A 115,343-nucleotide genomic window follows, 5' to 3' on the forward strand; every position below is an offset into this window, starting at 1 on the left:
TTTAAATAATTTAAGAAGAAGAAATGTGAGGTGCGTAACGGAATAAAACATGATGATTCTATACGCCATCCTATTACTGTTAATAAAATGATAAATATAATAGTGAGTTGTTTGTCATTACCAGTGTGGGACAGAAGAAATTCTGTCTATTACGTTTCATTTATATTTGTGAAGCAGTTAACACTTCATCGCAATAGTATTAAACGCATTACGACTGTATTCGAATACCCGCCCTCCCTTTAAAAAGCCACGTGACACTTTTTCAGGGATGGGTTTCGTGAGCGGGATAACAAGCAGGCGGCTCATCTCTTCAGTGGGTAGCAGAGGAATCAACTCCTGCTGAGTGCGCTGGCAGATACGCAGTCTGTTCACAATGCCGCCGGTCGGGTGTCAGTTGAGCACCCTGAAGAAAGCCGAGGAGCGAGATGAACGGATCCTGCGCCTGTTTAATCTCTCAGATTCGCAGTCATCTGACGCAACGGTGGCCTCCCGCAGAGCGATTCAGGCGTGTACCCAAACGCGCCTGGATGAGCAGCCGGTTAAGAGCGTTGTGAAAAGCGCAACGACATCGGCCCGGTTTTACCGGGACAAACGCGGACATTTAGCTACAAGATTGTGTGAATAGTCAGCAAACAGACACAGGCCACGCATTGCGTGGCTTTTTTATTAACAGAATAATAACTATGCGGTGTTAATTCCAGATATCGCAAAGGTGAAGTAATTGTAAATTCTCGCGCGCGAAAAGGAGATCCTGGCAAATAATAATAAATTGTCTACGCTGATCGCATCGGGAAAGGGAAGAGAAATTCCTGTGTTGACGTTAATTAAAACACTGTTTTTTTATATATACATTTTCACTTGGTAACCACCCCCTCCCGTAGAGATACATGTTTGCAACATGTTGTTCACTATAATCACTCCGTTTAAACATGGTTAACAAAAGCTCTTGTTTTTGATTTAAATCAATGTTTAAACATTGGAAAACTGACGTGAAACGAGTTAAATTGTCGCCGATCAAATTGGTGGAAAGGTGATAAATTCGCTATAAATTGATCACTGTCGAAAAACGCAAATCTTCCTCAATAAAAACCTGTTTATTGTAAGGATTTTGCGGCGTAATATAATTGCGGGATCAATTTGAGTTTTTTATTAACACGTTTGTAACCTTTTACCCTTTCTGTTTCCTTCCTGCGAAAAAGCAAGGGCGAAAGCGCACAAATTATTTTGTATTGGGGCATGCGTGTGACCCTTTCTAACGGGGTTCACTCTCGGAGTCTTCATGCGATGAGCAAGGAGTCATGATGTTAGATATAGTCGAACTGTCGCGCTTACAGTTTGCCTTGACCGCGATGTACCACTTCCTCTTTGTGCCACTGACGCTCGGTATGGCGTTCCTGCTGGCCATTATGGAAACGGTTTACGTCCTTTCCGGCAAACAGATTTATAAAGATATGACTAAGTTCTGGGGCAAGTTGTTTGGTATCAACTTCGCTCTGGGTGTGGCAACCGGGCTGACCATGGAGTTCCAGTTCGGGACAAACTGGTCTTACTATTCCCACTACGTTGGGGATATCTTCGGTGCGCCGCTGGCGATCGAAGGTCTGATGGCCTTCTTCCTCGAATCCACCTTTGTAGGTCTGTTCTTCTTCGGCTGGGATCGTCTGGGTAAAGTTCAGCACATGGCGGTAACCTGGCTCGTCGCTTTAGGTTCTAACCTGTCCGCTCTGTGGATCCTGGTTGCAAACGGCTGGATGCAAAACCCTATCGCATCGGATTTCAACTTCGAAACCATGCGTATGGAGATGGTGAGCTTCTCTGAACTGGTACTGAACCCGGTCGCTCAGGTGAAATTTGTGCATACCGTAGCCTCTGGCTACGTGACCGGCGCGATGTTCATCCTCGGTATCAGCGCTTATTACCTGCTGAAAGGCCGCGACGTCGCTTTCGCAAAACGCTCTTTCGCCATCGCCGCCAGCTTTGGTATGGCTGCCGTGCTGTCTGTTATCGTTCTGGGTGATGAATCCGGTTATGAAATGGGCGACGTGCAGAAAACTAAACTCGCGGCCATTGAAGCAGAGTGGGAGACTCAGCCTGCTCCGGCTGCCTTTACTCTGTTCGGTATTCCGGATCAGGATTCGCAGGAAAACAAACTGGCAATTCAGATCCCGTATGCACTTGGCATCATCGCGACACGTTCTGTCGACACGCCGGTTATTGGTCTGAAAGACCTGATGGTGCAGCATGAAGAGCGTATCCGTAACGGGATGAAAGCGTATGAACTGCTGGAACAGCTGCGTGCCGGTTCTACCGACCAGGCGGTTCGCGATCAGTTCAACGTGATGAAAAAAGACCTGGGTTACGGTCTGCTGCTGAAACGCTATACCCCGAACGTCTCTGATGCGACTGAAGCGCAGATTCAGCAGGCGACGAAAGATTCTATTCCACGCGTTGCGCCGCTGTATTTCGCCTTCCGTATCATGGTGGCCTGTGGCTTCCTGCTGCTGGCGATCATTGCGCTCTCCTTCTGGAGCGTGATTCGTAACCGCATCGGTGAGAAGAAATGGCTGCTGCGCGCCGCGCTGTACGGTATTCCGCTGCCGTGGATTGCTGTCGAAGCCGGCTGGTTTGTCGCCGAATATGGTCGTCAGCCGTGGGCGATCGGTGAGGTATTACCAACCGCAGTGGCGAACTCGTCGCTGACCGTCGGTGACCTGCTGTTCTCCATGATCCTGATTTGTGGCCTGTATACCCTGTTCCTGGTGGCTGAACTGTTCCTGATGTTCAAGTTCGCACGCCTTGGCCCAAGCAGCCTGAAAACGGGTCGCTACCACTATGAGCAGTCCACCGTGGCTTCTCAGCCGGCACGCTAAGACAGGAGTCGTCAAATGATCGATTATGAAGTACTACGTTTTATCTGGTGGCTGCTGGTTGGCATTCTGCTGATTGGTTTTGCGGTCACCGATGGCTTCGACATGGGGGTGGGCATGCTCACCCGTTTCCTCGGTCGTAACGACACCGAGCGTCGAATTATGATTAACTCCATCGCCCCGCACTGGGACGGTAACCAGGTGTGGCTGATCACCGCGGGCGGCGCGCTGTTTGCGGCCTGGCCGATGGTCTACGCCGCGGCGTTCTCCGGTTTCTATGTGGCGATGATCCTCGTACTGGCGTCTTTGTTCTTCCGTCCGGTCGGTTTTGATTACCGCTCCAAGATTGAAGACACCCGCTGGCGCAACATGTGGGACTGGGGCATTTTTGTGGGGAGCTTTGTGCCGCCGCTGGTGATTGGCGTGGCGTTCGGCAACCTGCTGCAGGGTGTACCGTTCCATATCGACGAGTATCTGCGTCTGTACTACACCGGTAACTTCTTCCAGTTGCTGAATCCGTTTGGCCTGCTGGCAGGCGTAGTGAGCGTGGGCATGATCATCACTCAGGGCGCGACCTATCTGCAGATGCGTACCGTGGGTGAACTGCATCTGCGTGCCCGTGCGACATCGCAGATTGCGGCGCTGGTCACTCTGGTCTGCTTCGCCCTGGCGGGTGTCTGGGTCATGTACGGTATCGACGGCTATGTGGTGACCTCTGCGATTGATCATCATGCGGCGTCTAACCCGCTGACCAAAGAAGTGGCGCGTGAAGCGGGTGCATGGCTGGTGAACTTTAACAATGCCCCGATCCTGTGGCTGGTTCCGGCACTGGGCGTAGTGCTGCCGCTGTTGACGATTTTGACTTCCCGTATGGAGAAAGGAGCATGGGCGTTCCTGTTCTCTTCTCTGACGCTGGCCTGCATCATCCTGACTGCCGGTATCGCGATGTTCCCGTTCGTGATGCCTTCAAGCACGATGATGAACGCAAGTCTGACCATGTGGGATGCGACGTCCAGTCAGCTGACGCTGAATCTGATGACCTGGGTTGCTGTGGTGTTTGTTCCGATCATTCTCATCTACACCAGCTGGTGTTATTGGAAAATGTTCGGTCGCATCACCAAAGAGCATATTGAAAACAATACCCACTCTCTGTACTAAGTAAGGAGCAAACTATGTGGTATTTCGCCTGGATTCTGGGAACGCTTCTTGCCTGTGCATTTGGGATCATCACCGCGCTGGCCCTTGAGCACGTCGAGGCAAGCAAAGACGGTCAAGAAGAACACTGATGACCACCCTGATCGCGATGCAATATAACGCGATGGACAAGCGCCCGTTACGGGCGCTTTCTTTAGTGATGGCGTTAGTGTTAGCAGGATGTATGTTTTGGGATCCCTCCCGCTTTGCGGCTAAAACCAGCGGGCTGGAAATCTGGCACGGTCTGCTGCTGATGTGGGCGGTCTGTGCCGGCATTATTCATGGTGTGGGTTTTCGTCCTCGCGCCGCGCACTGGCAGGGGATTTTCTCACCATTGCTCGCCGATATCGTGCTTATTGTCGGTCTGTTTTTCTTCTTCTTTTGAATAAGAAACATCCTGAATGATCTATGGGCTTGCATAAGCCCATATATTTTTACTCTCCCTTAACTTCCCCCCATTCCCAAGCCTCAATCGCGCGCGTATAGTAGCAACGTTTAAAAGCACTAACTTTTGTTGCATTACCGGGATGTAAAGTGAATACAACGCTATATACAACAGCATTCTTGAAGCATCGCGGCGGCAAGTACGCGAAGCACCAGGAGCTTACTGAAGTAGGTGACGGGTGTAAGTGGACGAAGCCAACCAAGAGGCCGCAGGAATGAGTAAGTATATATTTCGATGGCCGGTCCGGGTCTATTATGAAGACACCGACGCCGGTGGTGTGGTTTATCACGCCAGTTATGTTGCTTTTTATGAACGAGCACGCACAGAAATGCTGCGCCATCACCACTTCAGTCAGCAGGTGCTGCTGGCTGAGCGAGTCGCCTTTGTTGTGCGTAAAATGACGCTGGAATACTACGCGCCTGCGCGACTCGACGATATGCTCGAAATCCAGACCGAAATTACGTCAATGCGTGGCACCTCTTTGGTTTTCACGCAACGCATTGTCAACGCAGAGAACACTGTACTCAATGAGGCTGAGGTTCTGATTGTTTGCGTTGACCCACTCAAAATGAAGCCTCGTGCGCTTCCCAAGTCTATTGTCGCGGAGTTTAAGCAGTGACTGACATGAATATCCTTGATTTGTTCCTGAAGGCAAGCCTTCTGGTTAAACTTATCATGTTGATTTTGATTGGTTTTTCAATCGCATCCTGGGCCATCATTATACAGCGGACCCGTATCCTCAACGCCGCCGCGCGTGAAGCCGAAGCGTTCGAAGACAAATTCTGGTCCGGTATTGAACTGTCTCGCCTGTATCAGGAGAGCCAGGGACGTCGCGATAGTCTGGCGGGTTCGGAACAAATCTTCTATAGCGGGTTCAAAGAGTTTGCGCGACTGCATCGGGCAAACAGCCATGCGCCGGAAGCGGTGGTGGAGGGCGCGTCTCGCGCGATGCGGATCTCAATGAACCGTGAACTTGAAACGCTGGAAACGCATATTCCGTTCCTCGGCACCGTGGGTTCCATCAGCCCGTATATCGGTCTGTTCGGCACCGTGTGGGGGATCATGCACGCCTTTATCGCCCTTGGGGCAGTGAAGCAAGCGACGTTGCAGATGGTTGCGCCGGGTATCGCGGAAGCGCTGATTGCGACCGCTATCGGTCTGTTTGCGGCTATTCCTGCGGTCATGGCCTATAACCGTCTGAATCAGCGCGTTAACAAGCTGGAACTGAATTACGACAACTTTATGGAAGAGTTCACCGCGATTCTGCACCGTCAGGCGTTTACCGTTAGCGAAAGCAACAAGGGGTAAGCCATGGCCAGATCGCGTGGACGAGGTCGTCGCGACCTGAAGTCCGAAATCAACATCGTACCGTTGCTCGACGTTCTGTTGGTGCTATTGCTGATCTTTATGGCGACAGCGCCGATTATTACGCAGAGCGTGGAAGTCGATCTGCCGGATGCGACCGAGTCGCAGGCGGTGAGCAGTAACGACAATCCGCCGGTCATTATTGAAGTTTCCGGAGTAGGGCAGTACAGCGTGGTGGTTGAGAAAGATCGTCTGGATCAACTGCCGCCGGAACAGGTGATCGCCGAAGCGAAAAGCCGCCTGGAATCCAATCCGAAAACGGTCTTCTTGATCGGAGGCGCGAAAGACGTGCCTTACGATGAAATAATTAAAGCGCTGAATTTGTTGCACAGTGCGGGTGTGAAGTCGGTTGGCTTAATGACGCAGCCTATCTGATCATTTGCGTCTCTGTTTTTAAGAGAGCGTGTAACAGGCGAACAGTTTTTGGGAACCGAGAGTGTCAAAGGCAACCGAACAAAACGACAAGCTCAAACGGGCGATAATTATTTCAGCGGTGCTGCATGTCATCCTATTTGCAGTCCTGATCTGGAGTTCGTTCGATGAGCATATAGAGGCTTCAGCCGGCGGCGGCGGTGGTTCTTCCATCGATGCTGTGATGGTTGATCCTGGCGCCGTGGTTCAGCAGTACGAACGTCAGCAGCAGCAACAGTCAAGCGCGCAGCGTGCCAAAGAGCAACGTGAAAAGCTGGAGCAGCAGCAGGCGGAAGAGCTTCGTGAGAAGCAGGCTGCCGAACAGGAGCGGCTTAAGCAGATCGAGAAAGAACGTTTAGCGGCTCAGGAACAGCAGAAGCAGGCTGAAGCTGACGCGAAGAAAGCGCAGGAACAGCAGAAACAGGCAGAAGAAGCGGCGAAGAAAGCGGCGGCGGATGCCAAAGCGAAAGCTGACGCGCAGGCGAAAGAAGCTGCAGAAGCGGCGAAAAAAGCCGCTGCGGATGCACAGAAAAAAGCCGAAGCGGAAGCCGCAAAAGCCGCTGCGGATGCGAAGAAGAAAGCGGAAGCAGAAGCGGCTAAAGCCGCAGCGGACGCTAAGAAGAAAGCTGAAGCGGAAGCTGCGAAGAAAGCGGCCGCTGAAAAAGCCGCGGCAGCGAAAGCGGCGGCGGCAGAAAAAGCGGCAGCCGAGAAAAAGGCCGCAGCAGAAAAAGCAGCGGCGGATAAAAAAGCTGCAGCAGAGAAAGCGGCTGCCGATAAGAAAGCAGCCGCTGATAAAGCGGCGGCAGCTAAAAAGGCAGCGGTGGAAAAAGCCGCGGCGGCATCCGGCGTTGACGACCTGCTCGGCGATCTCAGCTCAGGTAAGAATGCGCCGAAAACCGGCGGTGGAGCAAAAGGGAACAACGCTTCTCCTGCGGGGAGTGGTAATACTAAAAATAATGGCGCGTCAGGCGCGGACATCAGCAACTATGCCGGGCAGATTAAATCTGCCATCGAGAGCAAGTTCTACGACGCATCGTCTTATGCAGGTAAAACCTGTACGCTGCGGATAAAACTGGCCTCTGACGGTATGCTGCTCGACATCCAGTCTGAAGGTGGCGATCCCGCGCTTTGTCAGGCAGCGCTTGCTGCAGCCCGACAAGCGAAGATTCCAAAACCACCGAGCCAGGCGGTATATGAAGTGTTCAAAAACGCACCTCTGGACTTTAAACCGTAAGCTAAACTTTCCCCGTGATGGCGGGGAAAACAATCTGCGGTAGTCGCTGGGTTCTGGTAGTTTTGTGTATTTGAGTTTGTTAACATTCTGCTAAATTATCGTGGGCTGATCGCCTGGATAAGGGAGATATGATGAAGCAGGCATTACGAGTAGCATTTGGTTTTCTGATGCTGTGGGCAGCGGTGCTGCATGCAGAAGTACGTATCGAGATCACCCAGGGGGTGGACTCGGCGCGCCCGATTGGCGTTGTGCCATTCCAGTGGGCCGGGCCGGGCGCTGCACCTGAAGATATCGGTGGTATCGTTGGTGCGGATCTGCGTAACAGCGGTAAATTTAACCCATTAGATCGGTCTCGTTTGCCACAGCAGCCGGGGACTGCGCAGGACGTTCAACCTGCAGCATGGTCTGCGCTGGGAATTGACGCGGTCGTGGTCGGTCAGGTGACTCCGAATCCGGACGGTTCCTACAATGTCGCTTACCAGCTGGTTGACACCGGCGGTGCACCGGGTACTGTTCTGGCTCAGAACTCTTACAAAGTAAACAAGCAGTGGTTGCGTTATGCCGGCCATACTGCCAGTGACGAAGTGTTCGAGAAACTGACGGGCATTAAAGGCGCATTCCGCACCCGTATCGCGTATGTTGTTCAGACTAACGGCGGTCAGTTCCCGTATGAACTGCGCGTGTCTGACTACGATGGCTACAACCAGTTTGTGGTTCACCGTTCACCGCAGCCGTTGATGTCTCCGGCCTGGTCTCCGGACGGTTCTAAACTGGCGTATGTCACCTTCGAAAGCGGTCGTTCTGCGCTGGTTATTCAGACGTTGTCTAACGGCGCGGTCCGTCAGGTTGCGTCATTCCCGCGTCACAACGGTGCGCCAGCGTTCTCTCCGGATGGCAGCAAACTGGCGTTTGCCTTGTCAAAAACCGGGAGTCTGAACCTGTATGTGATGGATATTGGTTCTGGCCAGATCCGTCAGGTGACCGATGGTCGCAGCAACAATACGGAGCCGACCTGGTTCCCGGACAGCCAGAACCTGGCCTTTACCTCGGATCAGGCGGGTCGTCCGCAAGTGTACAAAGTTAACGTTAATGGCGGTGCTCCGCAGCGTATTACCTGGGAAGGTTCACAAAACCAGGATGCTGATGTCAGCAGCGACGGCAAATTTATGGTAATGGTAAGTTCGGCCAATGGTCAGCAGCACATTGCCAAACAAGATCTGGTAGCGGGTGGCGTACAAGTTCTGTCGTCAACGTTCCTGGACGAAACGCCAAGTCTGGCACCTAACGGCACTATGGTAATCTACAGCTCTTCTCAGGGGATGGGATCCGTGCTGAATTTGGTTTCTACAGATGGGCGTTTCAAAGCGCGTCTTCCGGCAACTGATGGACAGGTAAAATTCCCTGCCTGGTCGCCGTATCTGTGATAATAAATAATTGATTAATAAAGGAATCATTGAAATGCAACTGAACAAAGTGCTGAAAGGGCTGATGATTGCTCTGCCTGTTATGGCTATTGCGGCATGTTCTTCTAACAAGAACGCTAGCAATGACGGCAGCGAAGGCATGCTGGGTGCCGGCACTGGTATGGATGCAAACGGCAGCGGCAACATGTCCTCTGAAGAGCAGGCTCGTCTGCAGATGCAACAGCTGCAGCAGAACAACATCGTTTACTTCGATCTGGACAAGTACGATATCCGTTCTGACTTCGCTGCAATGCTGGATGCACACGCTAACTTCCTGCGTAGCAACCCGTCTTACAAAGTCACCGTAGAAGGTCATGCGGACGAACGTGGTACTCCTGAGTACAACATCTCCCTGGGTGAACGTCGTGCGAACGCGGTTAAGATGTACCTGCAGGGTAAAGGCGTTTCTGCTGACCAGATCTCCATCGTTTCTTACGGTAAAGAAAAACCTGCAGTACTGGGTCACGACGAAGCGGCTTACTCCAAAAACCGTCGTGCCGTACTGGTTTACTAAGAGAATTGCATGAGCAGTAACTTCAGACATCATCTGTTGAGTCTGTCGTTACTGGTTGGCATAGCGGCCCCCTGGGCCGCTTTTGCTCAGGCGCCAATCAGTAGTGTCGGCTCAGGCTCGGTCGAAGACCGTGTCACTCAACTCGAGCGTATTTCTAACGCTCACAGCCAGCTTTTAACCCAACTCCAGCAGCAACTCTCTGATAATCAGGCCGATATAGACTCCCTGCGTGGTCAAATTCAGGAAAGCCAATATCAACTGAATCAGGTGGTTGAGCGCCAGAAGCAGATCCTGCTGCAGATGGACAGTTTGAGTAGCGGTGGGACCGCCGCACAACCGGCAAGTGGCGATCAGAGCGGAGCAGCGACGGCTACGCCTGACGCGGGTGCTGCGACGTCGGGTGCGCCGGTACAAAGCGGTGACGCGAATACCGATTACAATGCGGCAATTGCGCTGGTGCAGGATAAATCTCGCCAGGAAGACGCTATTGTGGCATTCCAGAACTTCATCAAAAAGTACCCTGATTCGACTTATCAGCCGAACGCCAACTACTGGCTCGGTCAGTTGAATTACAACAAGGGTAAAAAAGATGATGCCGCGTTTTATTTTGCTTCGGTCGTGAAAAACTACCCGAAGTCACCTAAGGCTGCAGATGCGATGTATAAAGTCGGCGTGATCATGCAGGACAAAGGTGACGCCGCGAAAGCAAAAGCGGTATATCAGCAGGTTATCAGTAAATACCCAGGCACAGAAGGCGCGAAGCAAGCGCAGAAACGTCTTGGCGCGATGTAATGCACAGCATGCGACCAGAAATCGAATTATTTCTGGTCGTGTCGTGTGATTCATAAGCAGTTGAGTGATCTACATCGAAATTTTTGTTGCGCTGAATTCTTAAATCAGTAATATATGCCGCCGTTGCCACGGGATATCAAACAACCCGAAAGCAGCACAAAAGTGGGTCGTTAGCTCAGTTGGTAGAGCAGTTGACTTTTAATCAATTGGTCGCAGGTTCGAATCCTGCACGACCCACCACTGACAAAGTCAGTCAGTAGTATCCAGCGTAGTATCGGGTGATTAGCTCAGCTGGGAGAGCACCTCCCTTACAAGGAGGGGGTCGGCGGTTCGATCCCGTCATCACCCACCACTCGGGTCGTTAGCTCAGTTGGTAGAGCAGTTGACTTTTAATCAATTGGTCGCAGGTTCGAATCCTGCACGACCCACCAATTTAACATTGAATATTAAATTGGTGCCGAGTAAAAAATCTTTCAGGTAACACCCGAATGGGTCGTTAGCTCAGTTGGTAGAGCAGTTGACTTTTAATCAATTGGTCGCAGGTTCGAATCCTGCACGACCCACCAAATTAAAGGTGGTCACTGGTAGAGAACGTGAAGGATAACGTTGCATCAGCAACGGTCCGTAGGGCGAGGCGAAGCCGAGTCATCCTGCACGACCCACCATCCTGAATGATTAAGTAAGAAATTCCCGTAAAGGGTCGTTAGCTCAGTTGGTAGAGCAGTTGACTTTTAATCAATTGGTCGCAGGTTCGAATCCTGCACGACCCACCAATTTAACATCAAACCCTGATGTTAAACGTGAAGGATAACGTTGCTTTAGCAACGGCCAGAAGGGCGAGGCGAAGCCGAGTCATCCTGCACGACCCACCAGTGTAAAAAGGCGCCCTAAAGGCGCCTTTTTGCTATGCGCAGAATGTAACGATTCGAACCTGCGTAATGCCTGACAACGCTTTGCTTGTCAGGCCCGGAATGATTTATCTGGTCAATGGCTACGCCCTTCCAGGCCGGATAAGACGTCAGTTGCCATCCGGCGCTATCAAGCGCAATTGTTGTGACTTTTGCCGCTCAATCCGCTATCTTGTTTAGCATATAAAACAAATATGACCGATCATGGCATGCATCACGCCTTAAGTCGGTTAATTCGTTAAGCCAGCAAAACGAGAAAGCATGATGAGCGTGATGTTTGATCCTGAAGCCGCAATCTATCCGTTTCCCCCGAAGCCTGTACCTCTGAGCGTCGATGAAAAGGCGTTCTACCGCGAAAAGATCAAGCGCCTGCTGAAGGAGCGTGATGCGGTGATGGTCGCACACTATTATACCGATCCTGAAATCCAGCAACTGGCTGAAGAGACCGGCGGCTGTATTTCTGATTCACTGGAAATGGCCCGCTTTGGCGCCAGTCATCCCGCTTCCACGCTGCTTGTCGCGGGTGTGCGCTTTATGGGGGAGACGGCCAAAATCCTCAGCCCGGAAAAGACCATTTTAATGCCGACCTTACAAGCCGAATGTTCGCTGGATCTCGGCTGTCCAATTGACGCATTCAGCGCGTTCTGCGATGCCCATCCGGATCGCACCGTTGTGGTCTACGCCAATACCTCTGCGGCGGTTAAGGCTCGCGCCGACTGGGTGGTCACGTCCAGTATCGCGGTTGAACTGATTGAGCATCTGGATAGTTTAGGTGAAAAAATCATCTGGGCACCGGATCGTCATCTCGGCAAATATGTCCAGAAGCAGACGGGCGCGGATGTCCTCTGCTGGCAGGGGGCATGTATTGTCCACGATGAATTCAAAACACAGGCGCTCAGTCGCATGAAAGGGCTATACCCGGATGCGGCTGTCCTGGTGCATCCGGAATCCCCCCAGTCGATAGTGGACATGGCGGATGCCGTCGGTTCGACCAGTCAGCTCATTAATGCCGCTAAAACTCTGCCGCACCAGCAACTTATCGTCGCCACCGATCGAGGTATTTTCTACAAAATGCAGCAGGCGGTACCGGGCAAAGAATTACTGGAAGCACCCACTGCCGGTGAAGGCGCCACCTGCCGCAGCTGCGCGCATTGTCCGTGGATGGCGATGAACGGCCTCAAAGCAATCGCAGAGGGCCTGGAGCAGGGAGGGCAGACTCATGAGATATACGTTGACGAAGCGCTGCGAGAAGGCGCATTGGTGCCGTTAAACCGTATGCTGGAATTTGCGGCTACACTACGTGCGTGAACAATAAACCGCGCTGGGGGAAAAGATGGACTTTTTTAGCACGCAGAACATTCTGGTACATATTCCATTGGGTGCAGGGGGGTACGATCTGTCCTGGATCGAGGCGGTGGGCACTATCGCCGGTTTGCTCTGTATTGGCCTCGCCAGTATGGAAAAGATCAGTAACTACGCTTTCGGCCTGATTAACGTCACGCTATTCGCAATCATATTTTTTCAGATCCAGCTTTATGCCAGCCTGCTGCTGCAGCTTTTCTTCTTCGCGGCCAATATTTATGGCTGGTACGCTTGGTCGCGACAAACGACGCAGAACGAGGCCGAACTCAAAATTCGCTGGCTTCCCTTGCCTAAGGCGCTGGGCTGGCTGGCGGTTTGTGTGGTGGCGATCGGGCTGATGACAGTGTATATCGACCCGGTCTTTGCTTTTCTGACCCGTATTGCGGTAACGATCATGCAGATGATGGGTTTACAGGTTGCCGTACCGGAATTGCAGCCTGATGCTTTCCCGTTCTGGGATTCCTGCATGATGGTACTGTCGATTGTGGCGATGATCCTGATGACCCGCAAATACGTTGAGAACTGGCTGCTCTGGGTGGTGATCAATGTGATTAGCGTGGTGATCTTTGCCCTGCAGGGGGTCTATGCGATGTCGCTGGAGTACTTGATCCTGACCTTCATTGCGCTTAATGGCAGCAGGATGTGGATTAACAGCGCGCGCGAACGAGGCTCACACGCGCTGTCTCATTAGTGATGATAATGTGAATGGCCGGACACTTTCTGATTCAGATTGCAGTCCGGCCCGTGACAAGGCTGATACTCCAACTGAATGGTGGCATGTTCAATCTGGTAGTGATGCATGAGGAAATGCTGAATGCGCTCCAGCAAGCCGTCATGATCGTGCGGAGGGATGACTTGTGCATGCAGGGTCATTACCGGCTTTTCACCCACCATCCAGACATGAACATGATGAATATTTCGCACTTCCGGGATCGTCCGACTGAGATGACGCTGCAGCGCGGCGATATCCAGTGAAACCGGGGCTCCTTCCAGTAACTCATTCACGCTATCTTTCAATAAGCGCCACGCGCTGCGCAGAACCAGCAGTGAGACCAGTATCGACAGAATGGGGTCTGCGGGCGTCCAGCCGGTCCAGATAATGATTACCGCCGCGACGATAGCCCCGACCGAACCCAGCAAATCACCCATCACATGCAAGGCCGCGGCGCGTACGTTCAGGTTTTTCTCTTCGCTGCCGCGATGCAGGATCCAGAAGGCAAGGATATTCGCCAGCAATCCGGCGACGGCGATGATCATCATCATACCGCCTGCTACAGGACGCGGCGTGTAGAAGCGCTCAATCGCCTCCCAGACGATTAAAATCGTAATTACGACTAACGCAATCGCGTTGACGAAAGCGGCCAGCGTGGTAAGTCTCAGCCAGCCAAAGGTATGGCGGACAGTTGGCGGTCGGCGGGCAAACTGAACGGCCAGCAATGCGAACAGGAGCGCGGCGGCATCGGTTAGCATGTGCCCGGCGTCGGCGAGCAGCGCCAGCGAGCCGGATAAAATTCCGCCGACCACCTCCAGCAACATAAAACCCGCCGTGATGCAAAATGCGAGCAGCAACCGGCGGGCATTGCCATCCTCGGGCAGGTGAGGGGCAGAATGAGAGTGTGAGTGCGCCATAATGTCATTCCTTGGTTATTCTCTTCTTAACTGTATGACATCATACCGTTTCTGGATTAATAAATTAAAAAAGGAGAGCCTGAGCTCTCCCGGGGGTGATGACAAACTTCATTACGATACCGAACAAGCAAAGATCACCTCATTAAAAACCAGGAAAATCAATCCACTGATTTTCGGCTGATAACCACAAAGAAGGAAAAACCACGTTTTTTCCTTCTTTGTCAGCAGTCAGAGGAGAGCCTGAGCTCTCCCGTTATTAGCCATTTTCAGTGTTACTGAGTGGTGCCATCGGTTTTGGTATCAACGTCATTGTTAATGCCATTTCCGGTTTCCACTTTTTTATTCACATCCGGGCAGCGCCCGTCCTTACACATGGTGTTTTTGTGCACCTCATCTTTGGTCATCTCCTCATGGTCCATAGATGAACCATTCGGATGCAGCATCGTGCCACCTGAGTTGATGTTGTCATTATCGACATTATTTGGCGCAACGTTTTGTTTTGCATCCGGAGCGACCTGGCCCGCGTCGGCGGCGGCGTTTGCCTGGCCATTATTGGTCTGGGTACTGGATTCGGCTGCCAGCGCTGCGCCGCTGGCAAGGCTGAGCGTAGCGGTCAGGAAAAGTGAAGCTAATTTTGTCATTTTCATCAGATGCTCCTGTTATGGTTGAGATGTCGGATAACGTCTTCCAACAGTGCATATGCCAGTCAAGGGTCAGGCAAAGGTTAACGATCTCCCCGGGGAAATTACCCAGTAGAGAATCTTGATAACATTCATAAACAGAGTGGTTACAGTTAAAAAGTGTAGGTTAGATCTCGTTTTCCGCTACATTCTGGCGTTTTTTTGCTTTATTCCAGGATTAATCCGTTCGAAGTGTAAAAGCCCGTTTACACTTTTAGACTGAAGAGATAGATTGAAGGGATTGCATTCATCAATATAAGTATGGCAACGCTGGAATAAACATGAATTATCAGAACGACGATTTACGTATTAAAGAGATCAATGAGTTATTACCCCCTGTCGCACTGCTGGAAAAATTCCCCGCTACAGAAAATGCCGCCAATACGGTTGCCCATGCGCGTAAAGCTATTCACAAAATTTTGAAAGGGAACGACGATCGTCTGCTGGTGGTTATTGGCCCTTGCTCAATTCATGATCCGGTTGCGGCAAAGGAGTATGCGGGTCGCCTGCTGGCGTTGCGTGAAGCGCTTAAAGATGAGCTGGAAATCGTCATGCGTGTTTACTTTGAAAAACCGCGTACCACGGTTGGCTGGAAGGGGCTGATTAACGATCCGCACATGGATAACAGCTTCCAGATCAATGACGGCCTGCGCATTGCGCGCAAGTTGCTGCTGGATATCAACGACAGCGGTCTGCCGACCGCGGGTGAATTCCTCGATATGATCACCCCGCAATATCTGGCGGATATGATGAGCTGGGGCGCGATTGGCGCACGGACGACAGAATCTCAGGTTCATCGTGAGCTGGCGTCGGGGCTTTCTTGTCCGGTTGGTTTCAAAAACGGGACCGATGGCACCATCAAAGTGGCGATTGATGCCATCAACGCCGCTGGCGCGCCGCACTGCTTCCTGTCCGTCACCAAATGGGGTCACTCCGCCATTGTGAACACCAGCGGTAATGGCGACTGCCATATCATTCTGCGCGGCGGTAAAGAGCCGAACTACAGCGCAGCTCATGTCGCGGCCGTTAAAGAAGGGCTGGCGAAAGCGGGTCTGCCCGCACAAATCATGATTGATTTCAGCCATGCCAATTCCTGTAAGCAGTTTAAAAAGCAGATGGAAGTCGGGGCTGACGTGTGCCAGCAAATCGCTGGTGGTGAGAAAGCGATTATGGGCGTGATGATTGAAAGCCATCTGGTAGAAGGTAATCAGAATCCGGACAGCGGTGAGCCGCTGGTGTACGGCAAAAGTATTACCGATGCCTGCATTAACTGGGAAGATACCGACACCATCCTGCGCCAGCTTGCGGATGCGGTGAAAGCCCGTCGCGGTTAAGTCTTGCGAATAAAAAGCCGACTCAATTGAGTCGGCTTTTTTACGTCGTAAGGAAAATTACTTCGCTTTACCCTGGTTGGCAACGGCAGCCGCTTTTGCCGCGATTTCGTCGGCATTACCCAGATAGTAACGTTTGATTGGCTGGTAGTTTTCGTCAAATTCGTAAACCAGCGGTACGCCCGTCGGGATATTCAGCTCAAGGATTTCGTCTTCGCTCAGGTTATCCAGGTATTTCACCAGTGCACGCAGAGAGTTACCGTGCGCCGCGATGATCACGCGCTCACCGCTCTTCATGCGCGGCAGAATGGTTTCATTCCAGTAAGGGATAACGCGGTCAATAGTCAGCGCCAGGCTTTCCGTGAGCGGCAACTCTTTTTCAGTTAGTTTGGCATAACGCGGATCGTGGCCCGGATAGCGCTCGTCATCTTTAGTCAGTTCCGGCGGAGTAACAGCGAAACCGCGGCGCCACTGCTTAACCTGCTCGTCACCGTATTTCTCGGCGGTTTCTGCTTTGTTCAGACCCTGCAACGCACCGTAGTGACGTTCGTTCAGTTTCCAGGATTTTTCCACCGGCAGCCAGGCTTGATCCAGTTCGTCCAGTACATTCCACAGCGTGTGGATGGCACGTTTCAGCACGGAGGTGTAAGCAAAATCGAAGCTATAGCCTTCAGCCTTCAGCAGTTTGCCTGCCGCTTTCGCTTCGCCCACGCCTTTCTCGGACAGATCAACGTCGTACCATCCGGTGAAGCGGTTTTCATTGTTCCACTGGCTTTCGCCGTGGCGTACCAGAACCAGCTTAGTTACAGCCATACTCTCACTCCTCAAACTTTATCGAATGATAATAATTCTCATTATATTGCCGTGACGCGTCAGCGGCAATGCTTACGCATAACCATAGCGAAAATAGTGCCGCAGTGTAAGGTTCTTGTGAACTATACGTTGCTATTTTGTCTTCGAGTGATGGGGTTTTGAACAAACAGCAGGAGGATAAACCCGATAACCTCAGGCTATCGGGTATTTACTGTGGAATACAACATTCAGGAAGGAATAAAGCGATATTCCGTCAGGCTGGCGTACTCTTCACCAGGGCGCAGGAAGCAGTCAGGCTGCGGCCATTCCGGATGATTCGGACTGTCCGGCAAAAATTCACTCTCCAGCGCCAGGCCCTGATAATCGAGGTAGGCGTTCGGTCCACGTGAGGAGGTGCCGCCGAGAAAGTTACCGGAGTAAAACTGTAGTGCCGGAGCCGAAGTGTAGACCTCCATCTGCAACTTTCCATCTTGCGAAGAGAGCAGGGCAACGGGCTTTTTACTGTCGCCTTTCGCCTGCAACAGGAACGCGTGGTCGTAACCCTTCACCTTGCGCTGATCGTCATCGGCGAGAAATTCGCTGACGATCGTCTTCGTAGTGCGAAAATCAAATGAGGTTCCGGCGACTGGTTTCAGACCATTGCGCGGGATCCCGCTTTCATCAACCGGCAGATATTCATCCGCCAGAATCTGTAGCTTATGGTTGCGCACATCGGTTTGATCGCCGTCGAGGTTGAAGTAGACGTGATTGGTCAGATTCACCGGACACGGTTTATCCACCGTTGCGCGATAGGTAATCGAGATGCGGTTATCATCGGTCAGACGATATTGCGCCGTAGCGCCGAGGTTGCCCGGAAAACCCTGATCGCCATCGTCGGAGGTGAGGGCAAACAGCACCTGACGTTCGTTCTGATTGACTATCTGCCAGCGGCGTTTATCAAAACCCTTTGGCCCGCCGTGTAGCTGATTGGCGCCCTGGCTCGGCAGCAGACTGACCGTCTCACCGTTAAGGGTGTAACGGCTGTCGGCAATCCGGTTAGCGTAACGGCCAATCGACGCGCCCAGAAAGGCTGACTGATCCTGATAATGCTCGGGGCTGGCACAACCCAGTAGCGCTTCACGCACGCTGCCGTCGGAAAGGGGAATACGGGCCGAGAGTAACGTAGCACCCCAGTCCATCAGCGTGACCACCATCCCTGCGTCATTGCGCAGGGTTAACAGGCGGTACGGCTGACCATCGGGTGCCAGTGCGGGTGTTTCATTCAGCACTGTCCTGCTCCTTGTGAGGGTTTGCACACATAGAATGTTTCTTTGATACCAGTTTTGCTTTCGTACTGATCGGCCACGGCCTGCTGGACGGCAGGGACCAGCGCTTCCGGGATCAGCGCCACGACACAACCGCCGAATCCGCCGCCGGTCATGCGTACGCCGCCTTTCTCGCCAATAGTGGCTTTGACGATGTCAACCAGCGTATCAATCTGCGGCACGGTGATTTCGAAGTCATCACGCATGGAAGCATGTGATTCCGCCATTAGTTGACCCATGCGTTGCAGGTCGCCTTTTTCCAGCGCGTTGGCGGCTTCCACAGTACGTACATTTTCAGTTAACACGTGACGGACGCGTTTGGCAACCAACGGATCCAGTTCGTTAGCCACGGCGTTAAAGGTATCGAGACTGACATCACGTAATGCCGGCTGCTGGAAGAAACGCGCGCCGGTTTCGCACTGCTGGCGGCGGGTATTGTATTCACTGCCGACCAGCGTGCGCTTAAAGTTACTGTTGATAATTACAATCGCCACGCCTTTTGGCATCGACACCGCTTTGGTGCCAAGCGTGCGGCAGTCGATCAGCAGGGCATGGTCTTTTTTGCCCAACGCAGAGATGAGTTGATCCATAATTCCGCAGTTGCAGCCGACAAACTGGTTTTCTGCTTCCTGACCGTTAAGCGCGATTTGTGCACCGTCCAGCGGCAGATGATAAAGCTGCTGGAATACCGTGCCGACCGCCACTTCCAGCGAAGCAGAAGAACTTAAACCCGCGCCCTGCGGGACGTTGCCGCTGATCACCAGGTCTGCGCCGCCAAAGCTGCTGTCGCGTTTTAACAGGTGTTTCACCACGCCCCGAACATAGTTTGCCCATTGCTGGCTGTCGTGCGTCACGATGGGGGCATCAAGAGAGAATTCATCGCTCTGATTATCGTAATCAGCGGCAATGACACGGATTTTACGATCGTCGCGCGCCGCACAGCTGATCACCGTCTGGTAATCGATGGCACACGGCAGCACGAAGCCGTCGTTATAATCGGTGTGTTCCCCGATGAGGTTAACGCGGCCTGGCGCCTGAATGGTGTGGGTCGCAGGGTAGCCGAATTTTTCAGCAAACAGAGATTGTGTTTTCTCTTTCAGACTCATTTTTATACTCCGGATTCGCGAAAATGGATGTCGCTGACTGCTCGCAGACGCTCTGCCGCTTGTTCCGCGGTGAGATCGCGTTGGGTCTCTGCCAGCATCTCGTAACCGACCATAAATTTACGCACGGTCGCGGAGCGCAGCAGCGGCGGATAAAAGTGCGCATGCAACTGCCAGTGTTCGTTCTCTTCACCGTTAAACGGCGCGCCGTGCCAGCCCATCGAATACGGGAAAGAGCACTGGAAGAGATTGTCGTAACGACTGGTCAATTTTTTCAGCGCCAGCGCAAGGTCGGCTCGCTGCTCGTCGGTCAAATCAGTAATGCGAAGCACATGTGCTTTCGGCAGTAATAGCGTTTCGAATGGCCACGCCGCCCAGTAAGGTACGACCGCCAGCCAGTGATCGGTTTCTACTACCGTACGGCTACCGTCAGCCAGTTCGCGCTGCACATAGTCAACCAGCATTGGCGAGCCTTGCTCAGCAAAATAAGTTCTTTGCAGACGATCTTCGCGTTCAGCTTCGTTGGGCAGGAAACTGTTGGCCCAAATCTGGCCGTGGGGGTGGGGATTCGAACAGCCCATCGCCGCGCCTTTGTTTTCAAAGACCTGTACCCAGGGATAATGTTTCCCGAGATCAGCGGTTTGCTCTTGCCAGGTTTTCACTATTTCGGTCAGGGCAGGAACGCTAAGCTCCGGCAGGGTTTTACTGTGATCCGGTGAAAAGCAAATAACGCGGCTGGTGCCGCGTGCGCTCTGGCAGCGTATCAGCGGGTCGTGACTGTCCGGCGCGTCAGGCGTATCCGTCATCAGCGCGGCAAAGTCGTTAGTGAAGACAAAGGTTCCGCGGTAATCCGGGTTCTTATCGCCCGTGACGCGGGTATTGCCGGCACACAAAAAACAGTCGGGATCGTGCGCGGGTAATTCGTCGTTAGAGGGCGTTTCCTGCGCCCCCTGCCAGGGGCGCTTAGCGCGATGCGGCGACACCAGAATCCACTGCCCGGTGAGCGGATTAAAACGACGATGCGGATGATCGACGGGGTTGAATTGACTCATGATATTTCTTAATCCTCGTATCCCTGCGGATGACGCGACTGCCAGTGCCAGGTGTCCTGCGCCATCTCATCAAGCGTGCGCGTCACGCGCCAGTCCAGTTCGCGGTCGGCTTTGCTGGCATCTGCCCAGTAGGCTGGCAGGTCGCCATCGCGACGCGGAGCAAAATGATAGTTCACCGGTTTTCCGCAGGCTTTACTGAAGGCGTTGACGACGTCCAGCACGCTGCTGCCGACACCGGCGCCGAGGTTGTAAATATGGACGCCCTTTTTGCCCGCCAGTTTTTCCATCGCGGCAACATGACCGTCAGCGAGATCCATGACGTGGATGTAATCGCGTACGCCAGTACCGTCTTCGGTCGGGTAATCGTTGCCAAAAATGGCGAGGGAGTCGCGGCGACCAACGGCAACCTGCGCAATGTACGGCATCAGGTTATTCGGGATGCCCTGCGGGTCTTCGCCCATGTCTCCAGATGGGTGCGCGCCGACCGGATTGAAATAGCGCAGCAGCGCAATGCTCCACTCCGGCTGGGCTTTTTGCAGATCGGTGAGGATTTGCTCGACCATTAGCTTGCTTTTGCCGTAAGGGCTTTGCGGCGTGCCGGTCGGGAAGCTTTCGACATAAGGGATTTTCGGCTGGTCGCCATAGACGGTTGCTGAGGAGCTGAAAATGAAGTTTTTGACACCAGCGGCGCGCATGGCACCTACCAGCCGCAGCGTTCCGTTGACGTTATTGTCGTAGTATTCCAGCGGCTTCGCGACAGATTCACCAACGGCCTTCAGCCCGGCAAAATGGATGACGGTGTCAATCGCATGATCGTGCAGGATCTCGGTCATCAACGCTTCGTTGCGGATGTCGCCTTCAACAAACGTTGGATGTTTGCCGCTCAGACGTTCAATAACAGGCAGTACACTGCGCTTACTGTTACAGAGGTTATCAAGGATGACGACGTCATGACCGTTTTTCAGTAACTGTACACAAGTATGGCTTCCTATGTAACCGCTACCACCGGTGACCAGAACTCTCATAATTCGCTCCGTTAAGCTTATGATATGGAATTACCATAGCATAACAAAGATGCGAAAAGTGTGACATGGAATAAAATAGTGGAATCGTTTACACTCGCGATTTCGCACGCTAAACCATCAATTTTTTTATTGTAAATCATTAACTTTAAGAATGATTGCGGCTTTTATCCGAAAAAAAAGGGCGCTTTCGCGCCCACGGATGAAAACTAGCGTAACGGCGTTTGCTGATAGGTATAGGTCTCGCCGTCTGGCACAAATTCCAGACGATGGGTAATGCAGGCCGGCGCATCTTCAGCGTGATGGGAGACAAACAGCAGTTGTGTGTCGCCCTCGCTAATCAACACATCGACAAAACGACGAATAAGCTGGCGGTTCAGCGGGTCAAGTCCCTGTAAGGGCTCGTCGAGAATCAGTAGGGTCGGGTGCTTAACCAGCGCCCGGGCAATCAGCGCCAGGCGCTGTTGCCCCCAGGAGAGGCTATGAAACGGCGCGTCGGCGGTACGGTTATCGAGTCCCAGAATATCCAGCCACTGCTGTGCGAGTTTCTGCTGACGGTCCGACACGGCCTGATAGATCCCGATAGAGTCGAAATAGCCCGACAGAATGACATTGCGCACCGTGGTGCTCACCCGGTAATCGAGATGGAGGCTACTACTGACGTAGCCGATGTGTTTTTTGATATCCCAGATGGTTTCACCACTGCCGCGACGGCGGCCAAACAGCGTCAAATCGTTGCTGTATCCCTGCGGATGATCGCCGGTTACCAGGCTCAGCAGCGTCGATTTCCCGGCGCCGTTGGGGCCGACAATCTGCCAGTGCTCGCCGGGATTCACCTGCCAGCTCAGTCGATCGAGAACAGGGCGATCGTTGTACGACACGACGCCATTATTAAGGATGATTCGCGGCGTATCGGCGGACAAAACAGAGTGAGCGGCAGGTTCGTCTGCTTCGGGCAATGCCACTCCTTCAAGCTGCTCACTATGGGCAAGTTGAGCAATCAGCGCCTGCTGGAGTAAAGCGGCTTTCGCCCCGGTTTCCGTTAAAGTGCAGTCAACCAGTACGCCGGCAAACTGAACAAACGGCGGGATTTCATCAAAGCGATTTAATACCAGCACCAGCGTGATGCCGGCGTGATGCAGCGTTTCAAGCAGCACAGCCAACTGCTGGCGGGAGGCGACATCAAGCCCGTCAAATGGCTCATCGAGGATCAGTAAATCGGGCTCAGACATTAGCGCCTGGCAGAGCAGCGTTTTGCGCGTTTCGCCGGTAGAGAGATATTTAAAACGGCGATCGAGCAGGTGAGTGATCCCAAACTGCTGCGCCAGCGTCGCACAGCGGGCCGGGTTTTTCACCTCGTCCTGAATGATCTCCATCGTCGTGCGTCCGGTATCGTCTTCGCCAGGACTAAGCATGTCGGTGTTATTGCGCTGCCATTCATCGCTGACCAGTTTTTGCAGTTGCTCAAAAGAGAGACGGGTAATGCGTGAGAATGTGCACTGCCGTTCGCCTTTGAGCAGCGGCAACTCGCCCGCAAGCGCACGCGCCAGCACCGATTTTCCGCTCCCGTTTGAACCGACAAACGCCCAGCTTTCACCCGTATTTAATGTCACGGAATCCAACTGGAGGGTTTTTATATCGCTAAGACGAAACGTGCCTTGCGAAATATGCAACGATGACATTTTGTATCCCATTTTTTGCAGCGATGAATAACAGGGATACGTGTTCCGGGAAGGAAAGTCAATGTGATTTGCACCTGCCGTAATGACAGCGTTCTACATCAGCACAGTGTCGCGATAATGACTCTGTCGGCATTGAAGTACGCTGTCACGTTCGTGCCTTCGCTCAGCGATACAGCATCGTTTACCGGCACGGTGGCGCACAGCGTTTGGCCGTCCGGTAGCGTCATCAACACTTCACACTGTTCTGTGCCGCGTTCAATATGGGTGACAATGCCCTGGAGTTGGTTATCTGCCGCCTGGGCGATGGCGTCGTCCTGAGTAATCCCCACCCACGGCGCTTTCAGCAGCACGAGAACCTCTTTGCCCTCATCAAGCCCTAAACGCTCGCCGCTCTGGGCGGTAATGGCCACTTTCAGCCGTGTTTCGCCATCGGCCAACAGCACATCGACATGCTGCTGCACCTGATTGCGATCGCGGGCAGTAATGGTGCCAAACCACTGGTTACGCGCGCTGGTTTGCAGGGAAAAACGCGAAATAGCCGCCAGCAGGCTGTTGAGCGGCAGCGCGTCATCGTCACTTAAGACATCAAACGCTTTTTGCTGAATCTGCGCCAGCAGATCGTAAAGCTGGATAAGACGCTGACCGTAGCGGGTTAACACCGCGCCGCCGCCGCCTTTACCGCCTGTCGCACGCTCGACCAGCGTTTGTTCGCTGAGAAGATTCATTTCATTGATGGCGTCCCAGGCGCTCTTATAGCTGATGCCTGCATCTTTCGCGCCCTGACTAATGGAACCGGAAAGCGCAATGTGCTTGAGCAAAGAGATGCGTCGGGGATCGGCGAACAGTTTTTGCTGAAGTTTCAGGGTAAGAAGGATTTCGGCTTGCATAACAAGATCCTGGCAAAAAGGTTATTGTGACGGAAAACCGCGAAGACGCAAAGCCGACCGCACAAAAGGGGAGTGCTTTTCTCAGTGATGCGGTTAGAATACTACGAGGACTATATCAGGAGTTGACCATGTTAGAGTTATTGAAAAGTCTGGTATTCGCCGTAATCATGGTACCTGTGGTGATGGCCATCATCCTGGGTCTGATTTACGGTCTCGGTGAAGTGTTCAACATTTTCTCCGGTATCGGTCAGAAAGACCAGTCCAGACAGAATCATTGATTTCCCAAACGCCCGCTCAGTCGGGCGTTTTTGTATTCTTATCTTTCAGACCGTACCCTTGTTGGTTGCGCCCCATTGGGATTGCTTCTCAAGTTCTCCTCATTCCTGCCGATATTTTCTTTGCGTAACCTCTTAGAGGTATCAATAACTTCTGGGAAAATCGTTGCTTTATCGTTATATTTATAAATACATAACGATATGCAAAGGAGTTACAAATGGCTCGTACCTGGTTACGCCTGTTTGCCGGGGCAACCTTATCACTGTCGGTTGCTGGACAAACGCTGGCGGATGAAGGGAAAATCACCGTGTTTGCCGCAGCGTCATTGACCAATGCGATGCAGGATATCGCGACAGAATACAAAAAAGAGAAGAATGTCGACGTGGTCTCCTCTTTTGCGTCGTCTTCCACGCTGGCTCGCCAGATAGAAGCCGGTGCGCCAGCGGATCTGTTCATTTCTGCCGATCAGAAATGGATGGACTACGCGGTAGATAAGAAATCGATTGATACTGCAACGCGTCAGACGCTGCTGGGCAACAGCCTCGTGGTGGTGGCGCCAAAAGCCAGTGAACAGAAAGATTTTACGATTGACAGCAACACCCACTGGATGACGTTGCTGAACGGTGGTCGTCTGGCGGTAGGCGACCCGGAACACGTTCCTGCGGGGATCTACGCGAAAGAAGCGCTGCAGAAACTGGGGGGCTGGGAGACGCTGTCACCGAAACTGGCACCGGCGGAAGATGTACGCGGCGCACTGGCGCTGGTTGAGCGTAACGAAGCGCCGTTGGGCATCGTTTACGGCTCTGACGCGGTTGCCAGCAAAGGCGTTAAAGTCGTCGCCACCTTCCCGGAAGATTCGCACAAAAAAGTGGAGTATCCCATCGCGATTGTGGATGGACATAAAAACGCCACGGTCAGCGCGTTCTATGATTACCTGAAAGGACCGCAGGCTGCTGAAATCTTTAAACGTTACGGATTTACGACCAAGTAATGATATTGACCGATCCTGAATGGCAGGCCGTGTTTCTGAGCCTGAAAGTCTCTTCCCTGGCCGTGTTGTTTAGTTTGCCATTCGGGATTTTCTTTGCCTGGCTACTGGTGCGTTGCACTTTTCCAGGCAAAGCCCTGCTGGACAGCGTACTGCATTTGCCGCTGGTGTTACCGCCTGTGGTGGTTGGTTATCTGCTGCTGGTTTCGATGGGGCGGCGCGGATTTATCGGCCAGTGGCTGTACGACTGGTTCGGCATAACATTTGCCTTCAGTTGGCGCGGTGCGGTACTGGCGGCGGCAGTGATGTCTTTCCCACTGATGGTGCGCGCCATCCGGCTGGCGCTGGAAGGGGTTGACCTTAAGCTGGAGCAAGCCGCCCGGACGCTGGGCGCAGGACGCTGGCGCGTCTTTTTCACTATTACTCTTCCGCTGACGCTGCCGGGTATTATTGTCGGGACGGTGCTGGCGTTTGCCCGCTCGCTCGGCGAGTTTGGCGCGACGATTACCTTCGTTTCCAATATTCCCGGCGAAACGCGCACCCTTCCTTCGGCGATGTATACCCTGATTCAGACGCCGGGGGGGGAAAGTGCGGCGGCGAGACTGTGCCTTATTTCCATCGTCCTGGCGCTCATTTCACTGTTAATAGCTGAGTGGCTGGCGCGACTCAGCCGCGAGCGAACGGGGCGATAATTATGCTGGAACTTAATTTCTCCCAGACGCTGGGGACCCACTGCGTCACGCTCAACGAAACGTTGCCCGCCAGCGGTATCACCGCGATTTTTGGTGTCTCTGGCTCCGGAAAAACCTCGTTAATCAATGCCATCAGCGGCCTGACTCGACCGCAGAAAGGGCGTATTGTGCTCAACGGACGGGTATTGAATGATACAGAAAACGGCATCTGCCTGACGCCAGAAAAACGCCGGATAGGCTACGTGTTTCAGGATGCGCGCTTGTTTCCGCATTATAAAGTGCGCGGCAATCTGCGTTACGGTATGGCGAAAAACATGGCCGATCAGTTTGATAAGCTGGTAGCGCTGCTGGGTATTGAGTCTTTGCTCGACAGACTGCCGGGAGGACTTTCCGGCGGAGAAAAGCAGCGTGTGGCGATTGGCCGGGCGCTGCTGACCGCACCGGAACTGCTATTGCTCGATGAACCGCTCGCCTCGTTGGATATTCCGCGTAAACGCGAACTGTTGCCCTATCTGCAACGTCTGGCGCGAGAAATCAACATCCCGATGCTCTACGTCAGCCACTCGCTCGACGAAATCCTCCATCTTGCCGATAACGTGATGGTGCTGGAAAACGGGCAGGTGAAGGCGTTTGGCGCGCTGGAAGAGGTCTGGAGCAGCAGTGTGATGCACCCATGGCTACCGAAAGAGCAGCAGAGCAGCATCCTGAAAGTGAGCGTGCTGGAGCATCATCCGCATTACGCGATGACGGCACTGGCGCTGGGCGATCAGCATTTATGGGTCAATAAGCTCAATAAGCCACTGCAAGCCTCGCTGCGTATTCGCATTCAGGCGTCGGATGTCTCGCTGGTGCTACAGCCGTCGCAGCAAACCAGCATCCGTAATATCCTTCGTGCGAAGGTGACGCACTGCTACGACGATAACGGGCAGGTAGAAGTTCAGCTCGAGGTGGGAGGCAAAACGCTGTGGGCGCGCATTAGCCCATGGGCCAGAGATGAACTGGGGATCAAACCTGGCCTGTGGCTGTACGCGCAGATAAAGAGCGTATCGATTACCGCCTGATTACAACAGATGGGTGTAGATGAATTTCGCGATGCTGTCGGTGGTGTTATCGCCGATGACGACGTTGGCCCGCGCTTTGATTGCGTCGTCAGCATTGCCCATCGCCACGCCAGTACCGGCAGCTTCCAGCATGCTGATGTCGTTGTAGTTATCGCCGAAGGCAATCACGTTTTCCATCGACCCGCCCTGAGATTCAACCCACTGGGTCAGGCGTTTGCCTTTGCTGTTCCCCTGGCGGGCGATATCGACCTGATCGTGCCAGGACCATTCGCATTCAAGGCCCAACTGCTCTTCGACATGCTTGCCAAATTGCTGCAACTTAGGGATATCGTCGTCTGTCAGGGCGAATTTCCACACCGCGTTAACCTCGTGCGCCGCCTGCGCCAGCGAAGGCACCTGGGTGAAAACCGGGCGCTGTTCTGGCGGCAGCGTCTGCGCCCAGTTTGATGTGCGGAGGACATGGCCGGTCGGGCGTTCATAGAGCATGGCGTCATCGACATACATCAGGCCGTGGATCTGATGTGCTTCCAGCAGCGTAATAAGCTGTAGCGCCTGGTTAACCGGCAAGGGATCGGCTGCGAGAACGTTTTTTGCGTGATAATCATACAAATAGGTGCCATTACAGCAAATTGCAGGTGTATCCAGCGCCAGTGCCTGATAAAAAGGATGAATTGCGACGTGATGACGCCCGGTGACGATGATAAGTTGGTAGCCTGCCGCTCTGGCGCGTGACAGCGCTTCGACTGACGAGGGGAGCAGGGTTTTTTGCGGGGTCAGCAGGGTTCCATCTAAATCCAGGGCTATCACGCGAGCGGTCATATCGTCATCCCGATTAACATTGAAATTTTGTCTGCCTGAATGGTACACCGGGACGGGGAGCAGGCAAAATTTTGTGCGTATACCCTAAATAATTCGAGTTGCAGCCAACACACCAGCAACTTGAAGTATGACGGGTATAGATTCAGCATTCACCGTTAAAAGCGACTACCTTAAGCTGTATTCCATCATTGCAGCCAGTTGCCAAAAGCAGAGGAGCATTCATGAAGCAAACCGTTTATACCGCCAGCCCTGAAAGCCAACAGATCCATGTCTGGAGCCTGAATCACGATGGCGCGTTAACGCTGGTACAGGTGGTTGATGTGCCCGGGCAGGTTCAGCCGATGGTGGTCAGCCCGGATAAACGTTATCTCTACGTGGGCGTGCGTCCTGAGTTTCGCGTTCTGGCTTACCGGATTGCGCCAGATGATGGTGCGCTGACGTTTGCCGCAGAATCCGCGCTGCCGGGTAGCCCGACGCACATTTCAACCGATCATCATGGCCGTTTCGTTTTTGTCGGCTCCTATAACGCGGGTAACGTCAGTGTAACCCGTCTGGAAGACGGCTTGCCGGTCGGGGTTGTGGATGTGGTGGAAGGGATGGATGGCTGTCACTCCGCCAATATCTCTCCGGATAACCGCACCCTGTGGGTGCCGGCGCTGAAGCAGGATCGTATCTGCCTGTTTACCCTCAGCGATGACGGTAAGCTGGTGGCGCAAGAACCAGCGGAAGTCACCACGGTGGAAGGGGCGGGGCCGCGTCATATGGCGTTCCATCCGAATCAGCAATATGCGTACTGCGTTAACGAGCTCAACAGCTCTGTGGATGTCTGGGAACTGAAAAATCCGCACGGTGATATCGAATGCGTGCAAACACTGGACATGATGCCGGCTGATTTCTCCGACACGCGCTGGGCGGCGGATATACACATTACGCCAGATGGGCGTCATCTGTATGCCTGTGACCGTACCGCCAGCCTGATTACCGTGTTTAGCGTTTCAGACGATGGCAGCGTGCTGACCAAAGAGGGCTTCCAGCCAACCGAAACGCAGCCGCGTGGTTTCAACGTTGACCATAGCGGGAAATACCTGATTGCCGCCGGGCAGAAGTCACACCATATCGCAGTGTACGAAATTGCCGGTGAGCAGGGGCTGTTAACAGAGAAAGGGCGTTATGCCGTAGGCCAGGGCCCGATGTGGGTGGTGGTTAACGCGTATTAATTGGGGTGCTTTTTAGCCAACCGATAAAAATAACCGGCATCGCAGGATGCCGGTTTTTTATGCTTACTGCTTCGGTGCAGCCACGACTTTGCTACCCACACCGCGGTTATTGTATTCCCACATGCGGTTAAAGTTGGTGTCGTTCAGGTTACGCTGGGTGTCGCCTTTGTCATCCTTCGCGCCGGTATTACCCGAGAATGGACGCTTCGAGATCACCGCGTCAGCCCACGGCTGCGCCATGTTAAAGCCCTCGTTAATCACGCTATCGCGGATCACGACCTGACCGTTGGTATTGCTGTCGACATCCAGTGAGCGGCCCAGTTGCGCCACGCCGTCACCGGCGGCGGTAAAGCGGCTGTTGGTCGCGAGGAAACCGTAGTAAATGTTCGCAAGCGTTGCCGGCGCGAAGACGTACGCTTCCTGCTGAGTACGCGAGTTCACTACGCGGAAGTCGGTGTTATCGAACACCACTGCGCCACGACCGGAAACCATATCCACATCGCCTTCGATATAGCTGTTAGTCACAAGGGTACGTGGCTGACGGTCATTTTCCAGACGGTTCTGGACGCCGCTGTTGGTGACAAAAAAGGTGTTCTGGCGACCCAGAATGTTCACCTTGTTGATTTGAACTTTGTCACCGTCGGTGCGCAGCGCGACGGCCGGATGGTTACCCGCATCCACGCTATCGCCGAGGTTGTTTTCAATCGTCAGGTTTTGCAACTGCAGACCGTTGTTCTGTGACCACAGTACGGCTGAACACATCATGCCGATATTCGCGCCGCGTTTGCTCTGGCAGCTGTCAAACATGTACCAGGCCGGTTTGCCAGGCATATATTTCCCACCCGGATTCACCGTATGACGCCAGTCAGCGGTGCTCATTTCACCGTCAATCGCCGCGCCAATCTTCACGTCCAGCGGTTTCTCACCGGTTCCGTACAGCGTCAGGCTGCCTGGCGCCGCGGGGATATAGACGGTTCCCTGATACTCGCCTGGCATAATGGCAATGTACTGACGCTTGTTGGTGCGCGTGGTGATCGCCGCATCCACCGCCGCCTGAATGGTGGTGTGAGTCACACCCTGCGTACCGGCCGGACCGACCACAAAGTCAGGCTGCGCGGGCAGAGAAATGGAAGATGGCGTCCACGGCGCGGTGTTCGGCGTCAGGGAGGAAAAATAGTTTTTAGCGACAAAATTCTGCGCTTCATTTGCCGATAAAATCGGGCGCGAGGAGGTTCCTGGCGCGGTTTGATCGGAAGGAATTTGATCCGGCGGGGTAGAGCTACAGGCGGTCAGCGTCACGCCAAAAGCCAGTGCCAGCGCCAGACGGGAAACTGATGATGTGTTCACGAGTTGCTCCGGGCTATAAAAGTATCCATTGAAGCCTGCTTTTTTATACTAAGTTGAGCAAAACGGGAAGGTGAAAAGCTAAAAAGTTGTTTTTTAAACCACTCCCGCGAATCGTGGCACTGTTAAAGTCACAATTAAATAACATTTTTGCCCTGGATGATTGACTTCCCGCGTGCGATCTCAAATAAATGTCTATACAACCTAAGACAAGCTGGAGAAGGCATGCAACACCTGTTACCTGATGATACGCTCTGGCGAAACCTTCGTCTGGCGACGCTCGATCCGGCGCAGACGGCACCGTATGGCATGCTGGACCATCATGCGCTGATTATCCGTGAAGGACGGGTGCTGGCGATTGTGCCGGAGGCTTCACTCCCGGCTGCGCATGCCAATACGCATGACCTGCAAGGGCGTCTGGTGACGCCTGGGCTGATTGATTGTCACACTCATCTGGTGTTTGGCGGCAACCGCGCCAGCGAGTGGGATCAACGGTTGAACGGTGTCTCTTATCAACAGATCAGCGCGCAGGGCGGCGGGATTAACGCCACCGTGACGGCGACGCGTGCTGCGACGGAGGAGGCGCTCTTTGCCTCTGCACAGGCGCGGATCGCGCATCTGATGCGCGAGGGCGTGACTCTGCTGGAAGTGAAATCCGGCTATGGCCTGAATGCGACAGCCGAAGAAAAGATGCTGCGCGTCGCTGCCCGCCTGGCCGAAGAGAATCTTATTGAAATCAGCCCCACGCTGCTGGCGGCGCATGCTGTGCCGGTTGAGTATCGGGACAATCCTGATGGCTATATCACCCACGTTTGCGACACGATACTGCCGCAGCTATGGGAAAAGGGGTTGTTTGAAGCGGTCGATCTGTTCTGTGAGAGCGTGGGGTTTACCCTGGCGCAAAGCGAGCGGGTATTGCGCGCGGCGCAGGCGGCGGGCATTCCGGTCAAAGGGCATGTCGAGCAGTTGTCGCTGCTTGGTGGGGCGCAACTGGTCAGTCGTTATCAGGGGCTTTCTGCAGATCACATTGAATATCTTGATGAAGCGGGCGTGGCAGCAATGCGCCACAGCGGCACTGTTGGCGTGTTGCTGCCGGGCGCGTTCTATTTTCTCAAAGAGACGCAGCATCCGCCCGTTGAGTTGCTGCGTCGTTACCAGGTGCCAATGGCGGTGGCGACCGATTTCAACCCCGGCACCAGTCCCTTTATCAGCCTGCATCTGGCGATGAACATGGCCTGCGTTCAGTTTGGCCTGACGCCAGAAGAGGCGTGGGCGGGCGTGACCCGTCATGCCGCTCAGGCTCTGGGCCGCCAGGCGACGCACGGACAGCTAAAGGCGGGTTACGTTGCCGATTTTAACGTCTGGGATGCGCAAAACCCGGTAGAGATCCTTTATGAGCCTGGCCGCAACCCGCTGTATCAACGCATATTTCGAGGGCAAATCACATGACGCGATGGGAAGCTGCTGCCCCTGGCCTGTGGCAGGGACGAGATGACAGCGGCGAAGCCGTAAACGCGCTGCGTCTGTTTCAGACCATCGCACGCAGCCAGACGTTTTCGCCAGAGCTGTATCGCGACAAGATAGCGCTGCTCGGCTTTGCCTGCGATGAGGGAGTCAAGCGTAATCATGGGCGTCCGGGTGCCGCCGGTGCGCCGGACGCGCTGCGTTCAGCGCTGGCTAACCTTGCGAGTCACGCGGGACACGAGCGACTGGTGGATATGGGGAATCTGCTGGCCCCGACGGCGGATCTGGAAGGGGCGCAGCAGGCGCTACGTGATGCGGTCTCTCGCTGTCAGCGGACCGGGATGCGTACGTTCGTGCTAGGCGGCGGTCATGAAACGGCTTTCGGTCACGGCGCGGGCATTTTCGATGCATTCCCTGGCGAACGCGTCGGGATCGTTAACCTCGACGCGCATCTGGATCTGCGTAACGCCGGACGGGCGACCTCCGGCACGCCGTTTCGTCAACTGGCACAGCTTTGCGACCAGCAGCAGCGCGAGTTCCGCTATGCCTGCATCGGCGTCAGTCGGGCGGCAAATACCCAGGCGCTGTGGGATGAGGCGCAAAAGCGCAATGTGCTGGTGGTGGAAGATTTGCAGTGCAGCGAAGCCCATGTCCAGCTGGCGGCGTTTATCCGCGAGGTGGATAAACTCTATCTGACGGTCGATCTTGACGTCCTGCCCGCTGGAGAGATGCCTGCCGTATCGGCGCCAGCGGCGCTGGGCGTGCCGCTGGCGACCCTGCTGAAACTGATTGAACCTGTTTGCCGCAGCGGTAAGCTCCAGGCGGTGGATTTGGTTGAATTTAATCCGCGCTTTGATAATGATGGCAGGTCGGCACGCGTGGCGGCGCGGCTTGGCTGGCAAATCGCCTACTGGTGGCAATAACCGATCGATAAGGTAAACATTCCAATGACACTTTCTCGCCCTCGTTCTGCTCCTGCGCCGTTTTATGAGACGGTTAAACGCGAGATCAGCGAAAAGATCGCCAGCGGCGTCTGGCAGCCGCACGATCGTATTCCGTCGGAAGCGGAACTGGTGGCGCAGTACGGCTTCAGCCGGATGACCATCAACCGGGCGCTACGTGAACTGACCGACGAAGGGATGCTGGTGCGTCTGCAGGGGGTGGGCACCTTTGTCGCGGAACCGAAAGGCCAGTCCGCGCTGTTTGAAATTCGCAGTATTGCCGACGAAATCGCCGCACGGGCGCACCGCCATCACTGCGAGGTACTGATTCTGGAAAAAAGTGCGGCCAATGCCCGACAGGCCGCGGCGCTTCAGGTCAATGAAGGCACGCCGATTTTCCATTCTGTAATGGTGCATTTTGAAAACGACCAGCCGGTACAGATCGAAGATCGCTGTGTGAATGCCGATATTGTGCCGGAATATCTGGCGCAGGATTACAGCCAGACCACACCGCATGCGTATTTGTCGTTGATTGCCCCGCTGACGGAAGGGGAGCACATTGTTGAAGCGGTGCGCGCCACGGCGCAAGAGTGCGCTTTACTCGACATCAGCGAGACCGATCCTTGTCTGCTCATTCGTCGTACCACCTGGTCTGCCTCGCAGATCGTTTCTCACGCGCGGTTGCTCTTTCCGGGCTCTCGTTACCGCCTGCAGGGCCATTTCTCCTCCTGAATCACGCGGACTGAAAGCGTGATTGCTGACGCAATATAACAAAAATGTATCTTTTTTGTTAAACGCAAGCTTGTTATGTCTTGTATAGACAAGTATATCTTTACCTCACACCCGATCATTCCCGTTACCGGATAAACCTTATCCGGCACGCCCGTGAGGAGTCGTTGTTATGTCTCAGAGCAAGTATCGTCAGCAAGATATCCGCGCCCCGCGAGGGACAACGCTGACGGCCAAATCCTGGCTGACCGAAGCGCCATTGCGCATGTTAATGAATAACCTGGATCCCGACGTCGCCGAGAACCCGCATGAGCTGGTGGTGTACGGCGGAATAGGGCGTGCGGCCCGAAACTGGGAGTGCTATGACGCGATCGTTAACGCGCTGACCGAACTGAACGATGATGAAACGCTGCTGGTCCAGTCCGGTAAACCGGTAGGCGTGTTCAGAACCCATCAGAACGCCCCGCGCGTGCTCATTGCCAACTCCAACCTTGTTCCGCACTGGGCGACCTGGGAACATTTCAACGAACTGGATGCGAAAGGGCTGGCGATGTACGGGCAGATGACGGCCGGAAGCTGGATCTATATCGGCAGTCAGGGAATTGTGCAGGGCACCTATGAAACGTTCGTTGAGGCAGGACGACAGCATTACGATGGCAACCTGCGCGGGCGTTGGGTGTTAACCGCCGGTCTCGGCGGCATGGGCGGCGCGCAACCACTGGCGGCGACGCTGGCAGGCGCCTGTTCCCTGAATATTGAATGTCAGCAGAGCCGCATCGATTTCCGCCTGCGCACACGTTATGTCGATGAACAGGCGACGTCTCTTGATGATGCGCTGGCGCGTATCGAAAAATACACCCGCGAAGGTCAAGCCGTATCGGTTGCCCTGTGCGCCAATGCGGCGGACGTCGTGCCCGAACTGGTAAAACGCGGTGTGCGTCCGGACATGGTTACCGACCAGACCAGCGCCCATGATCCGCTGCACGGTTATCTGCCTTCCGGCTGGGACTGGGAAACCTATCAGCAGAAAGCGCTCTCCGATCCGCAGGGCACGGTAGAAGCCGCGAAGCGTTCGATGGCAAAACACGTCGAGGCGATGCTGGCGTTCAGCAAGATGGGTGTACCGACGTTCGATTACGGCAACAATATTCGTCAGATGGCCAAAGAGATGGGCGTGGAAAATGCCTTTGCCTTTCCGGGTTTTGTGCCGGCTTATATTCGCCCGCTGTTCTGCCGCGGTATCGGGCCGTTTCGCTGGGTGGCGCTGTCCGGCGATCCGCAGGATATTTATAACACCGACGCCAAAGTGAAAGAGATTGTGGCGGATGACGAACATCTCCATCGCTGGCTGGATATGGCGCGGGAGCGCATTAATTTTCAGGGGTTGCCAGCGCGTATCTGCTGGGTGGGCCTCGAATGGCGGCAAAAACTGGGCCTGGCGTTCAATGAAATGGTGCGTCGTGGTGAAGTGTCCGCACCGATTGTTATTGGTCGCGACCACCTGGATTCCGGCTCTGTCGCCAGCCCGAACCGCGAAACTGAAGCGATGCGCGACGGTTCTGACGCCGTCTCCGACTGGCCGCTGCTCAATGCGCTGCTCAACACGGCCAGCGGGGCGACCTGGGTATCGCTGCATCACGGCGGCGGTGTGGGAATGGGCTTCTCACAGCACGCCGGGATGGTGATTGTTTGTGACGGCAGTTATGAAGCGGATGAGCGTATTTCCCGCGTCCTGCATAACGATCCGGCGACCGGCGTGATGCGTCATGCGGATGCGGGCTACGACATCGCCGTAGCGTGTTCCGTGGAACAGGGTCTCAATCTACCGATGGTTGCGGCAACGCAGGGGAAACGCTGATATGAATACCATGACCTTAACGCCAGGCCATCTGAGTTTGACACAACTGCGCGACGTCTGGCAGCAGCCAGTTAAACTGCGTCTTGGTGACAGCGCGATTGACGGCATTAACGCCAGCGTGGCGTGTGTTAATACCATTGTCGCCGAGGGGCGTACGGCCTACGGCATTAACACCGGCTTTGGGCTGCTGGCGCAGACGCGCATCGCCGATGAAGATTTGCAAAACCTGCAACGTTCGCTGGTGCTGTCACATGCGGCAGGCGTGGGCGAGGCGTTAGATGACGCGCTGGTGCGCCTGATTATGGTGCTGAAGATAAACAGTCTTGCGCGCGGTTTTTCCGGCATTCGTCTTAGCGTGATAGAAGCGCTGATTGCGCTGGTGAACGCCGAAGTCTGGCCGCATATACCGGCGAAAGGGTCGGTAGGGGCCTCCGGCGATTTAGCGCCGCTGGCCCATATGTCGCTCACGTTGCTGGGGGAAGGAAAGGCGCGCTGGCAAGGCGAATGGCTACCGGCGGCGGAAGCATTAAAAAAAGCCGGGCTGGCGCCGATCACGCTGGCGGCAAAAGAAGGGCTGGCGCTGCTTAACGGTACGCAGGCGTCAACGGCGTTTGCGCTGCGCGGACTGTTTGAAGCGCAGGCGCTATTCGCGTCCGCCATTGTGTGCGGATCGCTTACCACTGAAGCGGTGCTGGGGTCTCGTCGTCCGTTTGATGCGCGCATTCACGCCGCACGCGGACAGCGCGGGCAGATTGACGCGGCGGCGCTGTATCGCCATGTTTTGACGGACACCAGCGCGCTGTCTCAGTCGCACCACAATTGTGAAAAGGTGCAGGACCCGTATTCTCTGCGCTGTCAACCGCAGGTGATGGGGGCGTGTCTGACGCAAATGCGTCAGGTGATGGAGGTGCTGCTGGCTGAGGCTAATGCGGTCTCCGATAATCCGTTGGTTTTTGCTGAGCAGGGCGAGGTCATCTCTGGCGGGAACTTCCACGCTGAACCGGTGGCGATGGCAGCGGATAATCTGGCGCTGGCGATTGCCGAAATCGGCGCGCTTTCCGAACGCCGTATAGCGCTGATGATGGATAAACATATGTCGCAGTTGCCGCCTTTTCTCGTCAAAAACGGGGGCGTGAACTCCGGCTTTATGATTGCTCAGGTGACGGCGGCGGCGCTCGCCAGCGAGAACAAGGCACTGGCGCATCCGCATAGCGTGGACAGCCTGCCAACGTCGGCGAATCAGGAAGATCATGTATCGATGGCGCCGGCGGCAGGTCGCAGACTATGGGAGATGGCGGCAAATACCCGCGGGGTGCTGGCCGTCGAGTGGCTGGCAGCGTGTCAGGGGATTGATTTGCGTGAAGGGTTAACCTCAAGCCCGTTACTGGAGCAGGCACGAACCGTATTGCGTGAACAGGTGGCGCATTATACCGAGGACCGCTTCTTCGCCCCGGATATTGAGTGCGCGACAAACCTGCTTGCGCAGGGGGCTTTGTTGCCGCTCGTGCCGGAATTTCTCTGAACAGCGCCGGATGGCGCTAAAGCTTATCCGGCCTGTGAATCCCTTACGTAGGCCGGATAAGACGCGTGAGCGTCGTCATCCGGCACAACTTCGATCAACTAAACATCGCGGTGATTGACGCGCTGGCAAGCGAGTGGAAATGGACGTTAAATCCCACCATCGCGCCGCTGGCGTTCTCATCAACATCAATCTTGTCCACATCCAGTGCGTGTACGGTAAAAATATAGCGGTGGGTTTCGCCTTTTGGCGGAGCCGCGCCGCCATATCCCGCTTTACCGAAGTCGGTTCGCGTCTGGATAACGCCGTCTGGCACGGCGACCAGTCCGGAGCCAAAGCCCTGGGTCAGAACACGGGTATCGGCCGGTAAATTAGCCACCACCCAGTGCCACCAGCCGGAACCGGTCGGCGCATCGGGGTCGAAACAGGTCACCACGAAACTTTTGGTTCCCGCAGGGATGTCATCCCAGGCCAGATGCGGGGAAATATTATCCCCTTCATAACCCATACCGTTAAAGACATGGCGCAGGGGCAGTTTTTCCCCGTCGCGAAAATCGTTGCTGATTACTTTCATGCACTCTCCTTCAGTCTCGCCAAAAAGTGTAGCCAGAAACCTCACAGCTTACCGCCAGTTACACGTTAAAAAATGTTTCTTCACGCACAGCGTCGTTCACTGCCCGTGTCAGACGGCGCAGCTGCTCTGGCTGGATAAGATACGGCGGCATCAGATAGATAAGCTTACCAAACGGGCGGATCCACACCCCCTGCTGGACAAAGAATTTTTGCAGGGCCGCCATATTAACGGGATGCGTCGTTTCCACCACGCCGATCGCGCCCAGCACGCGTACATCCGCCACCCACGGCGATGCCTGCGCCGGGGCGAGTTCCTGGCGCAACTGGGTTTCAATGCTCGAGACCTGCGACTGCCAGTCACCAGATTCGAGTAATGACAAACTGGCAGTCGCCACCGCGCAGGCCAGCGGATTGCCCATAAACGTTGGGCCATGCATAAAACAGCCTGCCTCGCCGTTGCTGATCGTTTCCGCTACCCGGCGGGTGGTCAGGGTGGCGGACAAGGTCATCGTCCCGCCGGTCAGCGCTTTGCCCAGACACAAAATATCAGGCGCGATCCCGGCGTGTTCGCAGGCAAACAGTTTACCCGTACGGCCAAAGCCGGTAGCGATTTCATCGGCAATCAGCAGAATACCTTCACGGTCGCACATTTTGCGGATACGGCGCAGCCACTGTGGATGGTACATCCGCATCCCGCCCGCCCCCTGAACAATCGGCTCAAGAATAACCGCCGCGATCTCATGACGATGCGCGGCCATCAGGCGCGCGAAACCGACCATATCGCGCTCGTCCCATTCACCGTCCATCCGGCTTTGTGGCGCAGGGGCAAACAGGTTTTCTGGCAGGTAGCCCTTCCACAGGCTGTGCATGGAGTTGTCCGGATCGCAGACCGACATCGCGCCGAAGGTATCGCCGTGATAGCCGTTACGGAACGTCAGGAAGCGCTGACGGGATTCGCCTTTCGCCTGCCAGTATTGCAGCGCCATTTTCATCGCCACTTCCACCGCGACGGAACCGGAATCGGCGAGGAACACGCACTCCAGCGAGGCGGGCGTCATCGCAACCAGTTTCCGGCACAAAGTGACGGCGGGGGCGTGGGTGATCCCGCCGAACATGACATGCGACATGGCATCGATCTGCGTTTTCATCGCGGCGTTGAGCTGCGGGTGATTGTAGCCATGAATGGCGGCCCACCAGGACGACATGCCGTCAATCAGGCGCTCACCGTTGGATAAAATCAGTTCGCAGCCCTCGGCACGTTCAACAGGATAGACCGGCAGCGGGGTGGTCATGGAGGTATAGGGGTGCCAGATATGGCGCTGATCAAAAGCGAGATCGTCCGTTGTCATAATCGACTTGTAAACCAAATTAAAAAGATTTAGGTTTACGAGTCTACATCGTTCTCACAACAAAACGTATAAAATTATGACCACTCATTCTCGCTGGACGCTGTCGCAAGTCACCGAATTATTTGAAAAACCGTTGTTGGATCTCCTGTTCGAGGCCCAACAAATCCACCGTCAGCATTTTGATCCTCGCCAGGTGCAGGTCAGTACGCTGTTGTCGATCAAGACTGGTGCCTGCCCGGAAGACTGCAAATATTGCCCGCAAAGTTCGCGCTATAAAACGGGTCTCGAAGCCGAGCGCCTGATGGAAGTGGAGCAAGTGCTGGAATCGGCGCGTAAAGCGAAGAACGCCGGTTCCACCCGTTTCTGTATGGGAGCCGCCTGGAAGAACCCGCATGAGCGTGACATGCCGTATCTGCAACAAATGGTTCAGGGGGTGAAAGCGCTGGGGCTGGAAGCCTGTATGACGCTTGGCACGCTTGATGAATCACAGGCGCAACGGCTGGCGGAGGCGGGGCTGGATTATTACAACCACAACCTTGATACGTCGCCGGAATTTTACGGCAACATCATCACCACCCGCTCCTACCAGGAGCGTCTCGACACGCTGGATAAAGTGCGTGAAGCCGGGATCAAGGTCTGTTCCGGTGGCATCGTCGGTCTGGGTGAAACGGTGACTGACCGCGCCGGGCTGCTCCTGCAACTGGCAAATCTGCCGACCCCGCCGGAAAGCGTACCGATTAACATGCTGGTGAAGGTGAAAGGTACGCCGCTTGCGGATAACGATGACGTCGATGCATTTGATTTTATTCGCACTATTGCCGTGGCACGCATCATGATGCCGACCTCGTATGTGCGCCTGTCCGCCGGTCGTGAGCAGATGAATGAGCAAACGCAGGCCATGTGCTTTATGGCTGGTGCCAACTCTATTTTCTACGGTTGCAAACTGCTCACCACGCCAAACCCGGAAGAGGACAAAGATCTCCAGCTTTTCCATAAGCTGGGGCTGAACCCGCAGCAAACGGCGGTGCTCGCCGGGGATAACGAGCAGCGTGCGCGTCTGGAGCAGGCATTGCTGACACCGGATACTGACGATTACTACAACGCAGCTGCTGTATGATCTGGCAACAAAAAATCGACGATGCGCTGGCGGCGCGTCGTTCGGCGGATACTTTGCGCCGACGTTACGCGGTAGCGCAGGGCGCCGGTCGCTGGCTGGAGACGAATGACCAGCTCTATCTCAATTTTTCCAGCAATGATTATCTGGGGTTGAGTCACCATCCGCAGATTGTCCGCGCCTGGCAGCAGGGGGCGGAGCAGTTTGGCGTCGGCAGCGGCGGCTCGGGCCACGTCAGCGGCTACTCCATTGCCCATCAGCAACTGGAAGAGGAACTGGCCGACTGGCTGGGCTATCCGCGCGCGCTGCTGTTTATCTCCGGTTTTGCCGCCAATCAGGCAGTGATAGCGGCGCTGATGGAAAAGGATGACCGGATTGTCGCTGACCGTCTCAGCCATGCTTCGCTACTGGAAGCGGCCAGTCTTTGCCCGGCCCAGCTTCGCCGCTTTACCCATAACGACGCCTCGCATCTCACGCGCCTGCTTGACGCCCCCTGTTCCGGGCGACAACTGGTGGTAACCGAAGGCGTGTTCAGCATGGATGGCGACAATGCGCCGCTTGCGGACATTCAGCAGGCCGCACAGGCGCGTAAAGCATGGCTGATGGTGGATGATGCCCACGGCATTGGCGTGAGCGGAGAAGAGGGCCGTGGGAGCTGTTGGCAGCAGCGGGTAAAACCAGAGCTGTTAGTGGTGACCTTCGGCAAAGGCTTTGGCGTCAGCGGTGCGGCGATTCTCTGTTCTGAAAGCGTTGCCGACTATCTGTTGCAGTTCGCCCGTCATCTGATTTACAGCACCAGCATGCCGCCCGCGCAGGCGATGGCGTTACAGGCGTCGCTTTCGGTGATTCGCAGCCCGGAAGGTGATGCACGCAGGGAGAAACTGACTGCGCTGATCCAGCGTTTTCGCTCGGCAGTTAATCCCGCAGATTTTACGCTGGCAGAATCACACAGCGCGATCCAGCCGCTCATTGTCGGCGAAAACGCACGCGCTCTGCAGCTGGCAAATGCATTGCGTGAGCGGGGATGCTGGGTCACGGCGATCCGCCCGCCAACCGTGCCTGCCGGTACGGCTCGTCTGCGTCTGACGTTAACCCAGTCGCATGAACCTGAGGATATCGACCGTTTGCTGGAGGTGCTGCATGGTGCTGGTGAATAAACAGGCAATCGCGGCGGCGTTTGGCCGGGCGGCAGCGCACTATGAGCAACATGCCGCATTGCAGCGCCTGAGCGCCGACGCGCTGCTGGGATTGCTGCCGCAACGCCCGTTTTTGCAGGTGCTGGATGCCGGCTGCGGGCCGGGCCGTCTGAGTCGCTACTGGCGTGACCAGGGCAGTCAGGTGACTGCGCTGGATCTCTCCGCCCGGATGCTGGACGAGGCGCGTCGTCAGGGTGTGGCGCATCATTATCTTGCCGGTGACATTGAGTCGCTGCCGTTAGCCAGCGCAACGTTTGATCTGGCCTGGAGCAATCTGGCTGTGCAGTGGTGTGACACTCTGCGTGATGCGTTGAGCGAACTGCACCGGGTTGTGCGCCCCGGTGGCTGCGTGGCCTTCACCACGCTGGCCCAGAACTCGCTGCCGGAGCTTCATCAGGCCTGGCAGGCAGTGGATAACCGGTCGCATGGCAACCGGTTTTTATCCCATGAGGCGCTGTGTGATGCGATGCAAGGCTGGCAAGGGCATCATCACGCTCTCTCCCTGACGCTGGAGTTTGATGACGCCCTGAGCGCCATGCGTTCGCTGAAAGGCATCGGCGCGACCCATTTGCATGAGGGGCGCGAGTCGCGCGTCTTAACCCGCGCGCAATTGCAGCAGCTTCAACTGGCCTGGCCCCAGCGGCAGGGAAAGTATCTTCTGACCTACCATCTTTTTGCAGGAGTGATTGAACGTGATTAACCGTTATTTTGTCACCGGTACCGATACGGAAGTCGGCAAAACCGTCGCCAGTTGTGCGCTGCTCCAGGCGGCGCGCAGCCTGGGTTACCGGACGGCCGGGTATAAGCCGGTGGCATCAGGCAGTGACATGACGCCTGAGGGGCTGCGCAACAGCGACGCCCTGGCGCTTCAGCGCAACAGCAGTCTGGCGCTGGATTATGCGGCGGTGAATCCCTATACCTTCGCGGAACCTACCTCGCCGCATATCATCAGCGCCGATGAGAGCCGCCCCATCAACGCAGACGTAATGTCCGCAGGACTCCACGCGCTGGAGGCACAGGCTGAGTGGCTGCTGGTAGAAGGTGCTGGCGGCTGGTTTACCCCGCTTGCGGAAGATTTTACCTTCGCCGACTGGGTGCAGAGCGAGCGCTTACCGGTGATCCTGGTCGTCGGTGTGAAGCTGGGGTGTATAAACCATGCCATGCTGACAGCGCAGGCGGTACAGCAGGCAGGACTTCCGCTTGTCGGGTGGGTGGCGAATGACGTCACGCCGCCGGGGAAACGCCACCGTGAGTACATGGCGACGCTTCAGCGGGTTATCCCTGCGCCGCTGTTAGGTGAAATCCCGTGGCTGGAAGCCGGAGCAGAAAAGGCGGCCACAGGACAATATCTGGATCTCGCTTTGCTTGCAGGTGAATAAAAGGCGAAATTGCGAGCAAGATCTCGTCTGCCAGACGCGCTCCGTTAGCTGATAAAAATCAAAATTTAGCGATAATTTTTTTTTATGGGCGCTCTGGCAGGCTGGACCGGGAATTTGCCAGGCGGCAGACCATATGGCCTGCAGGCAGTTATCCACCATTCCTGTGGATAACCTTGTGTATTAGAGTTAGAAAACACAAGGCAAGCGAGAGAATACGCGGCTTCCAGCCGAATTGGTGCGAAAGCCGTCTTTATGAAATATCATATATTTTACAACGAGTTAGATAAAATCAATGGCTGTCATATGGCGGTCATGGAATGCAATAAAACTTTCATCACACATCTTGACAATGTTAACCTGGTCAATGGTCTGGGGATAAACCCGCTTCACAGTGTAATATCTTGCCAGTGGTGAAATTTTAGCCGACTCCAGTCCGCTTTTACCATGCGTAACACAAATTTTATGAGGTGTTACTGTTTTTTCATCCAGTATATTTTACTGGCAATATTATCCCCTGCGAGTAAAATTACACACCTGCCCGCTCATTCCTTCAGGTAGCTGCTCATGAGTAAACCGTTCAAACTGAATTCCGCATTTAAACCGTCCGGCGATCAGCCCGAGGCGATACGCCGTCTGGAAGAGGGACTGGAGGACGGACTGGCGCATCAGACGTTGCTTGGCGTAACGGGATCAGGGAAAACGTTCACCATCGCCAATGTGATTGCGGACCTGCAGCGCCCGACGATGGTGCTGGCGCCCAACAAGACGCTGGCGGCGCAGCTGTACGGCGAAATGAAAGAGTTTTTCCCGGATAACGCGGTCGAATATTTCGTTTCCTACTACGATTACTATCAGCCGGAAGCCTACGTTCCCAGCTCTGACACGTTCATCGAAAAGGATGCGTCGGTGAATGAGCACATTGAGCAGATGCGTTTGTCCGCCACCAAAGCGTTGCTGGAGCGTCGTGACGTAATCGTTGTGGCTTCCGTTTCCGCCATCTATGGTCTGGGCGATCCGGATTTATACCTGAAAATGATGCTGCACCTGACGGTGGGCATGATCATCGATCAGCGCGCCATTTTGCGTCGACTGGCCGAGCTGCAATACACCCGTAACGATCAGGCTTTCCAGCGAGGAACTTTCCGCGTACGCGGGGAGGTGATTGACATCTTCCCGGCGGAGTCCGACGACATCGCGCTGCGTGTGGAGCTGTTTGATGAAGAGGTGGAGCGTCTTTCTCTGTTTGACCCGCTGACCGGGCAGGTGGAGTCCACTATTTCGCGCTACACCATCTACCCTAAAACGCACTACGTGACCCCGCGCGAGCGCATTGTGCAGGCGATGGAAGAGATCAAAGTCGAACTGGCTGAACGTCGCAAAATCCTCCTCGCTAATGACAAACTGCTGGAAGAGCAGCGTCTGAGCCAGCGTACCCAGTTTGATCTGGAGATGATGAACGAACTGGGCTACTGCTCGGGGATCGAAAACTACTCGCGCTACCTGTCCGGGCGCGGGCCGGGCGAACCACCGCCGACGTTGTTTGATTATCTTCCCGCCGACGGTTTGCTGGTGGTGGATGAATCGCATGTTACGATCCCGCAGATTGGCGGGATGTACCGCGGCGACCGGGCGCGCAAAGAGACGCTGGTGGAGTACGGGTTCCGTCTGCCGTCGGCGCTGGATAACCGCCCGTTAAAATTTGAAGAATTTGAAGCGCTGGCACCGCAAACCATTTATGTGTCTGCGACCCCGGGTAACTATGAGCTCGAGAAATCCGGCGGTGATGTGGTCGATCAGGTGGTGCGTCCGACAGGGTTGCTGGATCCGGTCATCGAAGTCCGTCCGGTGGCAACACAGGTGGACGATCTGCTGTCGGAGATCCGCAAACGTGCAGAGATCAACGAACGTGTGCTGGTGACCACGCTGACCAAACGCATGGCGGAAGATCTGACAGAGTATCTGGAAGAGCACGGCGAACGGGTGCGCTACCTGCACTCGGATATCGATACCGTCGAACGTATGGAAATCATTCGTGACCTGCGTCTGGGCGAGTTTGATGTGCTGGTGGGGATCAACCTGTTGCGTGAAGGTCTCGACATGCCTGAGGTATCGCTGGTGGCGATTCTCGACGCCGACAAAGAAGGGTTCCTGCGTTCCGAACGTTCGCTAATTCAGACCATTGGTCGCGCGGCGCGTAACATTAACGGGAAAGCGATTCTCTACGGCGACAAAATTACAGCCTCAATGGCGAAAGCGATTAGCGAAACCGAGCGTCGTCGTGAGAAACAGCAGCAGTACAACGAAGAGCACGGCATCGTTCCGCAGGGCCTCAATAAAAAAGTGGTCGATATTCTGGCGCTGGGGCAGAACATTGCGAAAACCAAAGCGAAGGGCCGAGGCAAGTCGCGTTCGGGAGCGAAGACGGACGTGGTGGAAATGGATATGACGCCAAAAGCGCTGCAGCAGAAGATTCACGAACTGGAAGGGCAGATGATGCAGCATGCGCAGAATCTGGAGTTCGAAGAGGCCGCGCAGATCCGCGATCAGTTGCATCAGCTGCGCGAGCTGTTTATCGCCGCGTCGTGACAGATTGCCGGATGACGGTGTAAACCATTTATCCGGCCTGCTCGATGTGATCAGTAGGCCTGATAAGCGTAGCGCCATCAGGCAATAAACTCTTTACCGCAGCGCCTGGACGGCTTTCTCCAGCGCGCTGTGTAATAACTGGCGGTCATGGCGATAAGGAATATCGCTGGCTTCCAGCACTTGCTGAATCACCACCCGGTCGCTGACCGCAGAGACATCCACCTTCGGTCCGACGATAACCGCATCAACGACTCTCTTGCCGACATACTGCTCCATAATGGTTAGCTTATCGATAAGCGTCAGGCTTGCGGCGGGGATGCTCAATTCCCGGCCCAGATTGCCGATATAAACCATCGGCGCCTGCGTGCGACGCAGCGCCTGCGCGAGATCATCGAGCAGCAGAATCGGCATCAGGCTGGTGTAAAAGCTGCCCGGACCGATAATAATCAGGTCGGCGTCGTTGATCGCCTGGACCGCTTCCCGGGTTGTGGGAACCTTCGGTGAGAGCATCAGTTCCTGCAAGGGCGAGGTGAGCTGATCAATATTCACTTCACCGTACACTTCATGTCCCTGATCGTCGATCGCCATCAGGTCAACGGGCAGCTCCGACATGGGGATTAAATGCGCGTCCACTTTCAGCAGATTACGAATTAAGTTGATGGCTTCCAGAGGCCGCACGCTCAGGTGATCGAGCGCCTTTAACATCAGATTTCCGAGGTTATGACCGGAAAGTTCGCCATTACCGCCAAAACGGTACTCAAACATGGCGGAAGCGACGCTCGGTTCGGTAATCAACTGGTTGAGACAGTTGCGCATATCGCCCCAGGCGATTCCCCCTTCCGAGCGGCGAATACGGCCCGTCGAGCCGCCGTTATCGGTAGTGGTCACGATACCGGTGAGGCGTGAGCCCAGAGAGGAGAGGGAAGAGAGAACGCGTCCTAATCCATGCCCTCCGCCGAGAGCCACGACACGATCCAGGTCAGCCAGCGTACGATTGCGCATAAAAATTCCTGAAGTCAGATTTACCGCGCTACAGTAGCGCAAACAAGGGCTTTTCAGCAATTCACCAACGGCGAGTCAGTAAAATAAATTCTTACAGGCTACCTCTTTCGGATAAGGCTGCCCTGAGATCGAGATGATGTACATCAATGCAAAAGTGCTCATTTTGCTTATTCTGTAGCGAATTAGCACGATCATGGCGTTATGTTTATGATTATATAGCGTAAAGTGTAAATGGCATATTGCCTGTTTACGCGCTAGTATCGGCATAACCACTATAAACACTCTAGCCTCTGCACCTAAGTCATTTGATACGGTGCTTTGGCCGTGACAATGCAAAACGCGTTGCCACCAGGGCGCAGGAAGAAATGACTTCGCCTCCCGTATCTGGAAAGGTGTACATGGCCTCACAACTGACCGATGCTTTTGCACGCAAGTTCTATTATTTGCGCCTGTCGATTACCGACGTGTGTAACTTTCGTTGCACCTACTGTCTGCCGGACGGCTACAAGCCCGGCGGCGTCACCAATAAGGGTTTTCTGACCGTCGATGAAATTCGTCGGGTAACCCGCGCCTTCGCGAATCTGGGCACCGAAAAAGTGCGCCTGACCGGCGGCGAACCCTCTTTACGCCGGGATTTCACCGATATCATTGCCGCCGTGCGCGAGAACGAAGCGATTCGTCAACTGGCGGTGACCACTAACGGCTACCGTCTGGCGCGTGATGCCGCCCACTGGCGCGAGGCTGGTTTGACCGGCATTAATGTCAGCGTCGATAGCCTCGATGCGCGTCAGTTCCACGCGATTACCGGGCAGGATAAATTCCGGCAGGTGATGGCGGGCATCGACGCCGCGTTTGATGCCGGTTTTGAAAAAGTTAAAGTCAACACCGTGCTGATGCGCGATGTGAACCATCATCAGCTCGATACCTTTCTCGATTGGATCCAGACGCGTCCTATTCAACTGCGCTTCATCGAACTGATGGAAACTGGCGAGGGCAGCGATCTGTTCCGCAAACATCACATCTCTGGTCAGGTGTTACGCGATGAACTCCTGCGACGCGGCTGGATCCATCAGCTACGCCAGCGCAGCGACGGCCCGGCCCAGGTCTTCTGTCATCCTGATTATGAGGGTGAAATCGGCCTCATAATGCCGTACGAAAAAGACTTTTGTGCAACCTGCAACCGTCTGCGCGTCTCCTCTGTGGGTAAACTCCATCTTTGTCTGTTCGGCGAGGGCGGCGTTAGCCTGCGCGATCTGCTGGAAGACGATACACAGCAAGCCGCGCTGGAAACGCGCATTTCGCAGGCGTTGCGTGAGAAAAAGCAGACCCATTTTCTGCACCAGAACAACACCGGTATTACCCAGAACCTCTCATACATCGGCGGTTAACGCCGCGTGAACAAGGAGTTTTCCATGAGTCAGGTAAGTGCTGAATTTATCCCGACCCGCATTGCTATTCTGACGGTATCGAATCGTCGTGGCGAAGAGGACGACACCTCTGGTCATTTCCTGCGTGATTCCGCACAGGAAGCGGGGCATCAGGTTATCGATAAAGCGATTGTCAAAGAGAACCGCTATGCCATTCGCGCGCAGGTGTCGGCGTGGATTGCCAGTGAAGAGGTGCAGGTGGTGTTGATCACCGGCGGCACGGGTCTTACTGATGGCGACCAGGCACCGGAAGCGCTGCTGCCGCTGTTTGATCGCGAAGTGGAAGGCTTCGGCGAAGTGTTCCGCATGTTGTCGTTTGAAGAGATTGGCACCGCGACGTTGCAGTCACGCGCGGTGGCGGGTGTCGCGAACAAAACGCTCATCTTCGCGATGCCGGGTTCGACGAAAGCCTGCCGCACGGCGTGGGACAATATTATTGCCCCGCAGCTGGATGCCCGTACGCGTCCCTGTAATTTTCACCCACATCTGAAGAAATAAGTATGTCGCAACTGACTCACATTAACGCCGCCGGCGAAGCGCACATGGTTGATGTCTCCGCAAAAACCGAGACCGTGCGTGAAGCGCGCGCGGAAGCTTTTGTCACCATGCGCAGCGAAACGCTGACCATGATTATCGACGGCAGCCACCATAAGGGCGATGTGTTCGCCACCGCGCGTATCGCCGGGATTCAGGCTGCCAAACGGACCTGGGAACTGATCCCCCTTTGCCACCCGCTGTTACTGAGCAAAGTGGAAGTCCAGCTCCAGGCACAGCCGGAACACAACCGTGTCCGTATTGAATCGCTGTGTCGTCTCACCGGGAAAACCGGCGTAGAGATGGAAGCGCTCACGGCAGCGTCGGTAGCGGCATTGACCATCTACGACATGTGCAAAGCGGTGCAGAAAGACATGGTGATTGGCCCGGTACGACTGCTGGCGAAAAGCGGCGGCAAGTCTGGTGATTTTAAGGCGGATTCGAATGATTAAGGTTTTGTTCTTCGCCCAGGTTCGCGAACTGGTGGGTACGGATACGCTGGACGTCGCGGCAGCGTTCCCGACGGTGGAAGCTCTGCGTCAGCATCTGGCGGCTAACAGCCATCGTTGGGCGCTGGCGCTGGAAGACGGCAAACTGCTGGCGGCGGTCAACCAGACGCTGGTGAGCTTTGATCATCCGCTCACTGACGGGGATGAAGTGGCGTTCTTTCCTCCGGTCACGGGAGGCTGAGATGAGCGAAACCAAAATCGTTGTCGGGGCAGCGCCTTTCAGCGTAGGGGAAGAGTATCCCTGGCTGGCGGAACGCGACGAAGACGGCGCGGTGGTGACCTTCACCGGTAAAGTGCGCAACCATAATCTCGGCGACAGCGTAAAGGCGCTGACGCTGGAGCACTATCCAGGCATGACGGAAAAAGCGCTGGCGGAGATTGTTGAACAGGCACGCGTTCGCTGGCCGCTGGGGCGCGTCACGGTGATTCACCGGATTGGCGAACTGTGGCCAGGCGATGAAATTGTCTTTGTCGGCGTGACCAGCGCGCATCGTAGCAGCGCATTTGAGGCGGGGCAGTTCATCATGGATTATCTGAAAACCCGTGCGCCGTTCTGGAAGCGTGAAGCGACGCCAGAAGGCGAACGCTGGGTGGACGCTCGCGACAGCGACCAGCAGGCCGCCAAACGCTGGTAGTACAATAATGTGATACGCTTAGTCTGAGTTATCACTTTTAATCAGGAGATTGAAATGGACCGATTTCCACGATCCGAATCGATAGTGCAGGCGCGTTCAGGCCTGCAAACGTATATGGCGCAGGTGTATGGCTGGATGACGGTCGGGTTGCTGCTTACTGCGTTTATTGCGTGGTATGCGGCGAACTCCAGCGCCTTTATGGAGCTACTCTATACCAACCGACTCTTTTTCTTTGGTCTGGTCATTGCACAATTAGCCGTAGTTTTTGTGCTGTCCGGTCTGGTTAACAGACTCAGTGCGGGGGTGATGACGACGCTGTTTATGCTCTATTCGGTACTCACCGGTCTGACGCTTTCCAGTATCTTCATCATTTACACCGCCTCCTCGATTGCCAGCACCTTCGTGGTCACCGGTGGGATGTTTGGTGTAATGAGCCTGTGGGGATACACCACGAAGCGCGATCTGAGCGGCTGGGGCAACATGCTGTTCATGGCGCTGATCGGTATCATTCTGGCGTCGCTGGTGAACTTCTGGCTGAAAAGCGAGGCGCTGATGTGGGCGGTGACCTATATCGGGGTGGTGGTGTTTGTCGGCCTGACCGCCTATGACACCCAGAAGCTGAAAAACATCGGCGAGCAAATCGACGTGCGCGACAGTTCTAACCTGCGTAAATATTCGATTCTCGGCGCGTTAACGCTGTATCTGGACTTTATCAACCTGTTCCTGATGCTGCTGCGTATCTTCGGCAATCGCCGCTGAGTTCGTTGTGTTGGATGGCGGCTACGCCTTATCCTGCCTACAAAAATGATCCTGTAGGCCTGATAAGCGTAGCGCCATCAGGCAAAGATTTGTCATTTTGCCATCGCCTTCTCATTTTTGGCCCGTAGCTTCTTCGCCCGACTCTCCAGCACCAGATAGCAAATCAGCGCCAGCAGCAAGGGAATAAAGTAATACAGCACGCGGTAGGCGAGCAGGGCGGCAATAATCGTGCCTTGCGAGGTATGTTCACCTGCCAACAGCGCGATAAACACCGCTTCGAGCACGCCAATCCCGGCCGGAATATGCACAATCACCCCCGCGATACTGCTGACCAGCAGTACGCCCAGCACGAAGAAGTAGTTCACATCCTGACCCATTAACAGCCAGATGATTACCCCCATCACCATCCAGTTGGCGCTGGAAATTCCCATCTGCGCCAGCGCAAACTTCCATGAAGGCAGCACCAGCTTCTGCCCTTTGATCGTCATATGACGATGTTTAGCAAAGGCGCAAAACCACATATAGACGGCAATCACCAACAACAGCACCACGCCGAGAATACGCAGTGTACCCTCATCGATATACCAGTGAGCCGGAAGCTGCACCACACCGAAGGTAAAGATGATCCCGCCAAGCAGAATGTACCCCAGCCAGTTGGTGGTGATGCTGAGCGAAAAAATGCGGGTGATGGTGCTTCCCGGTAGGCCGAGGCGTGAATAGAGGCGGTAGCGCATACCGATACCGCCGACCCAGGTACTGAGCGTCAGGTTAAAGGCGTAACAGATAAAGGACACCAGCATGACCTGCCGCTTCGCCAGTTTATGTCCGCAATACGCGCGCCCCAGCAGGTCATAGCAGCCGTACAGCAGATAACTGAGGATCACCAGCCCGACCGCGCTGAGTAACGCAATCCGGTTGTAGTCGCGGATCACCGTCCAGACGTCTTCCCAGTTCACCTTTTTGGCGTAGACGACCAGCAACACGATCACGGCGATAAAAAACAGCCAGGTCAGGATTTTTTTCGCCAGCCGCCAGCGTGGATGTGATTTTGCCATCAGGGTTTAGCTCCTGTGTTCTGAACCTCTACCCGATCCTGGGTTTCCATCTCGGGCTGGGCGGGGGGATCAACCTGCGCCAGACGCGGCGTATGTGCCGGAAGCCAGCCGACCAGCGCCGGGAAATGGCGTAAAAAGTGGAACGCCAGCACGCTCTTGGTGAGGTTCCACCAGGTGCGTCTGGGCAGCATCGACTCATCCACTTGTTTACAGTCCCTGGCGATAATCGCGCTAAGGTTGTCGCGCAGCGTCTGGTTAAACTGGCGATCGTGAATAATCAGGTTCGCTTCCAGATTCAACGACAGACTCAGAGGGTCAAGATTGCTGGAGCCGACGGTCGCCCAGTGGTCATCCATCAGCGCGACTTTGCCGTGCAGTGGTTTACGCCGGTATTCATAGACATGGACGCCGCCTTTCACCAGATAGTTGTACAACAGGCGCGCGCCCACCTTCACAATCGGCATGTCCGGCTCGCCCTGCACAATGAGCTTCACCCGTACGCCACGACGGGCAGCCTTGCGCATCGCGTGCAACAGCCGGTAGCCAGGGAAGAAGTAGGCATTAGCAATGATCACTTCGCGCCGCGCCTGGGTGAGCATTTTCAGGTAGTGACGCTCGATATCATCACGGTGTTCGTCGTTGTCGCGCCAGACAAACAGCACCTGTGCTTCACCGGGCTGACGGTTTTCCACTGCCTGATGATGGCGTTTCCACCAGCGACGCACCGCACTCTGACCGGGCAGGTTTTCCACTTCGAACTGCAGAATGTCCGCCACAATGGGCCCTTCGACACGCACCGCGTAATCCTGCTTGGCCTCTGGCCCATAGTCGGACATATGTTCGGCGGAATAGTTAATCCCGCCGACAAACGCCACACGGGCGTCAATCACCACAATTTTGCGGTGCATGCGGCGAAAGACGTTGGTCCGCATACCGAACACCCGTGGCCGCGGATCGTAGTAGCGAAACACCACGCCTGCTGAGGTCAGTTCATTGACGAACGCATCGCTCAGGTCCGGTGAGCCGTAGCCGTCCAGCAACACTTCGGCCTTCACGCCGCGTTGTGCCGCCTTCAACAGGGCGGCATGCAGTTGTTTACCGACCTTATCTTCAAACCAGATGAAGGTCTCAAGGATGATCCTTTGCTCAGCCTCGGCAATGGCCTCAAATACGGCGGGATAAAACTGATCGCCGTTTTCCAGCAACTGGATCTGGTTGCCTTCACGCCAGTCACATTTCATAGATGGATCTCCGCGCTAAGGGGGGCATGGTCAGACAGGTGTCGCCAGTTACGCAGCGGCAGCGCCGTCGGCGCACTGGCGTTAGCATTTTTGACGTAAATACGATCGAGGCGCAGCAGCGGCAGACTCACCGGAAAGGTGCGCGCTGGCCGACCGTGGGCGCGGGTAAAAATCTCTTCCAGCCCGGCAGACGTTTTTAACGGACGGTTTGCCTTCTGCCGCCAGTCGTTAAAATCACCGGCCACTACCACCGGTTCGCCGTCGGGCAGGGCGTTGACCCAGTCGCCAAGCAATTTAAGCTGCGCCTGCCGATGTGCTTCGCGCAGACCGAGATGTACGCACATCACATGAATCGATTTTCCAAGTTGCGGTGGAACAATCTGACAATAGAGCACACCGCGTTTTTCGCTGCCCGCAACCGAAACATCTCTGTTTTCATAATGTTCAATAGGATAGCGTGACAGCACCGCATTGCCATGATGACCTTCCGGGTAGACGGCGTTGCGCCCATAGGCGTAGTCACTCCACATGGTGTCGGCGAGAAATTCGTAGTGAGTGGTATCCGGCCAGTTCTCGACGTGCAGCGGATGGACCTCGTGCGCGCCCATTACCTCTTGCAGACAAACGATGTCGGCACCCACCGTGCGAACAGCATCGCGCAGCTCCGGTAAAATGAAGCGTTTGTTAAAGGCGGTAAAGCCTTTATGGGTATTAATGGTGAGTACATTGAATGAAAATCGCTGTGTATGTCCGGTCATATTTCTCCTGTCGGCGTCACTCTCCTGATTGAAATAGTGTAGTCGGCATCACAAAAAGGTGCGGTGTTACGGAATTTTCCGTAAAGTGCGGTACTCTGAGTCATTAGACAGAAATCCTTCAGGAGAAAAGCCATGAGGTGGCAACAACGTGTTCGTGTCGCAACGGGGTTAAGTTGCTGGCAGATTATGTTGCATTTACTGGTCGTGGCGTTGTTGGTCATGGGCTGGATGAGCGGCACTTTGGTGCACGTCGGCCTGGGATTATGCGTAGTGTATGGCGTGACCGTATTACTGATGCTGGCGTTACAGCGTCATCATGAACAGCGCTGGCGTGAAGTCGCGGACGTGCTGGAAGAACTCACCACCACCTGGTATTTCGGCGCGGCGCTGATCGTGCTGTGGCTGTTGTCCCGGGTTTTACAAAACAACGTCCTGCTGGCGTTAGCGGGACTCGCCATCCTGGCCGGACCCGCAGTGGTGTCGCTGTTGGCGAAAGACAAAAAGCTACATGATTTTGCGTCTAAACATCGCATACGCCGCTGATCCTGTCGTGGCCGCGATCACCAGTAGCGGCCACAAACTTCCCCAGACAATCTGCAAGCTCGCATCCTTCAAATAGATTTGCTTGGTGATATCCGTAAAGTGACGAATCGGGTTAATCCACGTCAGGTTCTGCAACCAGACCGGCATATTCTCGACCGGAGAGACGTATCCCGAGAGTAAAATCGCCGGCATCATAAAGACGAATACGCCGATAAACGCCTGCTGCTGCGTGGAGCAAAGGGATGAAATCAGCAGCCCAAAGCCTACCAGCGACAAGCCGTAAATCACCATGGTGAAGTAAAACAACGCCAGCGATCCGGCAAACGGGATTTCATACGCCCAGATGCCGATCGCCAGGACGATGGTGGCCTGAAAGGTCGCCACAATCAGCGCGGGAACCGCTTTGCCGATGAAGATTTGCCAGGTGGTGAGTGGGGAGACCAGCAGTTGATCCAGCGTACCCTGTTCACGCTCACGCGCAACCGAGAGTGAAGTGACGATCATCACGCCGATAGTGGTAATCATCGCGATCAGCGACGGCACCACAAACCATTTGTAGTCGAGGTTCGGGTTGTACCAGTTGCGCACCACCAGCTCGCTGTTGTTGGGTTTCGGTTTGCCCTCCATTAATTCCTGCTGATAGTTCTTCACTACCTGCTGGAGATAGTTGGCGGCGATCTGCGCGCTGTTCGAGTTACGTCCGTCGAGAATTAACTGCATGGGCGCAGACTGAAAGGTATCCAGGTTGCGCGAGAAGTCCGCCGGAAAACGCACCAGCAGCAGCGCTTTTTGCGTATCAATCGTGGGCTGGATTTCCTGTGGGCTTTTCAGCAGCAGAACATGGGTAAACGCGCTGGCCCGGGCGAAGCGCTGGGTCAGTTCAACCGAATGCTTGCCGTTGTCTTCGTTATAAATGGCGATAGTGGCGTTGGTCACTTCCAGCGTTGCGGCGAAGGGAAACAGGATCACCTGAATCAGCACCGGCAAAATTAAAATCGCACGGGTCTGCGGCTCGCGCAGTAGCGACTGCAATTCTTTGCGGATTAACGTCCATAAACGATGAAACATAATTTTGCCCTTATAACCCGATGAAGCACCCCGTAGGCCTGATTAGCGCAGCGCCATCAGGCAGTCGGTGCCGGATGACGGCGTAAACGCCTTATCCGGCCTGCACGCTGTTGATTACAGCAATATCCCGTAGGCCTGATAAGCGCAGCGCCATCAGGCAGTCGGTGCCGGATGACGGCGTAAATGCCTTATCCGGCCTACACGCTGTTGGTTACAGCAATATCCCGTAGGCCTGATAAGCGCAGCGCCATCAGGCAGTCGGTGCCGGATGACGGCGTAAACGCCTTATCCGGCCTACACGCTGTTGATTACAGCAATATCCCGTAGGCCTGATAAGCGCAGCGCCATCAGGCAGCCGGTGCCGGATGACGGCGTAAACGCCTTATCCGGCCTACACGGCGTTGATTACAGCAATATCCCGTAGGCCTGATAAGCGCAGCGCCATCAGGCAGCCGATGCCGGATGACGGCGTAAACGCCTTATCCGTCCTACACGGCGTTGATTACAGCATTATCCCGTAGGCCTGATAAGCGCAGCGCCATCAGGCAGCCGGTGCCGGATGACGGCGTAAACGCCTTATCCGGCCTACAGGCTGTTGATTACATCAATATCCCGTAGGCCTGATAAGCGCAGCGCCATCAGGCAGCCGATGCCGGATGACGGCGTAAACGCCTTATCCGGCCTGCACACTGTTGATTACAGCAATATCCCGTAGGCCTGATAAGCGCAGCGCCATCAGGCACACTGCCGTTTGTTAACTCAATCCAGCCGACGTTTGGTTTTTATCCATGTCAGGCCAATAAACATCACCGCTGAGGCTACCAAAAACAGCACGTTGACCACCAGTACCACCGGAATATTGCCGGCAAGGAACAGGCTTTGCAGGGTGCTGACGAAATAGCGCGCCGGAATAATATAGGTCACGGCGCGGATCACCGCAGGCATACTGTCTATCTGAAAAATAAAACCTGACAGCATAATCGACGGCAAAAAAGCAGCGTTAAGCGCCACCTGGGCGGCGTTAAACTGATTGCGGGTGATGGTGGAGATCAGAAGTCCCATCCCCAGCGTGCTGAGCAAAAACAGGCTGGTAATCAAAAACAGCACCAGCAGTGAACCGCGATACGGCACGCCGAGAATAAACACCGACACCAGCATACACAGCAGCATCGCCAGCATGCCGAGGAAGTAGTAGGGGATGAGCTTGCACAGCAGCAGTTCAACGCGTGTGACCTCCGTGGAGAGCAGCGCCTCCATCGTTCCGCGCTCCCATTCACGCGCCACCACCAGCGAGGTGAGGATCGCGCCGATCACCGTCATGATGATGGTCACCGCGCCCGGGATAATAAAATGCTGGCTGATGGCCGCCGGGTTAAACCAGTAGCGGGTTTGCACCTCAATCAGAGGTTCAAACGTTTCCCCGCGATCTTCCGCTCGCTGCATCTGCCAGATTTGCCAGATCCCTTCCACATAGCCCTGCACGAAGTTGGCGGTATTGGGTTCACTGCCGTCGGTGATGACCTGAATGGGGGCGGTGTCGTTGGCGCGCGCCATCTGCTGGGCGAAATCGACCGGAATCACTACCAGACCGCGAATGCGCCCGGCCTGCATCTTTTCAATCAGCGCCTGGCGGTTATCGCTGATGGTGGCGTCGATGTACGGCGAACCGGTCATTGCATGGGTGAAGTCCAGCGCCTCTTCGCTTTGTTGCTCGAGCAGGATACCCACCCGCAGCTTGCTGGAGTCAAGGTTAATGCCGTAGCCAAAAATAAACAGCAGCAGCAGAGGGATCACCACGGCGATCAGCCAGCTACTGGGATCGCGGACGATCTGTCGCGTCTCTTTGACGCACAGCGCCCGCACGCGACGCCATGAAAGAAAGCGATTAGGCATTGGTATGCTCCTTATCCCAGTCGTTAATCAACCGGATAAAGGCCTGTTCCATGGTCGGATCCGGCGTGTCATCATCGGCTGCCTTTGCTTTCAGATCGTCCGGCGTGCCGCTGGCAATCAGCTTTCCGCGATAGACCAGGCCGATACGGTCGCAGTATTCCGCCTCATCCATAAAGTGGGTTGTCACCATCACAGTGACGCCTTTTTCCACCATGCTGTTGATATGCAACCAGAATTCGCGGCGGGTGAGGGGATCAACGCCGGACGTCGGTTCGTCGAGAAACAAAATGTCCGGCTCGTGCATCAGCGAACAGGCCAGTGCCAGACGCTGCTTAAAGCCCAGCGGCAGTTCGTCGGTCGCATGCGAGGCGATGCTTTTCAGGCCAAACGCGTCGCTCATGCGGGCAATTTTTTCGTCCTGCGCACGTCCCCGCAGGCCATATACGCCGGAAAAGAAACGCAGGTTCTGCTCTACGGTCAGATTGCCGTAGAGCGAGAATTTTTGCGCCATATAGCCCAGATGCTGACGCGCTTTGCCTGAACTGACTTTCAGGTCCATATCCAGCACCAGCGCTTTGCCGGAAGTCGGCACCAACAGACCGCACATCATCTTAAAGGTGGTCGATTTCCCCGCGCCGTTAGGACCCAGAAGGCCAAAAATTTCTCCGCGCTGGACGGCGAAATCAACGTGATCGGTGGCGGCGAAATCGCCGAATTTTTTGGTCAGCGCTTTCGCTTCAATCACCGTTTCGCCCGGCGTCCCTTCAACGGTGTGCAGAATCGCGCCCAGCGGGGATTCCGACGTGGCGGCACCGCCCAGCAGATCGATAAACGCGTCTTCGAAGCGTGGCGCAGTCTCGCTGATGTCGATCGCCGGCATGTCCTCACCGTGACGAATATCCTCTGCGGTCGCCTCTTTTTTCAGGATCAGACGCACCGATCTCCCCTGGATCATGCCGTCGCTCACCTGCGGCAGTTTTAACGCCCTCTGAAGCAGTTTCCGGTTATTTTCCTGCGGGCTGTGCATCAAAAAACTGCGTCCCGCCATGGTTTGCGTCAGTTGGGTCGGCTCTCCCTGATACAGCAGTTCGCCTTCGTTCATCAGCAGCACGTCCCGACACTGTTCGGCTTCATCGAGATACGAGGTGCTCCACAGGATCAACATTCCGTCACCGGCCAGTTCGTGCACCATTTGCCATAATTCACGCCGTGAGATAGGGTCAACGCCGACGCCGGGTTCATCCAGCAGCAGGACTCTGGGTTCACCGACCAGCGTACAGGCCAGCCCCAGCTTCTGTTTCATTCCGCCGGACAGTTTTCCCGCCAGACGACCGGTAAACGGCCCCAGTGAGGTAAATTCCAGCAGGCGGGCAAAGGTTTTTTCCCGCACCTCACCCGTAACGCTGCGCAAATCCGCGTACAGATTGAGGTTCTCCATCACCGTGAGATCTTCATACAGGCCGAATTTTTGCGGCATGTAACCAAGCACAGCATGCAGCGCGCTGTCGTTTTTGACAGGATCATAGCCAATCACCGTCGCGCTGCCGCCATCCGGCTTCAACAACCCTGCCAGCATGCGCATCAGCGTGGTTTTTCCGGCGCCGTCCGGCCCCACCAGCCCGGTCACATATCCGGCGTGAATCGTACAGTCGAGCGGAGCGACCGCCGGTTTATCCATGCCCGCGAAACGCTTCGTCAGCGCGCTCAGCGTAATGACGGCGTCATTCATGTCCGGCCTCGTTGCCGAATTTCACTGTCACCGGCATGCCCTGACGCAGGGCGTCGTCGGCATCGGTGACCACAATACGCAGGCGATAAACCAGATCGGTACGCAGGTCCGGCGTCTCTACCGTTTTTGGGGTAAATTCCGCAGTCGGGGAGACAAAGCCGATTTTACCGTGGTAAGGCTTATCGGGGCGTCCGTCGGTATAAAGCAGGATCTCACGTCCCGGCTGCGCCTGGGAAAGGTTGCGCTCATCGACGTAGGCGCGCACCCAGACTGGTCGGGTGAGAGAAAGCGTCAGCACGGTGCCCCCTGCGTTGAGCATGCTGCCCGGTTCGACTGCACGGGTTAATAGCGTGCCGTTTGAAGGCGAGAAAAGCGTAGTGTCATGGAGATCCAGCTCAGCCTGCGCCAGTTGCGCCTGCGCCTGTTCAAGGCTGGCTTTCGCCTGGGCGATGTCCTGTTCGCGATTCCCGGAACGGTACTGAGTGAGTTTGTCCTGGGCCGATTTCAACGTGGCCAGCGACTGGTCGCGGGACGAGCGGGCGTTTTCCAGATCGTTGGCGGAAATGGTGCGGCTTTTCCACAATCCCTGCTGACGGTTGTAGAAATTCTGTGCGTAATCATAGGCGGCCTGCGCCTGTTTCACTGCCGCCGCCGCCTGGGCAATTTCTTCCTGACGATAGCCCGCCAGCATCAAATCGTACTGGGCCTTTGCGACGGAAACACCGGCTTTTGCCTGCATCAGGGCGTTTTCATAAGGGGCGTTATCCAGCTTGCCCAGCTCCTGTCCCGCTTTAATGGCATCGCCTTCATCCACTGCCAGCGACGCGAGTCGGCCACCGACGCGAAAGCTAAGGTTAACGGTACGGATGTCCACGTTGCCGTAGAGCGTCAGTCCGTTATCCTGCCGGCTTTGATACCACCATGTGCCACCCGCAATCACGGCGAGCAATGCCGCAATCACCAGCCCAATAACGACAGGTTTTTTCATCAGTCCAGACTCCTTTGCGATAAACCTTGCAGGATAAGATCGATATGACAGGTCACGGTTTGCGTAATCAGCGCCGTTTTGTCTTCATCAAACTGCGACCAGCCGGTGCGTAACAGAATCGTTTCTTTACCGAGACGGAATGCCAGCACTTCGCCCAGCAGGGCATGTGTGTGCAAAATCATCCGCGTGTCGTTGGCATCACAGCCAGTATAGGCGGCGATAAGACGGGTCAGATGACTGTGCAGCGGCTCAATAACCTGCTCGTGCACCCGTTGATACGCCGCGGTAGGGGAGAGCTGTTCACGCGAGATAAATTTGCTCAGATTAACGGTGTCATCCTGGGTCAACAGCATGATCATGTTTTTGCAGGCGCGCAGAATCAGCTCGCGCATCGCGGCGCGGTCGGGATTTCCCTGGGCAAACAACCGTTCGGCTTCTTCCGCGTGAGGACGAAATTGTTCGCCAATAAAATCGGCAATCCATTGGGCGCAGGCGAGGTATAAATCCTCTTTTGAGCCAAAATAGTAGGTAATGGCGGCAATATTTTGTCCGGCCTGTGCGGCAATGTCGCGGGTGGTGGCATGCAGACCGTACTCGCCAAACTGCGCCAGCGCGGCGGCAATCAACTGGCTTTTCGCCTGTTCCCCTTTCGTTGTCATGGTGGGTGTATTCATCACGCGACCCAATTCTTAATCAATCGATTGATTAAGATTATGACTGAAAATCATCCTTGTCCAGTCAGGTGGATTATTTTGTCTGTGCCGGTAACAGGGATAATTTATGCGGTACGTCACAAAAACTGCTACACTCCGCCCCTTCATGACATTGTGGTTTTTGTCATTCCCAAATTGTATGCATCTCCCTGAAAACGACACCGGGAACGGTCGGGGCGGTCCGGAGTAGTTATGTCTTTTGATTCCCTGGGTTTGAACCCTGATATTCTGCGTGCCATTGCCGAGCAGGGTTACCGTGAACCTACCCCTATTCAGCAACAGGCGATCCCCGCCGTGCTGGAAGGTCGCGACCTGATGGCGAGTGCGCAGACCGGTACGGGTAAAACGGCGGGCTTTACGCTGCCGCTGTTACAGCACCTTATTACCAAACAGCCGCATGGCAAAGGGCGTCGCCCGGTGCGTGCCCTGATCCTGACGCCGACGCGTGAGCTGGCGGCGCAGATTGGTGAAAACGTCCGTGATTACAGCAAGTATCTGAACATCCGTTCGCTGGTGGTTTTTGGCGGTGTGAGCATTAACCCGCAGATGATGAAACTGCGCGGTGGCGTCGATGTGCTGGTGGCAACGCCGGGCCGCTTGCTGGACCTGGAACACCAGAACGCGGTGAAGCTGGATCAGATTGAAATTCTGGTGCTGGATGAAGCGGACCGTATGCTGGATATGGGCTTTATTCACGATATTCGCCGCGTGTTAGCAAAACTGCCGGCGAAACGTCAGAACCTGCTGTTTTCCGCGACGTTCTCTGATGAGATCAAAGCGCTGGCTGAAAAGCTGTTGCATAACCCGCTGGAAATTGAAGTCGCGCGTCGTAACACGGCGTCAGAGCAGGTCACGCAGCACGTCCATTTTGTCGATAAGAAACGCAAGCGCGAACTGTTGTCGCAGATGATCGGTCAGGGCAACTGGCAGCAAGTGCTGGTCTTTACCCGCACCAAACACGGCGCCAATCACCTGGCGGAACAGCTCAACAAAGACGGTATCCGCAGCGCAGCGATCCACGGTAATAAGAGCCAGGGGGCGCGTACCCGTGCGCTGGCGGATTTTAAATCAGGCGATATCCGCGTGCTGGTGGCAACGGATATTGCGGCGCGTGGTCTGGATATCGAAGAACTGCCGCACGTGGTGAACTACGAGTTGCCGAACGTTCCGGAAGATTATGTGCACCGTATCGGTCGTACCGGACGGGCAGCCGCTACCGGTGAAGCGCTGTCGCTGGTCTGTGTTGATGAACACAAACTGCTGCGTGACATTGAAAAGCTGCTGAAAAAAGAGATCCCGCGTATTACCACGCCGGGCTATGAGCCGGATCCCTCGATCAAAGCTGAGCCGATCCAGAATGGTCGCCAGCAGCGTAGTGGCGGCGGCGGCCGGGGCCGTGGTCAGGGACAAGGGCAGGGCGCAGGTCGTGCTCAGCAGCCGCGTCGTCAGGACGGTGGTGCGTCGAAGGGCAAACCCCGCAGCGCAGAAGGCAAACCGGCTGGCGAAAAGCCGCGTCCGCCGCGCCGTCCGCGCAGAATTACACCCGTGCAGTAAGGGGGTCAGGAAGGCCTGATACTCTGAGAAATGTTACGTTCACTTTGTATTCAGTGATTCTCTGAAACCGCAGTACACGTGAACGTGCAAGGGAGGCTCACCGCCGCCTCCCTTGCAACCCTGGCTCCCGGCAAGGAAAATCGCCACTTCGTGGTTCATTCGTCTTATGCCGTCTGCCTGTCGGGTCGTGGTCGAGCTTGCATCCATGCAGGCCGTTCCCTCCGCCCGCTTCCCTGCGGGCGGCCCCGGTCAGCCGCCAACGCCTCATCGATTTTCACGCCGGACCAATGCCATCGCTTCAATTCTCTGCTTTTCAGCTAAATTCACTTCGCTGTAAAAAAAAGCAAACCGTGGAGATGGTCAGGTATGGATAGGTCCGGCTGAAAATTGCCGGGAGCAATTTTGAACAGCACTTGTGCTGGCCCCGAAGGGGTGAGCCCCATGGATGGGGCGAATAATTCGCGAAGCGACAATTTTCCAGCCGGGAGCCAGGATTGTTAAGGAGGCGGCGACGAGCCTCCTTAACCCGTTCACAGGTACTGGTGTACCAGATTGGCTGCGAACATGAGGTGAACGGTACTCGTCCCACAGGGGCATATGCTTCTCAAAGCGTATACGCCCCCTCACTCCCCTGAATTCTGTGATTTCAACACAATAGAACAGGTATACCGTCCCGCCGGATGAATTGAAATCGTGGTCTCGAACACTTTTCCGTCACGATCCCGGTAGCGTCGCACGATCCGCATCCCCGGCGAATCGGGCTCGACATTCAGTATCTTCGCAATTTTCTTCGGTACACCCACCGCGGTGATCGTCTGATGCACTTCGTGACTTTTAATCCCGTAGTGCGTTTCGATCAGATCGCTGATTAGTGAGTGCGGATCGTCACGGATAAACGTGCGCAGCCTGGCGTAATCCGTGCTGGCGTAGCTGTCCGTCCAGCAAATGGGGGCGTCCGGGTTTTGCGCATCCTCGCGAATACTGGCGATATGTAGCCAGCGTGAACCAGGCGGACAATCTATCAGCTGAGAAAGCTCAATATCCGCCACAATCTCATCGATCTTCTTAATCACCCGCAGATTGTTTTTCGCCAGCAGCAATAAATCTTCCAGATGCGACAGCGGATGGTTAACCCCGCTTGCTGGCGGCTCACATACGCGCGTACCCGCGCCTTTACGCCGCGAAATCAGCCCCTGTTCCGTTAATTCCCGCAACGCTTCGCGCATGGTGTGACGGCTCACCTGCCAGATTTCACACAGTTCCATTTCCGTTGGGAACAGTGAACCGGGCGGATAAGTCCCCGTCGAGATTTGTTGGGCCAGTTCACGGGCTATCCGCTTGTACAGAGATTCTTTCATCGCAGTTTCGTCAAATAATTAATGATCACAGTCACAAAAAAGAGTACGGGCTATTCCCTGGATTCGTCTTGATTATTATAAATGTCCGTACATTTTAAATGTACGGACATTTAGGTATGTTCGTACATTGTTGTTGTCCCGGTTGCGTCGTAAACCGGGCCGAACGCTCATCTTATCATTATCAGATTAAACCGGGGGATTTATGGCTTCGAATGTAATGGATTCTGTTTTATTTAGAGATTCTTTTGGCACACCCGCAATGCGCGCCGTGTTTGATGACTACGAGCTCATTCGCAAATATGTCGAAGTGGAGGTGGCGCTCGCCAAAGCGCAGGCCCGCTGTGGCGTGATCCCGAAAGCGGCAGCCAAAGAAATCGCCGAAAAATGCACTGCCAATACGCTGGATTTCGATTTGCTGCGCCATGAGACGGAAATCGTCGGTTATCCGATCCTGCCGCTTGTGCATCAGATTTCAAAGCAGGCCGGAGAGTCTGGCGGCTATGTGCACTGGGGAGCGACAACGCAGGACATCATGGACACGGCGGTGGTACTGCAAATCCGTGATGCTTTTGAACTGATCGAGGCGGACATGAACCGGTTGCGTGCGACGCTGGCTGACCTGGCAAAACGCTATCGTAATACACCGATGGCCGGTCGCACCCATTTACAGCAGGCGCTGCCGGTGACGTTTGGCTATAAAGCCGCCATCTGGCTGGACATGTTTGAACGCCACGCAGAGCGGCTGCAACAGGCGCGTCCGCGCGTGCTGGTCGGCGAATTTGCCGGGGCCGCCGGAACGCTGGCATCGCTGGGTGATAAAGGATTGTCGGTACAAAAAGCATTGATGGAAGAGTTAGGTCTTAACGTCCCGACCTCCACATGGCACGTAGCGCGCGACGGCTTCGCCGAGGCGGTGAACCTGCTGGCGGTTATCACCGGCTCGCTAGGGAAGATTGCTTATGACGTGATGCTGATGGCGTCGAATGAGTTTGGCGAGCTGTATGAACCGTTCGTAAAAGGGCGCGGTGCGAGCAGCACGATGCCGCAAAAACGCAACCCTATCTCCAGCGAACTGATGCTGGCCTGCGCGAAAGGCGTTCGTCAACAGGCCGGACTGATGCTGGATGCCATGGTTCAGGATCTGGAACGCGCTACCGGACCGTGGCATGCGGAATGGATTGCGATCCCGGAAAGTTTCGTCCTGAGCGCTGGGGCGCTGCATCAGGCCAACTTCATGCTGGCCGGCCTGGAGGTCGATGAAGCGGCAATGCTGCGCAATCTCGGGATGACCAACGGCCTGATTGTGGCAGAAGCGGTGATGATGGGGCTGGCCCCGTATATCGGCCGCCAGGATGCCCATGATGTCGTCTATGACGCCTGTCGTATCGTCAACGAGAAGGGCGGTCATCTGGCGGACGTGTTGAATGCTATGCCGACAGTGGCACAACGACTGGATCCGCAACTGATTAACCAACTGACCGACCCGGCAAATTATCTGGGAATGGCGCCTGAAATGGTCGATCAGGTGCTGGCCAAATATCAGTCACGGAAATGAACATGATTGTGCTAACGCAATAAGGATAGGGCTATGTCTACGAATTCTGTCGCGGGAAGGAAATTTCTCTCATTTCTGATCCCGCTGGTAATCGGTGCCGTCATCTGGTTTATTCCCGTTCCTGAAGGGTTAACGCCGGCGGCCTGGCACATGTTTGCGATTTTTGCCGCCACCATTGCGGCAATCCTGACTCAGCCGCTCCCTTCGGGGGCGGTCATGCTGATTGCGCTTTGCGTGGTGATCTTTAGCAATACATTGACTGAGGCGAAGGCACTCTCGGGCTTTGCTTCGGGTACGGTGTGGCTGATTTTCTGTGCCTACGTGCTCTCACTGGGGTTTGTGACTTCAGGACTCGGGAAACGTATTGCTTATAAAATGTTGTCTCTGTTTGGCGGAAGCAGCCTGGGAATTGCCTATTCACTCGGCGTTTCCGACCTGATTATGGCTCCGGCGATGCCGTCGGTGACGGCGCGTTCTGGCGGGATTATTTTCCCTATTGCCCGCTCAATCAATGATGTACTCGGCTCGGCGCCCGGTGCAACCGGCAAGCGGATTGGTGATTTCTTAACGATGGTCTGCTTTCAGTTCACGCCGATCACCGGGGCGATATTTTTAACGGGGATGGCGGCGAACCCGCTGGTGGCAAGTCTGGCAAAATCCACGCTGGGTCTGGAAATCACCTGGGGCGGCTGGTTTATTTCCGCGGTTGTTCCGGCGATGGTCTGTTTTTGCCTGATGCCGCTGTTGGTCTATAAGCTGCTGGATCCGGAACTCAAGCACACACCGGAAGCCAAAGCGATGGGTAAACAGTCGCTGAGCGAACTGGGCGATATGAGCAGTAATGAGAAAAAAGTGGCCGTGGGGTTTGTACTGGCACTTCTCGGCTGGGGAACCAGTCTGATTACCGGGATCTCTGCGACGTCGGTCGGGCTGGGTCTGGCCGCCTATTTGTTTGCAACCGGGGCCGTCAGTTGGAAAAGTCTCCTCAATGACCATGCCGCGTGGGACACGGTGATCTGGTTCAGCGTCATTATCAGTCTGGCGACGGGGCTGGCGGATCTGGGGTTCATCAAATGGATGACGGTGAAGCTGGGCAGCGGGATTCAGGGATTCGGTGCGATGGAAGCTTTCATCGTGCTCGGTGTCTTATATATCTACGTCCACTACCTGTTTGCTACTGCCACGGGGCACGTTGCCGCGCTGTACGCGCCGTTTGCCGCCACAGCGATTGCCGCAGGCGCGCCGCCGATGATGGTAGCCATCTGCTTCGGTATCTTCAGTAACCTGATGTGGGGGAACACCGAGTACGGTGGTGGACCCGGCCCTATCTATTTTGCGCAAGGTTATTTCGAGCGACCACGGTTTTACCGAATCAACCTGTGCGTGGTGACCTTCAACGTCATTATCATTTTCGCGGTTGGCATGCTGTGGTGGAAGCTGCTGGGTTACTATTAAGTCACAGCGCGGTTGCCTGATGGCGCTGCGCTTATCCGGCCTACGAACATAAGATTGTGTATTACTGTAGGCTGGATAAGGCGTAAGCCGCCATCCGGCGATTCGTCCCGGCATTGCGAAGCGCTTCCCAGAAGCGGCAAAAAAGATACGTTCCGGACCTGAAATGTGCCACAATAGTGGCTGTTTATACAGTGTTTCAGGTTTTCTCATGGCATTAACCGCTGCGCTCAAAGCGCAAATCGCCGCCTGGTATAAGGCGCTTCAGGAACAGATCCCCGACTTCATCCCCCGTGCGCCGCAGCGGCAGATGATTGCCGATGTCGCGAAAACGCTGACCGGAGAAGAAGGGCGTCATCTGGCGATTGAGGCGCCTACCGGTGTGGGGAAAACCCTGTCCTATCTCATTCCCGGCATTGCGATTGCCCGGGAAGAGCAAAAAACGCTGGTGGTCAGTACCGCCAACGTGGCGTTGCAGGATCAGATCTACAGTAAAGACCTGCCATTATTGCGCAAAATTATTCCCGATCTTCGCTTTACCGCCGCGTTTGGCCGCGGGCGCTATGTGTGCCCGCGAAATCTGACGGCGCTGGCCAGTACCGAACCGACGCAGCAGGATCTGCTCGCATTCCTTGACGATGAACTCACACCGAACAACCAGGAAGAACAAAAGCGCTGCGCAAAGCTAAAAGGCGATCTCGACAGCTACAAGTGGGACGGCTTGCGCGATCATACGGATATTGCCATTGATGACGATCTCTGGCGACGATTGAGTACCGATAAAGCCAGTTGCCTGAACCGCAACTGCCACTACTACCGCGAGTGCCCGTTTTTTGTGGCGCGTCGTGAGATTCAGGAAGCGGAAGTGGTGGTCGCCAACCATGCGCTGGTAATGGCGGCGATGGAAAGCGAAGCGGTGTTGCCGGATCCGAAAAATCTGCTGCTGGTGCTGGATGAAGGCCATCATCTGCCGGATGTCGCCCGCGATGCGCTGGAAATGAGTGCGGAAATTACCGCTCCCTGGTATCGCCTGCAACTGGATCTGTTCAGCAAACTGGTGGCGACCTGTATGGAGCAGTTTCGCCCAAAGACCACGCCGCCGCTGGCGAATCCGGAGCGTCTGAACGCCCTTTGCGAAGAGCTGTATGAACTGATCGCATCACTCAATAACATTCTCAGTCTGTATATGCCAGCCGGGCAGGATGCAGAACATCGCTTCGCGATGGGGGAACTGCCGGATGAAGTGATGGAGATTTGTCAGCGTCTGGCGAAGCTTACTGAAATGCTACGCGGCCTGGCGGAGCTGTTTTTAAACGATCTCAGCGAAAAAACCGGCAGTTATGATGTGGTGCGCCTGCACCGGGCTATATTGCAGATGAACCGTGCGCTGGGAATGTTTGAAGCGCAAAGCAAACTGTGGCGACTGGCCTCGCTAGCCCAGTCATCCGGCGCACCGGTGTCGAAATGGACGACGCGAGACATGCGCGACGGGCAGCCCCATATCTGGTTTCACTGTGTGGGGATCCGCGTGAGCGATCAACTGGAGCGGTTACTCTGGCGCAGTGTGCCGCATATTATCGTCACCTCCGCCACGCTGCGTTCGCTTAATAGCTTTTCGCGTCTGCAGGAGATGAGCGGCCTGAAGGAAAAAGCCGGAGACCGCTTCGTCGCGCTCGATTCGCCATTTAACCATATCGAACAGGGTAAAATTATTATTCCGCAGATGCGCTATGAACCGCTAATCGACAACGAAGAGCAGCATATTGCGGAAATGGCGGCTTATTTCCGTGAACAGTTGGAAAGTAAAAAACACGCCGGCATGCTGGTGCTGTTTGCCAGCGGAAGGGCGATGCAGCGCTTTCTTGAACACGTCGCCGATCTGCGTTTATTGCTGCTGGTGCAGGGCGATCAACCACGCTACCGGCTGGTGGAACTGCATCGTAAACGGGTGGAGAACGGCGAGCGTAGCGTGCTGGTGGGGCTGCAATCGTTCGCTGAGGGGCTGGATCTGAAAGGCGAGTTGCTCAGCCAGGTGCATATTCACAAAATCGCTTTTCCCCCCATCGACAGCCCGGTGGTGATCACCGAAGGCGAGTGGCTCAAAAGTCTTAATCGTTATCCCTTCGAAGTGCAGAGCCTGCCCGCGGCGTCGTTTAATCTCATTCAGCAGGTGGGGAGATTGATCCGTAGCCACGGCTGCTGGGGGGAAGTGGTGATTTATGACAAACGGTTGTTGACCAAAAATTACGGCCAGCGTTTACTGAATGCATTACCTGTTTTCCCGATAGAGCAACCCGCAGTGCCTGACGTTATCGTCAAAGCGAAAGAAAAAATGAAACCCGTGCGCCGTCGGCGTAAATAACGTGAGTGTGAGGCAAGGAGTTTTCGATGGATTACCACAAAATCATTAAAGAGATCGGACGGGGGAAAAACCACGCCCGCGATCTGGACCTGGATACCGCACGAGGCCTTTATACCCACATGCTCAACGGCGACGTGCCGGAACTGGAGCTGGGCGCAGTGCTAATAGCGCTGCGCATCAAAGGGGAAGGCGAAGCCGAAATGCAGGGCTTTTATGAGGCGATGCAAAACCATTCCATCAAGCTGACCCCGCCAGTTGCGAAGCCGATGCCGATCGTTATCCCCAGCTATAACGGCGCGCGCAAGCAGGCGAACCTGACGCCGCTGCTGGCGATTTTATTGCACAAACTGGGTTTTCCGGTAGTCGTGCATGGCGTGAGTGAAGACCCGACCCGCGTGCTGACGGAAACCATTTTTGAGCTGATGGGAATTGCGCCGACGCGTCATGCCGGACAGGCACAGGCGAAACTGGATGGACATCAACCGGTCTTTATTCCGGTGAGTACGCTTTGCCCACCGCTGGAAAAACAGTTGGCTATGCGCTGGCGACTGGGCGTGCGCAACAGCGCGCATACGCTGGCGAAGCTGGCGACGCCGTTTGCCGAGGACGCCGCGCTGCGACTTGCCAGCGTTTCGCATCCGGAATATGTGCCACGCGTGGCAAAATTCTTCAGTGATATTGGCGGGCGTGGGCTGCTGATGCACGGCACAGAAGGTGAGGTTTACGCCAATCCGCAACGCTGTCCGCAAATTAGCCTGATTGATAGCAACGGTTCCCGGGTGTTACAGAACCGGCAAAGTGACATGCCAGACGAACCTGTACCGCTGCCCGCGGCAAAAGATCCTGAGACGACCGCGCGCTGGATCGAACGCTGCCTGGCGGGAAGTGAGCCAGTACCCGCATCGTTGAAAATCCAGATGGCCTGTTGCCTGGTGGCAACGGCAGAAGTGGCGACGCTCGAGGAAGGACTGGCGCGAGTAAACGACAGTTTTTAGCGCGGCAGATAAAAAAAGCCCGTCCAGTGGCGGACGGGCAAACAAGGGTAATTCAGGTTCAATGAGGGTTGGAGCAGGGTGTCTGTTGGCAGCAGACGGGATAAAACTTATTTGTAGATAACAGCAGTACCGCTCATTTTGTTGTTGTTGTTGGCAGAGGTGATGCTGTAACCACTCGCACCAGCAGCAGCGGCTTTCTCAGCCAGTTTTGCTTCCAGTCCATCAAGCGTGGTTGCACCTTCTGCAGAGACCACACCGATTTTATTCATGCTTTGCGCCTGAGCAGCCGTAACAGGTTCGGCAGCGAAAACGCCAAAAGACAGAGTAGACAGGGCAACAGCGGCAACAGCATATTTGATAGTTTTCATTGTTAATCTCTCGCAGGTGATTTAGTAAGGAAGACGATGTTCCGTCGATGTGATGAGTATCACGCTTTTTGCTGAGAGATAAAATCGAAGAGAATTGACAACATTCATCAAATAAATTGAATGACAAATAACTTATTGATTATTAATTAATTCAGGAGGTGAATTTACGGTTCTTCGCGGTTCGCTTTACAGTTGAACAGTGAACGGCACATTTTGCTACGCAGAATGCAATTTATCGTGAGCGTAAGCGAAACGGCATGTTCTTTGACTTTACGTAAAGAGAAGTCAACGTAGCTGGCTGTCTTTTGAACCTCTGCGATTATATCCTGTGTGCAAAGTGTTTTGTGAATCTTTCTCCTGCTGGCAACTGAGGCATAATCTTACGCCAGGCACCGCCTGTCGGCGCGCCTCGGGGATCGGATCGCCGCACTCTTCACATTCATACAGGCTATCACCGCGCGGAATTTCACCTCGTGCACGGGCGACAGCATCTTCAATTGTACTGTTGATCTGTTCGTTCACCGCGTCATCATTTGCCCAACCCGAAGCCATAGCACTATTCTCCTCACGCTTATGCAAGAGATCATTATAGTCAATGATGGGGTCAAAAATTGCTCAGTCAAGGGAGCATTGCCCGATAAGCGGAGTGCTATCGGGCAGGTCGTAGGAAAGGTTACTTGTAAATAGTGGCTGTACCGTACATCTGGTTCTTACCGCCTGCAGAATTAACCACAAAACCTTTCGCGCCTTGTTCTTGCGCTTTTTCCGCCAGTTTATCCTCCAGCTCACTCAGGTTGGTTGCGCCAGTGGCAGAGACAGTCCCTGACGCGCGAAGCTGTCCGGTATCGGGGCTACTGAGAGGTTGTGCTGCTGATGCCGCAAATGCCACACCGGCAAGCGTGGTGGCGACGAGTAATGCGAGGCATTTTTTCATGATGCGCTCCTTAGTGAAACAATGTGTCGTGCCAGATAAGTTTAGGTCGGTAGTGCGGCAAGAATGACGTAAAAAATTGATGATGTTCTGCTTAAAATTTGAACGAAAAATATTGACGAATGTTGACAAAACAATGACATGCATATCACTGAATTTTGGATGATTTGTGTTTCTTCGCCCTGTTTCGTACGCTGATAAGCCATCGCGAAGCGGGGGTTTCACATTAACCTGGTTTACCGCGTTGCGTTATGCGGGTATCTTACGCCGCTGTTAACAGGAGAATGCTATGTCCCCCCAGAAACCGGGCTTACACCCGCGCAACCGTCATCACAGTCGCTACGATCTTGCCATGCTCTGCAAAGGCACGCCTGAGCTGGCGCAGTATCTCGTCCTGACCCCCGCCGGCGAGCAAAGCGTCGATTTTGCCAATCCGCTGGCCGTAAAGGCGCTGAACAAGGCGCTGCTTGCGCATTTCTATGGGGTGGCCAACTGGGATATTCCTGAAGGGTTTTTGTGTCCGCCGGTTCCTGGGCGTGCCGATTACATCCACCATCTGGCCGATCTGCTTGCCGGGACAACGGGAAGTGTGCCGACTCAAGCCACGATCCTGGATGTTGGTGTCGGCGCGAACTGTATTTATCCGCTGATTGGCGTACATGAGTATGGCTGGCGCTTCACGGGCAGTGAGACGCATGAGCAGGCGTTAGCCAGCGCGCAGGCCATCATCAACGCCAATCCGGGCCTGACGCGTGCGATTCGCCTGCGTCGGCAGAAAACTCCTACGGCTGTCTTTAACGGCATCATTCACAAGAATGAGCAATATGATGCGACGTTGTGCAACCCGCCGTTCCACGACTCTGCTGAGTCTGCACGGGCCGGAAGCGAGCGTAAGCGCCGCAACCTTGGGCAGAGCAAAGACGATGCGTTGAACTTTGGCGGTCAGCAGCAGGAATTATGGTGTGAAGGTGGTGAAGTGGCGTTCATCAAAACGATGATTGCTGAAAGCCAGGCTTTCGGCCGTCAGGTGATGTGGTTTACTACACTGGTGTCCCGCGGTGAAAACCTGCCGCCGCTCTATCGTGCGCTGACTGACGCAGGCGCGGTTAAGGTAGTGAAAAAAGAGATGGCCCAGGGGCAAAAGCAGAGCCGCTTTATTGCCTGGACCTTTATGGACGACGACCAGCGCCGCCGTTTTAGCACGCGTAAACGTTAGAGCGTGGGTTCGCCGGGTGGCTGCGATGATGGTGTGGCTGCCACTGGCGCGCTGGGCAGCATCTGCCAGGTCTGCACCGGTGGACGCACGCCCGCCAGGTCGAAATGTTTCTTCACCTGGCTGTCCAGCGCGAAGCGGACCGTCCACTGCTTCAGCGGCAGTGTGGTAAACGATACCCGCAGCGTAAATGCCGTATTGGTTAATCCGACAATTCCGGCAAACGACGGCTCACCAATAATCAGCCCACGAACGTCCTCCATTTCCATTACCGCAGCGACCGCTTCTTTCAGCGCCTGATTGGCCTTATCGGCATCTTCATGACGATCCACATCGTAATTGGCAACCACCGAGCCAATGCCGCGGACAAAGTTGGCGAAAGTGGTGATAGATGACCACGGAATAATATGGTACGCCCCGGTGTCCTGGCGTACGCCAACGGAGCGAATCGACATGCGCTCTACCGTACCGGTTAATGGCCCGATGGTGACCAGATCCCCGGTATTCATGCCATTTTCGAACTGAATAAAAACCCCGGTAATAATATCTTTTACCAGCGTTTGCGCGCCAAAGGAAATAGCCAGCCCCAGCGCCCCGGCTCCGGCCAGCAGTGGCGCGATGTTAACGCCAATTTCCGAAAGCACAATCATAATGGTGATGGTGCTGATAATCACCGCCAGCGCGTTGCGAAACAGCGTCAGCAGTGTGCGGGTTCGCGCACTGGGCAGGGGACGTCCATGGATATCGGAGGCCAGCCGGTTTTCGATCAGGCTGGCAAGTAGCGTCCAGCCCACCGCCGAGAAGAACAGGATAAGCACGATGCGGATCAGAATATCAACCGTCTTCTCTCCGGCTCCGTTATGCAGCCAGTTCCAGAAATCAAACAGTCCCCAGGCGTTTAACAGCAACATGATGGCGACGCACACCGTCAGGATCCGCGCCACGTTCAGGGCGGTAGAGAGCCAACCGTTAAGTCGTTTTTGCAGTTCAGGGTAATTGCGCTGTGTATGCGGGGAGAGGGTAATGGTTTTGGCTATCCAGCGGGTGAGCATCCCGGAAACGAAGGCGGCAATGCCGATGATCGCCAGACTGCGTACCGTCGCACCCATCATAAATTTCAGGCTGTTGCCGGGGTCGAACAGCGAGAAGAAAAACAGGACGATGAAATAGGCGCTTGCCAGCCAGTGCCAGACCAGCGCAAAGGCACGGATAAACAGACTGAAAAAGGCCAGCGACCGTTCTGCCAGATTCAACAGGTGCTGGGTAATTTCCTTCTTGTTACGAAAAATCAAATACAGCGCCCACAGCGTGATACACAGCATGATAATCACGTTGGCCATCGCGCCGACCTGCACGCTCACCTGATTAGAGATAATCGGAACAGCGACAATCAGGCCATAGCCAATCAGACTGCTGAGCGAGCTTAGTCGCCGGTTCCAGTAACGGGCGCTGGTATCCTGAATGGTAAAAGGCCGTAGTTCAGCCACGTTCGGACAAAAGATCAGCCGCAGAATGGCTTTGAAGAATTCGATTAGCGCAAAGGCATTCAGGAACAGTCCTTGCTGAAACGCAATAGTACGACTGCCGGCGTTTAGCCTGTCGCTCAACATCTGGCCGACAAACAGGGTTAGCGCCAGCAACAACAGGTCGATAATAAACGCGCCAACGATCATGGCCGGTAGCTGGACCCAGTTGCTACGCTCGCGGTTCTTCTTTCGCGCCCAGTTGCCCATTTTACGATACAGCGGCAGCGCGCACAGACGGATCAACCAGTAGAAACCGAATACCGCGGCGGCCAGCATCAGAAAGTGACTGAGAGCATTATTGAAGGTCTGGCTGTTAAAGGGTTTGTGCGGGGCGTCGGTAATGTTGCGATAGAGTTGTGCGAAGCGGTTGGAGAGTGCTTCGCCGTAGTGGCGGCTGAGATCGGTAACGTTTTCCAGCACCGTTTTTTCTTCAACGACCACCGGTGGAGTGATTTTTGGCACCGGCTCCGGCGGCGGTGTAGCCGCGACGGTACGCAGCTGATCAATCAGCTCCTTGCGCGAGGTCTCATTTTCCAGTACGTCGGCCAGCGCACCGTAGGCGGCTTTCTTTTGCTCTACGTCTGGTTCTGGCGCAGGGGCCGTTTGCGCGTTGGCGTCTGTACCGGTTGTGACGCCAGGAATGGTCACCGCCTGGGCGGGTGCGCCCAGCAGGCAAAAGAGGATGAACAGGATCCACCGCATGACTCCTCCAGTGAGAAAACAGAACAAAAAGATAAGTATAGTTGCTGGGGGAGCGGCGATTCGAAATGGGAAGAGTCGTAGAGAAACCTCCCTTCCAGGCGGAAGGGAGATGGGCCGTCAGGAAACGTGCTGCAAGAACTCCTGCAAACGCTGACTGGGCGGGTTTTCAATCAGGGTTTGCGGATTACCGTCCTCGGCAATACGGCCCTTGTCGATGAAGATCAGGCGTGAGGCGACCTTTTCGGCAAAGCCGATTTCGTGCGTAACGATGACCATCGTCATCCCTTCTTCTGCCAGATCCTGCATGACTTTCAACACCTCATGACGCAGTTCTGGATCGAGTGCCGAAGTTGGCTCATCAAACAACATCATCTTCGGTTTTACCGCCAGGGCACGGGCGATGGCGACACGCTGCTGTTGACCGCCAGAAAGTTCAGAAGGGTAGTGATGGGAGCGCTCGGCCAGGCCCACTTTGGCCAGCAGCTCCTTCGCCTGTTTTTCAGCCGCGTCTTTCTTCGTTCCACGCACGCGCAGTGGACCGAACATAACGTTTTCCAGCGCTGTCAGGTGCGGGAAGAGATAAAACTGCTGGAACACCATTCCGGCTTCCTGACGGATCAGACGTTCATCTACTTTCGGATCGTTGACCTTTAGCCCATCAACGAAGAGATCGCCGGAGGTGATCTCTTCGAGTTTATTAATGCAGCGCAACAGCGTGGATTTACCGGAACCCGATGGCCCAATAATGACCACCACTTCACCCTGCTTAATGCTCAGATCAATGTTATGCAGCACCTGGGTCGGGCCAAAATGCTTTGAGACGTTTTTAAATTCAATCACAGGATTTTCATCCTTCTTTCCAGACTACGAAGCACAATGTTCAGGACTTGCGTGATGATGAGATAGATAACCCCTACCGCAGTCCAGATTTCCAGGGCGCGGAAGTTACCGGCAATAATCTCCTGACCGCTACGGGTCAGCTCCGCCGCCCCGATGACGATAAACAGCGACGTATCTTTGATACTGATGATTAACTGGTTACCGAGCGAAGGCAGCATACGACGCAGCGCGAGCGGCATAATCACATGAAAGATGGTTTCGCGACGGGAAAGCCCCAGCGCGAGGCCAGCTTCGCTAAACCCTTTATGGATAGACAGGACCGAACCACGGGTGATCTCCGCGATATAGGCGCCGGAGTTAATCATGATCGTAATGACCGCGGCGCTGAAGGTGTCGATGCGCAAGTCCGGGAAGGCCATCGGCAGGGCGAAATAGATGTACATCACCTGAACGACGATCGGCGTACCGCGAATAACTTCGATAAAAACGAGAGAGACGTGATTGGCGATCCATCCGCCGTAGGTACGGGCTAAGCCCGCCAGCAAGCCGATGATAATACCGCCAGCCAGACCGAGGATGGAGATCCACAGGGTCATTTTGGCACCCTGAAGCAGGATCGGAATGGCGGGCCAGATGGCGCTCCAGTCAAACTGCATATGTTGTTCCTGTTACCGTGGTGAAAAAAATCAAATGCCCGGTACGCTTAGCGCCTCCGGGCAACATTTGAAGGCAAAGCCATTATTATTTAGGTTCAGTACCGAACCATTTTTTGTAGATTTCGTTATAGGTACCGTTGTCACGCAGCGTTTTCAGTGCGCCATTCACTTTCTCACGCAGCTCGTCGCTGCCTTTCGGGAAGGCGATACCGTACTGCTGCGCTTCCAGTGATTCACCCACCGCTTTGAACTGGCCATTGCCAGCGGTTTTGATGAAGTACAGGATGTTCGGCGTATCGTGCAAAACCGCATCAGCGCGGTTGGTGCCCAGTTCCATGTAGGCGTTATCGATGTTCGGGAACTGACGCAGATCTTTGGTTTTAATGTTGGCTTTCGCGTAATCCACGGAGCCCGTACCGCTCTTCACGGCAACCACTTTACCGTCCAGATCTTTTACGCTTTTTACGTCGTTGTTGTTGGTTTTCACCATCACTAACAGGCCGCTTTTGTAGTAACCGTCAGAGAAGTCGATCGCTTTTTTGCGCTCGTCAGTAATGGTGATGCCTGCTAATGCCAGGTCAACGTTTTTAGTTTGCAGTGCCGGGATAATGCCGCTGAAATCCATCGGTTTCAGTTCATAATCCAGCTTTAGTTCTTTTGCTACGGCGGCCCACAGGTCCACATCAAAGCCAACGTATTTGTCGCCCTGTTTAAATTCAAACGGTACGAACGCGGTGTCGGTTGCGACAACCAGTTTCTTATCCGCGGCATGAGAAGACACCGCAAAAGCCAGGGCAAGTGCTGCCAGTGAAACTTTTAATACAGACTTCATAGCATTTCCTTTTTTATCCACGGGGCGATCCCCTGCGAGAACAATCAGTGTAATGAAAGAATCGTGCCAGTTTTGCAACCCATTGTTTTAACACGAGGGTTTTATACTTTTTTGCATCGTTAGCGGAGCAAAGCTCCCTTTTTGCACCATATTGGGGCGCTGTTTTAGTGCAGCCCGGAGGATGCGTGAACAGTCTGCCTATTTAGCGCAAAGATCGTTGATAAAACAATCTTTCATTAACGATTGTGTGAGGTGATTATTACAAATATTTTACTTTACAGCGGGTGTGTGACGATGTGGCGCACCATAAAAGTGCAAAACCCCCGCCGTGGCGAGGGTTATAGAGGGAATACTTATAATGCGATTATTCGATGTTAGATTCGATAAACCACAGGAATTTGTCGAGATCGCGAGAAGCAGCGGTAAAAATATCTGCAGTATCTTCATCTTTCGCTTCGCTGATGGCTTTACGAACGTCGTTAGCCACGACAGCATAACGGTCTGCCAACTCTTTCAGGTGATCCTGGACGGTATGGATATCCAGCGGATAGCTTTTCAGCGGCGTTTTGCTGTTAATAACCTGCGTGGTCCCCAGGGCGACGCCACCCAGTTGTACGGCACGCTCTGCCATGGTGTCGAGATGATCGGTCAGGGCAGTACGGAAGCCATCCAGCATCTCATGAACGGCAATAAAATTCGCACCGCGCATGTTCCAGTGGGCCTGCTTGGTGATCAGCGACAGGTCGATGAACTGGATCACCTGACGATTCAGCAACTCAACTGTTGCTTTCTTATCGCTGTCGGAGACATCGTTACGGGTATAAAGCAGATTGGACGCTTTTGTTTTTACCAATTTAGCGGTACTCATAATTTCATATCCTCTTGATGTTATGTCCCGGTAATTTACGAGATTCAGTATAGCACCGGTTATCATTCCTGCTTTTCTGGCCCTGCCTATCGCTTTAATAGCAGTTAACAACATCAGTATTTAATTGCATTACTATTCAGGTGGTTGCGATTGTAAATGATTGGGGTATGACTATTTTCACTGTGACAGGAGAGTAAGAATAAATAGTCAGTCTGCGGGAGATGAGTGGAGGATAAATATCAGGAAAATACGCGAAGAATCGCGGAAAGATATTCTGCATGATTATGCAAACCATGCAGAAATGTAAAATTAATTTACATCAATCTCTTTTATTTTGCTCTCGCGTCGAATCGTCAGTGTCGATCCCATCGAGGCGGCAATAATCGCACCGAGTGCCAGCAACTGGACAAACGTGAGCGTTTCACCCAGAAACAGAATGCCTGCTACCGCAGCCAGGGCCGGTTCCATACTCATCAGCGTACCAAAGGTGCGCGTAGGCAAACGGGTTAAGGCAATCATTTCCAGCGAGTAGGGCAGCGCTGTTGACAGCACCGCAACTGCCAGCCCCAGCGGAATCACCGACCAGTGCCAGAGTGCTTCTCCGGCCTGCGCCACCCCAAGCGGAACGAAAACCAGGGCGGCAATCAGCGAGCCTACCGCGACAGTGGCCGGGCCGTGCTCAGCGCCGGCGCGCTGGCCGCTAAGAATGTAAATTGCCCAACAGGCGCCTGCGCCAAGCGCCATAGCGGCACCGAACAGGTCGACATGCGAAACATCCTGGCCCAATGGCAGCAGGAACCAGAGTCCCAGAACGGCCAGCACCACCCAGATAAAATCAACGGGGCGTCGAGAGGAGAACAGGGCGACCGCCAGTGGTCCGGTGAATTCCAGCGCAACAGCGATCCCCAACGGGATCGTCTGAATAGACAAATAAAAGAGGTAGTTCATTCCTCCCAGCGACAAACCGTAAAAGAGTAGCGGCAGGCGCTGCTCTTTGACAAAACGCAGACGCCAGGGTTTAAAGAAAACAATAAGGATCAGCGTACCCAGGGCCAGGCGGAGGGCCGTTACACCAGGCGCGCCGACCAGCGGGAACAGTGATTTTGCCAGCGATGCGCCGCTCTGGATCGAGCACATGGCGATAAGCAGTACTAAAATGGGTAACCAAACTGGTGTTTTACGTGACGACCCGGGCATCCGTTCTCCTGACAATGACTGTAAATATACGGCAACCAGCAATTTGCCTGATTTATGTATAGAAAAGTAAAAGAGGCAGTGTAATGGAAATAACCATCTACGGTTGAGTCTTCGTTGAAAAAAAATTTCTGGAAAGCCGTAAAATGGCGGCAGATTGATGGATTAATATGCTGGCAAATTAGGAATAATCTGGATGAATACCCTTTGTTATGCGCGTAATAATGGGGCGAAAATCCAGAAAAGTGATGTTATTTGAAAGGGATAGCGGTTTGTGGAAATGTTCTGTTACACGAAATGGCCCCTTAGACATCGCTAATCGTAAAGAGTTTCTCATCAATTTTTGATATATTTAAAACTTAGGACTTATTTGAAGCACATTTGAGGTGGTTATGAAAAAAATTGCATGTCTTTCAGCACTGGCCGCTGTTCTGGCTATCTCCGCAGGTTCCGCTGTTGCTGCGACTTCTACCGTTACGGGTGGTTATGCTCAGAGCGATGCTCAGGGCGTAGCGAACAAAATGAACGGTTTCAACCTGAAGTATCGCTATGAGCAGGACAACAACCCGCTGGGCGTAATTGGTTCCTTCACTTACACTGAAAAAGATCGTACTAACAGTGCAGGCGATTACAACAAATCTCAGTACTACGGCATCACTGCGGGTCCGGCTTACCGTCTGAACGACTGGGCCAGCATCTACGGTGTTGTTGGTGTGGGTTACGGTAAATTCCAGCAGACTAACTACCCTGGCTACAAAGATGACACCAGCGACTACGGTTTCTCTTATGGTGCCGGTCTGCAGTTCAACCCGATCGAAAACGTTGCGCTGGACTTCTCTTACGAGCAGAGCCGTATTCGTAGCGTTGATGTTGGCACCTGGATTGCCGGCGTCGGTTACCGCTTCTAATCACTTTCGTGATATAAAAAATCCGCCTCATGAGGCGGATTTTTTTTGCCTGCTGTTAGCGGCGGCTTAGCGCGATTTTGTGCTAAAAATGTCGGTTCCGAGGTGGGTGTAATCCACTTTCTGTAATTTGAAGTTAGTGATGTACACCGGCCCGGCTTTCTGTTCAGAGATAAACCGGTACTTCATCTTAATCTCTTTTGCGCTAATGCCTGTCCACTGCGAGAAGAAGCCGAGGAAGTCATTAGCGGAACGCCGCGCTTTGACTATCTTATGCGCTTTATCATCACTGGAAAGCACCATAAATGGAACCTGGAAGTTTTGCTGGAACTGGTCGTCGTGCGCCAGATATTGCACTTCCTTCCCGCGCTCTTTAAAGGCAAGACCGTGATCGGAGAAGTACACCATAGAGAAACTGCCGCCGCTGTTGCGAAGCTGATCGTACAGTTTTCGCAGCAGGTCATCGGTCTGGGTCATGGTATAGAGATAGCAGGAGGTTTCTTTCGACTGGACGAACGTGTCGTACTTCCCTTTTGTGCGGTCACAAGCCTGCGGATGAGACCCCATCAGATGCAGAACAATCAGCTGCGGCTGGGTACGTTCTGTTGCCAGCACTTGCGCGGTCATTTTTAATAACGCTTCGTCCTGGGTGTTTTTGTCCGCCTCGAAGTCGCCGCTTTTGAGAAAATGCACTTCATCAGCCCGCTTTGCGATACTGGCGATGGCGGTGTCATATTCGCCAATCTGTCCCTGATTCGAGAACCACCAGGTCTGGAAACCGGCGCGGTTTGCCAGCGTGACAAAATTATCCTGATACTGCGGCTTATCATCAACGACCCGGTTTAGGGTCAGCCCGAGCGATTTTTGCGTTGACCCGCTGGCCGCGACGTAATCGGCAAACAGGTAGCCGTTAACGCTGCTGGCAAACGGGGTGTTATCCCAGTGACCGCCAAACGCCCCCAGCGCATCACGACGCGCGCTTTCACCGATCACCACCACGTAGGTGTGATATTTCGGCTTCACGGCGGTGACGGTCCAGGTGTCTTTCATGCTGGCGAACTTCGCCATGCGCTCCTGCTCGTCAATCACTTCATTGTTATTGACGATGACGTCTTTGGCGAAACGGAACACCGGGTAGCCCGTGTCCTTTAGTTTAAACACGCCGCCCCAGGCCAGGTTCTGCACGGGGGCGACAAAAAAAGCGACCACGCTGAACAGCAGACACAGGCTGTCATACCTGTTCCAGCGTTTTCTCTCGACTTCAGGTTTGCGACGCACGGCAATGACGCCAAGTGCAAAGATAAACACCCCCACCAGATAGCTGTACCAGGGGAAAATCGTCAGGATTTCCGTGGACTCTTCCATATTGGTCGAGTGAAGTGCCAGCAGCGTATTAAAGTTTGGCGATCCGTAGGCCTGGCCGAAAGGAAAGTAACAGGCAGCGACAAGCGAACACACGCCGATCAGCACCTTTTGTACTTTCGGCGCAGTACGCCAGAGCAACAGCAAAATGCAGGTAAAGGCAGCGGTATAGAGCAGACTAAACGGATAGCCCAGCGCCAGGTTGATCAGCAGGGACTGCAAAACATAAAAGCCAGTCCACGGGCTAAGAGTCCGGCTGCGGGCAAGAAGCGAGTCTTTGAGGGTTAAATTCATATGCCACTATCATAAAAACGCCATGTGCTTACCCTGGCGCCAAGGGTCATTACCTGCTGAGAGTGCGTGAAGAGGGAGAGGTCCGCATCTGCGAGCCGCAAGTTAGGCAGGGCTGCAAGAAGATAGAGCGTGTGAATGTGAAGGTCAACTGGCAGAAAGAAATTGTTTTGCGAAGGGGTTAGCAAATCCGACAAAAGAAGGGTTATTTTGACAAAAACAGAAGTGTAACGGCCGTAGATGACAGCCAGATGAAGCGGCGTACCGCGACGCCGCGTTATTTTTCTGAGGGTTTATCCTGCCCGGGTTTGCTGTTGATCATGTCGCACAGCATCGAGAGCAGCATTAACCGGACTTTAAAGGGAGAATGACTAAACACGCGCATACACCTCTTGAACTCGTTCATATTGACCTCCTGACTTTCTGGTCCCTCGATCCGTGAGGGATGACTGCATTACATACAGATATAGCACAGGCTATATTATATAGCTATTGCTAAAACGTTAATTTTTTGTGCCGAAGCAACTCTGGTTTACAATGGCCGTTCTCTAATTAGATGCGGTTAATGCGTCACAGGAATGAGGAAGCAGAATGAGTCGTCGCGCAGGTATGCCAACAACAAAAAAAGTGACGCAGTTAGTGAATGTTGAGGAGCACGTCGAAGGGTTTCGTCAGGTTCGAGAGGCGCATCGTCGTGAACTGATTGACGACTATGTTGAGTTGATTTCTGACCTGATTATCGAGGTCGGCGAAGCGCGTCAGGTGGATATGGCGGCCCGGCTTGGCGTGTCTCAGCCGACGGTGGCCAAGATGCTCAAGCGTCTGGCCTCGGTAGGACTGATCGAAATGATTCCCTGGCGCGGTGTTTTCTTAACCCCGGAAGGGGAGAAGCTGGCGCAGGAGAGCCGCGAACGTCATCAGATTGTCGAGAACTTTCTGCTGGTGCTGGGGGTGAGCGCAGAGATTGCTCGTCGCGATGCCGAGGGAATGGAACATCACGTGAGTCAGGAGACGCTGGACGCATTTCGTCTGTTTACCGAGCAGCACGGAACATCATCAGAATGAATCTGCCTTTTTTACGGGCGCTGAAACGCGACCGTTTTTTTCAGCTACTGATTATCGTGGGTGTAGCGTTGAGTCTGTGGGTGCCGTTCACGCCCCGGACCTGGCCCGGTGCCATTGACTGGCATACCATTATCACGCTGAGTGGTTTGATGCTGCTGACCAAGGGCGTTGAGCTGAGCGGCTACTTTGATGTGCTCGGTCGCAAAATGACCCGCCGGTTTGCCACTGAACGCCGTCTGGCGATGTTCATGGTCCTGGCGGCAGCGCTGCTCTCGACCTTTCTGACTAATGACGTCGCGCTCTTTATCGTCGTACCACTCACCATCACCCTGAAGAAGTTGTGCGCGATACCGGTTAACCGACTAATCATCTTTGAAGCACTGGCCGTCAATGCCGGTTCACTGCTGACGCCGATCGGCAACCCGCAAAATATTCTGTTGTGGGGGCGTTCCGGCCTCTCATTTTTAGCATTTATCAGCCAGATGGCGCCGCTTGCCGTTGTGATGATGTTGACGCTGCTGGTGATGTGCTGGTTTTGTTTTCCGGATAAGCCACTGTCGTACCACACCGGCACGCCTGCGCCGCAGTGGCAGCCGCGACTGGTATGGGGATGTCTCGGGTTGTACATCGTCTTTCTGACGGCGCTGGAACTCAAACAAGAACTGGTGGGGCTGGCGCTGGTGGCGCTAGGGTTTCTGCTGTTGGCGCGTCGTGTGGTGCTGAGTGTGGACTGGACGCTGCTGCTGGTGTTTATGGCGATGTTTATTGATGTCCATTTACTCACGCAGTTGCCGGTTCTTCAGGGAGTGTTCAATCACGTCGGCACGCTTTCCGGGGCTGGCCTGTGGCTGACGGCGATTGGCCTGTCGCAGGTTATCAGTAATGTCCCTGGCACCATTTTGTTGTTGAACTATGTCCCTCCTACGGTACTGCTGGCCTGGGCAGTGAATGTGGGTGGATTTGGTCTGTTGCCGGGCTCGCTGGCGAATCTGATTGCTTTACGGATGGCGAATGATCGGCGTATCTGGTGGCGCTTTCATCTTTACTCGCTGCCGATGCTGATATGGGCGGCGTTGGTGGGGTATGGGCTGTTGCTGTTGAGATAATCCTGAACAAAATCAATAAAAAGGGCGGAGAAATCATCCGCCCTTTTTACTGTCCAGATCTGTATCAGTTCAGACGAACCGGCATCCCTGAACGGTTCTGAATCGCTTGTTCCACAATACTCTGATCAACATCGGCCTGATTGGTGATGTTCTGAATGCTCTTCGAAAGCGTAATCGGTACGATTTCGCCGCCTTCAAACTGCGCTTCAGTCGTCGACAGTGGGTTGTGAACTTCGATGTAACGGCTGCCATCAGGCTCAGTGGTCGCTTTTACCGGCTCATCGATAAACTGTACGCGCGTCCCGACAGGCACATTCTGAAACAGGAATTTGATGTCTTCGTTACGCAGACGCACGCAGCCGTGGCTTACGCGCAGGCCGATACCGAAGTTGGCGTTAGTACCATGAATGGCGTACAGGCGGCCAATGTACAGCGCGTACAGACCCATCGGGTTATCCGGACCGGCGGGAACGACAGCCGGCAACGGTTCACCTGCGGCACGATATTCAGCGTGCATTTTGGCGGTTGGCGTCCAGGTCGGTCCGGCTTTCTTACGCTCAACTTTGGTGGTCCAGTTGATTGGCGTGTCTTTACCTAACTGACCGATACCGATCGGCAGGACGATCACCGTATTGGTGCCTTTCGGGTAGTAATACAGACGCATTTCGGCGCTGTTAATCACAATGCCTTCGTGCACTGTGTCCGGCAGAATCAACTGCTGCGGAATGTTCAGCACGGTGCCGCCTTTCGGCAGGAAGGTATCCACGCCCGGGTTGGCTTCCAGCATGTTGGAAAGCCCCATCTGGTATTCTGCAGCAAAATACTCCAGCGGCTGCGTGTTACCTTCCGGGATGGTGATGACCTGATTCTGACCAATAACGCGACTACCATCCGTTGGCAGGGGATAAGTGACAGCAGATGCGGTACTGCAAAAGCCGACGACCGCGAGTGCTGCCGCGAAAAACGTTGTTAATTTCATATTCATGTTATGCGAGATTCATTGCCTGGCAGGCTGTTGGGTTGAGAATTCTGTAGTGTTGGGAGCGCATTATATGTGCATTCCTGTTCACAGGGAATTCAGATGTGTACGAAATCACATTTTTTTCCTGTCCCCCCAGTGTAGTCGTTCGCTACAGGGCGCGATCTTCTTTCAGACTTGTGGCATAATACGCGGTTTGTCACATATTCTTTAGGATACGTCCGTGTTAGTTTCCAGCAACGTCACCATGCAGTTCGGCAGTAAGCCGCTGTTCGAAAACATTTCCGTCAAATTTGGCGGCGGCAATCGTTACGGCCTGATTGGCGCTAACGGTAGCGGTAAATCCACCTTTATGAAAATTCTCGGCGGCGACCTCGAACCGACGCTGGGGAACGTCTCCCTCGATCCCAATGAGCGTATCGGTAAACTGCGCCAGGATCAGTTCGCCTTTGAAGAATTTACCGTGCTCGACACGGTCATTATGGGCCACGGTGAACTGTGGGAAGTGAAGCAGGAGCGCGATCGCATTTACGCGCTGCCGGAGATGAGCGAAGAAGACGGTTACAAAGTGGCCGATCTGGAAGTGAAATACGGCGAGATGGACGGTTACTCTGCTGAAGCGCGCGCCGGTGAACTGCTGCTTGGCGTCGGTATTCCGGTGGAACAACACTACGGTCCGATGAGTGAAGTTGCTCCCGGCTGGAAACTGCGTGTCCTTCTGGCGCAGGCGCTGTTTTCCAATCCGGATATTCTGCTGCTCGACGAACCGACCAACAACCTGGATATTGACACCATTCGCTGGCTGGAGCAGGTGCTGAACGAACGTGACAGCACCATGATTATCATTTCGCACGACCGTCACTTCCTGAACATGGTGTGTACGCACATGGCGGATCTCGACTACGGCGAACTGCGGATTTATCCGGGTAACTACGATGAATACATGACCGCCGCGACCCAGGCGCGCGAACGTCTGCTGGCGGATAACGCCAAGAAAAAAGCACAGATTGCAGACCTGCAATCCTTCGTCAGCCGTTTTAGCGCCAACGCCTCTAAATCTCGCCAGGCGACGTCTCGCGCCCGTCAGATTGATAAAATTAAGCTCGACGAAGTGAAGGCCTCCAGCCGTCAGAACCCGTTCATTCGCTTCGAACAGGATAAGAAACTGTTCCGTAACGCGCTGGAAGTGGAAGCGCTCAGCAAAGGTTTTGATAACGGTCCGCTGTTTAAAGGCGTGAATCTGCTGCTGGAAGTCGGTGAAAAACTGGCGGTACTGGGGACCAACGGCGTGGGTAAATCGACGCTGCTGAAAACGCTGGTGGGCGATCTGGACGCCGACAGCGGAACCGTGAAATGGTCTGAGAATGCGCGCATTGGCTACTACGCGCAGGATCACGAATATGAATTCGAAAACGATCTGACGGTTTTCGACTGGATGAGCCAGTGGAAGCAGGAAGGCGATGACGAACAGGCGGTGCGCAGCATCCTCGGTCGTCTGCTGTTCAGCCAGGACGACATCAAAAAGCCGGCGAAGGTACTGTCGGGTGGTGAAAAGGGTCGTATGCTGTTCGGTAAGTTGATGATGCAGAAGCCAAACATTCTGGTCATGGACGAACCGACTAACCACCTCGATATGGAATCCATCGAATCGCTTAACATGGCGCTGGAGATGTATCAGGGAACCCTGATTTTCGTTTCTCACGACCGTGAATTTGTGAGCTCGCTGGCGACCCGCGTGCTGGAAATCACCCCAGAGCGCGTAGTGGACTTCAGCGGCAACTACGAAGACTATCTGCGCAGTAAAGGTATCGAGAACTAAAAAAAGCCCGGTGGCGCTACGCTTACCGGGCCTACAGCAACGTTGTAGGCCGGGTAAGGCGACGCCGCCACCCGGCATTGTTTAGAGCACCCACTCACTCCCTTCGACACCATTCACCAACAGCCTGCGTCTTTCTCCTGCCGGTAACGACACCTTCAGCGCTTTCCATGCCGGACGATAATTGCCGCGGGCGTCCACCTTCAGATTGATGGTTGCGCCGTCGCACACCATTTCCCATTCCACCCACAGCGCATTGCCGTTCTGGTAGCCCCAGCTTTCACCATCATCTTCAAACAGCAGACCAGAGGTTGTTCCGACACCGTTGACCGGGTAGAGCATCAGTTCACGGGTATCGTCTTTTTCGGCACTCACATGGGTAATGCGCTCGCTGAGCGGCAGAGCCGCCCCGGCGCGTACCAGCAGCGGCAGTTTTTCCAGCGGTGCGTCGAGGACGATCGACTGACCGCCAGTGAACCATGCATGGGTGTAAAAATCGTACCAGCCGGTTTCGTTATCCGGCAGCCAGACGCGGCGCTTGCGCTGACCCGCTTCTACTACGCTTGCGACCAGTATGTCGCGGCCCAACAGGAAGTCATCGCATTCTTCGAAGGTCTGCGGGTCATGCTCATGATCGAGGAACGTCGGGCGTAGCATCGGTTCGTCATCGGCATGCGCCTGCCAGAGCAGGGTGTAGAGGTAGGGCAGTAGTCGATAGCGCAACGCTATCGCACTGCGAATGGCTGGCGTTACGCCCGGATACATCCACGGCTCGTTCACCGTATGGTCATCGTTCCATGAGTGAATGGTAAAACGTGGATGCATCACGCCATTCTGTACCCAACGTACGAACAGTTCGGCATCGGGTTTATCGCCGGAGAATCCGCCGACATCGTGCCCCACGTTGAACAGCCCGGAAAGACTCATCCCCAGCCCCATGCGGGTGTTATAGCGCAGCGTGTCCCAGTGGGTGCGGTTATCGCCACTCCATGTCTGAACGTAACGCTGCATTCCCGCGCAACCCGAACGAGAGATCAGATACGGACGCTTATTCGGGGCAAAACGCTGTTGCGCTTCAAGCGAGGCGCGCATCATCAGCAACGGCATGACCGGGCGAATGTGTTTGATGGCAATTTCCTTGCCAAAGCCGTAACAGCGCGCTTCACCGTCCCACACTTCGAACTCGTTGTTATCGTTCCAGGTGGAATCAATGCCCATCTCCAGCAGTTGCGTCGTCACACCGTTTTGCCACCACTGAATGGCCTGCGGGTTAGTAAAGTCGAGGTGCGATCCTTCGTCATCCCAGAAGCTGGAACGTTCTGGCGTATCGGTTTCTGAATCACGAATAAACAGGCCGTTTTCCGCGACTTCGTTATAACGAGGGTGATCCTGCAACAGACAGGGCTTGATGTTGGCTGCAAGCTTTAGCCCGGCATCGTGGAATGCCTGGCTCATCATTTTAGGTTGTGGGACTTTGTCGTAGTTCCAGTTGAAGACATAGCGCTTACCGTTAATCGAGGTATACCCCGACGAGAGCTGGAACGAGTCGCACGGAATCGCGTGTTCTTCACACAGTCGGATAAAGTTCATCAACTGGTTTTGTGCGTCTGGCGCGTCGGTATAGTGCATCGTGGAACCGCTGTAGCCCAGGCTCCACTTCGGCCCGAACAGCGTTTTCCCGGTCAGGCGCACAAAGGCTTTAGTGACGTCCAGTACCCGTTTGCCGGTAAACAGGTAGTAATCAATATCGCCCGCTTCCGCCTGCCAGCGACGATAGGCGGTGTGGTAGTTGTCGATTTCGTTACCCAAATCCAGCCAGCAGCTGCTCAGGTTGTCGTAAAACAGACCGTAGCTCACGTCGTCGCGGCGGGTGATAGTGAACGGGATGTGCTTGTACAGCGGGTCGGTGCTTACTGCGTTGTAGCCCATCGCATCCAGATTGCGCATCTCATAGCGTTTACCGTTGCGCTGTAAATCACCCGCTTTCTCGCCCAGGCCGTAGAAACGTTCATCTTTACGGCGATTCAGGTAATGCGCGACACCGTCACCGTGGGCGTTGAGAAGGTAGGCGCTGGTGGCGCGATCGTTCACCAGCGACTGCCAGGCGCCGGCATCGTTACGATATTCCCACTCCAGCCACAGCGGTTGATGGACGGTGACGCGCAGTTGTTCAGTTGCCACGGTGAGCGTGTCGTTCTGTTGCGAAAGCGTCCAGTGCGGGCAGCTAAAACCGCTGATGTCGTCGCGGTGTCGGCCTTCCCACGGTACGTCTTTTTCAGGTGCGATGCTCCAGGTTCGGTCCAGCGCCAGTTCATCTTTGCGCTTGATCAGCACGCGGAAGAGATTTTCTTCCAGTACGTAAAGACACAGACGGTGCTGTTTATCCACCACCAGTTCAAGGTGCGTGGCCGATTGTTTATCAAGGGTCCAGTTTTTCAGGGTTTTCATATGCAATACATCCACTATCAGGCGCGCTTGGCGCGACGTTCAGCAATAAATGCCACCAGGAAAACAGCGCCAATCAGGTCAAAGAAGCCCATGGCGATGAAGAGGGGGTTAAAGCCGATTTTGTCGGCCGTAACACCAATCAAAAGGGAGAACAGGAAGCTGGCGATCCACGCCGCCGAACCGCGCATACCGTTGACAGTAGCCATCTGGCCTTTATCGAACGACTCCACAACGAGCGCGCTCAGCATGCAGGAGATTATCTGATGTCCGAAGCCGCCAATGGAGATCAGCACAATGGTGATATACGGGTCGCGGGTAATGGCAACGATCCCCAACGAGATCATCAGAAAGGCGCCGGTCACAGAGCTTGCCACCACTGAGTTGACGCGGGAGCAGCCGAACCAGCGGGCATACAGACGCGTCAGATAACCGCTTGCTACACTGCCGAGATCGGCAGCCAGGAACGGCAGCCAGGCAAACATCGCAATCTGCTTCAGATCCATGCCGTGTTCTTTAGCGAGATACAGCGGCACCCAGAAGCTCAGTACCGCCCAGGCCGGTTCCGCCATAAAGGCTGGAATAGCGATGCCGTAGAAACGCTTATTTTTCGACACGGTTTTCAGCGCGGTGAGGAAGGGCAGTTTGACCGCAGGCGGTTCGTTATCCTGTTTGATAAATGCCAGTTCATCTTTACTCAGATTTGGGTGCTGTTCAGGGTTGTGGTAGAACGCCCACCACAGGACGACCCACACCAGCGCCAGCACGCCGGTAAACATAAACGCACCCTGCCAGCCAAACGAAGCGTGCGCGAAGTAGATGATAGGCGGCGCGAGCATCGCGCCAATCGAGAAACCCACGCCAGCCCAACCGGCAGCGACGGGACGTTCTGATTTCGGGAACCATTCACCGATCGTTTTTGCGTTGGCCGGGGTGGCAGCCGCTTCTGAAGCACCCATGAAAAAGCGCAGAATCGCAAGATGCAGCCAGCTTCCGGCACCGGCATGAAAAATACACATCAGCGCCCAGATACCGGCGCAAACCATAAAGCCAATCTTCAGACCAATCACATCGATCAGCCATCCACACAGCGGCTGGAAAATGGTGTAGGCGATCTGAAATGCACCGACGATCCACGAATATTGTTCAGTGGTGATGCCCAGACTCTCTTTCAGTTCCGGTGCCAGAATGCCTAATGAATTTCGGGTGATGTAGTTAACGGTGACGCCAAGTAAAAAAAGTACCAGCACATACCAGCGCAGATTTTTTATGATGCGGCGGGGTTTGCTTGCCGCTGCAGTGTTGTTGATGTCCTGACTCATTTTCAGTCTCCACAAGACGGACGGTAGGGGATGAATGTTTTGAATGTCATACGGTTTGATCGCTTTAGTTTTTATTGCGTTAAGCGATTAAGTTGCTATACAACTAGTATGGAAGCTGTATGACAAATTTGACCTTAAGGGAGAAAACGGGCCGTCAGAAGTGGAATTTGTGCAAACTTTCTCATACAGAAAGTTTGTCGTCTGGCAATATTCATTCAAAGCCTGTCAGCGCAACGATGTTAAGTGGTGAAAATTTTTTCATCAGGCAAATGGAGCAAGATCACAAAATGGATAAAAGGTTAAAAATCACGGAAATTGCCGCCCGAACGCAGCTCTCGATCAGCACCGTTTCACGCGTGCTGGCAGGTAAGGCTAACACCAGCGACAAGGCGAGGCGTCTCGTGCTGGAATGCGCGCGCGAACTGGGGGTGATGGAGGGGATGGCGGCGGGACGTCTGCTGCTTAATAGCCTGATGGTCTTTGCTCCACAGCGGGCATTTGATGAGCGGTCCGACATCTTTTATTACCGTGTGATCCAGAGTGTGAACAAAGGGCTAACCTCGCACGAAGTCCGGCTGCGCTACTGCGCCCTTGAGGAACATGACAGCGATGCGCAATTGTTTCTGGCGCGGATGAACGAGCCGGATACACATGCCGCTATTCTGCTGGGGATCGACGACCCGCATATCCATGACTTAGCCGTGGATGTGGGGAAACCGTGCCTGTTGATTAACTGTCGCGATCGGCTAATGCGCCTTCCCGTCGTGGCGCCCGATCATCGCGCGATCGGTGAGCGGGCGGCGGGCTATCTGTTTGAAATGGGGCATCGCGAGGTGGTAAACGTGCTCTGCCTTCGTCGATACACCATGGAGTTACGCTTAGCTGGGATCCGCGATGCGTGGCGGTCGAATAACCTGAAGTTCAGTGACAAACGCCATCTTCTTGTCGCCGCAAACTTTAGCGCCAGAGAGACAGAACAACTGGTCAGTGAATGGATCGGCGAGAGAAAAGGGCAAGATTTACCCACCGCCTTTTTAGTCGGGGGAGATTTTATGGCGGCAGGGGTGATCAGCGCGCTGCAAAAACGGGGATTACGTGTCCCGCAGGATATCTCGGTGATGAGTATCGATGGTTTCAATCTCGCCTCGATTCAGGATGTTCCCTTAACGGCGGTACATGTTCCCCGGGATGAGTTAGGTACAGAGGCGGTGTATATGCTCCAGCATCGTCTGGTGCGCCCGGATGCGCCAGTCAGTACGTTGTTACTCAATGGTACGCTTGCGGTGCGGGAATCGGTCCGGCGGATACGTCAGGGGAAACGACGCACCGCCGTTGAACAAGAAGGCCTGTATGACCGTTAACACATGCCCAGCGCACGCTTGCCGTGAAGGTTCAAATCCCCCGGCGTGAAGCGGCCTTCCCAGCTTGTTTCGTAATCCTCACGCGGGAAATCGTCCGGCGATGCGCCTTTCTCCAGCGCGTCTTTCACTTTGCGCGCATAGGCAAGATTCTTCTCGCACATCGGGGCGGCGGGAATATACATCACATTTCCCCACCCCTGCTGATTTTCCACCGGCGCCACGGAGTGAATCACATCGCAATGCCACCAGACGGAATCGCCTGCTTCTAGTGGTGGAATGCTGGTAAGCGCCTCAATCAACAAGGGATGCCACTGTTCAGATATCGGCAGTACCCGCCCTGGCGCCACGCCACACAGTTCATCTTCCGGCACATCATCCAGCAGAGGACGTAACAGCACATACGCCATCGCTTCCGGAATCGGGACGACATGCAGTAAACCCTGACCGGGCAACATATCCGACAGCGCGGTCCAGCCCTGGAAGGTGCGAAACACCGAACATTTGGTGGTGTTGTCCACGGTATATTCTTCCACCTCAGTGCGATGAGCGGCCTGCCACGGATCGTATTTCGCCAGATTACCGTTAAAGACATTGGCGAATACGCGCTGATAGGCCGGTAGCAGCCAGCGCTCCAGCGCGCCGGAATCAGTGTGCGCGCCCAGACCTTTTGACGTGGTTCCCGGTGGACGGCGGCGGATCCTGTCCGGGTAGATCACGCTGATATCCGGGTTAAACCACTGCTTGCCCTCGCTTTCAAAGGTCCACAGACGGTTGAGGAACGACTGTACGTTCGCCATCTCCTCACTCTGCCGCGCCTGCATTTGCGCCTGCGACCAGTAGATCGGATAGATCTCCGGGCGCGAAGCGGTGAGGGTGCCAAAAAAGTTATCGCCGGGGCCTTTGTACACCTCGTCAAAATGGTTTTTATCGAGATAGTCCAGCATCGACTGATCCCAGGACAGCGCCTGTTCACGAGAGAAGTGACCTTTAATGACCGCGCAGCCACGGCGTTTAATCTGCTCGCGCTGCTGCGCCGTGATTGTACCTGCGCTGATATCAGCATACGACAGCTCAGGCCAGACCGGGGCTCCCTGCGCTTTAAGCGCATTGATTTCCGCCACGCGGGTGGCAATGGTATCGCTAATCTGGCTGAAAATTTGTTGGACGTCGCCGAGCTGCGCCCGCAGTTCCTGCTTCATCTGACGGATAGCCGCTTTATGATCGACCGGTAATGTGTCGCTTGTGAAGGTAAAAGCCATAACCACCTCGCATAAATTTCATTCGAAACTTATTTATATTACAGATGATAATATAAGTTATAAAAAAGTTAATGCAAGTTTAAAACTTGAGGGAATGCGCAGGTTGAGAAGAAAAAGGAACCGGAACAGGACGTCCCGGTTATGGGGTTACACGTGAAAAGGCGAAGTGTTATCCAGTACGGACTGAATTACATTCAGCGCGCCGTCATGGTTATTGTCATCCGTCTGAAAGCGGGCGATTGCTTTGATGCTGTCGGTGGCATTCGCCATGGCGAAAGAGTAGTGCGCCATTTTTAACATTTCAGCATCGTTGCCGCTGTCGCCAATCGCCACGACCTCTTTCGGCGAAAGGTTCCAGCGTTTCAGCAACCGACTGATGCCATTGGCTTTGTGCAGCCCTGGAATGATCAGGTCGATAAAGCCGAAACCGCTGGTCACGGGTTTCATAATGCCGTCCAGCGCCGTATGCAGGTGATCGATAACCAGCGGGATTTGCTCGTCTGGCAGGTTCAGCGAGAACTTAAACAGCACGTCGTTAATGTCGTGATAGTCCTTCACCGGTTGCAGGCGATGATAGTGTTTTGACATTAACTCAACAAAGGCTGCCGGCGCGTTTTCACTGACGTACGCACTTTGCAGACCGCAGGCCACAAAGTTGAGCTGTTTATCTTTGAGCAACTCGCCCATCACAACCTGAGATTCGTGACGCGTGAGTTCGCCGTGAAAAAGCTGCTTACCATGCTCAAACACCAGCGCGCCGTTTTCGGCCACGAACGAGATCTCGTCTTTGAGTTCGGGGAAGAAAGAGATGAGCTGAAAGTACTGATTACCGCTGGCGACGACAAATTCGATGTTTCGTTTTTTCAGTTCGTGGTATTGCGCCATAAATCGTGCGTGATCGTACTTTTTGGCGTCATTGAGAAAAGTTCCGTCCATATCGGTGACGATAACTTTAACGGTCATAGATAGCTCCTGGCTCAAAACTGCGACCAGAAACATTTTAATAACAATGTGACCTAAAGCACAAATTTATTTCGAATGAAAGTCAGGAAGCCGGGGGGCGGCTTCGCCTTAACCGTCCCACGGGGGAGACAATATAGGCCCGGTAAGCGCAGCGCCACCGGGCTTATTTTTACAGCATATGTTCAGTACGGGCGATGATATCGTCCTGCGCGTCCGGTGAAAGCGCGGTGAAGAACGCGGAATAACCGGCGACACGGACCACCAGATCACGGTACTGATCCGGGTGTTTTTTCGCATCCAGCAGGGTTTCGCGGGACACGATGTTGTACTGAATGTGCCAGCCTTTGTGCTCTTCAAAGAAGGTCCGCAGCAGGATCATCAGTTTCTGCTTGTCAGACTCATTCTCCAGCGTTGCCGGGTTCAGTTTCTGGTTTAACAGTACGCCGCCCAGAATCGAACCGGTAGGCAGTTTGCCGACCGAGCCAATCACCGCCGTTGGCCCCAGATGGTCAGTACCAGATGACGGGCTTGCCCCTTCGGCCAGTGGAGTATGGGCTTTACGGCCATCTGGTGTGGCCATGGTCGCTGCGCCGAACGGCACGTTTGCCGAGATAGACGAGGTGCCCGCGTAGTAATTGCCGCCGACCGGTCCACGTCCGTAGCGTGGGTTATGGTACTGCTTCAGTTCATCAATATAGGTTTGGTACGCGCGAGCCAGCAGGGTGTCGACCGTGTCATCATCGTTGCCATACTTCGGCGCGCCGTTGATTAAACGCTGACGCAATTGCTCATGGGTCAGACCGTCAAAATCATCGGCCAGCGCGGCCGCCAGCTGTTGCTGACCGATGGCCCCCTGTTCAAAGACCAGTTTTTTCACCGCGGCCAGGCTGTTGCCGAGGTTGGCGATACCCACCTGCAAGCCGGAAACCCAGTCATACTTCGCCCCGCCTTGTTTAATGCTCTTCGCCCGCTCGATGCAGTCATCCACCAGTGCCGAGCAGAGAATATCGTGCACGTTCTCTTCAAGCATGGTGTCGACCACATACTCAATCTCAATCGATTTACGCGTGTAATAACGGATTTGCGTATCCCACGCGGACATCACCTCATCGAAATTATTGAAGTTACCGACGGAAAGCGCTTTTTCCTGCGGCAGGAAGACTTTCCCGCTGGTGGCGTCACGACCGCCTTCCAGCGCGGCGAGCATCACGCGCGCAAAGTTAATAAAGCTCATCCCGGTGCAGCGGTAGCCCCACTTGCCGCCGACGGCGGTTTCGATACAGCCAATCGCCGCGTAATCGTAGGCGTCCTGCGGCTCAATACCGAGCTTGATAAATTCCGGGATGACAATTTCATCGTTGTTAAATGCTGGCATGCCAAAGCCACAGCGGATCACCTGCACGCAGGCGTCGAGGAAGTCATTGCTCATCCCGGCGTGATAACGCACGCTGAGGTTAGGCTGAGTGGAGCGCAGACGACCGCACGATTCAAGGATCGCGTAAGAGAGCGGATTGACCGCATCCATTGGCTGACCATTAACCAGGTTTTGTCCACCAATGGTGACGTTCTGATACAGCGGGCTGCCTGCGGAAGCCTTAGAGTGCGAACCGGAGCGGATTTTGTTCACTTCCAGCAGCTTCAGCCAGCAGCTGTGCAGCAGTTCAATGGCGTGTTCGCGGTCCAGCGTCTGGTTCAGCTCCACGTCACGGCGGTAGTACGGATAAAGATACTGGTCCATACGTCCGAACGACACCGAGTGACCGTTGGACTCAATTTGCAGAATCAACTGGATGAAGTAGCACAGTTGCAGCGCCTGCCAGAAGGTCTGCGGCGGCTGGTGGGCGATCAAATCGCAGTTTTCCGCTATCGCCAGCAGCTCGTTGCGACGGCTGTCACGCGTCTCTTCGCTCGCCATTTTACGTGCCAGTTCGGCGAAGCGGGTGATGTGGTCACTGACGGCAACCAGCACAATATCAATGGCTTTCAGGAACTGCTCGCCATGCAAATCATCGAGAACGGTCAGGTTAATACGAGAGCGGCGCTCTGCGACTTTTTCCCGCAGACCGTCAATGCCTTTTTCCAGCAGCAGCGGGAAGTTCACCGCCAGGTGCGCATCACCGGAGGTCATGTTGCCTTCGGCTTTGATAATACCGGTTTCCAGCAACCCTTTTTGCTCATCGGTAAACATGCCGTAGCAGCGGTCCTGAACGGTCTGACCGCGCCACCACGGGCACACGGCATGCAGTACGCGCTTATTCTCTTCACTGACCGCAAAACCTGCACCTGGTCTGTCCGCCAGATCGTCGATCTCTTTTTCAATCCACGAGACGGTGTATTCCGGGAAGATCGGCGCAGCGCGCACTTCGCTTGCCTGGTTGCCGATGATCAACTCGTCGTGTTTGATCCAGATAGTGCGTTTCGCCAGATGATGCGCCAGCGCCAGCGCGCGGCGTACCGGAATCGGCTTGTCTAGGTGCTGCTGGTACATTTCAGTGTAATGCTGAGCGCGTTCGGTACAGACCGGTGGTTTGACGATGTGCACCAGCGCGGTTTTGTGCGCTTTAATGCGGTCGCTGAGCGTATCCAGTTTCAGTTGGGTCATGGGTTTATCCTCGTAAAGTCGCGGTCAAACCTTTCGTGCAGGCGTACTGCTGCGCAAAGGCGAGCAGATCGGGTGCATCCAGCGGCTTATCCGGCGCGTGGTAGGGTTGGTTGAGCAAGTGGTATTTATTGATGCCCAGTGTGTGGTAGGGCAAAAAGTGGATCTCGCTGACGTGCAGTTCGTCGGCGGCAAAATCGGTAATCGCTTTAATGGCCTCTTCATCTGCGTTAAACCCCTGAACCAGCGGAACGCGGATGATGATTTTCTTCCCGGCGGCGGCGAGCTTTTTCAGGTTTTCCAGCACGCGTGACGCGCTACCATCCGTCCATTGTTTAAACGGCGCGTCGGCGACATGTTTTAAATCCGCAAGGAACAGATCGATCCAGGGCAGTGAAGGTTCAATGTATTTCCACGGCACATGCAGACAGGTTTCCACCGCGGTATGAATGCCCGCCTCGTGACTGGCTTTAAACAGCGACGCGGCCAGCTCTGGCTGCATAAACGGTTCGCCGCCCGAAAGCGTAATACCGCCGCCGCTGCGCTCATAAAAAGGTTTATCGCGCAGAACGGTGGTCATTATCTCATCCACGCTTTTCACCTCGCCGCAGACGGTCAGCGCCTGAGTGGGGCAACAATCGGTCAGGCGGGCGAGATGCGCGTCAGTGAGTTTTTCGCGATGGATAAGGAGGCCGTTCAGCGCGCGTTCAGTGACGCCGGGGGCGGACTGGACGCAAAGTTCACAGCCTTCGAGGCACAGACGTGCATCAAACAGCAGGTCCTGCGTGCGCGCCCGGCTTTCCGGATTCTGACACCAGCGACAGCCCAGAGAGCATCCTTTAAGGAACACCACGGTGCGGATACCGGGACCATCGTGTGTAGAATAGCGCTGAATATTGAAAATCATAAACGGCCTCTTTTGTTTCATATAAAGATTAAATAACTTTCGAATGAAAGTTATGTTGATGTGCGTCAACTAACAGAGAGGTTTTGCCGTGGTATCTTTCATTTATGCTAACTAGTCGTTGAGGAATGATTATGGAACTCTACCTGGATACGTCAGACGTAGACGCGGTGAAAGCGCTGGCGCGAATTTTTCCGCTGGCGGGCGTGACCACCAACCCCAGCATTGTTGCGGCGGGGAAAAAACCGCTGGACGTTTTATTGCCACAATTACATGAAGCGATGGGAGGACAGGGCCGCCTGTTCGCTCAGGTGATGGCGACAACGGCACAAGGGATGGTGAGCGATGCGCGCAAACTGCGTGGGATCATTCCTGATATCGTGGTGAAAGTGCCGGTCACTGCGGAAGGTCTGGCGGCGATCAAACTGCTGAAAGAGGAAGGCATCCCGACGCTGGGAACGGCGGTGTACGGTGCGGCACAGGGCCTGCTGTCGGCGCTGGCGGGGGCGGAGTATGTTGCCCCTTACGTGAATCGCGTAGATGCGCAGGGCGGCAACGGTATTCAGACCGTCACCGATTTGCAGAATCTGCTGAAGATGCATGCGCCGCATGCCAAAGTGCTGGCCGCCAGTTTCAAGACGCCGCGTCAGGCGCTGGATTGTCTGTTGGCAGGTTGTGAATCCATCACCTTACCGCTGGACGTTGCCCGGCAGCTGATTAGCTCTCCGGCTGTTGATGCGGCGGTGGCGAAGTTTGAACACGACTGGCAGAGTGCCTTTGGGCGCACGTCGCTGTAAGTTGCAGTTGTAGGCCGGATAAGGCAACGCCGTCATCCGGCAATTCGCGCCATCATTGCCTGATGGCCCTACGTCTTATCAGGCCGGGAATCTACTCAGGACGATGCTGTTCCACACACCTCGCAGCCTGGATTTCGCATCAACTTCATTTCGCGGAACTGGCAGGTCATGGCGTCGTACATGACGATTTTCCCCGCCGCAGGCTGACCATACTGCGCCAGCAGCTTTATCGCCTCCATTGCCTGGAGCGATCCTATCACCCCAATCAGCGGCGCCATTACTCCGGCTTCCACGCAGGTCAATGCATTTTCACCAAACAGACGGCTCAGACAGCGATAGCAGGGCTCACCTTCTTTGTAGGTAAAGACGGTGACCTGGCCTTCCATGCGGATCGCCGCGCCAGAAATCAGCGGGACTTTTGCCGCATAGCAACCAGCATTGAGCTGGTTACGAATCGCGACGTTATCGGTGCAGTCGAGCACCAGATCGTGTTCGGCGATGAGTGCCTGAAGGGCGGTCTCGTCCAGCAGCGCATTAATCGGGGTGATAGCGACATGCGGATTAATTCGGCTTAGCGCGGCATGCGCCGACTCCACTTTCGGCTGGTCGAGGGTCGCATCGCTGTGCAGCGTCTGGCGTTGTAGATTCGACAACGATACGGTGTCGAAATCGAGCAGCGTCAGATGGCCGACGCCGGCGCTCGCCAGATACTGCGAGGAGGCGCAGCCCAGCCCACCGAGGCCCACAACCAGTACCCTGGCGTCCTTCAGCGCTTCCTGCCCGTCAAAGTCAAAGCCGCGCAAAATGATCTGCCGGTTGTAGCGCAGCATCTCCTGATCGCTGAGTTCTGCCATCACAGGCCTCCGAACAGCGCGTTGAAGGGTTCGACTTCCACCCATTCACCCACTTCGACGTTACCGCGATCGCGCTCCAGCACAATGAAGCAGTTGCCCTGGCTGAAGGAGCTGAAAATATGTGAACCCTGATGGCCTGTGGTGCTCACTTCCAGTTCACCGTTAGCGGTGCGCTGTAGCATGCCGCGCTGGAAATCGAGACGTCCCGGCGTTTTCTTCAGTCGCGAAGCGGTACGTACACGCTGGCGCGCGGGTAATCCGCTGGCCGTGTTGCCGCTCAGTTTCGCCAGCAGCGGCTGAACCAACTGGTAGAAGGTCAGCGCCGCGGATACCGGGTTGCCCGGCAGACCGCAGAACCAGCTGTTGCGCAGTTTGCCGAAAGCGAACGGTTTGCCAGGTTTGATAGCCAGTTTCCAGAAAGCGATTTCGCCCAGCTCTTCAAGAATGGTTTTGGTGTAATCCGCTTCACCGACCGACACGCCGCCGGAGCTGATCACCACATCCGCCTGACTGTCGGCTTCGATAAACGCCGTGCGCAGGGCGTGCGGATCATCGCGGATGATGCCTAAATTGATTACGTCACAACCCAACTGTTGCAGCATCAGGTGCACGGTCAGGCGGTTGGTATCATAAATCTGACCTTCGCCGAGCGGTTGACCGGGCAGTTGCAGTTCATCGCCCGTCGAGAACAGCGCGACGCGCACTTTACGCACGACCTGGACGTCGGCAATGCCGAGCGATGCCAGTACCGGCAGTTCGCCCGTGGTCAGACGCGTGCCGGCAGGGAAAACCACGGCATTTTGGCTGATATCTTCGCCGCGAAGGCGGATATTTTGCCCGGCGCGGACGTCGGCGGTAAAACGCACGCCATTGTCAGTCTGTTCTGTCTGCTCTTGCATTACCACCGCGTCACATCCCGGCGGCACCGGCGCACCGGTCATAATGCGAATACAGCTCCCCGCAGGCCATTCACCCTGAAACGGCTGACCGGCGAACGCTTTACCGGCGACCGGCAGCGGATGTCCGCTGGCGAGATCGGCCAGGCGTACCGCGTAACCGTCCATCGCTGAGTTATCGAAACCCGGGACGTCCAACGGCGATACCACGTCGGTCGCCAGAATTCGGCCAAAGCACTGCACCAGCGGTAGCGTCTCGACGGCGGTGAGCGGGGTAACACGCGACAACATTTCGGTAAGCGCCGTTTCCAGCGGCATCAGTCCGGCGGTAAATTCCATGAAAACACTCCTGCGGGGCAAAATCGAATCCGTCTATTATGTCAGAAAATGCGAGGGGACTGTATGCCACCTCGGACTTAGGAAGGGTGTGAATGCTTTACATGCGAATCGCATCTTTCTATAGTCAAAAATCGAATCAATAACTCTACAGAATTCTGATATTTGTAGAAGACGGGCGATAAACATGGGCAAAGCAGTTATTGCAATTCACGGCGGGGCAGGGGCGATTGCCCGTGCACAGATGAGCCAGGAGCAGGAGTTACGCTATATCCAGGCGCTTTCCGATATCGTCGACGCCGGGCAAAAGATGCTGGAAGCGGGAGAAAGCGCGCTGGATGTAGTCACTGAAGCCGTGCGACTGCTTGAGGAGTGCCCGCTGTTTAATGCCGGGATTGGCGCGGTGTATACCCATGACGAGACCCATGAACTGGATGCCTGCGTTATGGATGGCAATACCCTGAAAGCCGGAGCGGTGGCGGGCGTCAGCCATCTGCGTAACCCAATCCTCGCGGCCCGACTGGTGATGGAGCGTAGCCCGCATGTCATGATGATCGGCGCGGGGGCAGAAAAATTTGCTGCCTCAGAAGGGATGGCGCTGGTCTCTGCGGATCTCTTTTCCACGCCGGAACGTTATCAACAACTGCTGGCCGCGCGCTCAAGTGGGGAGACCGTGCTGGATCACAGCGGCGCACCGCTGGACGAAGGCAAGAAAATGGGCACCGTGGGCGCAGTGGCGCTGGATTTACACGGCAACCTCGCGGCGGCGACATCGACTGGCGGCATGACCAACAAATTACCTGGCCGCGTCGGCGATAGTCCGCTCGTCGGCGCGGGCTGCTATGCCAATAACGCCAGCGTGGCGGTCTCCTGCACCGGCACGGGCGAAGTGTTTATCCGTGCGCTGGCGGCTTACGATATTGCTGCGTTGATGGATTACGGCGGTCTGAGCTTATCGGAAGCCTGTGAGCGGGTAGTGATGGAGAAGTTACCGGCGCTGGGCGGCAGCGGCGGGCTGATTGCCATCGATCATGAGGGAAATGTGGCCTTGCCGTTTAATTGCGAAGGAATGTATCGCGCCTGGGGTTATGCCGGGGATACACCAACGACCGGAATTTACCGGGAAAAAGGGGACACCGTTGCCACACAGTGATGCGCTTGACGCCAGCGACGTGCTGGCCGTCAGCAATCTGAATATCGCTTTTCAACAGGACCAGCAGCGCACTGAGGCAGTGCGGGACCTGTCATTTCGTCTCAGGCGTGGCGAGACGCTGGCGATTGTCGGTGAATCTGGTTCAGGAAAATCGGTCACCGCGCTGTCGCTGATGCGACTGATTGAACAGTCCGGCGGCGAGGTGCAGTGCGAGCAGATGCTGCTGCGTCGTCGGAACCGCGAGGTGATTGAGCTGGGCGAACAGAGTACGTCGCAGCTTCAGCGGATCCGGGGCGCCGATATCGCTATGATCTTCCAGGAACCGATGACGTCACTCAATCCGGTGTTTACCGTAGGTGAGCAGATAGCCGAGTCCATCCGCCTGCATCAGGGGGCTGGGCGTGAAGAGGCAATGGCGGAGGCCAAGCGGATGCTCGATCAGGTTCGCATTCCGGAGGCGAAAGCCATTCTTTCGCGCTATCCACACCAGCTTTCCGGCGGTATGCGCCAGCGGGTGATGATTGCGATGGCGCTCTCGTGTCGCCCGGCGGTGCTGATTGCCGATGAACCGACAACCGCGCTGGACGTCACGATTCAGGCGCAAATCCTGCAACTGATCAAAGTCCTGCAACAAGAGATGTCGATGGGGGTGATTTTCATCACTCATGATATGGGCGTGGTTGCGGATGTCGCCGATCGTGTGCTGGTGATGTATCAGGGCGAAGGGGTGGAGACCGGCACTGTGGAACAGATTTTCCGCTCGCCGCAGCATCCTTACACGCAGTCATTACTGGCGTCGGTACCGCAACTTGGGGCGATGAAAGGTCTCCCTTATCCGCGCCGTTTCCCGCTGTTCTCCCTGAACGCGCCGGAAAAGCATGAGCGGCCTGTCGATCAAAATACGGTGGTCGAGGGTGAACCCATTTTGCAGGTACGCAACCTGGTGACGCGATTTCCGTTACGCAGCGGGCTTCTGAATCGGGTGACCCGCGAGGTGCATGCGGTGGAAAATGTCAGCTTTGATCTCTGGCCTGGCGAGACGCTGTCGCTGGTCGGTGAGTCCGGCTGCGGCAAATCCACGACGGGGCGTGCGCTATTGCGGCTGGTGGAATCGCAGTCCGGAGAGATTATTTTTGACGGTCAGCGAATCGATACGCTGCCCGACAGTCAATTGCAGCCCTTGCGCCGTAATATTCAGTTTATTTTTCAGGATCCCTACGCTTCGCTCGACCCACGGCAAACCGTGGGTTATTCCATCATGGAACCGCTGCGCGTCCACGGACTGTTGCAGGGTAAGGCGGCGGCGGAGCGCGTGGCGTGGCTGCTGGAGCGCGTCGGGTTGAAACCTGAACATGCGTGGCGCTACCCGCATGAGTTTTCTGGCGGGCAGCGTCAGCGAATCTGTATTGCCCGTGCGCTGGCGCTCAACCCCAAAGTCATTATTGCCGATGAATCGGTCTCCGCGTTGGATGTGTCGATTCGCGGACAAATTATCAACCTGCTGCTCGATTTGCAGCGGGAACTGGGGATCGCCTGGCTGTTCATCTCACATGACATGGCCGTCGTTGAACGGATCAGCCACCGCGTTGCGGTGATGCACATGGGACAGATCGTTGAGATCGGCCCGCGCGCCGCGTTGTTTGAGGATCCACAGCATCCGTATACCCGTAAGCTCATGGCGGCGGTTCCGGTTGCCGATCCCGGACATCACCGCCCGCAGCAGGTACTGCTGTCGGACGATCTGCCGAGTAACATTTACCGGCGCGGCGAAGCGCCAGCACCTGTTTCATTGCAGTTAGTCGGGCCCGGACATTATGTCGCGCGTCCACAACGAGAAAATGCGCTATCGCGTTTATAACATTCAGGCAGGGTTCAGGAGAAAAAAGATGACAAAATTGCTCGCCCGACATTGGCTGTTGGCATTAGGCGCGACGACCGCGCTGGCAGCGTCCCCGGCGTTTGCCGCAAAAGATGTAGTGGTCGCGGTGGGGTCCAACTTCACCACACTTGACCCGTATGACGCGAATGACACCTTATCGCAGCAGGTGGCAAAATCGTTTTATCAGGGGCTGTTTGGCCTGGATAAAGAGATGAAGCTGAAGAACGTGCTGGCGGAGAGCTATACCGTCTCTGACGACGGCCTGGTATATACCCTTAAACTGCGTCAGGGGGTGAAATTCCAGGACGGTACCGACTTTAACGCCGAAGCGGTGAAAATTAACCTCGATCGCGCCAGCGATCCCGCCAATAGCCTCAAGCGTTATAACCTGTATAAAAACATCGCCAAAACAGAGGCTGTCGATCCCGCGACGGTAAAAATTACTCTGAAGCAGCCGTTCTCCGCGTTTATTAATATCCTGGCGCACCCGGCAACGGCGATGATCTCACCAGCCGCACTGGCGAAATACGGTAAAGAGATTGGCTTCCATCCGGTTGGCACGGGTCCGTACACGCTGGATACCTGGAATCAAACCGATTTTGTGAAGGTGAAGAAATTTGCCGGTTACTGGCAACCGGGATTACCGAAGCTGGATAGCATCACCTGGCGTCCGGTCACCGATAACAATACCCGTGCGGCGATGCTGCAAACCGGGGAAGCACAGTTTGCCTTCCCGATCCCCTACGAGCAGGCGGCGTTGTTAGAGAAAAACAAAAATCTGCAACTGGTCGCCAGTCCATCGATCATGCAGCGTTACATCAGCATGAACGTGACGCAAAAGCCGTTCGACAATCCCAAAGTCCGCGAGGCATTAAACTACGCTATCAACCGTCAGGCGCTGGTGAAAGTGGCGTTTGCCGGCTATGCGACCCCGGCGACCGGCGTGGTGCCGCCGTCGATTGCTTATGCGCAAAGCTACGCGCCCTGGCCTTACGATCCGGCAAAAGCCCGTGAACTGCTGAAAGAAGCGGGTTATCCGAACGGTTTTAGCACTACGCTGTGGTCATCGCACAATCACAGTACCGCCCAGAAAGTGTTGCAGTTTACCCAACAGCAGCTGGCGCAGGTGGGGGTTAAAGTGCAGGTGACGGCGATGGATGCCGGTCAGCGCGCGTCGGAGGTTGAGGGCAAAGGGCAGAAAGAGAGCGGTGTGAGAATGTTCTACACTGGCTGGTCGGCCTCGACCGGTGAAGCAGACTGGGCATTGTCGCCGCTGTTTGCCTCGCAAAACTGGCCGCCAACTCTGTTTAACACCGCGTTCTACAGCAATCCGCAGGTTGACAGTGATCTTGCCGATGCGCTGAAAACGACCGACTCGCAAGAAAAAGTGCGCCTGTACAAAGCGGCACAGGATATCGTCTGGAAAGAGTCGCCGTGGATCCCGCTGGTGGTGGAAAAACTGGTTTCGGCGCACAGTAACAAACTGACTGGTTTCTGGATCATGCCAGATACGGGGTTCAGCTTTGATGATGCAGATTTGAAATAAGCCACAGCGGAAACCGGATGCTTAACTATATCCTCAAACGCCTGCTGGGGTTGATTCCAACCCTGTTCATCGTTGCGGTGCTGGTGTTTTTATTTGTTCACCTGTTGCCCGGTGACCCGGCGCGGCTGATTGCCGGGCCGGAAGCCGACTCGCAGGTGATTGAACTGGTTCGTCAGCAACTCGGTCTCGACCGGCCGCTGCACATTCAGTTCTGGCATTACATGACAAACGTGTTGCAGGGCGATTTTGGCCTTTCGATGGTTTCCCGTCGGCCGGTTTCGGAGGAGATCGCCAGCCGGTTTATGCCGACGCTGTGGCTGACGTTGACCAGTATGATCTGGGCCGTTCTGTTCGGCATGGCGGCGGGAATTGTCGCGGCGGTATGGCGTAATCGCTGGCCGGATCGCCTCAGCATGACGCTGGCCGTTACCGGGATCTCCTTTCCGGCGTTCGCGCTGGGGATGCTGTTAATGCAGGTGTTCTCCGTGGAGTTAGGCTGGTTGCCGACCGTCGGCGCTGATAGCTGGCAGCACTATATTCTGCCGTCTGTCACCCTTGGCGCGGCGGTGGCCTCAGTGATGGCGCGCTTTACCCGCGCCTCATTTGTCGATGTGCTCAGTGAAGATTATATGCGCACCGCCCGGGCGAAAGGGGTCAGCGAAACCTGGGTGGTGCTCAAGCATGGGCTGCGCAATGCGATGATACCGGTCGTCACCATGATGGGGTTACAGTTTGGCTTTTTGCTCGGCGGGTCTATCGTGGTCGAAAAGGTCTTCAATTGGCCCGGTCTCGGCCGTCTGCTGGTGGACTCCGTAGAGATGCGCGATTATCCGGTGATTCAGGCGGAAGTCCTGTTGTTTTCACTGGAATTTATACTTATCAATTTAGTGGTGGATGTGCTGTATGCCGCCATTAACCCGGCTATCAGGTACAAGTAAGGATGCGATTACTTAACTGGCGCCGTCAGGCGATTTTAGATGCCATGCCCATGGTGAAACCCGAACGGGTACGCACGCCGTGGCACGAATTCTGGCGACGTTTTCGTCGTCAGCATGTGGCGTTGATAGCAGGCCTGTTTGTGCTGCTGCTGATCCTGGTGGCAATCTTCGCCCGCTGGCTGACGCCATTCGATGCGGAAAACTATTTCGATTACGACAGGCTGAATGACGGGCCGTCGATGATGCACTGGTTCGGTGTGGATTCGCTGGGCAGAGATATCTTCAGCCGCGTGCTGGTGGGTGCGCAAATTTCGCTGGCGGCAGGGGTATTTGCAGTATTGATTGGCGCGGCTATTGGTACCGTACTGGGGCTGCTGGCGGGTTACTATGAAGGCTGGTGGGATCGGGTCATCATGCGCATCTGCGACGTGCTGTTCGCGTTTCCGGGTATCCTGCTGGCGATTGCCGTGGTCGCGGTGTTAGGTAGCGGCATTGCCAACGTGATTATCGCGGTGGCGATCTTCTCGATCCCGGCATTTGCGCGTCTGGTGCGCGGCAATACGCTGGTGCTGAAACGCCAGACGTTTATCGAATCGGCGCGCAGCATTGGCGCCAGCGATGCGACCATTATTTTCAGTCATATCCTGCCTGGGACCGTCTCGTCGATTGTGGTCTTTTTTACTATGCGTATTGGCACGTCGATCATCTCTGCGGCAAGTCTGTCGTTTCTGGGGCTGGGCGCACAGCCGCCGACGCCGGAGTGGGGCGCGATGCTGAATGAAGCGCGGGCGGATATGGTGATTGCGCCGCATGTGGCGCTGTTCCCGGCGGTGGCGATTTTCCTGACGGTACTGGCGTTTAATCTGTTAGGCGATGGCCTGCGCGACGCGCTTGACCCGAAAATAAAAGGATAAACTGTTGGCCTGATAAGACGCGCTGGCGTCATTATCAGGCATTGCCGGATGGCGGCATAAATGCCGTATCCGGCCTGAGTCAATGAGAGTTAAGCGCGGGTGCCCCACAGATCATATTCGTCGGCGTTTTCCACTTTCACGCGGATCACATCGCCCGGCTTCAAGTTGGTTTCGCCATTCAAATAGACCGCGCCGTCGATTTCCGGGGCATCGGCCATGCTACGACCAATCGCGCCTTCTTCGTCGACTTCATCGACAATGACCAGAATTTCGCGGCCCACTTTTTCCTGCAAACGCTCAGCGGAGATCTGTTGTTGCAGTTGCATAAAGCGGTTCCAGCGCTCCTCTTTCACCTCTTCCGGTACCTGATCCGGCAGCGCATTGGCGCCAGCGCCTTCTACCGGGCTGTATTTGAAACAGCCTACGCGGTCGAGACGCGCTTCTTTCAGGAAGTCGAGCAGCATCTGGAAATCGTCTTCGGTTTCACCCGGGAAGCCCACAATAAACGTCGAGCGCAGGGTCAGCTCCGGACAGATTTCGCGCCATTGCTTGATGCGCGCCAGTTGACGGTCAACCGAGCCGGGGCGCTTCATCAGTTTGAGAATGCGCGGGCTGGCGTGCTGAAGCGGAATATCCAGGTATGGCAGGATCTTACCTTCCGCCATCAGCGGGATCACGTCATCAACATGCGGATACGGGTAGACGTAATGCAGACGCGTCCAGATACCCAGTTTAGACAGCTGTTCACACAGGCTGACCATGCTGGTTTTCACCGGCTCACCGTTATAGAACCCGGTGCGATGCTTCACGTCCACGCCATAGGCGGAGGTGTCCTGAGAAATCACGAGGATCTCTTTCACACCGGCATCGACCAGACGCTTTGCTTCGCTCAGCACATCACCAATTGGACGGCTGACCAGATCGCCGCGCATGGAAGGAATGATGCAGAAGGTGCAGCGATGGTTGCAGCCTTCTGAAATTTTCAGGTAGGCGTAATGACGTGGGGTCAGCTTCACGCCCTGTTCCGGCACCAGGCTCAGGAACGGATTGTGCTTTGGTTTTGGCACGTAGTGGTGAACGTGTTCCAGAACCTGTTCATAGCTGTGCGGCCCGGTGATCTCCAGCACTTTTGGATGGACTTCACGGATCTGATCTTCTTTCGCGCCCAGACAGCCGGTGACGATCACCTTGCCGTTTTCGTTCAGCGCTTCGCCAATGGCTTCCAGGGATTCCTGCACGGCGCTGTCGATAAAACCGCAGGTGTTAACGATCACCATATCGGCATCATCGTAGCTCGGGACGACATCGTAGCCTTCGGTACGCAGTTCAGTCAGGATACGTTCCGAATCGACGAGGTTTTTCGGACAACCGAGGGAAACGAAGCCGATTTTCGGCTGGTGGGTTACTTTGCTCATAGCTTAAAAATTGTTCAGTTATTGGAATGTTCAGGGCAGGGATTCTACAGAGTTCCGTGCAAAAATTGTATCGCAATCTCACCCGATGAGTCAGGGCGGTCTGCACCAGCTTATATATAGATTGTAAATTATGTTAATTCCGAGTGAATTATTGATCTCAGGCATCAATCAGTACAAAAAATAGCCATACTATAGTGTTGCACCATGGCTGGAAGAGGAGGAACGAAGTATGTTCGTTGACAGACTGAGAACCGATCTGCTGAATAAGCTTATCAACGCCAGGATTGACCTCGCTGCGTATCTGCAGCTAAGGATGGCGAAAGGATACATGTCAGTCAGCGAGAATGATCATCTACGTGAGAACTTTTTCGAACTGAACCGCGAGCTGCACGATAAATCGTTGCGCTTGAACCTGCATCTCGATCAGGAAGAGTGGGATGCTTTGCATCATGCCGAAGGCGCACTCGCCGCTGCGGCGGTGTGCCTGATGAGCGGACACCATGACTGTCCGACTTTTATTGCCGTCAATGCAGAAAAACTCAATTCCTGCCTGACAACGTTAACGCTGAGCATTCAGAGTCTGCAGGCTCATTCCACACTTGAAGATGCCTGATTTCCGGGGGAGGCGACTCCCCCTTTGTCGTTAAGTTTTTGTAAAAATGGCTCCGCGACGTTCCTCGCTGACTACGCTTTAACCAGAGTCAACAAGGAGGCGCTATGCATCGCTCGCTTATCCCCTTAATTCCATTGATCGTGTCCCCCTGGTTTGCTCAGGCAAAAACGCCTGCGGTGACTGTTGAGGTGCTGCAAACCAAACTTGACCACCCGTGGGCGCTAGCCTTTCTGCCGGGCGACAACGGCATGCTGATCACCCTGAAGGGCGGCCAGTTGCGTCACTGGCAGTCAGGAAAAGGGCTTTCTGATCCGCTGCCTGGCGTACCACAGGTGTGGGCAAACGGGCAGGGCGGCCTGCTGGACGTGGCGCTGGCACCGGACTTTAGTCAGTCCCGGCGCGTCTGGCTTAGTTTTGCGCAGGCTGATGCAGAGGGAAAAGCAGGAACCGCGGTGGGCTTTGGTCGACTCAGCGATGATCTTTCGCGGCTGGAAAACTTCCAGACCGTTTTCCGCCAGATGCCAAAATTGTCAACAGGCAATCATTTCGGCGGGCGACTGGTGTTTGACGGCAAGGGGCACCTGTTCATCGGGTTGGGGGAAAACAACCAACGGCCGACGGCGCAGGATCTCGACAAACTGCAGGGTAAAGTGGTGCGTCTGACCGATGAGGGAAAAATCCCGGCGGACAATCCGTTTGTTAATCAGCCGGGCGCGCGCCCGGAAATCTGGTCTTATGGGATCCGCAATCCGCAGGGGATGGCGATGAATCCGTGGAGCGGAGTGCTGTGGCTTAACGAGCACGGGCCACGCGGCGGAGATGAGATCAATATCCCCGAAAAAGGCAAAAACTACGGCTGGCCGCTGGCGACCTGGGGCATCAACTACAGCGGGCTGAAAATCCCGGAAGCGCAGGGTGAAAAGGTGGCAGGCACTGAACAGCCCATTTTCTACTGGCAGAAATCACCTGCCGTTAGTGGGATGGCCTTTTATAACCACGACACCTTTCCTCAGTGGCGGCAGAAACTGTTTATTGGCGCGCTAAAAGACCAGGATGTCATTGTGATGAGCGTAAACGGTAATAAAGTGACGGAAGAGGGGCGCATTCTGGGTGAACGAAATCAACGCATCCGCGACGTGCGCATCGGGCCCGACGGCTATTTGTATGTCTTAACCGACGAGTCCGACGGCGAGTTACTCAAAGTTAGCCCGCGTACCTGAGCGGCTTAGCTGACCGGGATCATGACTGTTTTACGAAACGCCGGGCGCTCGCTGAGCTGTTGATACCAGCGCTCAAGATGCGGACGCGGTGTCCATGTCAGTCCTACATTGAACAAGTTATAGACGAACGGCGCGATGGCGATATCGCCGGTGCCAAAGGCTTTACCCGAGAACCAGGGCTGGTCGGCCAGCGCCGCATCGAGGATTGCAAACAGCTTGTCGCACTGTTTCGCGCCTGCATCAATAGCGGCCTGATCGCGCTGTTCCGGCGGTGTTCTCACTAAACCAAACAGTACCACGCGGTGTGCCGGACTTAAGGTCTGATTCGCCCAGTCCATCCATTTTTCGCCTTCCGCCCGACGTGCCGGGGATTCGACCCACAGGCGTTTTTGTCCATACTGCGCCGCCAGGTAACGCACGATGGCGTTGGATTCCCACAGTAACAGGTCGCTTTCATCATCACGTAACAATGGCACCAGACCGTTCGGGTTCATCGCCAGATACTCGGTATCATGGTTCAGGCCAAACTGTCCTCCGGCGAGGATATGGTTAAACGGCAATTCCAGTTCTTCGAGTGTCCATAACACTTTCTTGACGTTGGTTGAGTTATTCCGACCCCACAGCGTAATCATAATTACCCCTCAAAAAATGGACAGCCTAAAGGCTGTGTTCACTCCACATGGTGAGATAAACCCAACATTTACGCAACAGCGAACAAAAAATTCCTCATCCCAGCAGCACAGCGGGGGGTTATTGCATAAACTTTAAAAACTTTACCAACTTACGGTTCCCTTACGCTTCTTAGTGCGTTATTACTCACCGCACTTATTATACGGTGGTATGACGTATATTTTTTGAATGGATACTCGGGTGGCATTTATGACGCAATACGTTTCTTCCCTTCGTAATTTCGCAGCGGGTTCAGCCCTTTTATTTCTCTTTGCGCCAACGGTGATGGCGGCGGAACAGACCATTGAACCGCCAGGCGTCGATGCGCGAGCATGGATTTTAATGGACTACGCCAGTGGTAAGGTGCTGGCGGAAGGCAATGCCGACGAAAAACTGGATCCCGCCAGTCTGACGAAAATCATGACCAGCTACGTGGTAGGACAGGCACTCAAGGCGGGCAAAATTAAACTGACCGACATGGTGACGATAGGCAAAGACGCCTGGGCGACCGGCAACCCGGCGCTGCGCGGCTCCTCGGTGATGTTTCTGAAGCCTGGCGATCAGGTGGCGGTTTCTGATCTCAACAAAGGGGTGATTATTCAGTCTGGCAACGACGCCTGTATCGCACTTGCGGACTACGTCGCGGGCAGTCAGGAGTCGTTCATCGGTCTGATGAATGGCTATGCAAAACGACTCGGGCTGACGAACACCACCTTCCAGACGGTACATGGCCTGGATGCGCCAGGGCAGTTCAGCACCGCGCGTGATATGGCGCTGCTGGGCAAGGCACTGATCCACGATGTGCCGGAAGAGTATGCGATCCATAAAGAGAAAGAGTTCACTTTTAACAAAATTCGCCAGCCCAACCGTAACCGTCTGCTGTGGAGTTCTAATCTCAACGTTGATGGCATGAAGACGGGCACCACAGCGGGGGCCGGATATAACCTGGTCGCGTCGGCGACTCAGGGCGATATGCGGTTAATTTCGGTGGTGCTAGGCACCAAAACCGACCGTATTCGTTTTAATGAATCAGAAAAATTGCTGACCTGGGGCTTTCGCTTCTATGAAACCGTTACGCCAATCAAGCCGGATGCCACCTTTGTGACCCAGCGCGTCTGGTTTGGTGACAAGAGTGAGGTGAATCTGGGGGCGGGCGAAGCCGGCTCGGTGACCATTCCGCGGGGTCAACTGAAAAACCTGAAGGCCAGCTTCACGCTGACCGAACCGCAGCTCACTGCGCCGCTGAAAAAAGGTCAGGTGGTCGGGACGATTGACTTCCAGTTGAACGGCAAGTCGATTGAGCAGCGTCCGCTGATCGTGATGGAAGCGGTCGAAGAGGGCGGCTTCTTTGGCCGGATGTGGGATTTCGTGCTGATGAAATTCCATCAGTGGTTTGGTAGCTGGTTCTCTTAATCGTTTGTGGATTGCCGGATAGCGCTGACGCCTGTCCGGCAAATTGCGATTAGTACATCAGCTTTATCCGTTGTGCTTTGGCGAAGCTGACAAATTCATCGTCAGGGCAGCAGTCGCTGATGACCGCGTCAAAATGTGTTAAATCTCCCATCCGCGCCGGACGGACCTTGCCAAATTTGCTGTGATCGACGACCAGCACGTGATACTGGGCCATCGACATCGCCCAGTGTTTCACCGGTAATTCTTCCAGATTAAAACAGGTCGCTCCCTTGCTGATGTGAATGCCCGCCGCCGAATAGAAGGCGATATCCGGACAGAGACTATTGAGTGTTTCGCGGGTATCAAGCGGTTTGAAAATGGCATTACTGGCATGGAATTCGCCGCCAGAGAGGATCGCCCGACACAACGGTTTTTCCTGCAAAGCCAGAAACGTATTCAGAGAGTAACAGACGGCGGTAAACGGGATTTCGTTATCGATTGCTTCAATAATCCACGGCGTCGTGGTCCCACAGTCAAAAAACAGCGTCTGATGTGGCTGCACCAGGCTTGCCGCCAGTTGTGATGCGCGACGCTTTTCTTCGACCAGACGGGATTTTTGATCGCTGAGCAGATAGTGGCTGGCGCTGCGGGGTTCCAGCACAATATAGCCACCGAGCAGCACCACCGGCGCGCTGTTGTTATTCAGGTCGCGGCGAATGGTCATTTCAGAGACGCCCAGCAGGGTCGCGGCTTCCTTAAGATGGAGTTTGTCGCTGCGTTTCAGTGCCTGCAGCAATTGACCAATGCGCTCTTCGCGACGTGTTTCCATAATTCCCCTGGATGAATAATTAAGCGCTCTGTCCGCTACAGAGCGCTTAATATTACTCTTTTTTCCTTCGTCTAGTCACGCACCCAGCCTTTACGAATCGGCAGGGCGAAGCAGATGCGGTAACAGTGTTGCAGGCCACGATAGAGGGCCGGACCGAATTTTTGCCAGATCATCTGCGCGCTCAGGCAGCCGATCATTCCCGCCAGCAGTCCGCCGAGCATGTCGAGCGGCCAGTGCACGCCAAGATAGACCCGGGACCAGGCGATAGTGACGGCCAGCGCCATCAACAGCACGCCGGACCAGAGACGATGCCAGAACAAAAACGCCAGCGCGAAGGTAAATATCACCGTGCCGTGATCGCTGGGGAACGAGTCATCTGCCGCATGCTGGAGAAAATTGTAGCCAATGTGATCGGCAAACGGACGATCGTGCGGGAACAGATGTCCCATTACCCATGACACCAGCAGGCTGACCACCAGTGCCATCGACATTTTGACGATCATCTGCCGCTGCGCGCAAACCTGTTCACGCGGTCCCCACAGCCAGAGAACAACGGCTAACAGCGGGACGATATTGATGAGATCTCTGGCGATAAAAATGGCGAGGGAAATCATCCACGATGCCGAGTCCGGCGTGGCATTGATTAAGTAGAACAGCGAATAGTTAATATTTTCCAGCATAGCATTCAGACTCAGTACGTTTAATGAATTTCCAGGCAGGCTGAGAGTAAAAGTGTCTGTCCACAGGGTAAAGAGGGATTATCTTATTTACCTGTAAAATGAAGGTGTTTCAGACACCGCCTGAACTTTTTCACTCAGAGTAACCGCCTTAACTTAGATTAACCTTAAACACAGGGCCGGTTTGTAAGTGTGGGTAAAAATGTGCGCATTTTGCTTTTACCACGCATAATTCACTATCTCAGGTGAGGCACTTTCATTACACTTTGCGCGATTTTTTATTGTCGAAGAGATTGCATGCAAAACCGTTTACAACAAGGTGCCCGTCTTGGACGTCAGGCGCTGCTTTTCCCTCTCTGTCTGGTGCTCTACGAATTCTCCACCTACATTGGCAACGATATGATCCAACCCGGCATGCTGGCGGTGGTGGAGCAGTATCAGGCGGGGATAGACTGGGTGCCCACCTCCATGACCGCTTATCTGGCAGGCGGCATGTTTTTGCAATGGTTGTTAGGACCGCTGTCGGATCGTATTGGTCGTCGTCCGGTGATGTTAGCGGGCGTGGTGTGGTTTATTGTCACCTGCCTGGCGACGCTGCTGGCGCAAAATATTGAACAATTTACGCTGTTGCGCTTTTTACAGGGCATTAGCCTGTGCTTTATTGGCGCGGTAGGTTATGCGGCCATTCAGGAATCCTTCGAGGAGGCGGTGTGTATCAAAATCACTGCTCTGATGGCGAACGTCGCGCTGATAGCACCTCTGTTGGGACCGCTGGTTGGGGCGGCATGGGTGCATGTCCTGCCGTGGGAAGGCATGTTTGTCATGTTTGCGGCACTGGCGGCAATCGCGTTCTTTGGCCTGCAGCGAGCGATGCCGGAGACCGCCACGCGGATCGGCGAACCGCTGTCCCTTAAGGCGCTGGGTAGCGACTACAGGCAGGTTCTGAAAAATGGGCGTTTTGTCGCCGGGGCGTTGGCGCTGGGGTTCGTCAGCCTGCCGCTGCTGGCCTGGATTGCTCAGTCACCGATTATTATCATTAGCGGCGAGCAGTTGAGTAGCTATGAGTATGGCCTGCTTCAGGTGCCGATTTTCGGCGCGTTAATTGCCGGCAACCTTGTGCTGGCACGCCTGACGTCGAGGCGCACGGTACGCTCGCTCATCATCATGGGCGGCTGGCCGATTGTGCTGGGACTGCTCATCGCCGCGGCGGCCACCGTCGTCTCGTCCCATGCGTATCTGTGGATGACGGCGGGGCTGAGCGTTTACGCCTTTGGCATCGGTGTGGCCAACGCCGGACTGGTGCGCCTGACGCTGTTTGCCAGCGACATGAGTAAAGGCACGGTCTCTGCGGCGATGGGAATGCTGCAAATGCTGATCTTTACCGTTGGGATTGAGCTGAGTAAGCATGCTTATCTGCTCGGCGGGAATGGGCTGTTCAGTTTGTTTAATCTGGCGAGCGGCATTTTGTGGCTGCTGCTGATGATCATATTCCTGAAAGATAAGCGGGTCGGCAATACGCGGGAAGGGTAATGGCGACATTGTTGGTCCGCTAAGCGCACCGCCATCAGGCAATAAAGCCGGATGGCGGTGTAAATACCTTAGCCTGCTGAATGACGCGAGTCGTTGTTAATTAAACGGCGCTTCGTGCTTCAGGACGCAATCAATGATGTCCAGCACACCTTCTTTATTGTTCGAGCCCGCACGGTATTTCGCGGCCTTCGCAATCGCATCCGCCGCATTTTCCATTGCAAAACTGAAGCCCGCCTGGCGCAACATTTCAATATCATTTCCGCCATCACCAAACACCACGACTTCACTATCGTCAATCCCCCAACGTTGCTGGAGCAGGCGCAGTCCGTTTGCTTTATGCACGCCGGGGATAATGAGATCAATGCTGCCATAGCCGGTGTGAACAGGCACCATGATATCGCCAATGGCGTCGTGCAGCGCTTGCTGAACATCCGGGATCCGATCGTCAGAGATGTTCAGGCCAAATTTGAAAAACACATCATTGATGTTGTTAAAGTTATCCACGATCTCAAGGCGGTGGTAATACATGCCTGCAGTGGCTTTCATCTCGTCGTTATATTCTTTCAGGGTATAAGCGCTGTTTTTGCCGCAGGCAATGATCTCTACATCGGCGCGTGCCAACAAATGATCGACAATGGCGGTAAAGTCCGACTTCGGCAGATCGCCATTGAAGATATCCTCACCTTCGCTTACCACCCAACCACCGTTTTCGGCAACGAATGAGATTTCATGGGCAATCTCAGGAAAGAAAGAGATGAGCTGGTAATACTGGTTGCCGCTGGCAACGGCAAAACGAATGCCCTGTGCCTTCATTTGCTGATACTGCGCCAGAAAGCGTTCGCGATTGTAGGTCTTTTGATCGCTCAGAAAGGTGCCATCCATATC

At 54.7% G+C, this 115,343-nt stretch carries 106 protein-coding genes, 5 tRNA genes, 1 pseudogene and 1 riboswitch (1 of these 113 only partly in view); of the genes and pseudogenes, 63 read left to right on the plus strand and 49 right to left on the minus strand.

All coding sequences use genetic code 11. The features are described 5' to 3' along the window. Positions 1-177: 177 nt before the first annotated feature. Positions 178-348 (minus strand): annotated as a pseudogene (locus QNN88_RS17030) (transcriptional regulator); the annotation flags it as partial. Between the two features lie 25 nt (positions 349-373). Here QNN88_RS17030 and QNN88_RS17035 point away from each other — a divergent pair. The 19 genes from QNN88_RS17035 to pnuC all read left to right on the plus strand — a co-directional run bounded on the left by QNN88_RS17035 (position 374) and on the right by pnuC (position 13,246). Then, entirely contained in the window at positions 374-625 is a 252-nt protein-coding gene (locus tag QNN88_RS17035; protein WP_414241261.1) for a glycosyl hydrolase-related protein, read from the plus strand. A 676-nt stretch (positions 626-1,301) separates the two neighbouring features. Continuing rightward, a complete protein-coding gene (gene cydA / locus QNN88_RS17040; protein WP_414241383.1) occupies positions 1,302-2,870 on the plus strand; it encodes a cytochrome ubiquinol oxidase subunit I in 1,569 nt (522 codons plus the stop codon). Between the two features lie 15 nt (positions 2,871-2,885). Next, positions 2,886-4,025, plus strand: a complete 1,140-nt coding sequence (gene cydB, locus QNN88_RS17045) for a cytochrome d ubiquinol oxidase subunit II (protein ID WP_414241262.1) — start codon at positions 2,886-2,888, stop codon at positions 4,023-4,025. A 14-nt stretch (positions 4,026-4,039) separates the two neighbouring features. Continuing rightward, complete coding sequence (gene cydX / locus QNN88_RS17050; RefSeq protein ID WP_042320599.1) at positions 4,040-4,153, plus strand: cytochrome bd-I oxidase subunit CydX; 114 nt, start codon at positions 4,040-4,042, stop codon at positions 4,151-4,153. Further along, positions 4,153-4,446 (plus strand): cyd operon protein YbgE, encoded by a 294-nt coding sequence (ybgE, locus tag QNN88_RS17055; RefSeq protein ID WP_414241263.1) that lies wholly within the window; start codon positions 4,153-4,155, stop codon positions 4,444-4,446. The genes cydX and ybgE overlap by 1 nt, the downstream gene beginning before the upstream one ends. Positions 4,447-4,720: 274 nt before the next feature. Continuing rightward, complete coding sequence (gene ybgC, locus QNN88_RS17060) at positions 4,721-5,125, plus strand: tol-pal system-associated acyl-CoA thioesterase (protein WP_195295389.1); 405 nt, start codon at positions 4,721-4,723, stop codon at positions 5,123-5,125. Further along, a complete protein-coding gene (gene tolQ, locus QNN88_RS17065) occupies positions 5,122-5,814 on the plus strand; it encodes a Tol-Pal system protein TolQ (protein ID WP_414241264.1) in 693 nt (230 codons plus the stop codon). The genes ybgC and tolQ overlap by 4 nt, the downstream gene beginning before the upstream one ends. A gap of 3 nt (positions 5,815-5,817) precedes the next feature. Continuing rightward, a complete protein-coding gene (tolR, locus tag QNN88_RS17070; RefSeq protein WP_414241265.1) occupies positions 5,818-6,246 on the plus strand; it encodes a colicin uptake protein TolR in 429 nt (142 codons plus the stop codon). A gap of 61 nt (positions 6,247-6,307) precedes the next feature. After that, complete coding sequence (tolA, locus tag QNN88_RS17075) at positions 6,308-7,516, plus strand: cell envelope integrity protein TolA (protein WP_414241266.1); 1,209 nt, start codon at positions 6,308-6,310, stop codon at positions 7,514-7,516. Positions 7,517-7,647: 131 nt separating this feature from the next. Beyond that, on the plus strand, positions 7,648-8,940 hold the full coding sequence (gene tolB, locus QNN88_RS17080; protein WP_043001339.1) for a Tol-Pal system beta propeller repeat protein TolB: 1,293 nt from the start codon (positions 7,648-7,650) through the stop codon (positions 8,938-8,940). Positions 8,941-8,974: 34 nt separating this feature from the next. After that, a complete protein-coding gene (pal, locus tag QNN88_RS17085; RefSeq protein ID WP_006685431.1) occupies positions 8,975-9,493 on the plus strand; it encodes a peptidoglycan-associated lipoprotein Pal in 519 nt (172 codons plus the stop codon). 9 nt (positions 9,494-9,502) lie between these two features. Continuing rightward, positions 9,503-10,285, plus strand: a complete 783-nt coding sequence (gene cpoB / locus QNN88_RS17090) for a cell division protein CpoB (protein WP_414241267.1) — start codon at positions 9,503-9,505, stop codon at positions 10,283-10,285. Positions 10,286-10,449: 164 nt separating this feature from the next. Next, positions 10,450-10,525: transfer RNA gene (locus QNN88_RS17095), tRNA-Lys, on the plus strand. 36 nt (positions 10,526-10,561) lie between these two features. Continuing rightward, positions 10,562-10,637: transfer RNA gene (locus tag QNN88_RS17100), tRNA-Val, on the plus strand. 3 nt (positions 10,638-10,640) lie between these two features. Beyond that, positions 10,641-10,716: transfer RNA gene (locus QNN88_RS17105), tRNA-Lys, on the plus strand. Between the two features lie 59 nt (positions 10,717-10,775). Continuing rightward, positions 10,776-10,851 (plus strand) — tRNA-Lys (locus QNN88_RS17110). Between the two features lie 131 nt (positions 10,852-10,982). Further along, positions 10,983-11,058: transfer RNA gene (locus QNN88_RS17115), tRNA-Lys, on the plus strand. A gap of 399 nt (positions 11,059-11,457) precedes the next feature. After that, positions 11,458-12,501, plus strand: a complete 1,044-nt coding sequence (gene nadA / locus QNN88_RS17120; protein ID WP_414241384.1) for a quinolinate synthase NadA — start codon at positions 11,458-11,460, stop codon at positions 12,499-12,501. A 25-nt stretch (positions 12,502-12,526) separates the two neighbouring features. Further along, the gene (gene pnuC / locus QNN88_RS17125; RefSeq protein ID WP_414241268.1) at positions 12,527-13,246 is read left to right on the plus strand and encodes a nicotinamide riboside transporter PnuC; all 720 of its coding nucleotides are present in this window, start codon (positions 12,527-12,529) and stop codon (positions 13,244-13,246) included. Here the strand turns inward: pnuC and zitB are convergent. Both zitB and QNN88_RS17135 read right to left on the minus strand, forming a co-directional pair. Next, positions 13,243-14,184: a CDF family zinc transporter ZitB gene (zitB, locus tag QNN88_RS17130; protein WP_414241269.1), complete on the minus strand. Its 942-nt coding sequence runs from the start codon at positions 14,182-14,184 to the stop codon at positions 13,243-13,245. The two genes, pnuC and zitB, sit on opposite strands and share 4 nt — an antisense overlap. Positions 14,185-14,456: 272 nt before the next feature. Further along, on the minus strand, positions 14,457-14,831 hold the full coding sequence (locus QNN88_RS17135) for a YbgS-like family protein (protein ID WP_414241270.1): 375 nt from the start codon (positions 14,829-14,831) through the stop codon (positions 14,457-14,459). A gap of 314 nt (positions 14,832-15,145) precedes the next feature. On the opposite strand from QNN88_RS17135, the gene aroG reads away from it, so the two are divergent. Then, on the plus strand, positions 15,146-16,198 hold the full coding sequence (gene aroG, locus QNN88_RS17140; protein WP_414241271.1) for a 3-deoxy-7-phosphoheptulonate synthase AroG: 1,053 nt from the start codon (positions 15,146-15,148) through the stop codon (positions 16,196-16,198). Positions 16,199-16,255: 57 nt separating this feature from the next. On the opposite strand, the gene gpmA is transcribed toward aroG, so the two are convergent. The 7 genes from gpmA to modE all read right to left on the minus strand — a co-directional run bounded on the left by gpmA (position 16,256) and on the right by modE (position 24,058). Then, positions 16,256-17,008, minus strand: a complete 753-nt coding sequence (gene gpmA / locus QNN88_RS17145) for a 2,3-diphosphoglycerate-dependent phosphoglycerate mutase (protein WP_043001332.1) — start codon at positions 17,006-17,008, stop codon at positions 16,256-16,258. A gap of 227 nt (positions 17,009-17,235) precedes the next feature. Further along, entirely contained in the window at positions 17,236-18,276 is a 1,041-nt protein-coding gene (galM, locus tag QNN88_RS17150; RefSeq protein ID WP_414241272.1) for a galactose-1-epimerase, read from the minus strand. Beyond that, entirely contained in the window at positions 18,270-19,418 is a 1,149-nt protein-coding gene (gene galK, locus QNN88_RS17155; RefSeq protein ID WP_414241273.1) for a galactokinase, read from the minus strand. The genes galM and galK overlap by 7 nt, the downstream gene beginning before the upstream one ends. A gap of 2 nt (positions 19,419-19,420) precedes the next feature. Next, positions 19,421-20,467 carry a galactose-1-phosphate uridylyltransferase gene (gene galT / locus QNN88_RS17160; RefSeq protein ID WP_414241274.1) on the minus strand — a complete coding sequence of 349 codons (1,047 nt, stop codon included), beginning with the start codon at positions 20,465-20,467 and terminating at the stop codon, positions 19,421-19,423. 8 nt (positions 20,468-20,475) lie between these two features. Next, complete coding sequence (galE, locus tag QNN88_RS17165) at positions 20,476-21,492, minus strand: UDP-glucose 4-epimerase GalE (protein WP_414241275.1); 1,017 nt, start codon at positions 21,490-21,492, stop codon at positions 20,476-20,478. 206 nt (positions 21,493-21,698) lie between these two features. After that, entirely contained in the window at positions 21,699-23,171 is a 1,473-nt protein-coding gene (gene modF / locus QNN88_RS17170; RefSeq protein ID WP_414241276.1) for a molybdate ABC transporter ATP-binding protein ModF, read from the minus strand. A gap of 98 nt (positions 23,172-23,269) precedes the next feature. Further along, positions 23,270-24,058 (minus strand): molybdenum-dependent transcriptional regulator, encoded by a 789-nt coding sequence (modE, locus tag QNN88_RS17175; protein ID WP_414241277.1) that lies wholly within the window; start codon positions 24,056-24,058, stop codon positions 23,270-23,272. A gap of 128 nt (positions 24,059-24,186) precedes the next feature. Here modE and QNN88_RS17180 point away from each other — a divergent pair, with 128 nt between their 5' ends. The 4 genes from QNN88_RS17180 (at position 24,187) to modC (ending at position 27,075) form a co-directional block, all read left to right on the plus strand. Then, positions 24,187-24,336 (plus strand): AcrZ family multidrug efflux pump-associated protein, encoded by a 150-nt coding sequence (locus tag QNN88_RS17180; protein ID WP_003023026.1) that lies wholly within the window; start codon positions 24,187-24,189, stop codon positions 24,334-24,336. 215 nt (positions 24,337-24,551) lie between these two features. Then, on the plus strand, positions 24,552-25,325 hold the full coding sequence (modA, locus tag QNN88_RS17185) for a molybdate ABC transporter substrate-binding protein (protein WP_414241278.1): 774 nt from the start codon (positions 24,552-24,554) through the stop codon (positions 25,323-25,325). Beyond that, complete coding sequence (gene modB, locus QNN88_RS17190) at positions 25,325-26,014, plus strand: molybdate ABC transporter permease subunit (RefSeq protein ID WP_414241279.1); 690 nt, start codon at positions 25,325-25,327, stop codon at positions 26,012-26,014. The genes modA and modB overlap by 1 nt, the downstream gene beginning before the upstream one ends. A 2-nt stretch (positions 26,015-26,016) precedes the next feature. Continuing rightward, positions 26,017-27,075 carry a molybdenum ABC transporter ATP-binding protein ModC gene (gene modC / locus QNN88_RS17195; RefSeq protein ID WP_414241280.1) on the plus strand — a complete coding sequence of 353 codons (1,059 nt, stop codon included), beginning with the start codon at positions 26,017-26,019 and terminating at the stop codon, positions 27,073-27,075. Here modC and QNN88_RS17200 read toward each other — a convergent pair whose 3' ends face one another. Next, entirely contained in the window at positions 27,076-27,894 is an 819-nt protein-coding gene (locus tag QNN88_RS17200; RefSeq protein ID WP_414241281.1) for a pyridoxal phosphatase, read from the minus strand. Between the two features lie 221 nt (positions 27,895-28,115). On the opposite strand from QNN88_RS17200, the gene pgl reads away from it, so the two are divergent. Beyond that, complete coding sequence (pgl, locus tag QNN88_RS17205) at positions 28,116-29,111, plus strand: 6-phosphogluconolactonase (RefSeq protein WP_414241282.1); 996 nt, start codon at positions 28,116-28,118, stop codon at positions 29,109-29,111. Positions 29,112-29,174: 63 nt separating this feature from the next. On the opposite strand, the gene QNN88_RS17210 is transcribed toward pgl, so the two are convergent. Continuing rightward, a complete protein-coding gene (locus QNN88_RS17210; RefSeq protein WP_414241283.1) occupies positions 29,175-30,458 on the minus strand; it encodes a putative acyl-CoA thioester hydrolase in 1,284 nt (427 codons plus the stop codon). A gap of 222 nt (positions 30,459-30,680) precedes the next feature. On the opposite strand from QNN88_RS17210, the gene hutI reads away from it, so the two are divergent. The 5 genes from hutI (at position 30,681) to hutH (ending at position 36,969) form a co-directional block, all read left to right on the plus strand. After that, on the plus strand, positions 30,681-31,904 hold the full coding sequence (gene hutI / locus QNN88_RS17215) for an imidazolonepropionase (protein WP_414241284.1): 1,224 nt from the start codon (positions 30,681-30,683) through the stop codon (positions 31,902-31,904). After that, positions 31,901-32,842, plus strand: coding sequence for a formimidoylglutamase (gene hutG, locus QNN88_RS17220; RefSeq protein ID WP_414241285.1), 942 nt, complete (start codon positions 31,901-31,903; stop codon positions 32,840-32,842). The genes hutI and hutG overlap by 4 nt, the downstream gene beginning before the upstream one ends. Positions 32,843-32,866: 24 nt before the next feature. After that, positions 32,867-33,592: a histidine utilization repressor gene (locus QNN88_RS17225; protein WP_414241286.1), complete on the plus strand. Its 726-nt coding sequence runs from the start codon at positions 32,867-32,869 to the stop codon at positions 33,590-33,592. Between the two features lie 169 nt (positions 33,593-33,761). Then, positions 33,762-35,447, plus strand: a complete 1,686-nt coding sequence (gene hutU, locus QNN88_RS17230) for a urocanate hydratase (protein WP_414241287.1) — start codon at positions 33,762-33,764, stop codon at positions 35,445-35,447. Position 35,448: 1 nt separating this feature from the next. Next, on the plus strand, positions 35,449-36,969 hold the full coding sequence (gene hutH / locus QNN88_RS17235) for a histidine ammonia-lyase (RefSeq protein ID WP_414241288.1): 1,521 nt from the start codon (positions 35,449-35,451) through the stop codon (positions 36,967-36,969). Positions 36,970-37,063: 94 nt separating this feature from the next. Here the strand turns inward: hutH and QNN88_RS17240 are convergent, their stop codons facing one another. After that, positions 37,064-37,540 (minus strand): kinase inhibitor, encoded by a 477-nt coding sequence (locus QNN88_RS17240; protein ID WP_414241289.1) that lies wholly within the window; start codon positions 37,538-37,540, stop codon positions 37,064-37,066. A gap of 58 nt (positions 37,541-37,598) precedes the next feature. After that, the gene (bioA, locus tag QNN88_RS17245) at positions 37,599-38,888 is read right to left on the minus strand and encodes an adenosylmethionine--8-amino-7-oxononanoate transaminase (RefSeq protein ID WP_414241290.1); all 1,290 of its coding nucleotides are present in this window, start codon (positions 38,886-38,888) and stop codon (positions 37,599-37,601) included. Positions 38,889-38,964: 76 nt separating this feature from the next. Here bioA and bioB point away from each other — a divergent pair, with 76 nt between their 5' ends. The 5 genes from bioB (at position 38,965) to uvrB (ending at position 45,163) form a co-directional block, all read left to right on the plus strand. Further along, positions 38,965-40,005 carry a biotin synthase BioB gene (gene bioB / locus QNN88_RS17250; protein WP_414241291.1) on the plus strand — a complete coding sequence of 347 codons (1,041 nt, stop codon included), beginning with the start codon at positions 38,965-38,967 and terminating at the stop codon, positions 40,003-40,005. Continuing rightward, complete coding sequence (gene bioF, locus QNN88_RS17255; RefSeq protein ID WP_414241292.1) at positions 40,002-41,159, plus strand: 8-amino-7-oxononanoate synthase; 1,158 nt, start codon at positions 40,002-40,004, stop codon at positions 41,157-41,159. Before bioB ends, bioF begins: the two co-directional genes overlap by 4 nt. Next, entirely contained in the window at positions 41,143-41,898 is a 756-nt protein-coding gene (gene bioC, locus QNN88_RS17260; protein ID WP_414241293.1) for a malonyl-ACP O-methyltransferase BioC, read from the plus strand. The genes bioF and bioC overlap by 17 nt, the downstream gene beginning before the upstream one ends. Next, the gene (gene bioD, locus QNN88_RS17265; RefSeq protein WP_414241294.1) at positions 41,891-42,577 is read left to right on the plus strand and encodes a dethiobiotin synthase; all 687 of its coding nucleotides are present in this window, start codon (positions 41,891-41,893) and stop codon (positions 42,575-42,577) included. Before bioC ends, bioD begins: the two co-directional genes overlap by 8 nt. 564 nt (positions 42,578-43,141) lie before the next feature. Beyond that, positions 43,142-45,163 carry an excinuclease ABC subunit UvrB gene (uvrB, locus tag QNN88_RS17270; RefSeq protein ID WP_414241295.1) on the plus strand — a complete coding sequence of 674 codons (2,022 nt, stop codon included), beginning with the start codon at positions 43,142-43,144 and terminating at the stop codon, positions 45,161-45,163. Between the two features lie 93 nt (positions 45,164-45,256). On the opposite strand, the gene yvcK is transcribed toward uvrB, so the two are convergent. Next, positions 45,257-46,165, minus strand: coding sequence for a uridine diphosphate-N-acetylglucosamine-binding protein YvcK (gene yvcK / locus QNN88_RS17275; RefSeq protein ID WP_414241296.1), 909 nt, complete (start codon positions 46,163-46,165; stop codon positions 45,257-45,259). A gap of 267 nt (positions 46,166-46,432) precedes the next feature. Next, positions 46,433-46,576, plus strand: a riboswitch (molybdenum cofactor riboswitch). On the opposite strand from yvcK, the gene moaA reads away from it, so the two are divergent. From moaA to QNN88_RS17305, 6 genes are all read left to right on the plus strand, one after another. Next, a complete protein-coding gene (gene moaA / locus QNN88_RS17280) occupies positions 46,564-47,553 on the plus strand; it encodes a GTP 3',8-cyclase MoaA (protein WP_414241297.1) in 990 nt (329 codons plus the stop codon). (Overlaps the previous riboswitch by 13 nt.) 24 nt (positions 47,554-47,577) lie before the next feature. Continuing rightward, complete coding sequence (gene moaB, locus QNN88_RS17285) at positions 47,578-48,090, plus strand: molybdenum cofactor biosynthesis protein B (RefSeq protein WP_414241298.1); 513 nt, start codon at positions 47,578-47,580, stop codon at positions 48,088-48,090. 2 nt (positions 48,091-48,092) lie between these two features. After that, positions 48,093-48,578, plus strand: coding sequence for a cyclic pyranopterin monophosphate synthase MoaC (gene moaC / locus QNN88_RS17290; RefSeq protein ID WP_414241299.1), 486 nt, complete (start codon positions 48,093-48,095; stop codon positions 48,576-48,578). Beyond that, positions 48,571-48,816, plus strand: coding sequence for a molybdopterin synthase sulfur carrier subunit (moaD, locus tag QNN88_RS17295; RefSeq protein WP_414241300.1), 246 nt, complete (start codon positions 48,571-48,573; stop codon positions 48,814-48,816). Before moaC ends, moaD begins: the two co-directional genes overlap by 8 nt. A gap of 1 nt (position 48,817) precedes the next feature. Further along, the gene (moaE, locus tag QNN88_RS17300) at positions 48,818-49,270 is read left to right on the plus strand and encodes a molybdopterin synthase catalytic subunit MoaE (protein ID WP_414241301.1); all 453 of its coding nucleotides are present in this window, start codon (positions 48,818-48,820) and stop codon (positions 49,268-49,270) included. Positions 49,271-49,324: 54 nt separating this feature from the next. Next, on the plus strand, positions 49,325-50,029 hold the full coding sequence (locus QNN88_RS17305; protein ID WP_414241302.1) for a Bax inhibitor-1 family protein: 705 nt from the start codon (positions 49,325-49,327) through the stop codon (positions 50,027-50,029). A gap of 92 nt (positions 50,030-50,121) precedes the next feature. Here QNN88_RS17305 and QNN88_RS17310 read toward each other — a convergent pair whose 3' ends face one another. From QNN88_RS17310 to QNN88_RS17320, 3 genes are read right to left on the minus strand one after another with little or no spacing between them, the layout of a single operon-like run. Beyond that, positions 50,122-51,084 (minus strand): lysylphosphatidylglycerol synthase domain-containing protein, encoded by a 963-nt coding sequence (locus QNN88_RS17310; RefSeq protein WP_414241303.1) that lies wholly within the window; start codon positions 51,082-51,084, stop codon positions 50,122-50,124. Beyond that, a complete protein-coding gene (gene clsB / locus QNN88_RS17315) occupies positions 51,084-52,325 on the minus strand; it encodes a cardiolipin synthase ClsB (protein WP_414241304.1) in 1,242 nt (413 codons plus the stop codon). The genes QNN88_RS17310 and clsB overlap by 1 nt, the downstream gene beginning before the upstream one ends. Further along, positions 52,322-53,083 carry an endonuclease/exonuclease/phosphatase family protein gene (locus tag QNN88_RS17320; RefSeq protein ID WP_414241305.1) on the minus strand — a complete coding sequence of 254 codons (762 nt, stop codon included), beginning with the start codon at positions 53,081-53,083 and terminating at the stop codon, positions 52,322-52,324. Before QNN88_RS17320 ends, clsB begins: the two co-directional genes overlap by 4 nt. Positions 53,084-53,215: 132 nt before the next feature. On the opposite strand from QNN88_RS17320, the gene QNN88_RS17325 reads away from it, so the two are divergent. Then, positions 53,216-53,626, plus strand: a complete 411-nt coding sequence (locus QNN88_RS17325) for a YbhQ family protein (RefSeq protein WP_042320461.1) — start codon at positions 53,216-53,218, stop codon at positions 53,624-53,626. Here the strand turns inward: QNN88_RS17325 and QNN88_RS17330 are convergent. The 5 genes from QNN88_RS17330 to cecR form a co-directional block, all read right to left on the minus strand. Next, positions 53,588-54,694, minus strand: a complete 1,107-nt coding sequence (locus QNN88_RS17330; RefSeq protein WP_414241306.1) for an ABC transporter permease — start codon at positions 54,692-54,694, stop codon at positions 53,588-53,590. The two genes, QNN88_RS17325 and QNN88_RS17330, sit on opposite strands and share 39 nt — an antisense overlap. A 759-nt stretch (positions 54,695-55,453) precedes the next feature. After that, a complete protein-coding gene (locus tag QNN88_RS17335; protein WP_414241307.1) occupies positions 55,454-56,587 on the minus strand; it encodes an ABC transporter permease in 1,134 nt (377 codons plus the stop codon). Then, positions 56,580-58,316, minus strand: a complete 1,737-nt coding sequence (locus QNN88_RS17340; protein ID WP_414241308.1) for an ATP-binding cassette domain-containing protein — start codon at positions 58,314-58,316, stop codon at positions 56,580-56,582. The genes QNN88_RS17335 and QNN88_RS17340 overlap by 8 nt, the downstream gene beginning before the upstream one ends. After that, a complete protein-coding gene (gene hlyD / locus QNN88_RS17345) occupies positions 58,309-59,304 on the minus strand; it encodes a secretion protein HlyD (RefSeq protein WP_414241309.1) in 996 nt (331 codons plus the stop codon). Before hlyD ends, QNN88_RS17340 begins: the two co-directional genes overlap by 8 nt. Next, complete coding sequence (gene cecR / locus QNN88_RS17350) at positions 59,304-59,978, minus strand: transcriptional regulator CecR (RefSeq protein ID WP_414241310.1); 675 nt, start codon at positions 59,976-59,978, stop codon at positions 59,304-59,306. The genes hlyD and cecR overlap by 1 nt, the downstream gene beginning before the upstream one ends. 231 nt (positions 59,979-60,209) lie before the next feature. Here cecR and rhlE point away from each other — a divergent pair, with 231 nt between their 5' ends. After that, positions 60,210-61,571: an ATP-dependent RNA helicase RhlE gene (gene rhlE, locus QNN88_RS17355; protein ID WP_044327529.1), complete on the plus strand. Its 1,362-nt coding sequence runs from the start codon at positions 60,210-60,212 to the stop codon at positions 61,569-61,571. Between the two features lie 623 nt (positions 61,572-62,194). On the opposite strand, the gene QNN88_RS17360 is transcribed toward rhlE, so the two are convergent. Continuing rightward, on the minus strand, positions 62,195-62,929 hold the full coding sequence (locus tag QNN88_RS17360) for a GntR family transcriptional regulator (protein WP_414241311.1): 735 nt from the start codon (positions 62,927-62,929) through the stop codon (positions 62,195-62,197). A 202-nt stretch (positions 62,930-63,131) separates the two neighbouring features. Between QNN88_RS17360 and pcaB the strand changes: the two genes are divergently transcribed. The 4 genes from pcaB (at position 63,132) to ybiB (ending at position 69,293) form a co-directional block, all read left to right on the plus strand. Further along, positions 63,132-64,484, plus strand: coding sequence for a 3-carboxy-cis,cis-muconate cycloisomerase (gene pcaB / locus QNN88_RS17365; protein WP_414241312.1), 1,353 nt, complete (start codon positions 63,132-63,134; stop codon positions 64,482-64,484). 33 nt (positions 64,485-64,517) lie between these two features. Next, positions 64,518-65,939, plus strand: coding sequence for a DASS family sodium-coupled anion symporter (locus QNN88_RS17370; protein ID WP_414241313.1), 1,422 nt, complete (start codon positions 64,518-64,520; stop codon positions 65,937-65,939). Between the two features lie 208 nt (positions 65,940-66,147). After that, a complete protein-coding gene (gene dinG / locus QNN88_RS17375) occupies positions 66,148-68,298 on the plus strand; it encodes an ATP-dependent DNA helicase DinG (RefSeq protein ID WP_414241314.1) in 2,151 nt (716 codons plus the stop codon). 26 nt (positions 68,299-68,324) lie between these two features. Then, positions 68,325-69,293, plus strand: a complete 969-nt coding sequence (gene ybiB / locus QNN88_RS17380) for a DNA-binding protein YbiB (protein WP_414241315.1) — start codon at positions 68,325-68,327, stop codon at positions 69,291-69,293. Between the two features lie 107 nt (positions 69,294-69,400). On the opposite strand, the gene ybiJ is transcribed toward ybiB, so the two are convergent. From ybiJ to mcbA, 3 genes are all read right to left on the minus strand, one after another. Then, entirely contained in the window at positions 69,401-69,661 is a 261-nt protein-coding gene (gene ybiJ, locus QNN88_RS17385) for a DUF1471 family protein YbiJ (RefSeq protein WP_043001280.1), read from the minus strand. A 285-nt stretch (positions 69,662-69,946) separates the two neighbouring features. Continuing rightward, on the minus strand, positions 69,947-70,213 hold the full coding sequence (locus QNN88_RS17390) for a DksA/TraR family C4-type zinc finger protein (RefSeq protein ID WP_414241316.1): 267 nt from the start codon (positions 70,211-70,213) through the stop codon (positions 69,947-69,949). Between the two features lie 121 nt (positions 70,214-70,334). Then, positions 70,335-70,595, minus strand: a complete 261-nt coding sequence (mcbA, locus tag QNN88_RS17395) for a DUF1471 family periplasmic protein McbA (protein ID WP_414241317.1) — start codon at positions 70,593-70,595, stop codon at positions 70,335-70,337. 286 nt (positions 70,596-70,881) lie between these two features. Between mcbA and rlmF the strand changes: the two genes are divergently transcribed. Beyond that, positions 70,882-71,808, plus strand: coding sequence for a 23S rRNA (adenine(1618)-N(6))-methyltransferase RlmF (gene rlmF, locus QNN88_RS17400; protein WP_414241318.1), 927 nt, complete (start codon positions 70,882-70,884; stop codon positions 71,806-71,808). On the opposite strand, the gene ybiO is transcribed toward rlmF, so the two are convergent. The 6 genes from ybiO to rhtA form a co-directional block, all read right to left on the minus strand. After that, positions 71,805-74,033, minus strand: a complete 2,229-nt coding sequence (gene ybiO / locus QNN88_RS17405) for a mechanosensitive channel protein (protein WP_414241319.1) — start codon at positions 74,031-74,033, stop codon at positions 71,805-71,807. The two genes, rlmF and ybiO, sit on opposite strands and share 4 nt — an antisense overlap. 117 nt (positions 74,034-74,150) lie before the next feature. Beyond that, entirely contained in the window at positions 74,151-74,873 is a 723-nt protein-coding gene (glnQ, locus tag QNN88_RS17410; protein ID WP_414241320.1) for a glutamine ABC transporter ATP-binding protein GlnQ, read from the minus strand. After that, positions 74,870-75,529 (minus strand): glutamine ABC transporter permease GlnP, encoded by a 660-nt coding sequence (gene glnP, locus QNN88_RS17415; protein ID WP_414241321.1) that lies wholly within the window; start codon positions 75,527-75,529, stop codon positions 74,870-74,872. The genes glnQ and glnP overlap by 4 nt, the downstream gene beginning before the upstream one ends. Before the next feature lie 85 nt (positions 75,530-75,614). Then, complete coding sequence (gene glnH / locus QNN88_RS17420) at positions 75,615-76,361, minus strand: glutamine ABC transporter substrate-binding protein GlnH (RefSeq protein ID WP_043001273.1); 747 nt, start codon at positions 76,359-76,361, stop codon at positions 75,615-75,617. A 364-nt stretch (positions 76,362-76,725) separates the two neighbouring features. Beyond that, entirely contained in the window at positions 76,726-77,229 is a 504-nt protein-coding gene (gene dps / locus QNN88_RS17425; protein WP_042320427.1) for a DNA starvation/stationary phase protection protein Dps, read from the minus strand. A gap of 309 nt (positions 77,230-77,538) precedes the next feature. Then, on the minus strand, positions 77,539-78,426 hold the full coding sequence (gene rhtA / locus QNN88_RS17430) for a threonine/homoserine exporter RhtA (protein ID WP_414241322.1): 888 nt from the start codon (positions 78,424-78,426) through the stop codon (positions 77,539-77,541). Between the two features lie 389 nt (positions 78,427-78,815). On the opposite strand from rhtA, the gene ompX reads away from it, so the two are divergent. After that, entirely contained in the window at positions 78,816-79,331 is a 516-nt protein-coding gene (gene ompX, locus QNN88_RS17435) for an outer membrane protein OmpX (protein ID WP_414241323.1), read from the plus strand. Between the two features lie 66 nt (positions 79,332-79,397). On the opposite strand, the gene QNN88_RS17440 is transcribed toward ompX, so the two are convergent. Together QNN88_RS17440 and mntS are read right to left on the minus strand one after the other, a co-directional pair. Further along, a complete protein-coding gene (locus tag QNN88_RS17440) occupies positions 79,398-80,984 on the minus strand; it encodes a phosphoethanolamine transferase (RefSeq protein ID WP_414241324.1) in 1,587 nt (528 codons plus the stop codon). A 274-nt stretch (positions 80,985-81,258) separates the two neighbouring features. Next, complete coding sequence (gene mntS / locus QNN88_RS17445) at positions 81,259-81,387, minus strand: manganase accumulation protein MntS (RefSeq protein WP_336218808.1); 129 nt, start codon at positions 81,385-81,387, stop codon at positions 81,259-81,261. A gap of 185 nt (positions 81,388-81,572) precedes the next feature. On the opposite strand from mntS, the gene mntR reads away from it, so the two are divergent. Both mntR and QNN88_RS17455 read left to right on the plus strand, forming a co-directional pair. Continuing rightward, positions 81,573-82,046, plus strand: coding sequence for a manganese-binding transcriptional regulator MntR (mntR, locus tag QNN88_RS17450; protein WP_414241325.1), 474 nt, complete (start codon positions 81,573-81,575; stop codon positions 82,044-82,046). Then, positions 82,043-83,152, plus strand: coding sequence for an anion transporter (locus QNN88_RS17455; protein WP_414241326.1), 1,110 nt, complete (start codon positions 82,043-82,045; stop codon positions 83,150-83,152). The genes mntR and QNN88_RS17455 overlap by 4 nt, the downstream gene beginning before the upstream one ends. Before the next feature lie 64 nt (positions 83,153-83,216). On the opposite strand, the gene ldtB is transcribed toward QNN88_RS17455, so the two are convergent. Next, positions 83,217-84,137 carry a L,D-transpeptidase gene (ldtB, locus tag QNN88_RS17460; protein ID WP_142764958.1) on the minus strand — a complete coding sequence of 307 codons (921 nt, stop codon included), beginning with the start codon at positions 84,135-84,137 and terminating at the stop codon, positions 83,217-83,219. Between the two features lie 217 nt (positions 84,138-84,354). Here ldtB and QNN88_RS17465 point away from each other — a divergent pair, with 217 nt between their 5' ends. Further along, a complete protein-coding gene (locus tag QNN88_RS17465; RefSeq protein WP_061076954.1) occupies positions 84,355-85,950 on the plus strand; it encodes an ABC-F family ATPase in 1,596 nt (531 codons plus the stop codon). A gap of 81 nt (positions 85,951-86,031) precedes the next feature. On the opposite strand, the gene QNN88_RS17470 is transcribed toward QNN88_RS17465, so the two are convergent. Next, entirely contained in the window at positions 86,032-88,395 is a 2,364-nt protein-coding gene (locus tag QNN88_RS17470; protein WP_414241327.1) for a TIM-barrel domain-containing protein, read from the minus strand. A 17-nt stretch (positions 88,396-88,412) separates the two neighbouring features. After that, a complete protein-coding gene (locus QNN88_RS17475) occupies positions 88,413-89,714 on the minus strand; it encodes an MFS transporter (RefSeq protein ID WP_414241328.1) in 1,302 nt (433 codons plus the stop codon). Positions 89,715-90,001: 287 nt separating this feature from the next. Here QNN88_RS17475 and QNN88_RS17480 point away from each other — a divergent pair, with 287 nt between their 5' ends. Further along, the gene (locus tag QNN88_RS17480) at positions 90,002-91,075 is read left to right on the plus strand and encodes a LacI family DNA-binding transcriptional regulator (protein WP_414241329.1); all 1,074 of its coding nucleotides are present in this window, start codon (positions 90,002-90,004) and stop codon (positions 91,073-91,075) included. On the opposite strand, the gene QNN88_RS17485 is transcribed toward QNN88_RS17480, so the two are convergent. From QNN88_RS17485 to QNN88_RS17500, 4 genes are all read right to left on the minus strand, one after another. After that, a complete protein-coding gene (locus QNN88_RS17485; protein ID WP_414241330.1) occupies positions 91,072-92,334 on the minus strand; it encodes a DUF1479 domain-containing protein in 1,263 nt (420 codons plus the stop codon). The two genes, QNN88_RS17480 and QNN88_RS17485, sit on opposite strands and share 4 nt — an antisense overlap. 147 nt (positions 92,335-92,481) lie before the next feature. After that, positions 92,482-93,297, minus strand: coding sequence for a Cof-type HAD-IIB family hydrolase (locus tag QNN88_RS17490; RefSeq protein WP_414241331.1), 816 nt, complete (start codon positions 93,295-93,297; stop codon positions 92,482-92,484). A gap of 169 nt (positions 93,298-93,466) precedes the next feature. Beyond that, complete coding sequence (locus QNN88_RS17495; RefSeq protein WP_414241332.1) at positions 93,467-95,899, minus strand: glycyl radical protein; 2,433 nt, start codon at positions 95,897-95,899, stop codon at positions 93,467-93,469. A gap of 4 nt (positions 95,900-95,903) precedes the next feature. Then, positions 95,904-96,803 carry a glycyl-radical enzyme activating protein gene (locus tag QNN88_RS17500; protein ID WP_414241333.1) on the minus strand — a complete coding sequence of 300 codons (900 nt, stop codon included), beginning with the start codon at positions 96,801-96,803 and terminating at the stop codon, positions 95,904-95,906. 131 nt (positions 96,804-96,934) lie between these two features. On the opposite strand from QNN88_RS17500, the gene fsa reads away from it, so the two are divergent. Then, entirely contained in the window at positions 96,935-97,597 is a 663-nt protein-coding gene (gene fsa, locus QNN88_RS17505) for a fructose-6-phosphate aldolase (protein WP_414241334.1), read from the plus strand. Positions 97,598-97,692: 95 nt separating this feature from the next. Here the strand turns inward: fsa and moeB are convergent, their stop codons facing one another. Both moeB and moeA read right to left on the minus strand, forming a co-directional pair. Then, complete coding sequence (moeB, locus tag QNN88_RS17510; protein WP_414241335.1) at positions 97,693-98,451, minus strand: molybdopterin-synthase adenylyltransferase MoeB; 759 nt, start codon at positions 98,449-98,451, stop codon at positions 97,693-97,695. Next, positions 98,451-99,686, minus strand: a complete 1,236-nt coding sequence (gene moeA, locus QNN88_RS17515) for a molybdopterin molybdotransferase MoeA (protein ID WP_414241336.1) — start codon at positions 99,684-99,686, stop codon at positions 98,451-98,453. The genes moeB and moeA overlap by 1 nt, the downstream gene beginning before the upstream one ends. A 184-nt stretch (positions 99,687-99,870) precedes the next feature. On the opposite strand from moeA, the gene iaaA reads away from it, so the two are divergent. From iaaA to gsiD, 5 genes are read left to right on the plus strand one after another with little or no spacing between them, the layout of a single operon-like run. Further along, on the plus strand, positions 99,871-100,836 hold the full coding sequence (gene iaaA / locus QNN88_RS17520) for a beta-aspartyl-peptidase (protein ID WP_414241337.1): 966 nt from the start codon (positions 99,871-99,873) through the stop codon (positions 100,834-100,836). Further along, positions 100,823-102,694 (plus strand): glutathione ABC transporter ATP-binding protein GsiA, encoded by a 1,872-nt coding sequence (gene gsiA / locus QNN88_RS17525; RefSeq protein WP_414241338.1) that lies wholly within the window; start codon positions 100,823-100,825, stop codon positions 102,692-102,694. The genes iaaA and gsiA overlap by 14 nt, the downstream gene beginning before the upstream one ends. Positions 102,695-102,722: 28 nt before the next feature. Next, positions 102,723-104,261, plus strand: coding sequence for a glutathione ABC transporter substrate-binding protein GsiB (gene gsiB / locus QNN88_RS17530; RefSeq protein WP_414241339.1), 1,539 nt, complete (start codon positions 102,723-102,725; stop codon positions 104,259-104,261). Positions 104,262-104,278: 17 nt separating this feature from the next. Continuing rightward, on the plus strand, positions 104,279-105,199 hold the full coding sequence (gene gsiC, locus QNN88_RS17535) for a glutathione ABC transporter permease GsiC (protein ID WP_414241340.1): 921 nt from the start codon (positions 104,279-104,281) through the stop codon (positions 105,197-105,199). Positions 105,200-105,201: 2 nt separating this feature from the next. After that, positions 105,202-106,113: a glutathione ABC transporter permease GsiD gene (gene gsiD, locus QNN88_RS17540; protein WP_044326543.1), complete on the plus strand. Its 912-nt coding sequence runs from the start codon at positions 105,202-105,204 to the stop codon at positions 106,111-106,113. A gap of 89 nt (positions 106,114-106,202) precedes the next feature. Here the strand turns inward: gsiD and rimO are convergent, their stop codons facing one another. After that, a complete protein-coding gene (gene rimO, locus QNN88_RS17545; protein WP_414241341.1) occupies positions 106,203-107,528 on the minus strand; it encodes a 30S ribosomal protein S12 methylthiotransferase RimO in 1,326 nt (441 codons plus the stop codon). Positions 107,529-107,757: 229 nt separating this feature from the next. Here rimO and bssR point away from each other — a divergent pair, with 229 nt between their 5' ends. Then, the gene (gene bssR / locus QNN88_RS17550) at positions 107,758-108,141 is read left to right on the plus strand and encodes a biofilm formation regulator BssR (RefSeq protein WP_414241342.1); all 384 of its coding nucleotides are present in this window, start codon (positions 107,758-107,760) and stop codon (positions 108,139-108,141) included. A gap of 104 nt (positions 108,142-108,245) precedes the next feature. Beyond that, positions 108,246-109,361, plus strand: a complete 1,116-nt coding sequence (locus QNN88_RS17555) for a PQQ-dependent sugar dehydrogenase (protein ID WP_414241343.1) — start codon at positions 108,246-108,248, stop codon at positions 109,359-109,361. A 5-nt stretch (positions 109,362-109,366) separates the two neighbouring features. Here the strand turns inward: QNN88_RS17555 and QNN88_RS17560 are convergent, their stop codons facing one another. Further along, positions 109,367-109,993, minus strand: a complete 627-nt coding sequence (locus QNN88_RS17560) for a glutathione S-transferase family protein (protein ID WP_414241344.1) — start codon at positions 109,991-109,993, stop codon at positions 109,367-109,369. 247 nt (positions 109,994-110,240) lie between these two features. Between QNN88_RS17560 and dacC the strand changes: the two genes are divergently transcribed. After that, positions 110,241-111,443 carry a serine-type D-Ala-D-Ala carboxypeptidase gene (gene dacC, locus QNN88_RS17565; RefSeq protein WP_414241345.1) on the plus strand — a complete coding sequence of 401 codons (1,203 nt, stop codon included), beginning with the start codon at positions 110,241-110,243 and terminating at the stop codon, positions 111,441-111,443. Between the two features lie 49 nt (positions 111,444-111,492). Here dacC and deoR read toward each other — a convergent pair whose 3' ends face one another. Continuing rightward, positions 111,493-112,251, minus strand: coding sequence for a DNA-binding transcriptional repressor DeoR (gene deoR / locus QNN88_RS17570; protein WP_414241346.1), 759 nt, complete (start codon positions 112,249-112,251; stop codon positions 111,493-111,495). Positions 112,252-112,322: 71 nt separating this feature from the next. Then, positions 112,323-112,931, minus strand: a complete 609-nt coding sequence (gene ybjG / locus QNN88_RS17575; protein WP_414241347.1) for an undecaprenyl-diphosphate phosphatase — start codon at positions 112,929-112,931, stop codon at positions 112,323-112,325. Between the two features lie 294 nt (positions 112,932-113,225). Here ybjG and QNN88_RS17580 point away from each other — a divergent pair, with 294 nt between their 5' ends. Continuing rightward, the gene (locus QNN88_RS17580) at positions 113,226-114,458 is read left to right on the plus strand and encodes an MFS transporter (RefSeq protein WP_414241348.1); all 1,233 of its coding nucleotides are present in this window, start codon (positions 113,226-113,228) and stop codon (positions 114,456-114,458) included. A 96-nt stretch (positions 114,459-114,554) separates the two neighbouring features. Here QNN88_RS17580 and QNN88_RS17585 read toward each other — a convergent pair whose 3' ends face one another. Continuing rightward, positions 114,555-115,343, minus strand: the 3' portion of a protein-coding gene (locus QNN88_RS17585; protein ID WP_414241349.1) for a Cof-type HAD-IIB family hydrolase. Its footprint extends 24 nt past the window's final position; the window shows 789 of its 813 coding nt (coding positions 25-813); the start codon falls outside the window, past its right edge — the gene reads right to left on this strand; its stop codon occupies positions 114,555-114,557.

The organism is Citrobacter sp. ANG330, from assembly GCF_047467925.1.
Classification (GTDB): domain Bacteria; phylum Pseudomonadota; class Gammaproteobacteria; order Enterobacterales; family Enterobacteriaceae; genus Citrobacter_A; species Citrobacter_A amalonaticus_G.

Coding starts and splice junctions, on each gene's coding strand:
- bioB (WP_414241291.1), top strand. CDS start 38,965: ATGACCACTCATTCTCGCTGGACGCTGTCGCAAGTCACCGAATTATTT.
- QNN88_RS17240 (WP_414241289.1), bottom strand. CDS start 37,540: ATGAAAGTAATCAGCAACGATTTTCGCGACGGGGAAAAACTGCCCCTG.
- pgl (WP_414241282.1), top strand. CDS start 28,116: ATGAAGCAAACCGTTTATACCGCCAGCCCTGAAAGCCAACAGATCCAT.
- glnH (WP_043001273.1), bottom strand. CDS start 76,361: ATGAAGTCTGTATTAAAAGTTTCACTGGCAGCACTTGCCCTGGCTTTT.
- zitB (WP_414241269.1), bottom strand. CDS start 14,184: ATGGCGCACTCACACTCTCATTCTGCCCCTCACCTGCCCGAGGATGGC.
- pnuC (WP_414241268.1), top strand. CDS start 12,527: ATGGACTTTTTTAGCACGCAGAACATTCTGGTACATATTCCATTGGGT.
- QNN88_RS17200 (WP_414241281.1), bottom strand. CDS start 27,894: ATGACCGCTCGCGTGATAGCCCTGGATTTAGATGGAACCCTGCTGACC.
- QNN88_RS17495 (WP_414241332.1), bottom strand. CDS start 95,899: ATGACCCAACTGAAACTGGATACGCTCAGCGACCGCATTAAAGCGCAC.
- QNN88_RS17180 (WP_003023026.1), top strand. CDS start 24,187: ATGTTAGAGTTATTGAAAAGTCTGGTATTCGCCGTAATCATGGTACCT.
- ybgC (WP_195295389.1), top strand. CDS start 4,721: ATGAGTAAGTATATATTTCGATGGCCGGTCCGGGTCTATTATGAAGAC.
- QNN88_RS17370 (WP_414241313.1), top strand. CDS start 64,518: ATGTCTACGAATTCTGTCGCGGGAAGGAAATTTCTCTCATTTCTGATC.
- QNN88_RS17325 (WP_042320461.1), top strand. CDS start 53,216: ATGAGGTGGCAACAACGTGTTCGTGTCGCAACGGGGTTAAGTTGCTGG.
- cydX (WP_042320599.1), top strand. CDS start 4,040: ATGTGGTATTTCGCCTGGATTCTGGGAACGCTTCTTGCCTGTGCATTT.
- QNN88_RS17500 (WP_414241333.1), bottom strand. CDS start 96,803: ATGATTTTCAATATTCAGCGCTATTCTACACACGATGGTCCCGGTATC.
- mntS (WP_336218808.1), bottom strand. CDS start 81,387: ATGAACGAGTTCAAGAGGTGTATGCGCGTGTTTAGTCATTCTCCCTTT.
- uvrB (WP_414241295.1), top strand. CDS start 43,142: ATGAGTAAACCGTTCAAACTGAATTCCGCATTTAAACCGTCCGGCGAT.
- dacC (WP_414241345.1), top strand. CDS start 110,241: ATGACGCAATACGTTTCTTCCCTTCGTAATTTCGCAGCGGGTTCAGCC.
- hutU (WP_414241287.1), top strand. CDS start 33,762: ATGTCTCAGAGCAAGTATCGTCAGCAAGATATCCGCGCCCCGCGAGGG.
- QNN88_RS17470 (WP_414241327.1), bottom strand. CDS start 88,395: ATGAAAACCCTGAAAAACTGGACCCTTGATAAACAATCGGCCACGCAC.
- modC (WP_414241280.1), top strand. CDS start 26,017: ATGCTGGAACTTAATTTCTCCCAGACGCTGGGGACCCACTGCGTCACG.
- QNN88_RS17490 (WP_414241331.1), bottom strand. CDS start 93,297: ATGACCGTTAAAGTTATCGTCACCGATATGGACGGAACTTTTCTCAAT.
- ldtB (WP_142764958.1), bottom strand. CDS start 84,137: ATGAATATGAAATTAACAACGTTTTTCGCGGCAGCACTCGCGGTCGTC.
- rhlE (WP_044327529.1), top strand. CDS start 60,210: ATGTCTTTTGATTCCCTGGGTTTGAACCCTGATATTCTGCGTGCCATT.
- ybiO (WP_414241319.1), bottom strand. CDS start 74,033: ATGCGGTGGATCCTGTTCATCCTCTTTTGCCTGCTGGGCGCACCCGCC.
- gsiD (WP_044326543.1), top strand. CDS start 105,202: ATGCGATTACTTAACTGGCGCCGTCAGGCGATTTTAGATGCCATGCCC.
- QNN88_RS17440 (WP_414241324.1), bottom strand. CDS start 80,984: ATGAATTTAACCCTCAAAGACTCGCTTCTTGCCCGCAGCCGGACTCTT.
- QNN88_RS17580 (WP_414241348.1), top strand. CDS start 113,226: ATGCAAAACCGTTTACAACAAGGTGCCCGTCTTGGACGTCAGGCGCTG.
- modB (WP_414241279.1), top strand. CDS start 25,325: ATGATATTGACCGATCCTGAATGGCAGGCCGTGTTTCTGAGCCTGAAA.
- QNN88_RS17135 (WP_414241270.1), bottom strand. CDS start 14,831: ATGAAAATGACAAAATTAGCTTCACTTTTCCTGACCGCTACGCTCAGC.
- pal (WP_006685431.1), top strand. CDS start 8,975: ATGCAACTGAACAAAGTGCTGAAAGGGCTGATGATTGCTCTGCCTGTT.
- QNN88_RS17225 (WP_414241286.1), top strand. CDS start 32,867: ATGACACTTTCTCGCCCTCGTTCTGCTCCTGCGCCGTTTTATGAGACG.
- bssR (WP_414241342.1), top strand. CDS start 107,758: ATGTTCGTTGACAGACTGAGAACCGATCTGCTGAATAAGCTTATCAAC.
- QNN88_RS17485 (WP_414241330.1), bottom strand. CDS start 92,334: ATGGCTTTTACCTTCACAAGCGACACATTACCGGTCGATCATAAAGCG.
- ybgE (WP_414241263.1), top strand. CDS start 4,153: ATGACCACCCTGATCGCGATGCAATATAACGCGATGGACAAGCGCCCG.
- gsiB (WP_414241339.1), top strand. CDS start 102,723: ATGACAAAATTGCTCGCCCGACATTGGCTGTTGGCATTAGGCGCGACG.
- QNN88_RS17555 (WP_414241343.1), top strand. CDS start 108,246: ATGCATCGCTCGCTTATCCCCTTAATTCCATTGATCGTGTCCCCCTGG.
- aroG (WP_414241271.1), top strand. CDS start 15,146: ATGAATTATCAGAACGACGATTTACGTATTAAAGAGATCAATGAGTTA.
- dinG (WP_414241314.1), top strand. CDS start 66,148: ATGGCATTAACCGCTGCGCTCAAAGCGCAAATCGCCGCCTGGTATAAG.
- hutH (WP_414241288.1), top strand. CDS start 35,449: ATGAATACCATGACCTTAACGCCAGGCCATCTGAGTTTGACACAACTG.
- fsa (WP_414241334.1), top strand. CDS start 96,935: ATGGAACTCTACCTGGATACGTCAGACGTAGACGCGGTGAAAGCGCTG.
- QNN88_RS17475 (WP_414241328.1), bottom strand. CDS start 89,714: ATGAGTCAGGACATCAACAACACTGCAGCGGCAAGCAAACCCCGCCGC.
- QNN88_RS17360 (WP_414241311.1), bottom strand. CDS start 62,929: ATGAAAGAATCTCTGTACAAGCGGATAGCCCGTGAACTGGCCCAACAA.
- iaaA (WP_414241337.1), top strand. CDS start 99,871: ATGGGCAAAGCAGTTATTGCAATTCACGGCGGGGCAGGGGCGATTGCC.
- mntR (WP_414241325.1), top strand. CDS start 81,573: ATGAGTCGTCGCGCAGGTATGCCAACAACAAAAAAAGTGACGCAGTTA.
- nadA (WP_414241384.1), top strand. CDS start 11,458: ATGAGCGTGATGTTTGATCCTGAAGCCGCAATCTATCCGTTTCCCCCG.
- ompX (WP_414241323.1), top strand. CDS start 78,816: ATGAAAAAAATTGCATGTCTTTCAGCACTGGCCGCTGTTCTGGCTATC.
- cydA (WP_414241383.1), top strand. CDS start 1,302: ATGTTAGATATAGTCGAACTGTCGCGCTTACAGTTTGCCTTGACCGCG.
- QNN88_RS17035 (WP_414241261.1), top strand. CDS start 374: ATGCCGCCGGTCGGGTGTCAGTTGAGCACCCTGAAGAAAGCCGAGGAG.
- yvcK (WP_414241296.1), bottom strand. CDS start 46,165: ATGCGCAATCGTACGCTGGCTGACCTGGATCGTGTCGTGGCTCTCGGC.
- tolB (WP_043001339.1), top strand. CDS start 7,648: ATGAAGCAGGCATTACGAGTAGCATTTGGTTTTCTGATGCTGTGGGCA.
- rimO (WP_414241341.1), bottom strand. CDS start 107,528: ATGAGCAAAGTAACCCACCAGCCGAAAATCGGCTTCGTTTCCCTCGGT.
- gpmA (WP_043001332.1), bottom strand. CDS start 17,008: ATGGCTGTAACTAAGCTGGTTCTGGTACGCCACGGCGAAAGCCAGTGG.
- ybiJ (WP_043001280.1), bottom strand. CDS start 69,661: ATGAAAACTATCAAATATGCTGTTGCCGCTGTTGCCCTGTCTACTCTG.
- cecR (WP_414241310.1), bottom strand. CDS start 59,978: ATGAATACACCCACCATGACAACGAAAGGGGAACAGGCGAAAAGCCAG.
- QNN88_RS17330 (WP_414241306.1), bottom strand. CDS start 54,694: ATGTTTCATCGTTTATGGACGTTAATCCGCAAAGAATTGCAGTCGCTA.
- glnP (WP_414241321.1), bottom strand. CDS start 75,529: ATGCAGTTTGACTGGAGCGCCATCTGGCCCGCCATTCCGATCCTGCTT.
- QNN88_RS17340 (WP_414241308.1), bottom strand. CDS start 58,316: ATGAATGACGCCGTCATTACGCTGAGCGCGCTGACGAAGCGTTTCGCG.
- galK (WP_414241273.1), bottom strand. CDS start 19,418: ATGAGTCTGAAAGAGAAAACACAATCTCTGTTTGCTGAAAAATTCGGC.
- QNN88_RS17310 (WP_414241303.1), bottom strand. CDS start 51,084: ATGGCAAAATCACATCCACGCTGGCGGCTGGCGAAAAAAATCCTGACC.
- QNN88_RS17320 (WP_414241305.1), bottom strand. CDS start 53,083: ATGACCGGACATACACAGCGATTTTCATTCAATGTACTCACCATTAAT.
- galT (WP_414241274.1), bottom strand. CDS start 20,467: ATGAGTCAATTCAACCCCGTCGATCATCCGCATCGTCGTTTTAATCCG.
- ybjG (WP_414241347.1), bottom strand. CDS start 112,931: ATGCTGGAAAATATTAACTATTCGCTGTTCTACTTAATCAATGCCACG.
- ybiB (WP_414241315.1), top strand. CDS start 68,325: ATGGATTACCACAAAATCATTAAAGAGATCGGACGGGGGAAAAACCAC.
- gsiC (WP_414241340.1), top strand. CDS start 104,279: ATGCTTAACTATATCCTCAAACGCCTGCTGGGGTTGATTCCAACCCTG.
- moaC (WP_414241299.1), top strand. CDS start 48,093: ATGTCGCAACTGACTCACATTAACGCCGCCGGCGAAGCGCACATGGTT.
- rhtA (WP_414241322.1), bottom strand. CDS start 78,426: ATGCCCGGGTCGTCACGTAAAACACCAGTTTGGTTACCCATTTTAGTA.
- moaE (WP_414241301.1), top strand. CDS start 48,818: ATGAGCGAAACCAAAATCGTTGTCGGGGCAGCGCCTTTCAGCGTAGGG.
- bioF (WP_414241292.1), top strand. CDS start 40,002: ATGATCTGGCAACAAAAAATCGACGATGCGCTGGCGGCGCGTCGTTCG.
- QNN88_RS17335 (WP_414241307.1), bottom strand. CDS start 56,587: ATGCCTAATCGCTTTCTTTCATGGCGTCGCGTGCGGGCGCTGTGCGTC.
- moaD (WP_414241300.1), top strand. CDS start 48,571: ATGATTAAGGTTTTGTTCTTCGCCCAGGTTCGCGAACTGGTGGGTACG.
- galE (WP_414241275.1), bottom strand. CDS start 21,492: ATGAGAGTTCTGGTCACCGGTGGTAGCGGTTACATAGGAAGCCATACT.
- hutG (WP_414241285.1), top strand. CDS start 31,901: ATGACGCGATGGGAAGCTGCTGCCCCTGGCCTGTGGCAGGGACGAGAT.
- mcbA (WP_414241317.1), bottom strand. CDS start 70,595: ATGAAAAAATGCCTCGCATTACTCGTCGCCACCACGCTTGCCGGTGTG.
- modE (WP_414241277.1), bottom strand. CDS start 24,058: ATGCAAGCCGAAATCCTTCTTACCCTGAAACTTCAGCAAAAACTGTTC.
- cpoB (WP_414241267.1), top strand. CDS start 9,503: ATGAGCAGTAACTTCAGACATCATCTGTTGAGTCTGTCGTTACTGGTT.
- tolR (WP_414241265.1), top strand. CDS start 5,818: ATGGCCAGATCGCGTGGACGAGGTCGTCGCGACCTGAAGTCCGAAATC.
- hlyD (WP_414241309.1), bottom strand. CDS start 59,304: ATGAAAAAACCTGTCGTTATTGGGCTGGTGATTGCGGCATTGCTCGCC.
- hutI (WP_414241284.1), top strand. CDS start 30,681: ATGCAACACCTGTTACCTGATGATACGCTCTGGCGAAACCTTCGTCTG.
- moaB (WP_414241298.1), top strand. CDS start 47,578: ATGAGTCAGGTAAGTGCTGAATTTATCCCGACCCGCATTGCTATTCTG.
- QNN88_RS17560 (WP_414241344.1), bottom strand. CDS start 109,993: ATGATTACGCTGTGGGGTCGGAATAACTCAACCAACGTCAAGAAAGTG.
- modA (WP_414241278.1), top strand. CDS start 24,552: ATGGCTCGTACCTGGTTACGCCTGTTTGCCGGGGCAACCTTATCACTG.
- pcaB (WP_414241312.1), top strand. CDS start 63,132: ATGGCTTCGAATGTAATGGATTCTGTTTTATTTAGAGATTCTTTTGGC.
- QNN88_RS17480 (WP_414241329.1), top strand. CDS start 90,002: ATGGATAAAAGGTTAAAAATCACGGAAATTGCCGCCCGAACGCAGCTC.
- moeA (WP_414241336.1), bottom strand. CDS start 99,686: ATGGAATTTACCGCCGGACTGATGCCGCTGGAAACGGCGCTTACCGAA.
- QNN88_RS17390 (WP_414241316.1), bottom strand. CDS start 70,213: ATGGCTTCGGGTTGGGCAAATGATGACGCGGTGAACGAACAGATCAAC.
- bioC (WP_414241293.1), top strand. CDS start 41,143: ATGGTGCTGGTGAATAAACAGGCAATCGCGGCGGCGTTTGGCCGGGCG.
- deoR (WP_414241346.1), bottom strand. CDS start 112,251: ATGGAAACACGTCGCGAAGAGCGCATTGGTCAATTGCTGCAGGCACTG.
- QNN88_RS17455 (WP_414241326.1), top strand. CDS start 82,043: ATGAATCTGCCTTTTTTACGGGCGCTGAAACGCGACCGTTTTTTTCAG.
- moeB (WP_414241335.1), bottom strand. CDS start 98,451: ATGGCAGAACTCAGCGATCAGGAGATGCTGCGCTACAACCGGCAGATC.
- rlmF (WP_414241318.1), top strand. CDS start 70,882: ATGTCCCCCCAGAAACCGGGCTTACACCCGCGCAACCGTCATCACAGT.
- moaA (WP_414241297.1), top strand. CDS start 46,564: ATGGCCTCACAACTGACCGATGCTTTTGCACGCAAGTTCTATTATTTG.
- dps (WP_042320427.1), bottom strand. CDS start 77,229: ATGAGTACCGCTAAATTGGTAAAAACAAAAGCGTCCAATCTGCTTTAT.
- QNN88_RS17305 (WP_414241302.1), top strand. CDS start 49,325: ATGGACCGATTTCCACGATCCGAATCGATAGTGCAGGCGCGTTCAGGC.
- modF (WP_414241276.1), bottom strand. CDS start 23,171: ATGTCATCGTTGCATATTTCGCAAGGCACGTTTCGTCTTAGCGATATA.
- bioA (WP_414241290.1), bottom strand. CDS start 38,888: ATGACAACGGACGATCTCGCTTTTGATCAGCGCCATATCTGGCACCCC.
- clsB (WP_414241304.1), bottom strand. CDS start 52,325: ATGAAATGTGACTGGCGTGAAGGCAACCAGATCCAGTTGCTGGAAAAC.
- cydB (WP_414241262.1), top strand. CDS start 2,886: ATGATCGATTATGAAGTACTACGTTTTATCTGGTGGCTGCTGGTTGGC.